The 115343-nt window shown below is 69.8% G+C and carries 104 protein-coding genes and 2 tRNA genes; 40 read left to right on the top strand and 66 right to left on the bottom strand.

The features are described 5' to 3' along the window. Positions 1-303 (top strand): transposase (locus tag G528_RS17010; protein WP_035719564.1); only part of this gene is annotated, 303 nt, incomplete at its 5' end. 7 nt (positions 304-310) lie between these two features. Here the strand turns inward: G528_RS17010 and G528_RS17015 are convergent. From G528_RS17015 to G528_RS0109100, 4 genes are all read right to left on the bottom strand, one after another. After that, entirely contained in the window at positions 311-838 is a 528-nt protein-coding gene (locus G528_RS17015) for a MarR family winged helix-turn-helix transcriptional regulator (RefSeq protein WP_211220621.1), read from the bottom strand. Continuing rightward, positions 831-1232 carry a PPOX class F420-dependent oxidoreductase gene (locus G528_RS0109090; RefSeq protein ID WP_026918695.1) on the bottom strand — a complete coding sequence of 134 codons (402 nt, stop codon included), beginning with the start codon at positions 1230-1232 and terminating at the stop codon, positions 831-833. Before G528_RS0109090 ends, G528_RS17015 begins: the two co-directional genes overlap by 8 nt. Positions 1233-1356: 124 nt before the next feature. Next, complete coding sequence (locus G528_RS0109095; RefSeq protein WP_035719566.1) at positions 1357-1638, bottom strand: hypothetical protein; 282 nt, start codon at positions 1636-1638, stop codon at positions 1357-1359. Between the two features lie 128 nt (positions 1639-1766). After that, positions 1767-1837: transfer RNA gene (locus tag G528_RS0109100), tRNA-Gln, on the bottom strand. Positions 1838-2056: 219 nt separating this feature from the next. Between G528_RS0109100 and glmU the strand changes: the two genes are divergently transcribed. The 3 genes from glmU (at position 2057) to arsC (ending at position 5009) form a co-directional block, all read left to right on the top strand. Continuing rightward, complete coding sequence (gene glmU, locus G528_RS0109105; RefSeq protein ID WP_026918697.1) at positions 2057-3538, top strand: bifunctional UDP-N-acetylglucosamine diphosphorylase/glucosamine-1-phosphate N-acetyltransferase GlmU; 1482 nt, start codon at positions 2057-2059, stop codon at positions 3536-3538. Positions 3539-3589: 51 nt separating this feature from the next. Next, positions 3590-4567: a ribose-phosphate diphosphokinase gene (locus G528_RS0109110; protein WP_026918698.1), complete on the top strand. Its 978-nt coding sequence runs from the start codon at positions 3590-3592 to the stop codon at positions 4565-4567. A gap of 100 nt (positions 4568-4667) precedes the next feature. Then, the gene (gene arsC / locus G528_RS0109115; RefSeq protein WP_026918699.1) at positions 4668-5009 is read left to right on the top strand and encodes an arsenate reductase (glutaredoxin); all 342 of its coding nucleotides are present in this window, start codon (positions 4668-4670) and stop codon (positions 5007-5009) included. Positions 5010-5037: 28 nt separating this feature from the next. Here the strand turns inward: arsC and G528_RS0109120 are convergent, their stop codons facing one another. Next, a complete protein-coding gene (locus G528_RS0109120; protein WP_026918700.1) occupies positions 5038-5496 on the bottom strand; it encodes a limonene-1,2-epoxide hydrolase family protein in 459 nt (152 codons plus the stop codon). Between the two features lie 164 nt (positions 5497-5660). Between G528_RS0109120 and G528_RS0109125 the strand changes: the two genes are divergently transcribed. The 5 genes from G528_RS0109125 (at position 5661) to G528_RS0109145 (ending at position 10954) form a co-directional block, all read left to right on the top strand. Beyond that, positions 5661-6275, top strand: a complete 615-nt coding sequence (locus tag G528_RS0109125) for a 50S ribosomal protein L25/general stress protein Ctc (RefSeq protein WP_026918701.1) — start codon at positions 5661-5663, stop codon at positions 6273-6275. Between the two features lie 19 nt (positions 6276-6294). Further along, on the top strand, positions 6295-6861 hold the full coding sequence (pth, locus tag G528_RS0109130; protein WP_026918702.1) for an aminoacyl-tRNA hydrolase: 567 nt from the start codon (positions 6295-6297) through the stop codon (positions 6859-6861). A gap of 190 nt (positions 6862-7051) precedes the next feature. Beyond that, on the top strand, positions 7052-8413 hold the full coding sequence (locus tag G528_RS0109135; protein ID WP_035719567.1) for a GH1 family beta-glucosidase: 1362 nt from the start codon (positions 7052-7054) through the stop codon (positions 8411-8413). After that, positions 8410-9717, top strand: a complete 1308-nt coding sequence (locus G528_RS17020) for an MFS transporter (protein ID WP_051198590.1) — start codon at positions 8410-8412, stop codon at positions 9715-9717. Before G528_RS0109135 ends, G528_RS17020 begins: the two co-directional genes overlap by 4 nt. Before the next feature lie 157 nt (positions 9718-9874). Then, positions 9875-10954, top strand: a complete 1080-nt coding sequence (locus G528_RS0109145; protein WP_156890410.1) for a beta-ketoacyl-ACP synthase 3 — start codon at positions 9875-9877, stop codon at positions 10952-10954. Between the two features lie 5 nt (positions 10955-10959). Here G528_RS0109145 and G528_RS0109150 read toward each other — a convergent pair whose 3' ends face one another. From G528_RS0109150 to G528_RS18040, 3 genes are read right to left on the bottom strand one after another with little or no spacing between them, the layout of a single operon-like run. Continuing rightward, a complete protein-coding gene (locus G528_RS0109150) occupies positions 10960-11721 on the bottom strand; it encodes an ABC transporter permease (protein WP_026918705.1) in 762 nt (253 codons plus the stop codon). Next, positions 11721-12737, bottom strand: a complete 1017-nt coding sequence (locus G528_RS0109155; RefSeq protein WP_026918706.1) for an ATP-binding cassette domain-containing protein — start codon at positions 12735-12737, stop codon at positions 11721-11723. The genes G528_RS0109150 and G528_RS0109155 overlap by 1 nt, the downstream gene beginning before the upstream one ends. Before the next feature lie 49 nt (positions 12738-12786). Further along, positions 12787-13371, bottom strand: coding sequence for a PadR family transcriptional regulator (locus G528_RS18040; protein ID WP_051198592.1), 585 nt, complete (start codon positions 13369-13371; stop codon positions 12787-12789). Between the two features lie 129 nt (positions 13372-13500). Between G528_RS18040 and G528_RS0109165 the strand changes: the two genes are divergently transcribed. From G528_RS0109165 to G528_RS0109175, 3 genes are all read left to right on the top strand, one after another. Further along, complete coding sequence (locus tag G528_RS0109165) at positions 13501-14520, top strand: beta-ketoacyl-ACP synthase III (protein WP_026918707.1); 1020 nt, start codon at positions 13501-13503, stop codon at positions 14518-14520. A 127-nt stretch (positions 14521-14647) separates the two neighbouring features. Further along, the gene (locus tag G528_RS0109170; protein WP_026918708.1) at positions 14648-16258 is read left to right on the top strand and encodes a peptide chain release factor 3; all 1611 of its coding nucleotides are present in this window, start codon (positions 14648-14650) and stop codon (positions 16256-16258) included. Then, positions 16258-16962: a hypothetical protein gene (locus G528_RS0109175; protein ID WP_051198594.1), complete on the top strand. Its 705-nt coding sequence runs from the start codon at positions 16258-16260 to the stop codon at positions 16960-16962. The genes G528_RS0109170 and G528_RS0109175 overlap by 1 nt, the downstream gene beginning before the upstream one ends. A gap of 25 nt (positions 16963-16987) precedes the next feature. Here G528_RS0109175 and G528_RS0109180 read toward each other — a convergent pair whose 3' ends face one another. The 6 genes from G528_RS0109180 to G528_RS0109205 all read right to left on the bottom strand — a co-directional run bounded on the left by G528_RS0109180 (position 16988) and on the right by G528_RS0109205 (position 23988). Then, the gene (locus G528_RS0109180) at positions 16988-17986 is read right to left on the bottom strand and encodes an enoyl-CoA hydratase/isomerase family protein (RefSeq protein ID WP_026918710.1); all 999 of its coding nucleotides are present in this window, start codon (positions 17984-17986) and stop codon (positions 16988-16990) included. Positions 17987-18047: 61 nt separating this feature from the next. Beyond that, the gene (locus tag G528_RS0109185) at positions 18048-19901 is read right to left on the bottom strand and encodes an ABC-F family ATP-binding cassette domain-containing protein (RefSeq protein ID WP_026918711.1); all 1854 of its coding nucleotides are present in this window, start codon (positions 19899-19901) and stop codon (positions 18048-18050) included. A 110-nt stretch (positions 19902-20011) separates the two neighbouring features. After that, entirely contained in the window at positions 20012-20929 is a 918-nt protein-coding gene (locus G528_RS0109190) for a 4-(cytidine 5'-diphospho)-2-C-methyl-D-erythritol kinase (protein WP_035719568.1), read from the bottom strand. A 47-nt stretch (positions 20930-20976) separates the two neighbouring features. Next, positions 20977-21852: a 16S rRNA (adenine(1518)-N(6)/adenine(1519)-N(6))-dimethyltransferase RsmA gene (gene rsmA, locus G528_RS0109195; protein WP_026918713.1), complete on the bottom strand. Its 876-nt coding sequence runs from the start codon at positions 21850-21852 to the stop codon at positions 20977-20979. A gap of 48 nt (positions 21853-21900) precedes the next feature. Beyond that, entirely contained in the window at positions 21901-23034 is a 1134-nt protein-coding gene (locus G528_RS0109200) for a resuscitation-promoting factor (protein ID WP_026918714.1), read from the bottom strand. A 96-nt stretch (positions 23035-23130) separates the two neighbouring features. Next, a complete protein-coding gene (locus G528_RS0109205) occupies positions 23131-23988 on the bottom strand; it encodes a TatD family hydrolase (RefSeq protein ID WP_026918715.1) in 858 nt (285 codons plus the stop codon). A gap of 232 nt (positions 23989-24220) precedes the next feature. Here G528_RS0109205 and G528_RS17030 point away from each other — a divergent pair, with 232 nt between their 5' ends. From G528_RS17030 to G528_RS0109225, 4 genes are all read left to right on the top strand, one after another. Then, a complete protein-coding gene (locus tag G528_RS17030; protein ID WP_051198596.1) occupies positions 24221-25006 on the top strand; it encodes a beta-phosphoglucomutase family hydrolase in 786 nt (261 codons plus the stop codon). Positions 25007-25077: 71 nt separating this feature from the next. Beyond that, positions 25078-27444: a glycoside hydrolase family 65 protein gene (locus G528_RS0109215; protein ID WP_035719605.1), complete on the top strand. Its 2367-nt coding sequence runs from the start codon at positions 25078-25080 to the stop codon at positions 27442-27444. A gap of 61 nt (positions 27445-27505) precedes the next feature. Beyond that, complete coding sequence (gene metG / locus G528_RS0109220) at positions 27506-29113, top strand: methionine--tRNA ligase (RefSeq protein ID WP_026918717.1); 1608 nt, start codon at positions 27506-27508, stop codon at positions 29111-29113. Further along, positions 29110-30321, top strand: a complete 1212-nt coding sequence (locus G528_RS0109225) for an aminodeoxychorismate synthase component I (RefSeq protein WP_051198598.1) — start codon at positions 29110-29112, stop codon at positions 30319-30321. The genes metG and G528_RS0109225 overlap by 4 nt, the downstream gene beginning before the upstream one ends. Before the next feature lie 55 nt (positions 30322-30376). On the opposite strand, the gene G528_RS17035 is transcribed toward G528_RS0109225, so the two are convergent. Beyond that, positions 30377-31411 (bottom strand): tellurite resistance/C4-dicarboxylate transporter family protein, encoded by a 1035-nt coding sequence (locus G528_RS17035; protein WP_035719570.1) that lies wholly within the window; start codon positions 31409-31411, stop codon positions 30377-30379. Beyond that, a complete protein-coding gene (gene rsmI / locus G528_RS0109235) occupies positions 31408-32271 on the bottom strand; it encodes a 16S rRNA (cytidine(1402)-2'-O)-methyltransferase (RefSeq protein WP_035719572.1) in 864 nt (287 codons plus the stop codon). The genes G528_RS17035 and rsmI overlap by 4 nt, the downstream gene beginning before the upstream one ends. A 56-nt stretch (positions 32272-32327) precedes the next feature. Between rsmI and G528_RS0109240 the strand changes: the two genes are divergently transcribed. After that, complete coding sequence (locus tag G528_RS0109240; protein WP_026918720.1) at positions 32328-33899, top strand: dolichyl-phosphate-mannose--protein mannosyltransferase; 1572 nt, start codon at positions 32328-32330, stop codon at positions 33897-33899. A 24-nt stretch (positions 33900-33923) separates the two neighbouring features. On the opposite strand, the gene G528_RS17040 is transcribed toward G528_RS0109240, so the two are convergent. Further along, positions 33924-35129: an MFS transporter gene (locus tag G528_RS17040; RefSeq protein ID WP_035719573.1), complete on the bottom strand. Its 1206-nt coding sequence runs from the start codon at positions 35127-35129 to the stop codon at positions 33924-33926. Between the two features lie 125 nt (positions 35130-35254). Further along, complete coding sequence (locus G528_RS0109250) at positions 35255-36121, bottom strand: universal stress protein (RefSeq protein WP_026918721.1); 867 nt, start codon at positions 36119-36121, stop codon at positions 35255-35257. Between the two features lie 253 nt (positions 36122-36374). On the opposite strand from G528_RS0109250, the gene G528_RS0109255 reads away from it, so the two are divergent. Next, a complete protein-coding gene (locus tag G528_RS0109255) occupies positions 36375-36674 on the top strand; it encodes a hypothetical protein (RefSeq protein WP_026918722.1) in 300 nt (99 codons plus the stop codon). A 27-nt stretch (positions 36675-36701) separates the two neighbouring features. Here the strand turns inward: G528_RS0109255 and G528_RS0109260 are convergent, their stop codons facing one another. Beyond that, on the bottom strand, positions 36702-38396 hold the full coding sequence (locus G528_RS0109260; protein ID WP_245569733.1) for a cation:proton antiporter: 1695 nt from the start codon (positions 38394-38396) through the stop codon (positions 36702-36704). 175 nt (positions 38397-38571) lie between these two features. On the opposite strand from G528_RS0109260, the gene G528_RS0109265 reads away from it, so the two are divergent. The 8 genes from G528_RS0109265 to G528_RS0109305 all read left to right on the top strand — a co-directional run bounded on the left by G528_RS0109265 (position 38572) and on the right by G528_RS0109305 (position 47351). Then, positions 38572-39582, top strand: a complete 1011-nt coding sequence (locus G528_RS0109265) for an AurF N-oxygenase family protein (protein ID WP_026918724.1) — start codon at positions 38572-38574, stop codon at positions 39580-39582. Positions 39583-39662: 80 nt separating this feature from the next. Then, a complete protein-coding gene (locus G528_RS0109270; RefSeq protein ID WP_026918725.1) occupies positions 39663-41156 on the top strand; it encodes an FAD-dependent oxidoreductase in 1494 nt (497 codons plus the stop codon). Positions 41157-41297: 141 nt separating this feature from the next. After that, complete coding sequence (locus G528_RS0109275) at positions 41298-41579, top strand: hypothetical protein (RefSeq protein ID WP_026918726.1); 282 nt, start codon at positions 41298-41300, stop codon at positions 41577-41579. Continuing rightward, the gene (locus G528_RS17045; RefSeq protein WP_035719574.1) at positions 41576-43183 is read left to right on the top strand and encodes an alpha/beta hydrolase; all 1608 of its coding nucleotides are present in this window, start codon (positions 41576-41578) and stop codon (positions 43181-43183) included. Before G528_RS0109275 ends, G528_RS17045 begins: the two co-directional genes overlap by 4 nt. Positions 43184-43316: 133 nt before the next feature. After that, positions 43317-44837, top strand: coding sequence for an HNH endonuclease signature motif containing protein (locus G528_RS0109285; protein ID WP_051198601.1), 1521 nt, complete (start codon positions 43317-43319; stop codon positions 44835-44837). A gap of 40 nt (positions 44838-44877) precedes the next feature. Continuing rightward, positions 44878-45888, top strand: coding sequence for a GmrSD restriction endonuclease domain-containing protein (locus G528_RS0109290; protein WP_026918728.1), 1011 nt, complete (start codon positions 44878-44880; stop codon positions 45886-45888). A gap of 505 nt (positions 45889-46393) precedes the next feature. Beyond that, a tRNA-Ala gene (locus tag G528_RS0109300) sits at positions 46394-46466 on the top strand. A gap of 108 nt (positions 46467-46574) precedes the next feature. Next, a complete protein-coding gene (locus tag G528_RS0109305) occupies positions 46575-47351 on the top strand; it encodes a hypothetical protein (protein WP_026918729.1) in 777 nt (258 codons plus the stop codon). Positions 47352-47379: 28 nt separating this feature from the next. On the opposite strand, the gene G528_RS18630 is transcribed toward G528_RS0109305, so the two are convergent. The 5 genes from G528_RS18630 to G528_RS0109330 form a co-directional block, all read right to left on the bottom strand. Next, positions 47380-47556, bottom strand: coding sequence for a hypothetical protein (locus G528_RS18630; RefSeq protein WP_169515251.1), 177 nt, complete (start codon positions 47554-47556; stop codon positions 47380-47382). 40 nt (positions 47557-47596) lie between these two features. After that, a complete protein-coding gene (locus G528_RS0109315; protein WP_245569734.1) occupies positions 47597-48928 on the bottom strand; it encodes a gephyrin-like molybdotransferase receptor GlpR in 1332 nt (443 codons plus the stop codon). 122 nt (positions 48929-49050) lie between these two features. Further along, positions 49051-49707: a GNAT family N-acetyltransferase gene (locus tag G528_RS0109320; RefSeq protein ID WP_026918731.1), complete on the bottom strand. Its 657-nt coding sequence runs from the start codon at positions 49705-49707 to the stop codon at positions 49051-49053. A 50-nt stretch (positions 49708-49757) separates the two neighbouring features. Next, positions 49758-51062, bottom strand: a complete 1305-nt coding sequence (glp, locus tag G528_RS0109325) for a molybdotransferase-like divisome protein Glp (protein ID WP_026918732.1) — start codon at positions 51060-51062, stop codon at positions 49758-49760. A gap of 120 nt (positions 51063-51182) precedes the next feature. Then, positions 51183-52157, bottom strand: coding sequence for a UTP--glucose-1-phosphate uridylyltransferase (locus G528_RS0109330; RefSeq protein ID WP_026918733.1), 975 nt, complete (start codon positions 52155-52157; stop codon positions 51183-51185). A gap of 91 nt (positions 52158-52248) precedes the next feature. Here G528_RS0109330 and G528_RS0109335 point away from each other — a divergent pair, with 91 nt between their 5' ends. Beyond that, positions 52249-52857 carry a 5-formyltetrahydrofolate cyclo-ligase gene (locus G528_RS0109335; protein ID WP_026918734.1) on the top strand — a complete coding sequence of 203 codons (609 nt, stop codon included), beginning with the start codon at positions 52249-52251 and terminating at the stop codon, positions 52855-52857. A 6-nt stretch (positions 52858-52863) separates the two neighbouring features. Here the strand turns inward: G528_RS0109335 and G528_RS0109340 are convergent, their stop codons facing one another. Further along, a complete protein-coding gene (locus tag G528_RS0109340) occupies positions 52864-53217 on the bottom strand; it encodes an FmdB family zinc ribbon protein (protein ID WP_026918735.1) in 354 nt (117 codons plus the stop codon). A 110-nt stretch (positions 53218-53327) separates the two neighbouring features. After that, entirely contained in the window at positions 53328-54605 is a 1278-nt protein-coding gene (gene nhaA, locus G528_RS0109345) for a Na+/H+ antiporter NhaA (protein ID WP_084638132.1), read from the bottom strand. 166 nt (positions 54606-54771) lie between these two features. Here nhaA and G528_RS0109350 point away from each other — a divergent pair, with 166 nt between their 5' ends. From G528_RS0109350 to G528_RS0109360, 3 genes are all read left to right on the top strand, one after another. Then, the gene (locus G528_RS0109350) at positions 54772-55443 is read left to right on the top strand and encodes an SAF domain-containing protein (RefSeq protein ID WP_026918737.1); all 672 of its coding nucleotides are present in this window, start codon (positions 54772-54774) and stop codon (positions 55441-55443) included. A 235-nt stretch (positions 55444-55678) separates the two neighbouring features. Next, complete coding sequence (locus G528_RS0109355; RefSeq protein WP_026918738.1) at positions 55679-56551, top strand: large conductance mechanosensitive channel protein MscL; 873 nt, start codon at positions 55679-55681, stop codon at positions 56549-56551. A gap of 129 nt (positions 56552-56680) precedes the next feature. Then, positions 56681-57364 (top strand): biliverdin-producing heme oxygenase, encoded by a 684-nt coding sequence (locus G528_RS0109360; protein WP_026918739.1) that lies wholly within the window; start codon positions 56681-56683, stop codon positions 57362-57364. Positions 57365-57376: 12 nt separating this feature from the next. On the opposite strand, the gene G528_RS17050 is transcribed toward G528_RS0109360, so the two are convergent. From G528_RS17050 to G528_RS0109395, 7 genes are all read right to left on the bottom strand, one after another. Beyond that, a complete protein-coding gene (locus G528_RS17050) occupies positions 57377-57559 on the bottom strand; it encodes a hypothetical protein (RefSeq protein ID WP_035719583.1) in 183 nt (60 codons plus the stop codon). Continuing rightward, positions 57549-58070: a MogA/MoaB family molybdenum cofactor biosynthesis protein gene (locus G528_RS0109370; RefSeq protein WP_026918740.1), complete on the bottom strand. Its 522-nt coding sequence runs from the start codon at positions 58068-58070 to the stop codon at positions 57549-57551. The genes G528_RS17050 and G528_RS0109370 overlap by 11 nt, the downstream gene beginning before the upstream one ends. A gap of 33 nt (positions 58071-58103) precedes the next feature. Then, positions 58104-59657, bottom strand: a complete 1554-nt coding sequence (locus tag G528_RS17055) for a S1C family serine protease (protein WP_084638133.1) — start codon at positions 59655-59657, stop codon at positions 58104-58106. A gap of 96 nt (positions 59658-59753) precedes the next feature. Next, positions 59754-61184 carry a sensor histidine kinase gene (locus G528_RS0109380; RefSeq protein WP_026918741.1) on the bottom strand — a complete coding sequence of 477 codons (1431 nt, stop codon included), beginning with the start codon at positions 61182-61184 and terminating at the stop codon, positions 59754-59756. After that, positions 61184-61867 (bottom strand): response regulator transcription factor, encoded by a 684-nt coding sequence (locus G528_RS0109385; RefSeq protein WP_026918742.1) that lies wholly within the window; start codon positions 61865-61867, stop codon positions 61184-61186. Before G528_RS0109385 ends, G528_RS0109380 begins: the two co-directional genes overlap by 1 nt. 94 nt (positions 61868-61961) lie before the next feature. Beyond that, positions 61962-63557: an FAD-dependent oxidoreductase gene (locus tag G528_RS0109390; protein ID WP_026918743.1), complete on the bottom strand. Its 1596-nt coding sequence runs from the start codon at positions 63555-63557 to the stop codon at positions 61962-61964. A gap of 7 nt (positions 63558-63564) precedes the next feature. Next, complete coding sequence (locus G528_RS0109395; RefSeq protein ID WP_026918744.1) at positions 63565-64518, bottom strand: AurF N-oxygenase family protein; 954 nt, start codon at positions 64516-64518, stop codon at positions 63565-63567. Between the two features lie 187 nt (positions 64519-64705). On the opposite strand from G528_RS0109395, the gene G528_RS0109400 reads away from it, so the two are divergent. Continuing rightward, positions 64706-65476 carry an SDR family oxidoreductase gene (locus G528_RS0109400; RefSeq protein ID WP_026918745.1) on the top strand — a complete coding sequence of 257 codons (771 nt, stop codon included), beginning with the start codon at positions 64706-64708 and terminating at the stop codon, positions 65474-65476. Positions 65477-65554: 78 nt separating this feature from the next. Here the strand turns inward: G528_RS0109400 and G528_RS0109405 are convergent, their stop codons facing one another. The 4 genes from G528_RS0109405 to rpmF all read right to left on the bottom strand — a co-directional run bounded on the left by G528_RS0109405 (position 65555) and on the right by rpmF (position 71341). Further along, a complete protein-coding gene (locus G528_RS0109405) occupies positions 65555-67144 on the bottom strand; it encodes a GMC family oxidoreductase (protein WP_026918746.1) in 1590 nt (529 codons plus the stop codon). Beyond that, positions 67141-68649: an aldehyde dehydrogenase family protein gene (locus G528_RS0109410; RefSeq protein ID WP_026918747.1), complete on the bottom strand. Its 1509-nt coding sequence runs from the start codon at positions 68647-68649 to the stop codon at positions 67141-67143. Before G528_RS0109410 ends, G528_RS0109405 begins: the two co-directional genes overlap by 4 nt. Positions 68650-68695: 46 nt before the next feature. Next, on the bottom strand, positions 68696-70915 hold the full coding sequence (gene betT / locus G528_RS17060; protein WP_084638140.1) for a choline BCCT transporter BetT: 2220 nt from the start codon (positions 70913-70915) through the stop codon (positions 68696-68698). A gap of 252 nt (positions 70916-71167) precedes the next feature. Then, positions 71168-71341 (bottom strand): 50S ribosomal protein L32, encoded by a 174-nt coding sequence (gene rpmF / locus G528_RS0109420; protein ID WP_026918748.1) that lies wholly within the window; start codon positions 71339-71341, stop codon positions 71168-71170. A 192-nt stretch (positions 71342-71533) separates the two neighbouring features. On the opposite strand from rpmF, the gene G528_RS0109425 reads away from it, so the two are divergent. Next, on the top strand, positions 71534-72526 hold the full coding sequence (locus G528_RS0109425) for an AEC family transporter (RefSeq protein WP_026918749.1): 993 nt from the start codon (positions 71534-71536) through the stop codon (positions 72524-72526). A 183-nt stretch (positions 72527-72709) separates the two neighbouring features. Here the strand turns inward: G528_RS0109425 and G528_RS0109430 are convergent, their stop codons facing one another. The 4 genes from G528_RS0109430 to G528_RS0109445 all read right to left on the bottom strand — a co-directional run bounded on the left by G528_RS0109430 (position 72710) and on the right by G528_RS0109445 (position 77836). Beyond that, positions 72710-73354, bottom strand: coding sequence for a DUF1707 SHOCT-like domain-containing protein (locus tag G528_RS0109430; RefSeq protein ID WP_026918750.1), 645 nt, complete (start codon positions 73352-73354; stop codon positions 72710-72712). A gap of 84 nt (positions 73355-73438) precedes the next feature. Further along, on the bottom strand, positions 73439-74383 hold the full coding sequence (locus G528_RS0109435) for an endonuclease/exonuclease/phosphatase family protein (protein WP_051198605.1): 945 nt from the start codon (positions 74381-74383) through the stop codon (positions 73439-73441). Continuing rightward, on the bottom strand, positions 74380-76368 hold the full coding sequence (locus G528_RS0109440) for a vWA domain-containing protein (RefSeq protein WP_026918752.1): 1989 nt from the start codon (positions 76366-76368) through the stop codon (positions 74380-74382). Before G528_RS0109440 ends, G528_RS0109435 begins: the two co-directional genes overlap by 4 nt. 19 nt (positions 76369-76387) lie before the next feature. Further along, entirely contained in the window at positions 76388-77836 is a 1449-nt protein-coding gene (locus G528_RS0109445; RefSeq protein WP_051198607.1) for a sigma 54-interacting transcriptional regulator, read from the bottom strand. Positions 77837-77936: 100 nt separating this feature from the next. On the opposite strand from G528_RS0109445, the gene G528_RS0109450 reads away from it, so the two are divergent. Continuing rightward, a complete protein-coding gene (locus G528_RS0109450; RefSeq protein WP_026918754.1) occupies positions 77937-78530 on the top strand; it encodes a TIGR03086 family metal-binding protein in 594 nt (197 codons plus the stop codon). On the opposite strand, the gene G528_RS0109455 is transcribed toward G528_RS0109450, so the two are convergent. After that, a complete protein-coding gene (locus tag G528_RS0109455) occupies positions 78476-78928 on the bottom strand; it encodes a YchJ family protein (protein WP_051198608.1) in 453 nt (150 codons plus the stop codon). The two genes, G528_RS0109450 and G528_RS0109455, sit on opposite strands and share 55 nt — an antisense overlap. Positions 78929-79039: 111 nt before the next feature. Here G528_RS0109455 and G528_RS0109460 point away from each other — a divergent pair, with 111 nt between their 5' ends. From G528_RS0109460 to G528_RS0109470, 3 genes are read left to right on the top strand one after another with little or no spacing between them, the layout of a single operon-like run. Beyond that, complete coding sequence (locus G528_RS0109460) at positions 79040-79426, top strand: GntR family transcriptional regulator (protein WP_026918756.1); 387 nt, start codon at positions 79040-79042, stop codon at positions 79424-79426. Then, the gene (locus G528_RS0109465; protein WP_026918757.1) at positions 79423-80352 is read left to right on the top strand and encodes an ATP-binding cassette domain-containing protein; all 930 of its coding nucleotides are present in this window, start codon (positions 79423-79425) and stop codon (positions 80350-80352) included. Before G528_RS0109460 ends, G528_RS0109465 begins: the two co-directional genes overlap by 4 nt. Beyond that, a complete protein-coding gene (locus tag G528_RS0109470; protein WP_026918758.1) occupies positions 80349-81050 on the top strand; it encodes a hypothetical protein in 702 nt (233 codons plus the stop codon). Before G528_RS0109465 ends, G528_RS0109470 begins: the two co-directional genes overlap by 4 nt. Before the next feature lie 162 nt (positions 81051-81212). Here the strand turns inward: G528_RS0109470 and G528_RS0109480 are convergent, their stop codons facing one another. The 17 genes from G528_RS0109480 to sucC form a co-directional block, all read right to left on the bottom strand. Beyond that, the gene (locus G528_RS0109480; protein ID WP_026918759.1) at positions 81213-81962 is read right to left on the bottom strand and encodes a sulfite exporter TauE/SafE family protein; all 750 of its coding nucleotides are present in this window, start codon (positions 81960-81962) and stop codon (positions 81213-81215) included. After that, on the bottom strand, positions 81959-83581 hold the full coding sequence (purH, locus tag G528_RS0109485; RefSeq protein ID WP_026918760.1) for a bifunctional phosphoribosylaminoimidazolecarboxamide formyltransferase/IMP cyclohydrolase: 1623 nt from the start codon (positions 83579-83581) through the stop codon (positions 81959-81961). The genes G528_RS0109480 and purH overlap by 4 nt, the downstream gene beginning before the upstream one ends. Continuing rightward, positions 83578-84159, bottom strand: a complete 582-nt coding sequence (gene purN / locus G528_RS0109490) for a phosphoribosylglycinamide formyltransferase (RefSeq protein WP_051198632.1) — start codon at positions 84157-84159, stop codon at positions 83578-83580. Before purN ends, purH begins: the two co-directional genes overlap by 4 nt. A gap of 42 nt (positions 84160-84201) precedes the next feature. After that, positions 84202-85677 carry a cell division protein PerM gene (locus G528_RS17065; RefSeq protein ID WP_051198609.1) on the bottom strand — a complete coding sequence of 492 codons (1476 nt, stop codon included), beginning with the start codon at positions 85675-85677 and terminating at the stop codon, positions 84202-84204. 208 nt (positions 85678-85885) lie between these two features. Next, positions 85886-86833 (bottom strand): DUF5336 domain-containing protein, encoded by a 948-nt coding sequence (locus G528_RS0109500; RefSeq protein ID WP_026918762.1) that lies wholly within the window; start codon positions 86831-86833, stop codon positions 85886-85888. Positions 86834-86960: 127 nt separating this feature from the next. Next, positions 86961-88880 carry an acetoacetate--CoA ligase gene (locus G528_RS0109505; protein WP_051198634.1) on the bottom strand — a complete coding sequence of 640 codons (1920 nt, stop codon included), beginning with the start codon at positions 88878-88880 and terminating at the stop codon, positions 86961-86963. Between the two features lie 50 nt (positions 88881-88930). Continuing rightward, positions 88931-90568 (bottom strand): AMP-binding protein, encoded by a 1638-nt coding sequence (locus tag G528_RS0109510; RefSeq protein ID WP_026918764.1) that lies wholly within the window; start codon positions 90566-90568, stop codon positions 88931-88933. 109 nt (positions 90569-90677) lie between these two features. Continuing rightward, entirely contained in the window at positions 90678-91541 is an 864-nt protein-coding gene (locus tag G528_RS0109515; protein ID WP_026918765.1) for an HpcH/HpaI aldolase/citrate lyase family protein, read from the bottom strand. 2 nt (positions 91542-91543) lie between these two features. Further along, positions 91544-92044, bottom strand: coding sequence for a MaoC family dehydratase (locus G528_RS0109520; protein ID WP_026918766.1), 501 nt, complete (start codon positions 92042-92044; stop codon positions 91544-91546). Further along, positions 92041-93186, bottom strand: coding sequence for an acyl-CoA dehydrogenase family protein (locus G528_RS0109525; protein WP_026918767.1), 1146 nt, complete (start codon positions 93184-93186; stop codon positions 92041-92043). The genes G528_RS0109520 and G528_RS0109525 overlap by 4 nt, the downstream gene beginning before the upstream one ends. Positions 93187-93254: 68 nt before the next feature. Further along, the gene (locus tag G528_RS0109530; RefSeq protein WP_035719586.1) at positions 93255-95336 is read right to left on the bottom strand and encodes an acetyl/propionyl/methylcrotonyl-CoA carboxylase subunit alpha; all 2082 of its coding nucleotides are present in this window, start codon (positions 95334-95336) and stop codon (positions 93255-93257) included. Between the two features lie 13 nt (positions 95337-95349). Next, the gene (locus tag G528_RS0109535; protein ID WP_026918769.1) at positions 95350-96906 is read right to left on the bottom strand and encodes a carboxyl transferase domain-containing protein; all 1557 of its coding nucleotides are present in this window, start codon (positions 96904-96906) and stop codon (positions 95350-95352) included. Between the two features lie 104 nt (positions 96907-97010). Beyond that, complete coding sequence (locus G528_RS0109540; protein ID WP_026918770.1) at positions 97011-97640, bottom strand: TetR/AcrR family transcriptional regulator; 630 nt, start codon at positions 97638-97640, stop codon at positions 97011-97013. A 95-nt stretch (positions 97641-97735) separates the two neighbouring features. Next, a complete protein-coding gene (locus tag G528_RS0109545) occupies positions 97736-99073 on the bottom strand; it encodes a carboxyl transferase domain-containing protein (RefSeq protein WP_026918771.1) in 1338 nt (445 codons plus the stop codon). Positions 99074-99104: 31 nt separating this feature from the next. Continuing rightward, the gene (locus G528_RS17070) at positions 99105-99803 is read right to left on the bottom strand and encodes a DUF5336 domain-containing protein (RefSeq protein ID WP_035719592.1); all 699 of its coding nucleotides are present in this window, start codon (positions 99801-99803) and stop codon (positions 99105-99107) included. Between the two features lie 126 nt (positions 99804-99929). After that, complete coding sequence (gene sucD / locus G528_RS0109555; protein WP_026918772.1) at positions 99930-100832, bottom strand: succinate--CoA ligase subunit alpha; 903 nt, start codon at positions 100830-100832, stop codon at positions 99930-99932. Positions 100833-100847: 15 nt separating this feature from the next. After that, complete coding sequence (gene sucC, locus G528_RS0109560) at positions 100848-102011, bottom strand: ADP-forming succinate--CoA ligase subunit beta (protein WP_026918773.1); 1164 nt, start codon at positions 102009-102011, stop codon at positions 100848-100850. A gap of 312 nt (positions 102012-102323) precedes the next feature. On the opposite strand from sucC, the gene G528_RS17075 reads away from it, so the two are divergent. Then, positions 102324-103076: a M23 family metallopeptidase gene (locus G528_RS17075; protein ID WP_342663115.1), complete on the top strand. Its 753-nt coding sequence runs from the start codon at positions 102324-102326 to the stop codon at positions 103074-103076. A gap of 36 nt (positions 103077-103112) precedes the next feature. On the opposite strand, the gene G528_RS0109570 is transcribed toward G528_RS17075, so the two are convergent. Both G528_RS0109570 and G528_RS0109575 read right to left on the bottom strand, forming a co-directional pair. Continuing rightward, the gene (locus G528_RS0109570) at positions 103113-105626 is read right to left on the bottom strand and encodes a UvrD-helicase domain-containing protein (protein ID WP_026918774.1); all 2514 of its coding nucleotides are present in this window, start codon (positions 105624-105626) and stop codon (positions 103113-103115) included. A 62-nt stretch (positions 105627-105688) separates the two neighbouring features. Next, the gene (locus G528_RS0109575) at positions 105689-107527 is read right to left on the bottom strand and encodes a hypothetical protein (protein WP_026918775.1); all 1839 of its coding nucleotides are present in this window, start codon (positions 107525-107527) and stop codon (positions 105689-105691) included. 17 nt (positions 107528-107544) lie between these two features. Here G528_RS0109575 and G528_RS0109580 point away from each other — a divergent pair, with 17 nt between their 5' ends. Beyond that, a complete protein-coding gene (locus tag G528_RS0109580) occupies positions 107545-107937 on the top strand; it encodes a chorismate mutase (RefSeq protein ID WP_425402224.1) in 393 nt (130 codons plus the stop codon). A 28-nt stretch (positions 107938-107965) separates the two neighbouring features. Here the strand turns inward: G528_RS0109580 and pgi are convergent, their stop codons facing one another. Both pgi and G528_RS0109590 read right to left on the bottom strand, forming a co-directional pair. Beyond that, on the bottom strand, positions 107966-109666 hold the full coding sequence (gene pgi, locus G528_RS0109585; RefSeq protein WP_084638135.1) for a glucose-6-phosphate isomerase: 1701 nt from the start codon (positions 109664-109666) through the stop codon (positions 107966-107968). 69 nt (positions 109667-109735) lie between these two features. After that, the gene (locus G528_RS0109590) at positions 109736-110476 is read right to left on the bottom strand and encodes an SDR family oxidoreductase (RefSeq protein WP_026918778.1); all 741 of its coding nucleotides are present in this window, start codon (positions 110474-110476) and stop codon (positions 109736-109738) included. Between the two features lie 132 nt (positions 110477-110608). Between G528_RS0109590 and G528_RS0109595 the strand changes: the two genes are divergently transcribed. After that, positions 110609-111841: a glycoside hydrolase family 183 protein gene (locus G528_RS0109595; protein ID WP_051198612.1), complete on the top strand. Its 1233-nt coding sequence runs from the start codon at positions 110609-110611 to the stop codon at positions 111839-111841. A 10-nt stretch (positions 111842-111851) separates the two neighbouring features. Here G528_RS0109595 and G528_RS0109600 read toward each other — a convergent pair whose 3' ends face one another. Next, positions 111852-112778: a DNA-formamidopyrimidine glycosylase family protein gene (locus G528_RS0109600; RefSeq protein WP_026918780.1), complete on the bottom strand. Its 927-nt coding sequence runs from the start codon at positions 112776-112778 to the stop codon at positions 111852-111854. Between the two features lie 89 nt (positions 112779-112867). Between G528_RS0109600 and G528_RS0109605 the strand changes: the two genes are divergently transcribed. After that, the gene (locus G528_RS0109605) at positions 112868-113617 is read left to right on the top strand and encodes a 3'(2'),5'-bisphosphate nucleotidase CysQ (protein ID WP_026918781.1); all 750 of its coding nucleotides are present in this window, start codon (positions 112868-112870) and stop codon (positions 113615-113617) included. Between the two features lie 35 nt (positions 113618-113652). Here the strand turns inward: G528_RS0109605 and cobF are convergent, their stop codons facing one another. After that, a complete protein-coding gene (gene cobF / locus G528_RS0109610; RefSeq protein ID WP_035719617.1) occupies positions 113653-114417 on the bottom strand; it encodes a precorrin-6A synthase (deacetylating) in 765 nt (254 codons plus the stop codon). Next, on the bottom strand, positions 114414-115238 hold the full coding sequence (locus G528_RS0109615) for an SDR family oxidoreductase (RefSeq protein WP_026918782.1): 825 nt from the start codon (positions 115236-115238) through the stop codon (positions 114414-114416). Before G528_RS0109615 ends, cobF begins: the two co-directional genes overlap by 4 nt. Positions 115239-115343: the final 105 nt, after the last annotated feature.

Genomic DNA, 115343 nt, shown 5'->3' on the forward strand with positions numbered 1-115343 from the left:
GACGCTGATGTGCTGCTGGAGTTCTACCGTTACCCGGCCGAGCACTGGATTCATCTGCGCACGACCAACCCGATCGAGTCGACCTTCGCCACGGTCCGGTTGCGCACCAAGGTGACCAAGGGCCCCGGCTCACGGGCCGCGGGACTGGCGATGGCCTACAAACTCATCGAAGCCGCACAGACGAAATGGCGGGCCGTCAACGCACCCCACCTCGTCGCTCTCGTCCGGGCCGGCGCTACCTTCAAAAACGGCGAACTCGTCGAACCCGGCACCGTCTCACCCGACCAGCAGGAGGCTGCCTGAAACAACCTCATCCACAGGTCTTGACAATAGCTCTTTCCTCTGCGAGGGCCCGGAGTAGGTTCTCCTCTATTCGATGAAGGACGCCGGCGAATCGCGTTCGGTCGTCGGCGTCGACGTCCACGAGCGTGAGGCGCTCGATCTCTCGCCACACGGCCTCGGTCGGCACCCGCAGGGCCGATCCGTGCGAGGTGGTCGAGATGATGGTCGCGCGGCGGTCGTCCGGACTCGGTTCACGACGGACCAGGCCGGCGGTCTCCAATCGGCGCACGGCGCGGGTGATCGTCGCGGAGTCCGAGTCGAGGGCGTCCACGAGGTCGGCCTGCCGTTGTGGCCCGCGATCCCAGAGCTCGAACATGATGAGCTCCTGCCCCGGATGCAGGTCGACTCGGCGCAGGAGGTGGTGAGCCAGGAGCCTGTGCAGGCGCGCCACCCGCACCATCGCGGCGTTCGTCGCATCCCGGCTAGGATCCTGCGCCCCGTCGACCCGGTCGACAACCTCGTCGCGGTGATCGGCCGGACTCGCCGGATCAGGCACGGGCGTGCACCGTCTTCTTCGGGGTGTAGCTGGGCCCACCCGCCGGAATTCCGCCGTCGATGTTGACGCTCCACGACGTGACCGGCGTGACCTTCATGATGTCCTGACCGCGATGACTCACCAGTTCGGCGGTGCCGTAGACGCGGAGATAGCGCGGTACCCACGGTCGGGTGCTCGCCAGATCATCGATGACCAGGGCCACCTTGTGGTTCCCGCTGCGGATGTTGCGCGCCCGTCGGGTGTTGGTCGGGTCGTATCCGCCGATGTAGAAGTCTCGGCCGTCGAATTGGAAACCGACCGGAACGGCGTCCGGCTGCCCGTCGGCGGACACCGTCGCGACTCGTGCCAGCGGCTGGGTTCGGATGTACTCGATCTCGTCGGCGGTGAAGGCCATGACCTGCTCCCCATTCGGTTGGTGCGCCTCCCGTCGAGGCGCTTACCTGTCCGAACAGGCAACTACGCGGGTTCATTCCCGAACATGGAAGATCGCTGGTCCCGGCCGCAGCCGCGTGGTCCGGTCAGCCGAAGAGGTTGGGCGGCGACGGGCAGTTGACCGGCATCACCGGCGCGGTCGAATGCGGCATCACCACGGCGATCGACGGATAGACCAGGCCATTGGGGCACCGGTACTGACCCATCCCGATACCCGGCATGTCGCCGTAATTCGTGCACGCCGCGCCGCTGCACACGATGTAGGGCATCGCGGCGGCCTCACCGCTGCCGACCGTGGCACCCGCGACGAGCGAGGCACCTCCGGCAATGCCGAGCGCGAGAACAGCCCCCGTCAACCGTTTCTTCATGTCGTCTCCCCCTGGTCGATTCGATGCGACCATAACATGACGCGCGTCACCCGACCCCGTCCCCGTATGCCCCGCCCCCGTATGCCCCGTCCCGTATGTCTCGGTCCGGTATGCCTCGCGGCCGCCTGCTCCGCCACCAGGACTCGAACCTGGAATGCCTGAACCAAAATCAGGAGTGTTGCCATTACACCATGGCGGAATATCGCCTCGCCGATTCTGCCACAGCGTCCCCCGGCGCCGCGGCCCGAGGGAGTCGACAGCGACGCGCGCCTGCCCCGAGGTCGCCGTCCCACGATCGTCGTCCCGAGTACGATGCTCCGGGGCGGCCCGACCGGAGCGCCCCGCCGCCGGCGCCGGGCCCCCGGCACTCCCGGCCTCGACCAATCGCTCACGAGACGCAGAACGCGGAGGCACTTCGATGACCGACCAGCCGTCAGCCCAGCCGACCGAGAGCATCGCAGTCATCGTGCTGGCCGCCGGCGCCGGCACCCGCATGAAGTCGAAGACGCCGAAGATCCTGCACGAGATCGGCGGCCGGACGCTGGTCGGCCACGCCCTGCACGGCGCCGCGCAGCTGGAACCCGACCACCTCGTCGCCGTCGTGAGTCACGAACGCGAACGCGTGAGCGCGGAGATCGACGGCATCGCCGAGCAACTCGGCCGCACCGTGGTGATCGCCGAACAGGATCAACCGCTGGGCACCGGCGATGCGGCGCGCGCCGGCATGACCGGACTCCCCGACGACTTCGACGGCACCGTGATCGTCACGGTTGCCGATGCCCCGCTGCTCGACGGCGAGACGCTGTCCGACCTCGTGGCCGAGCACCTGCGCGCCGAGCCCGGACTCCCGACCGCGGTGACCCTGACCAGCTTCATCGCCGACGACCCGACGGGGTACGGCCGCATCGTGCGGGCCGACGGCCCCGGCTCGGACGTGCTGGCGATCACCGAGCACAAGGATGCGACGGCGGCCGAACTCGCCATCTCCGAGGTGAACGCCGGCATCTACGCGTTCTCCGCCGATCTGCTGCGGACGGGCATCGCGAGCCTGTCGACCGACAACGTCCAGGGCGAGTACTACATCACCGACCTGGTGTCGATCGCCCGGGCGGCCGACCTTCCCGTCCACGCGTTCACGGTCACCGACCCGGCGGTCGTCGCCGGGTGCAACGACCGCGCTCAACTCGCCGAACTGGGCGCCGAACTCAACCGCCGCATCGTCCGCGGCCACCTGCTGGCGGGCGTCACGGTCGTCGACCCCGCCACCACGTGGATCGACGTCGACGTGGAGATCGGTCAGGACGTGCGCATCGAGCCCGGGACGCAGTTGCGCGGCGGAACGCGAATCGCCGACGACGCCGTCGTCGGCCCCGACACGACCCTCACCGGGGTGGTCGTCGGCGAGGGCGCGAGCGTCATCCGCACGCACGGCTCGGACGCGCACATCGGCGCCGGCGCGACCGTCGGTCCGTTCGCCTATCTGCGGCCGGGGACGGTGCTGGGTGCGGACGGCAAGATCGGCACCTTCGTGGAGACCAAGAACGCCCGGATCGGGACCGGGACCAAGGTGCCGCACCTGACGTACGTCGGCGATGCGGAGATCGGCGAGCACACCAACATCGGGGCGTCGAGCGTGTTCGTGAACTACGACGGCGTGGACAAGCACCGGACGGTGATCGGTTCACACTGCCGCACGGGCAGCGACAACATGTTCGTCGCTCCCCTGACAATCGGCGACGGCGCGTACACCGGGGCCGGTACCGTACTTCGAGACGACGTTCCCCCGGGCGCGCTCGCCGTGTCGGCCGGTGCGCAGCGGAACATCGCCGACTGGGTCGTGACGAAGCGTCCCGGGACCCCTGCCGCGGACGCCGCGCGGACCGCACAGCACAATGAGTGAAGATCCGGTGACCCCCGGGCAGCCGACCGTCGAGGAGAGAACGAGCCACCCATGACTTGGACGACCGACAATCGTAAGAATTTGATGCTGTTCGCAGGCCGGGCGCACCCCGAGCTGGCGCAGGCGGTGTCGGACGAGCTGGGCGTTCCCGTCACTCCGCAGACGGCGCGGGATTTCGCCAACGGCGAGATCTTCGTCCGCTTCGAGGAGTCGGTCCGCGGGTCGGACGCCTTCGTCCTGCAGAGCTGCCCGTACCCGATGAACCAGTGGGTCATGGAGACGCTCATCATGATCGACGCGCTCAAGCGCGGGTCGGCCAAGCGCATCACCGCGATCATCCCGTTCTACCCGTACGCGCGGCAGGACAAGAAGCACCGCGGTCGCGAGCCGATCTCGGCCCGCCTCATCGCCGATCTGTTCAAGACCGCCGGCGCCGACCGCATCGTGACGGTCGACCTTCACACCGATCAGATCCAGGGATTCTTCGACGGCCCCGTCGACCACATGCACGCGCAGGGTCAGCTCGCCGAGTACGTGCGGACCAAGTACGGGACCGACAACATCTGCGTGGTCTCGCCCGACGCCGGTCGCGTCAAGGTCGGCGAGAAGTGGGCCGACGCCCTCGACGGTGCGCCGATGGCGTTCGTGCACAAGACCCGCGACCCCGATGTGCCGAACCAGATCAAGTCGAACCGGGTGGTCGGCGAGGTCGCGGGCAAGACCTGCGTGCTCATCGACGACATGATCGACACCGGCGGCACCATCGCGGGCGCCGTGACCGTCCTCAAGGAGGCCGGTGCCGGCGACGTGATCATCGCGACGACGCACGGCGTCTTCTCCGATCCGGCGGCCGAGCGCCTCGCGAGCTGCGGCGCCGAGGAGGTCATCACCACCGACACCCTGCCGATTCCGGAGGAGAAGCGGTTCGACAACCTCACCGTGCTGTCGATCGCGCCGCTGCTGGCTCGGACCATTCAGGAGGTCTTCGAGAACGGTTCGGTCACGAGCCTGTTCAACGGGATCGCATAGGGCTGCGACGGTCCGGGCCTCCGGGCCGGACCGCTGCGGAGAATGTCACACACCGGGCATAGCGTTCCGGTGCGCGTGAGGCTCGACGTACGGTGGACGGGTGGACGCAAAGATCTATCACAATCCCCGATGCTCGACGTCGCGCACCACGCTCGCCGCGATTCGCGACGCCGGGATCGAGCCGACGATCGTCAAGTACCTCGACACCGGATGGGACCGGGAGCAGTTGGCGGCGATGTTCGCCGATGCCGGGCTCACGCCGTCGCAGGCCGTGCGCACCAAGGAGTCGCTCTACAAGGAGTTGAACCTCGCTGCGGCGTCGGACGACGAGATCCTCGACGCGATGGTGGCCCACCCGATCCTGGTGGAGCGCCCGTTCGTCATCACCGACAAGGGCACCCGGCTCGCGCGGCCGGCCTCCGCGGTCGACGAGATCCTCTGACGACCGCGGCAGGCTGCGGTCGCCACCGTCAGTCGACGGATGTGAGCACCGCGGACAGCGGGCGGTGCAGCGGGCGGCGCGCGGCGGGGACGACGATGCCGACGACGCCACGAAGGAATCCTCGCGTACATGCGAGGAAGTCGAAGTAGTCGCGCCACAGCGTGATCCGTCCTTCACGGACCTCGGTGCGGCCGCACACCCAGAACTGCATCCGGAACGGTCCGACGCCGATCTCGTCGATGCGTTCGGTGAGCACGACGCCGTCGTCGTCGGCACTGATCGCCCGGATCTCCAGGTCGAACGAGAGTCGGTCACGCCCGAGGGCGCGCATCACGGCGGCGAAGCGGCGTTTGCCGCGGACCGTCGGCAACCCGACGTTGGTGTAGACGATCTGCTCGTCGACTCTCGACAGGGCGGCCTCGATCCGCTGCTGTGCGAGGTCGACGAAGAAGTCGTGGACGAGAGCGGTCGGTTTCTGGGAGGTCATGCGTCGATGGTATTCTGGTCGACGTTGTCTCGGCGAGGGTGATTCGATCACCGTTATCGGCGCGACCGGCATCGTTCTTCGGGCCTCGGTCCGGGTCGTGGCCGCGTGGGTGCAGACGCTGGGGCGCCACCTGACGACCGTTCACACGACCCGAGGAGAATCTCATGGCCACTGCACCGCAGCTCGCCGTCACCATCCGCGAAGGCCGGGGCAAGGGCGCCGCGCGCCGCGCCCGTGTCGCCGGACAGATCCCCGCCGTTCTCTACGGCCACGGCCAGACCCCCGAGCACCTGTTGCTCCCGAACCGCGAACTGTCCGCGATCCTGCGCAACAACGGCGTGAACGCCGTCGTCGAACTCGACATCGACGGCAAGAAGCAGCTCGCGCTGACCCGCCAGGTGGACGTCCACCCGATCCGCAACTACATCGAGCACGTCGATCTGCTCCTGGTGAAGCGCGGCGAGAAGGTCATCGTCGAGGTGGGCATCCTCGTCGAGGGCACGTCGAAGTCGGGCACCCTGGTCATCCAGGAGGCCAACTACCTGGAGATCGAGGCCGACGCCCTCAACATCCCCGAGAACGTCGTCGTGTCGGTCCAGGACCTCGAGGCCCCGACCAACATCCACGCCGGCGAGGTCGAACTGCCCGCGGGCAGCACCTTGATCACCGACCCGGAGAGCCTCCTGGTCGCCGTCGAGGTTCAGAAGGCCGCGCCGGAGCCCGATGAGGAGGACGGCGAGGCCGAGGCCGCCGAGGGTGAGGCCGCCGAGGAGGAGTGATCCTCGCGGACCTTCGATTGTGAAGCTCATCATCGGGCTGGGTAATCCCGGTCCCGCTTACGAGAAGACCAGGCATAACGTCGGCGCGATGGTCGCCGACGGCCTGGTCTCCTCGTATGGCGAGAAGTTCTCCGTGCACAAGCGCTCCGGCGCTCTCACGGCGACCGTGCGGATCGGCGGCGAGCCGGTCCTGGTCGCCAAGTCGCGGACGTACATGAACGTCACCGGCAGGCAGATCGGCCCGCTGGCGACGTACTACTCCGTCGCCCCCGACGACATGATCGTGCTGCACGACGAGCTCGACATCGACTTCGGCGCAGTCCGGCTCAAGCGCGGCGGCGGCGAAGGCGGCCACAACGGTCTCCGGTCGATCTCCCAGGCGGTCGGGACGCGCGACTATCTGCGGGTGCGGCTCGGCATCGGACGTCCGCCGGGGCGTCAGGATCCCGCGGACTTCGTCCTCAAGCCCTTTCCCGGGGCCGCGCAGGCCGACGTCGACCTCTTGATCGCTGCCGGGGTCGACGCCGCCGAACTCCTGGTGACGCGGGGCCTCGAGTCCGCACAGAACACCGTCCACTCCTGGTAGACGGGGACCTCCGCTCCGTCCCGTCGACGGGCGGCCGGCTGCCGATTCGCGCGATCGGCCGCACGCCGCCGGCTGATCGGCGATGATGACGACGACCACATCTTGATCGTTCGATCAACACGGCCGGATCGACGGGACCTCGTCGACGGCGTGTGATCGACGCCGAGCCGGAGCGAAGGAGCGACGCCCCATGACAGCGGCCGACATCACCCCTCACCCCGTACCGACCCTCCCCCGACCGATCCGCTGGTCGGCGGCCACGGCCGCCTTCCAGATCGAGGGCGCCCGCGCCGAAGGCGGCCGCGGCCGATCGATCTGGGACTCCTGGGTCGACACCCCGGGCAAGGTGCTCGACGGGTCCACGGCCGAACCCGGCCCCGACAGCTACCACCGATGGGCCGAGGACGTGGCGCTCGCCGCCGGGCTCGGCCTCGACCGCTACCGGTTCTCGATCTCGTGGACACGCGTCCAACCCGACGGCTCGGGGCCGGCGAACGCCGCGGGCCTGGACTACTACTCGCGCCTCGTCGACGATCTCCTGGCGGCCGGCGTCACCCCGTTCCCCACGCTGTTCCACTGGGATCTGCCGCTCCCGGTCCACGAACGCGGCGGATGGCTCGACCGCGACACCGCCGCCCGCTTCGCCGACTACACCCGCCTCGTCGCCGACCGACTCGGCGACCGCGTCGCGCACTGGTACACGATCAACGAACCCGCGATGACGACGCTGCAGGGGTACGCCGTCGGCGAGCTGGCGCCCGGCGAACTCCTGCTCTTCGACGCCCTCCCGACCGCCCACCACCAGCTGCTCGCTCACGGCCTGGCCGCAGACGTGCTCCGCGGCGCCGGGGCCCGGGCCGTCGGCGTGGCCAACAACCACACCCACGTGCGACCGCTGCGCGACGACCCCGCCGACCATGCCGCCGTCGCCGCCTACGACCTGCTGCACAACCGGATCTTCGCCGACCCGATCCTCACCGGCGAATACCCCGACCTGACGAGCTACGGCCTGCAGATGCCCGTCCGCGACGGCGACCTCGACCTCATCAGCGCCGCCCGCGACTTCTACGCCGTCAACTTCTACAACCCGACCACCGTGACCGCGCCGAGCGGCGACGACAACCCCATCCCCTTCGACATGGTGCCGACGCCGAACGCGCCCGTCACCGGATTCGGCGACGAGTGGCCCATCGTTCCCGAATCGCTGACCGCGCTCCTGGTCGACTTCACCGAGCGCTACCGGGATCTGCCACCGCTGATCGTCAGCGAGAACGGGGCGTCGTTCCCCGAACCCGACGCACCGAGCGGCCGGATCGACGACGCCGACCGCATCGACTATCTCGACGGCCACATCCGCGCCGTCGGCGAGGCGATCGCCCGCGGCGCGAACGTCGAGGAGTACACGGTGTGGTCCCTGCTCGACAACTTCGAATGGGCCGACGGCTTCACCCAGCGCTTCGGCCTCGTGCACGTCGACTTCGAGACGGCCGCGCGCACCCCGAAGGCGTCGTACGACTGGTACCGCGCCGTGATCGCCGGGAACCGCGCATGACCGGACCCGGGGCCGGAACGACCGGCCGCCGCTGGATGACCCTGTTCACCCTCGCGTGGCTGGTCATCTGGATGGCGCAGCTGACTCCGCTGCAGCTGCTCCTGCCCCTGCAGCTCGACTCCCAGACGTCCGAGGACGGCGACCGGTGGATCCACGGCGTCGTCGTCTCCGGGCTGGTCCTCGGGATCGGCGGCCTCGTCGCGGTGATCGCCGGACCGCTGGCGGGGCACGCGTCCGACCGGACCGACGGCTCCCGGCTCCCCGCCCGGCTCGGCGGCCGACGCCGCGTGTGGGCCCTCGGCGGCTGCTGGGGGACGGCGATCTTCCTGGTCCTCACCGGACTCGCCCACCAGCCGTGGCTGGTCGCGATCTGCTGGATCGGCGTCTCCGTGGGGGTGGCCGTCGCCTCGGCCGCCTTCACCGCGATGATCCCCGATCAGCTCGCGCCCGACCGCCGCGGCACCGCATCGGCGTCGATCGGGTCGTCTCAGGCGCTCGGCATCGTCCTCGGCGTCGGCGTCGTGGTGCTGCTGGGTCTGAGCGTGCTCTCCGGTTATCTGGTGCTCGCGCTGCTCGTCGCGGCGATCGGCACGTGGGCGTCCTTCGGTCTGCCCGACCCGGTCGCGCCCCGCAGCGAACTGGCCGCCCCGGACCGCGAGTCGGGCGCTTCGGCGCCCCGCTGGGCGTCGCTGCGCGACCGCGACTTCTGCTGGATGCTCGGCGGCCGGCTCGTCGGCAACATCGGCAACGCGCTCGGAACGTCGCTGTTCCTGTTCTTCCTGCTGTACGGCCTGCACCAGGACAAGGACGCCGCCGAGGGCAACCTGCTGCTGCTCATCGTCGTCTACACCGTCTTCGTCGTCGGCAGCTCGGTGATCTTCGGGACGGTGTCCGACCGTCGCGGGCACCGCCGCATCCTCACCGTCGTCTCCGCGCTGATCCAGGCGTGTTCGGGCATCGTGATCGTCGTGCACCCGACGTTCGCCGCGACACTCGCGGCCGCCGCCCTCATGGGGATCGGTTACGGCGCGTTCATGACCGTCGGGCTGGCGTTCGCGACCGATCTGCTGCCGCGCGTGGAGGATCACGGTCGCGACCTCGGGATCGTCAACGTGTCGGCGGCCCTCGGCCAGCTGATCGGACCGGTCCTCGGGGCGGGGCTCGTCGCCGCCGTCGGCGGCTTCTGGCTCGTCTTCGCGATGGCCTGCGTCCTGTCGGTCGCCGGCGGCGCGATGACCTTCCTGGCCAGGGACGACACGGGCGGCCGGGCACCGATCGCGGCCACGGTGGACCCGCCGGCATGACGGGTTCGTGCCGCGACACGGCAGCCTGCGCCGCCGGGCGATCCGGTCGGTCGTAGAATCACCATCGAGTATCCGGCACACCCGACTGCCGGAATCGACGACGAGGACGGACATCTTGGCGACTCTGGTTACTCCCTCGGGTCACGCGAACGTGTCGATGCTGGGCATCGGCGCGTACCGGCCCCAGCGACTGATCACCAACGATCAGCTGTGCCGCGTGCTGGACTCCTCCGACGAGTGGATCTTCGAGCGCAGTGGGATCCACAACCGCCGGTGGATCAGCGGCGACGAGACGCTGCGGTCGATGGCGTCCGCCGCGGCCGACCGCGCGGTGACCAACTCGGGGATCGACCGCGACAAGATCGACCTGCTGGTCCTGGCCACCAGCAGCTGGCCCAGCAATGTGCCGCACGGCGCCCCCATCGTCGCGCACGACATCGGGCTCAACGGCATCCCCGCCTTCGACGTCGCCGCCGGGTGCGGCGGCTTCGGTTACGCCCTGGGCGTCGCCGCCGACGCGATCCGCGCGGGCAGCGCGACCTACGCCGTCGTCATCGGTGTCGAGACGATGTCGGTGGGCCTCGATCCCACCGACCGCTCCACCGGATTCATCTTCGGCGACGGCGCCGGTGCCGTCGTGGTGGGCCCCACCGAGACCAACGGGATCTCGCCGGTCGTCTCCGGGTCCGACGGCGAGAACGCCGAGGCGATCAAACAGAACTTCGACACCGTCGAGTACATGGCGCGGTCGGTGGAGTACCAGGACAAGGACTCCTCGACCGACCCGGTCGGCCGGATGGTCATCAGCATGGAGGGCCCGCGGGTCTTCCGGTGGGCCGCGATCACGCTGCCCAAGGCGCTCACCAAGCTGCTCACCGAGTCGGGTGCCGGCCCCGAGGACATCGAGGTCTTCGTCCCGCACCAGGCCAATGCGCGCATCAACGACCTGATGAAGAAGAACCTCGGCCTGCGCGACGACCTGCCGATGGCCAACGACATCGAGAACACCGCGAACACCTCGGCCGCATCCATCCCGCTGGCCATCGAGGAGATGCTCGCGACCGGGAAGGCCGCCGGCGGGCAGCTCGCCCTCGTCCTCGGATTCGGTGCCGGACTGAGCTATGCAGGCATGGTCGCGACCCTGCCGCCGGCCCCGACGATCACCTCGTTCGACGGTCTCGGCGACGGCGCCGATGCCGGCCCGCTGCCGGCGCACCTGGCCGGCATCGTCGACTGACCAGGTCAGGCGTTCTCGCGGCGGAACACCGCGGTGCCCCACCACAGTCCCAGTGCACTCATGATCACCGCGGCGAGCAGCCCCCACGCGACCTGGGAGCCGGCGACGTCGCCGAGGAATGAGCTGCGCGCCGCGTCGACGACGTAGCGGAAGGGCATGAAGTCCGAGATCCGGGTGAGCCACGCCGGCCCAAGGGTCATCGGCAGCAGGATGCCCGAGAGCAGCAGCACCGGCATCATCACCATGTTGAGGACCGGCGCCATCACGTCCTCGCTCTTGGTCGACAGGGCCAGGGCGTTCGACGCGGCCGCGCAGGCGCCGCCGATCAGGAGCGTCACGACGATGCCGACGATCACGCCGATGATCGACCCGCGCATGCCCATCGCGAAACCGAGGCCGACGAGGATCAGCGCCTGAACGAACAACTGGATGAGGTCGCGCAGCAGCCGACCGAACAGGAGCGCCGTCCGGCTCGCCGGAGTCACGCGTTCGGCCTCGATGACCCCCTCCCGCCATTCGCCGATCAGTCCGAAGCCGGCGAACATCGCCCCGAACATGCCCAACTGCACGAGCAGACCGGGGACCAGGAACGTGTAGGCGTTGTCGCCGGCGTTCGGGAACGAGGCGACGATCGGTTTGAGCAGCGGCCCGAACAACACCAGGTAGAGCACCGGCTGCATGATCCCGATCAGCACCCACGCCGGATTCCGCAGGTTCATCCGCAGTTGCCTGCGGAACACGATGTACGACTCGCGCAGGAAGCTCATCATCGGTCGGTCTCCTCGTCGGTCGGGTCGACGGCGGCCTCCGCGTCGCGCAGGCTGCGTCCGGTCAGGGTCAGGAAGACGTCGTCGAGCGTCGGGCGTTTGATCTCGATCTCCTCCAGTGCGTCGCCCTCCTCCAGTGCGTCTCCGCCTGCGGCGAGTTCCCGGAGCAGTCCGGGGATCACCTTGGCCGATCCGCGGACGCGAGCGGTCACCCCGGATCCGTCCGTCTCGATCTCGGTGGCGCCGACGTTCTCGAGGGCCGACGCGGCGCGGGACACCGGCTCGGCCGACGCGAACCCGAGGTGCACCAGATCGCCCGAGACCTGCGATTTGAGGTTCTCCGGGGTGTCGGAGGCGACGATGACACCGTTGTCGATGATCATGATGCGGTCCGAGAGCGCATCGGCCTCGTCCAGATAGTGGGTGGTCAGGAAGACCGTGGCGCCCCGCCTGGTTCGCAGCGCCGCGATGTGCTCCCACAGGTTGGCGCGCGCCTGCGGGTCCAGCCCGGTCGTCGGCTCGTCGAGGAACACCAGCGTGGGGTCGTGGATGAGACCCATCACGATGTCGAGCCGACGGCGCTGCCCGCCGGACATGTTCTTGGGCATCCGATCCCACAGTCCGTCGAGCTGAAGGCTCGTGAACAGTTCCCGGCCGCGCGCCACGGCCGCGCGCCGGCTCATCCCGTACAACTGTCCGTGGTCGGCCACCTCGTCGCCGGCGAGCGCCTGCGAGAACGTCGACCCGGCCTGCGAGACGTACCCGATGCTGCGGCGCACCTGGACCGACTGCGTCGCGACGTCGAATCCGTTGACCGTCGCGGTGCCCGCGGTCGGCCGCAGGAGCGTCGTCAACATGCGGAGCGTGGTCGTCTTACCGGCCCCGTTGGGTCCGAGGAAGCCGACGACCTCGCCCTCCGCCACGTCGAGGTCGACCCCGTCGACCGCACGCACCTCCCGCTGCCGTCTGCCCTTCCCGGTCACGAACGTCGCCGCGAGCCCGCGTGCATGGATCATGCGGATTCCTCCTGCGTTGTGTGGCCCTCACGCACCCCGCGCAAAGTAGTCAAATTTGAGCGTAGGGGTGAGGCGGCCGATCCGCACCCGAGTCGAAGGACAACTCACCCGCGGCGACGTCGGCCAGGACGCCGTCGAGCCACCACAGCTCCAACTCGGCGAACTGCCGCCACAGCTGCAGGCTCCTGACCGAGTGGGCCGGAACACGGTCGTCGGTCCCCGGCGGAAGCATCTCCCCGATCGCCGTGCGCAGTGCCTCCCGCCGATCGGTGAGCGCTGCGACCGAGCGCTGCTCACCGAGCATCGGCAACAGACCGAAGCCGGCCTGAAACTCATGTCGGTCGAAGACGTTCACCGCGGTGACGGCCGCGACGATCCCCGCCTCGAGTTCGTCGCGCCCCGCGGCCGTCAACTCGTAGACCGCGGCCGGCCGCGATCCGTCGTCGACGACGGATCGCGCCAGCAGCCCCTGCTCGGTGAGTCGGCGCAAACCGTGATAGATCGACCCCGGCCGGATGCTCGCCCACTCGTCGACACGCCACGACACGAGTTCACGGCGGATCTGGTAACCGTTCACCGGCTCGAACAGACCCACCGCACCCAGCAGCAACAGCCGTGTGGTGGCGACAGACATACCGGCAACGGTAGCGGCCGGGCGGGCGGGCGCGCCGCCGCGCGGCTACTTCTCGGTAACCCGTGACGCATGAGAACGTCGACAGAGCATGTGCGCCACCGCACACCCGGAGAAGTGGGAGATCAGTTCATGGCCGTACTCGCCGAAGCCGTCGGAACACAGAAGATCGGCATGCTCGGGATCGGTGCTCACCGTCCCGAACGCGTCGTCACCAACGACGAGATCTGCCAGAGCATCGACTCGTCCGACGAATGGATCTACACGCGGACCGGCATCAAGAGTCGCCGCTTCGCGCGGCGCGACGAAACCGTCGTCGAGATGGGCGTCAACGCCGGCCGCAAGGCCATCGCGAATGCACTCCTGTCCGGCTCCGACATCGACGCGGTGATCCTGGCGACCAACACCCACCTGCTGCTCACACCCGCGGGCGCCGTCAAGATCGCCACCGAGCTCGGCGCCAACGGCGTCCCCGCATTCGACGTGACGGTCGGCTGCGCGGGCTTCGGCTACGCGATGGGCCTGGCCGCAGACATGATCCGCGGCGGCAGCGCGAGCAACGTCCTGGTGATCGGCGCCGAACAGCTGTCGGTGACCCTCGACATGACCGACCGCGGCAACTGCTTCATCTTCGGCGACGGCGCCGGAGCCGTGGTGGTGGGCCCGACGCCCGAGCAGGGCCTCGGACCCGTGGTCTGGGGCAGCGACGGCACCCAGTTCAGCGCCATCCGCCAGGACATCGACTGGATCAGTTACATGGACGGCGGCGACATCGAGAACCGCCCATACCTCCGCCTCGAGGGCACCGCCGTCTTCCGGTGGGCCGCCTTCGAGATGGGCAAGGCCGCCCAGCGCGCCCTCGAGGTCGCGAAGATCGACACCTCCGAGGTCGACGTCTTCGTCCCCCACCAGGCCAACTCCCGGATCAACGAACTCCTCGCCCGGAGTCTGGGCTTCGGCGAGTCGACGGTCATCGCGAACGACATCGAGACGACCGGGAACACGTCGGCCGCGTCGATCCCCCTGGCGATGGAGGACCTCCTGTCGACCGGCGCAGCCAAACCCGGCGACACCGCCCTGCTGCTCGGTTACGGCGCCGGCCTCAGCTACGCCGCGCAGGTGGTCACGATGCCGCCCATCCCGTTCGAGTAGGTCGCTGCCGTCGAGATCAGGCGAGCGACGACACCGACCCGCCACGACACGCGCCCTCACCTGGGTCTCGACCTGTCACACCCCTCCGAAATTGCCCGTGACCACCGCAAACCGATAGCGTGAGCGGGTGAGTTCCGAGGCCATCAACCGCGAAGTGAAGCGGCGTCGCACGTTCGCCATCATCTCCCACCCCGACGCGGGCAAGTCGACGATGACCGAGGCCCTCGCGCTGCACGCCCACATGATCAGCGAGGCCGGCGCGGTACACGGCAAGGGCGGCCGCCGCTCGACCGTCTCGGACTGGATGGAGATGGAGAAGGCCCGCGGGATCTCCGTCACCTCCACCGCCCTGCAGTTCAGCTACACGCCCGGCACCGCCGACGACTCCGACGCGCCCTTCGTCATCAACCTCGTCGACACCCCCGGACACTCCGACTTCTCCGAAGACACCTACCGCGTCCTCACCGCAGTCGACGCCGCCGTGATGCTGATCGACGCCGCCAAGGGCCTCGAACCGCAGACGCTCAAACTGTTCCAGGTGTGCCGCCACCGCGGCATCCCGGTCATCACCGTCGTCAACAAATGGGACCGACCGGGTCAGACGCCGCTGGAGTTGATCGACGAGATCAACGAACGCATCGGCCTCATCCCCACCCCCCTGTACGTCCCGGTCGGCATCGCCGGCGACTACCGCGGCCTCCTCGACCGCCGCACCGGTCGGTACATCCACTTCGAACGCACCGCCGGCGGCGCCAAGATCGCCCCCGAGATCCTGATGGACGCCGACGAGGCCGCCCAACGCGAAGGCGATGCGTGGACGGCCGCGCGCGAGGAGAGCGACCTGCTGGCCGAACTCGGTCAGGACCACGATCAGGAGATGTTCCTGGCCGGGCAGACCTCACCGATGATCTTCACCTCGGCGATGCTCAACTTCGGCGTCCGCCAGCTCCTCGACGCACTCGTCGAGTTCGCTCCCCCGCCGCACGGGCGCACGACCGTCGACGGCACCGACCGCGAGGTGACCGACCCGTTCAGCGCCGTCGTCTTCAAGGTGCAGGCCGGTATGGACAGCTCTCACCGCGACCGGCTCGCCTACATGCGGATCGTCTCCGGGGAGTTCGAGCGCGGCATGGTCGTCACGCATGCCCAGACCGGAAAGCCGTTCGCGACGAAGTACGCGCAGGCCGTCTTCGGCCGCGACCGGTCGACGGTCGACAAGGCGTACCCCGGCGACGTGGTCGGGCTCGTCAACGCGATAGCCCTCGCCCCGGGCGACACCCTGTTCATCGACCCGCGAGCCCAGTTCCCGCCGATCGGCTCGTTCGCCCCCGAACACTTCTCGGCGCTCCGCGTCACCACCGCGGACAAGTACAAGCAGTTCCGCAAGGCCGTCGACCAGATGGACGCCGAGGGCGTCGTCCAGGTGCTCCGGAACGATCTGCGGGGCGACGCGTCGCCGGTGATGGCCGCCGTCGGCCCCATGCAGTTCGAGGTCGTCACCGCCCGCATGAAGGCCGAGTTCAACGTCGACACCGTCGTCGAACCCCTCGGGTACGCGATGGCGCGACGAACCGACGAGAGCAGCGCCCCGGAACTCGACCGCCAACGCGGAGTGGAGGTCTTCACCCGCAGCGACGGCGCCATCCTGGCACTGTTCTCCGACAAGTGGCGACTCCAGTACATCGAGCGCGAACACCCCGACCTGCTCCTGGAGCCCCTCGTGGCGGCGGCCGACTGATGCGACCGCCGACGGGTCCGACCGCGACGGCCGCACGTGTGGCCGCCGCGGTGATCGCCGTCGGTGCGGGCGCACTCGCGCTGACCGCGTGCAGCCCGGCCGCCGAGGAGACCGCCGTCTCCGCGCCGCCGACCGCGCCTGCCGGGGAACCCGCGTCCACCGAACGACTCCCCGCAACGGACTGCGAGCAGACGCCGGAGTCCGGCAAGGTCGACACCACCGGGTACGCGCTGCGCTACAGCACCGGCACCATGCGGATCTCGGTGCGGACCAAGGGCGGCTCCGCGACCTGCCTCGGATTCACCAAGACCGGCAGCGCCGACCCCCAGGTCCCGCCCGACACCGTGCTGTTCACATTCCGCGGCTCCCGCGGCGAGGGCGCGCTGCTCGAGTTCCCCAGCGTCAACCTGTCCCGCGGCGTCCTGCCGTGGCCGCGGGGAAAGGTCACCACCCCGCACTCCACGTTCACCTCGACCGTCGGAGTCTCCCACGGCGGCGACTACTTCACGTCGCAGCGGTGCACCGTGCGCCTCGCTCGCGTGACCCCGGCGGGGGCCGCGGGCACCGTCGAATGCCCCGACGCGCTCGCGACGACAGCGAACCCGTTCGACCCGAGCGACGACGTCTCCCACGAGGACCCCGCCGACCGTCCCTCCCCACCGGACTCCGCCTCGCTGCGCGGCGTCTTCGAACTCGCCCGCTGACCGCGGGCCCGGTACGGCGACCGGACTACGGGACGATCGCGGCGACGTCCTCGGGGGCGACGTCCTCGACGGTCGCCGGACAGAACGCCGGACTGCGGTCCTTGTCGACGAGGACGGCCCGGACGCCTTCGGCGAAATCCGGGTGCGCCGTGATGCGGACGGCGGCGGCGAGTTCGCGATCCAGGCACTCGGCGAGCGACGACTCGGCGCCCTCCTCGATCAGCCGCGCCGTCACGCACAGGCTCGTCGGGGAGCCGGTGGTCAGCAGATCGAGCATCTCGTCGGCCCAGTCGTCGCCGACGGCGCCGCGGAGACCGCCGATGATCCCCGCGACGCTCACATCATCGAAGTACTCGGCGATCTTTCGCAGCGGCAGCTCCGTGGTCACCGGGCCCCGGTGATCCTCGAGTGCCTCGCGCAGCGGTGCGCCGTGACGGATCGCCTCGACGACACCGGGGATCGCCGACGACGGCACGAAGTGCGTCGCCAGCCCGATCGCGACCGCGTCCGCGCCGCCGATCCTCGTCCCGGTGAGGGCCAACCACATGCCGATCCCCTGCGGGAGACGCGGCAGAAAATAGGTGGAACCGACGTCGGGGAAGAATCCGATCGCGGTCTCGGGCATCGCGATCAACGCCTTCTCCGAGACGATCCGCACCTCTCCGTGCACGCTGATGCCGAGGCCGCCGCCCATCGCCGCGCCGTCGATCACCGCGACATAGGGCTTCGGGTATTCGGCGATGAGCTGATCGAGTCGGTACTCGCTCTCGAAGTACGCCTCCACCGCGGCCGCGTCACCGTCGAGCACCGACTCGCGGACGGCGCGGATGTCGCCGCCCGCGCAGAACGCGCGATCGCTGCTCGACGTCACCAGCACGGTGTCGATGGCGTCATCGTCGCCCCACCGTTCGAGGACCGCCGTCATCTCGTCGATCATCGACTGGTCGAGAGCGTTCAGGGCACGCGGCCGGTCGAGGACGATCTCGCCGACACCGCCGTGGACTTCGGTGCGCAGGTGGGACACGCCCTGCACTGTACGTGACGCGGCCGGCCGCAGCGGGGGCGTCGGAGGCGGCCCCGACCGATCAACCGTCGAGGAGTTCGGCGGCTTCCATCCACTCGGCCTCCGCGGCCTCCTTCGCCGCGACGACGTCGCGCAGTTCGGCGTCGAGTTCCGCGAGCCGATCGGGGTCGACGGCCGCAGCCACCATCTGCGCGTGCAGGTCCCGTTCGCGCTCGGTGAACTTCTCCACCTGTCGTTCGGCGCGCCCGAGCGCCTTGCGTGCGGCCTGATGTTCGGCGGGGCTCAGACCCGCGCCGCCGGTCGACACGGCCGCCCGGTCCGTGGCGGTGTCGGCGGATGCGTCGGCGCTCCGGCGGCCCCCGCCCGCCCGGTCCGCGGCGCCGCCCGCCGCGGCATCGGACTCCCGGCGTTCCAGGTACTGCTCGATACCGCGCGGCAGGTGGGTGAGTCGGCCGTCGCCGAACAGCGCCCACGTGGAGTCGCAGACGCGTTCGACGAGATAGCGGTCGTGGCTGATCACCACCAACGTCCCCGCCCACGCATCCAGCAAGTCCTCCACCTGCTGCAAGGTGTCGATGTCGAGATCGTTGGTCGGCTCGTCGAGCAACAGCACATTCGGTTCCGCCATGAGCACGCGCGTGAACTGCAGCCGTCGCCGCTCGCCGCCCGACAGGTCGCCGACCGGCGTCCGCTGGCGTGCCGGCGAGAACCCGAGCCGTTCGGCGAGCTGGCTCGCCGAGATCTCCTTGTCGCCGAGCATGATGTGCCCGGCGATCTCCTCGACCGCATCGAGGACGCGCAGCGTCGGGTCGAGGTCGTCGAGCTCCTGGCGCAGCCAGCCGATCGAGACCGTCTTCCCCTCGACACGTCGGCCCGGGGCCACCGGGACCTCGCCGGCCAGCGCCCGCAGCAGCGTCGTCTTCCCCGAGCCGTTCACACCCACCAGCCCGATGCGCTCACCGGGCGCCAGCCGCCACGTCGCCGAGTCGAGCAGGACGCGGCCCTCGACGCCCTCGGACGACGGCGCACGCAGGTGGGCGTCCTCCAGTTCGATGACCACCCGGCCGAGCCGTCGCCGCGCGAACGTGGACAGTTCCACCGTGTCCCGCGGCGGCGGGACGTCGGCGATCAGTTTCTCGGCGGCCTCCACCCGATACCGCGGCTTGGAGGTTCGGGCCGGCGCACCCCGCCGCAGCCACGCCAGTTCCTTGCGTGCCAGATTGCGGCGACGCTCCTCGGCGGCGTCGGCCTGCCGTGCCCGTTCGGCGCGGGCGAACACCCAGTCGTTGTACCCGCCCTCGTATTCGTCGACCCGCCCGGAGTGCACCTCCCACGTGCGGGTCGCCACCGTGTCGAGGAACCACCGGTCGTGCGTCACGACGATGAGCGCGCTGCGTCGGCGCACCAGATGGTCGGCCAGCCAGGCGACCCCCTCGATGTCGAGGTGGTTGGTCGGCTCGTCCAGGATCAGCAGGTCGGAATCGGTGACCAGCGCGGCCGCGAGCGCGGTGCGCCGCCGCTGCCCGCCCGACAGCTCCCCGACCCGGCGGTCGAGGAGATCGTCGACGCCGATGCCGGCGAGGATCCCGCGGATCCGCGCGTCACCGGCCCACTCGTGTTCCGCGAGGTCGCCGAGCACCACCGCCGCGACGGTCGCCGCCGGATCCAGGTCACCGCCCTGGGTGACCGTCGCGACACCGATGCCGCCGACGCGCGAGACGCGTCCCGAGTCGGGTTCGGTGATGCCGGCGACGATCTCGAGCAGCGTCGTCTTGCCGCCGCCGTTGAGGCCCACGACGCCGATCCGCTCACCGGCGTGGACACCGACGCTCACGTCGTCCAGGAGCGCCGTGATGCCGAAGCTCTTGCTGATGCGTTCGGCGTTGATCAGCGAGGTGTTGGTGCGCGAGGTCATCGGATGGTGCGTCTTCCTTCGTGTCGGGTGCGGGGAATGTCGAGTGCGGGACATGTCGAGTGCTGGGCATGTCGCGTACGGGGCGGGCCGGCTCGATCGGGTGGGAGCCGTCAGTCCGGCGGGATGAGTCGCGCACCGGCGACGGGCCCCGACGCCGTCCGCACGGCTTTGGCGACCCCCGACCCGGACAGTTCGGCGGCCACCGTGATCGCGGCCTGCGCGTCGGCGCAGAGGAATGCGCAGGTGGGCCCCGACCCCGAGACCACCCCGGCGAGGGCACCGGCCTCCCGCCCGGCACGCAGCGTGCGCCGCAGCATCGGCTGCAGCGAGAGGGCCGCCGGTTGCAGATCGTTGCGCAGCAGCGGCGCCACCGCGGTGACGTCCCCCGATGCCAACGCGACCATCAGCTCGTCGGGTCGGTCCGTCCCCGCCGACGTCGCCGCATCGTCGCGGGACCGCAGCCGGTCGAGTTCGGCGTACACCGCAGGCGTCGACAGTCCCGTCCGCGCCACGGCCAACACCCAGTGGAACTGCCCGCGCGAGAGGACCGGCAGCAGTCGCTCGCCGCGTCCCGTGCCGAGTGCGACCCCGCCCGCCAGGGAGAACGGGACGTCGGAGCCGAGCGATGCGGCGATCTCGACGAGCTCGGCGCGTTCCACGTCGGCACGCCACAGTCGGGCCGCGGCGACGAGCGCCCCGGCGGCGTCCGCCGATCCGCCCGCCATTCCGCCCGCCACCGGGATCGTCTTGTCGATGATGATCTCGACCCGCGGATCCCCGCCGACGTGCGACGCCAGCTCCACCACCGCGCGCGCGGCGAGGTTGGTGGCGTCGGCGGGCACCTCCCGTCGTCCGTCACCGCGGACGGTCACCGACAGTTCGTCGGCGGCACGCACGGTCACGTCGTCGTACAGCGAGAGGGCGCAGAACAGCGTCGCCAGTTCGTGGTATCCGTCGTCGCGCAGCGGGCCGACACCGAGATGCAGGTTGATCTTGGCGGGCACCCGGGCGGTCGCAGCCCCCATCATGACCCAGCCCCCATCATGACCCAGCCCCCATCACGACCCAGCCCCCATCACCGGTCGTCCTCCCGGACGCGGGCGAGGCGTACGAAGTCGGCGGCGTCGAGGCGTTCACCGCGGATGCCCGGATCGATGTCGGCGGCCCGCAGCAGACGCTCGGCCTCCGCGGCGCTCCCCGCCCACGAGGCGAGGGCCGACCGCATCGTCTTGCGTCGTTGAGCGAACGCCGCGTCGATCGCCGCGAAGGTCGCCGAGCGCAACCACGGGTCGGTTCCGAACGGATCGGTGCGTTCGATGCGCACCAGCCCCGACTCGATGGTCGGCTCGGGCCAGAAGACCCGTCTACCGATCGCTCCCGCGCGGGAGACGTCGCCGTAGAACCGCGCCTTGACGCTCGGCACACCGTAGATGCGGCCGCCGGGCGTCGCCGCCAACCGGTCGGCGACCTCGGCCTGAACCATGACCAGCGCGGTCGCGATGGTCGGGAACTGTGCCATCAGATGCAGCAGGACGGGGACGGCGACGTTGTACGGAAGGTTCGCGACGAGCGCGGACGGCGTCCGCGGCAGGTCGGCCGGCAGCACCGTCATCGCGTCGGCGGTCACCACGTCGAAACGGTCGGCGTGGCCGGGGGCGAACTCGGCGACCGTCTGCGGAAGCCGTCCGGCGAGGACGGGATCGATCTCGACGGCCATGACGCGTCCGGCGTCGGCCAGCAGCGCCAGGGTCAGCGACCCCAGGCCCGGCCCCACTTCGAGGACCGTGTCGTCGGCGCCCACACCCGAGGAGGCCACGATCCGGCGGACCGTGTTGGCGTCGTGGACGAAGTTCTGCCCGAGCGTCTTGGTGGGCCGAACACCGAGTTCGGCGGCCAGGCCGCGGATCTCGGCCGGCCCCAGCAGTCGCGGTGTGTCGGGGGTGGAGGTCACCTATGCATTGTGACTGACGAACGCGGCATCACTGAAAACCGCGGCCGGTCAGCGCAGGCCGAGCCGCGACGAGCACGACGGCCAGGCACCCCAGCCCTGAGCGGCCTGCGTCTTCTTGGCGATCGCGATCTGCTCCTCGCGAGTGGCCAGGTCGGCGCGTGGCGCGTACTCCTGGCCGCCCCAGCGGTCCCAGGTGTTCTGGTCGAACTGCACGCCGCCGTAGAAGCCGTTGCCGGAGTTGATCGCCCAGTTGCCGGTGGCCTCGCATTCGGCGAGACGATCCCACACGCCGAACGGGACGTGCGGAGCACCCGGCTTGGTGCCGATCACGACGGTCGCCGGAGTCGGCTCGGTGACGACGTCCTCGGACAGCTTGTCCTTCTTGGTGACCTTGCCGTTGACCGTGGTCACCGAGTAGGTCACGTTGGCCTTGCCGGGCGTGCCCTTCTTCTTGACGACCTTCCGGCCCTTGATGAGCTTGGGGTCCTTGGTGGTGTTCTCCGGCGGCTTCACGTCCTCCAGGACGGTCTGCTCCTCGGTGCGCACGCGGGTCACCGTGATCGCCATGCGCTCGCTGACCGGCGTGTCGGCCGCGGGCACGACCTTGTCGGTGGGGGCGAGCGGCTCACCCGAGCGGGCCAGGAGGTCGCCGACGGTCTTGGCGGCGATCTTCGGGCTGGTGCGCTTGCCGCCGTCGACGAGGGTGACCTTCTTGGGCAGGGTGACGTCGAGGTCGGCACCCTCCACGGGCAGCGGCCGGTCGAGGGGCGCGGAGACGGCGCTGGTCGACAGCCCGCGCTCGGCGAGGACCTGCTCCACGGTCGACGCGGTGGTCCGAACCACCTCCTGGCGGCCGTCGACGACGAGCTGGATCGACTTCAGGCGGTCGACGCGGATGGTCTGACCGTCGTGCGGTGCGCTCGACAGGGCGACGTTCACCTTGTCGCCGTCGGATGTCGTGACTCCGTTGTCGCGCAGGACGCTGCCCACGGAGAAGGCCATGGTGTCGACGGTGGTCGACTGGCCGTCGACGGCGAGGGTGACCTCCTTGTGCATCACGACACCGGTCGCGCCTCCCGCGGCGACGGCGGCGATCACGCCGCCCAGAGCGAGTCGGGCACGCAGGGACCGCGTGGTGTTGATTCGCGAGAGGAGGGACGGGTCGGTCTTCGGCGCACGCATGGGAGTCAAAGGTCTGGTTTCCTGACGGACGGGGTATAGCGGCCCGCGACTCGGAACGAGAAACGGGATCACGATACGGTAACGAATCAGGACCTGTTACGGCAACGGAAGTCGGTAATGCCTGCGCGCGTTCCCCCCGAGAACCTGAGCCATCTCGTCGTCGGAGACCCCTCGGACCTCCGCGAGGAAGCGCGCCGTGTAGGGCACCGCATACGACTGATTCGGCTGGCCACGGTAGGGATGCGGGGTCAGGAAGGGGGCGTCGGTCTCCACCAGGATCAGCTCGTCGGGCGTCAAGCGAGCCGCGTCACGCAGCTCGTGGGAGTTGGCGAACGTCACAGTCCCCGAGAAGCTCAACACGTACCCGAGGTCGACACATTCGCGGGCGATTGCGGCGTCCCCCGAGAAGCAGTGCATGATCACCGTCTCCGGGGCGCCCTCGGCGGCCAGCACGTCGAGCAGGTCCCGATCGGCCTCCCGATTGTGAATCATGAGCGGCGTTCCGGTCCGCTTCGCCAGATCGATGTGCCAGGCGAAGGCGTCGCGTTGTACGGCCGGGTCGGCGCAGTCGTCCGACCGCGTCGTCCAGTAGTAGTCCAGACCGGTCTCCCCGACCGCGACCACCCGGTCGTCGGCGACCATCGTCTCGATCTCGCTGCGCGTCGCGTCGTCGAGATCGTCGGCGTGGGTCGGATGCAGTCCGACGGCGGCGAACGCCCGCGAGTCCCAGTGCGCGGCCCGCACCGCCCAGCGCGCGTCCTCCATGTCGTCGGCGACGGTGACCACCTGGTCCACACCCACCGCCTCGGCGCGGTCGAGGATCGCGCGGACGTCGTCGGCCGTCCGCCCACCGCACGCCGCGAGGTGCGTGTGGGCGTCGACGAGCCCCGGCAGCGGCTCCGGGGCGGGCGGAGGCGTGCGGCGCTTGCGGCGACGGATCTCCTTGGCGGTCAGTTCCCGCCCCGATTCAGCTGCGTGCGATTCGGGAGCGGCGTTCGATCCGGGAGCGGCGTTCGATCCGGGAGCGGCGTTCGATCCGGGAGCGGCGTTCGATCCGGGAGCGGCGTTCGATTCGGTCACGCCTCCACCCTGCCCGAGACGACCGTGCGCGACGAACCGCCCACCAAACCCCACCGCGCCCCGCACCTGGCCGACATCGCGAGACAAGACGGGTAGCGTCATCACCGTGCTGGGACTGCCTGACGACATCACCGTCGCCCTCTTCGACCTCGACGGCGTTCTGACCGACACCGCATCGGTCCATCGGACGGCCTGGACCGACGCTTTCGACGCCTTCCTCGCCGACCGCGCCGGCGGACCGATCGACGCTCGGACCGACGAACTGCGCCCGTTCACCGAGCAGGACTACCTCGACCACGTCGACGGACGCCCCCGGACCGACGGTGTGCGGTCCTTCCTCGCATCACGGACGATCGACGTCGACGACGCGACGGTCACCCGGATCGCCGACGGAAAGAACGACGCCTTCCTCGCTGCGCTGGAACGCGACGGCGTCCGCGCCTACCCCGGCTCGGTCCGCTACCTGCACGCCGCCCGCGACGCCGGACTGCACATCGCCGTCGTCACCAGCTCCCGCAACGGCGCCCAAGTCCTCGAGGCAGCCGGGCTGACGGAGTTCGTGGAACAGCGCGTCGACGGCAACACCATCGTCGACGAACAGCTCAACGGAAAACCGGCCCCCGACTCCTACCTGCGCGGCGCCGAGCTGATGGGCGTCGCCCCGGCCGCCGCCGCCGTCTTCGAAGACGCGATCTCCGGCGTCCAGGCCGGTCACGCCGGACGATTCGGTCACGTCGTCGGCGTCGACCGCGTCGGGGGAGGCCAGGCCGACTCGATGCGCGACGCCGGTGCCTCTATCGTCGTGACCGACCTCGCCGAACTCCTCCCCGACGCCGGCGGGACCCCTGAGCCGAACGACCATCCCGCGACCGCGAGAAGGACCGCACCGTGATCGAACCGACCACCCTCGAGCTGGCCCACACCACGCACGGTGACACATCGAGCCACACCGACCCCGCGAACGTGCCGCAGCACGGAATCCATCCCGCGGAAGGATTCGACGTCAACCCGTGGCAGCTGCGGTGGCGCGGCCTCGACATCGGCATGATCGGGCGCACCGAGACGCTCTTCGCCCTCTCGAACGGCCACATCGGGTTGCGCGGCAGCTTCGAGGAGGGTGAGCCCGTCGACAAACCGGGCACCTATCTCAGCGGCTTCTACGAGGTCCGCGACCTGCCGTACGCGGAGAGCGGGTACGGCTTCCCCGAGGCCGGGCAGACGGTCGTCAACGTCACCGACTCCAAGATCATCCGTCTGCTCGTCGAGGACGAGCCGATGGACCTCCGGTACGGCCGGACCGTCGAACACGAGCGGATCCTGGACTTCCGGACCGGCACCCTCCGCCGCAGCACCCTGTGGACGTCCCCGACCGGCCGGACCGTGCGCATCCGGTCCGAACGCCTCGTCTCGTTCACCAAACGCACCGTCGCCGCCATCCGCTACGAGGTGGAGCCGATCGGTGAGGACATGAAGCTGGTGCTGCAGTCCGACCTGTTGGCCAACGAGCCCATCGGCGGCATCTCGGCGAAGGACGATCCGCGGATGGCCGCGGAACTCGACCGTCCGCTGAACGCCGAACTCGCCGACTGCGAAGACCTCTCCGCGGTCCTGGTGCACCGGACGCGCAGGTCGGGACTGTCCGTGGCCGCCGGAATGGATCACGAGCTCGAGTTGCCGGCGAACGCCGACACCGCGATCCGCGCCGACGGCGACCTCGCGCGACTCACCGTCGCGGCCACGGTCCCGCAGGGCACCAAGATGGTCCTCACCAAGTACATGGGCTACGGCTGGTCGGCGCGTCGTTCGGCACCCGCGCTGCGCGCACAGGTCGACGCCGCACTCGCCATGGCCAAGGAGACCGGCTGGGAGGCCCTCAAACAGGAGCAGTCCGACTACCTCGACGAGTTCTGGCTCGACGCCGACATCGAACTCGACGGCGACCCCGAACTGCAGCAGGCGGTGCGCTTCTCGCTGTTCCACGTCCTGCAGGCCGGGGCCCGCGGCCAGTCGCGCGCCGTCCCAGCCAAGGGGCTCACCGGGCCCGGCTACGACGGCCACACGTTCTGGGACACCGAGACCTTCGTGCTCCCGATGCTGACGTACACCGTTCCGGCCGCCGCCGGCGAGGAGCTCCGGTGGCGGCACATGACGCTCGACAAGGCGAAGGCGCGGGCCGCCGAACTCGGCCAGGCGGGCGCCATGTTCCCGTGGCGGTCGATCAACGGCGAGGAGTGTTCGGGATACTGGCCGGCGGGCACCGCCGGCGTGCACGTGTCGGCCGACATCGCCAACGCGACGGCACGCTACATCCGCGCCACCGGCGACGAGGCGTTCGAGGTGGAGTGCGGTGTGGAACTGCTGGTGGAGATCGCCCGCTTCTTCTCCGGATTCGGGCACCGCGACTCGAGCGGCCGCTTTCGCATCGACGGCATCACCGGCCCCGACGAGTACACGGCCGTCGTGAACAACAACGTCTTCACCAACCTCGCCGCACAGCAGGCGCTCCGTGACGCCGTCGCCGCCGTGGGCCGCCAACCGCATGCGGCCCGCGAGCTCGGGGTCCTCGACGAGGAGGTCGCGAACTGGGCGTCGGCGGCCGACGACATGACCGTTCCGTACGACGAGGCGCTCGGCGTGCACCAGCAGTCCGAGAGCTTCACGCTCCTGGACCGCTGGGACTTCGAGGGGTCGAAGGGCCGGTACCCGCTGCTGCTGAACTACCCGTACTTCGATCTGTACCGCAAGCAGGTGGTGAAGCAGGCCGACCTGGTCTTCGCGATGTACCTGTTCGGCGATCGGTTCACCCCGGAGCAGAAGCTCGCGAACTTCGACTACTACTACCCGATCACGGTGCGGGACTCGTCGCTGTCGGCGTGCTGCGAGGCGGTCACGGCCGCCGAGGTCGGTTACCTCGACCTGTCGTACGACCTGATGAGCGAGTCGGTGTTCACCGACCTGCACGATCTGCACAACAACGTCTCGTCGGGGCTGCACATCGCCGCGCTGGCCGGCGCCTGGACCGACTGCGTCGCCGGGTTCGGCGGCATGCGCGATTTCGGGGGTCACATCACGTTCGCCCCGCGCCTGCCGAAGCAGTTGAACTACATGTCCTTCCGCATGGTGATCCGCGAGTCCCGGATCGTCGTCGCGATCGACGGCGACACCGCCACCTACCGACTCCTCTCGGGCCCGACGATCGACCTGGCCCACCACGGTGAACGCTTCACCCTGGGCGACGAACCCGTCACGCGCACCATCGCGCCGATCGAGGAGCGCACACCCCCGGCGGCGCCGCCGGGGTGCGAGCCGTACCGTCGATCGACTCGGTGACGCTCCGGTGACGGGCGAGCGCTCGGAGGCTCGCGCGGGCGGCACGTACAATCGACGCATTATGCCGAGCGAGTCTTTTGGCGCGTCGTCGCCCTTCTACATCACCACCGCGATCGCCTACCCGAACGGCGCCCCCCACATCGGCCACGCCTACGAGTTCATCTCCGCGGACGTCCTCGCGCGGTTCAAGGCTCTCGACGGCTTCGACGTGCGCTTCCAGTCGGGCACCGACGAACACGGTCAGAAGATGCAGCAGACCGCCGAGAAGCTCGGGGTCACCACCGCCGTCCTGGCCAAGACCAACTCCGACCGCTTCGAGGCGCTGCACCGCACGCTCGGGACGGATCTGACGCGGTTCATCCGGACGACGGACGACGACCACCATCGCGCATCGGAGGCCATCTGGAAGCGGATGGAGGCGGCGGGCGACATCTATCTGGACTCCTATGCGGGCTGGTACGACGTCCGCGATGAGGCGTTCTTCGCCGAGGACGAGACGAGTGTCGACGAGGACGGCAATCGGGTCGCCACCGAGAACGGCCACGTGCTGACGTGGACGGAGGAGCAGACGTACTTCTTCCGCCTGTCGGCCTACCAGGACCGGCTGCTGGCCCTGTACGACGAGCACCCGGAGTTCATCGGCCCGGACACCCGTCGCAACGAGGTCCGCAGCTTCGTCGCCGGCGGACTCAACGATCTGTCGATCTCGCGGACCACGTTCGACTGGGGTGTCAAGGTTCCGGGCGCCCCCGATCACGTCATGTACGTGTGGGTCGACGCGTTGACCAACTATCTGACCGGTGTCGGATTCCCCGACGACGAGACGACGACCGCCCGCTACTGGCCAGCCGACCTGCACATCATCGGTAAGGACATCGTCCGCTTCCACTGCGTGTACTGGCCCGCGTTCCTGATGAGCGCGGGCATCGAGGTGCCCGCGCGCGTCTTCGCCCACGGCTTCCTGTTCAACCGGGGACAGAAGATGAGCAAGTCCGTCGGCAATGTCGTCGACCCGGACGAGCTCGTGGACGCCTACGGTCTCGACACCGTCCGCTACTTTTTCCTCCGCGAGGTCTCCTACGGGCAGGACGGCTCGTACTCGGCGGAGGCGATCGTCTCGCGGAACAACGCCGACCTCGCCAACGAGTACGGCAACCTGGCGCAGCGGACGTTGAGCATGATCGGCAAGTACTTCGATTCGCAGGTGCCGGAGCCGGGTGAGTTCACGGCCGACGATCAGGCGTTGCTCGACGCCGCCGACGGACTGTTGGCGACGGTGCGCGAGCACTTCGACGTCCAGGCGATCCACCTGGGCATCGAGGCCATGTGGTCGGTGCTGGCGGCGGCGAACCGTTACATCTCGGCGCAGGAGCCGTGGAAGCTCGCGAAGACCGACCGGGAGCGCACCGGCACCGTGCTGTACGTGTGCGCCGAGGTGGTTCGGATCGTCACGCTGCTGGTGCAGCCGGTGATGCCGCGGTCGACCGCGGCGCTGCTCGACGTTCTCGCGGTCGACGCCGATCCGGCCGCCCGACAGTTCACGGCCGTCACCGACCGCCTGGTCCCCGGCACCGTGCTGCCGAAACCGACGCCGGTGTTCCCGCGTCAGGAAGTCGCACAGGCCCCGGCAGAGCAGACCACGACCGAAGGGGCTCCCGCGAATCGATGAGCGCGGTCGGCGTCGGGATCCCCGGCCTCGGGGCCGTGTCGGCGCTCGGCGCCGTCGTCGCCCTCGACGTCGCCGCCCGGCGTCGGGGGGTGCCCGGACCCGCCGCGGTCATCGGCGACTGGGCCGACGCCGATGCGGTGATCGCGCCGACGATCCGCATCGACTCCGGGGTGGGTCCGCCGGATCGTCCCGACCGCTACTGGTTCGGCGCCCTCTCGTTCCCGGTGCGGCCGTCCGAGGCGTCGCTCCCCGAGGTGGTCGGCGGGTTCACCGACGACGTCCTGATCCTGCGCGACGGCCGGTGGCGATGGCGGAGCCTGTCGGGCGCGCCGCTGCCCGACTGGATCGCCGACGCGCTCCGCTCCCCGGTCGACGGCGCCCCGGTCGACGGCGCCCCGGCCGCCTGGCGCGCCCGGTGGACGGCCCCCGACCGGTCGGCGCACCGGACCGCCGTGGACCGGTGCCTGGCGTCCATCGGGCGCGGTGAGGTGTATCAGGCGTGCGTGTGCACGGCGTTCACCGGCCGCCTCACCGGTCGTCCGCTCGACCTGTTCGTCGACATCGCCGCGGCGACCGTGCCCGCCAAGGCGGCGTGGCTGTCGGGCTCGTGGGGGGCGATCGCCAGCCTGAGCCCGGAGACGTTCCTGACCCGCCGCGGCGCGCACGTCTCGTCGTCGCCGATCAAGGGCACCGTGCCGGCCGACGCCGATCCGACCGCGCTCACGGCCTCGGCCAAGGACGTCGCCGAGAACGTGATGATCGTCGACCTCGTCCGCAACGACCTCGGGCGCGTGGCGCAGACCGGGACCGTCACGGTGCCCGACCTGCTCACGGTCGTCGGCGCCCCCGGAGTGTGGCATCTGGTCTCGACGGTCGCGGGGCGGCTGCGCGACGACGTCGGAAACCATGCGTTGCTCGACGCCGCGTTCCCTCCGGCGTCGGTGACCGGGACGCCGAAGATCCGGGCCGCCGAGCTGCTCGCCGAATGGGAGGACGACCCGCGCGGCGTCTACTGCGGTGCCGTCGGCCTCGCCGGTCCGGGCGGGCTGCTCGACCTCAACGTGGCGATCCGCACGGTGTCCGCGACCCCCGACGGTCGGCTGGTCCTCGGGGTGGGCGGCGGGATCACCGCCGATTCGCGGCCGGACGCCGAATGGCAGGAGTGCCTCGACAAGGCGGCGTCGATCGTGGGCTTCGAGCGGCCCTGATCACCGCTCCCCGAGCGTCGGGGCGCTCGAGTCCCACCGTCAGTCCGCTCGGGCGTCAGGCCGCTCGGGCATCGCGGCGCCGCACCCATCCGTGCGTCAGCCACGCCGCCGTCGTCAGCGACCACGCGATGAGCGCCAACCAGATCTCGATGCGGGCGATCTGCTCCAGCAGCGGCAGATCGTTGACCTTGCCGAGCTGCATGCTCCCCACCCCGTACATGCCCAGCGGGAAGACGATCGCCCACAGCGACAGCTCATAGCGGAACGGGACGCGGTGGTGCACGTGCCGCCAGTAGCCGGCGAACACCAGGGGCGGCACCAGCCAGGTACCGAACGCCCAGAAGAACACCGAGACCGCCTCCACGGTCGACCCGACCACCCGCAGAAGGTTCGCATCGACCATCGCGGCGATGCTCGCACCCGCGACCACCGTGATCGCCGTGGCCCCCATCGCCACCCAGTAGGCGCCGTTGAGGTCGGCCGGCGTCACCCGGTGGATGACGAGACGGGTGGCCACGAGCAGGGCGACGGCCATGTACAGGAACACGCCGACGGCCCAGCAGAACACCGCGAGCAGCGCCAACGCATCGCTGCCCGTCAGCACCCGCGCCTGGACCTGCGCGGCGAGAACGGCCACGGACTGCGTCGCGACGACCCACAGGAACCAGGTGCCGTCGACGCGGGCGAGGACCGGCTCCCCCGAGCGCGCCGTGAACGCGCGGAGCGGCAGTGCATATGCCGAGACCACCCAGCTTCCGGCCGTGACCGCCAGGAGCACGACCGCCGCGGCGATGTGGCCGTCGAGGATCACACGCGCGCCGATGACCCCGGTCGCCGCCACGAACGTGAACATCCCGAAGACCTTCCGCGCGACCCGCATGTCGGCCGCGACCGCATCGGGATACAGCACCGCCCGCACCGGTTGGGCCACCACCAGCACCCCGTACAGGCCCACCGACAGCCACAGCAGGCCGACCGACAGGGCGTGCCAGCGGTGCAGGCTCGCGGCGATCGACACGATGCCCGTCGCCATCACAGACGAGAACGAGCCGGGATCGAGCGCCCGCAGCGTCCGTCCGACGGCGTTCACGACGCGCCTCCGCGCAGCGCCAACACCGCCTGGTAGACGTCGCGGCGGGAGAACGGGGTGCCGACCGTCGCCTGTGCACACGCGTCCTTGAGGCGGGCGCCGGCGTCCGCGAGCTCCTGCGCCCGGGCCGCGACACGGTCGATGTCGATCGTCTCGTCGACGGCCGCCGCACCGGCCACGACCACGGTGATCTCGCCCCGCACCCCGTCGGCCGCCCACCGGGCGAGATCCTCGAGCCGGCCGCGACGGACCTCCTCGTAGGTCTTCGTGAGCTCACGGCACACCGCCGCCCGCCGGTCGGGCCCGAGAACGGTGACCGCGTCGGCGAGCGTCTGCGCGAGACGATGCGGCGATTCGAAGAACACGACGGTCCGCTGCTGTGTCCGCAGCTCGGCCAGCCAGTCCTGGCGGGCACCGGGTTTACGGGGTGCGAAACCGTCGAAGCAGAAACGCTCGGACGGCATCGCCGAGACGGCCAGCGCCGCGGTCACCGCCGACGGCCCGGGCAGGCAGGTGACCGGCAGTCCGGCTTCGGCGCACGCCGCGACCACGCGGAAACCTGGGTCGCTGACCGACGGCATGCCCGCGTCGGTGACCAGCAGGACGTCGGCGCCCCCGGCCACGGCGTCCACCAGCCCCGGGGTCCGCGCCGCCTCCACCTGGTCGTAGTAGCTCACGAGCCGGCCGGTGATCTCGACGTCGAGCGACGCCGCCAGCGCCCGGGTACGACGGGTGTCCTCGGCGGCCACCACGTCGGCGGTGGCCAGCGCCTCGCGGAGCCTTCTCGACGCATCGTCGGGACGGCCCATCGGCGTCCCGGCGAGGATCAGTCGGCCGGTGGCTGCGTCGCTACTGGTCACGGACTCAGCCTAACGGTTGAGCCACTCCGCTCCCCCGGACCGCTACCATCGCACAGGTGACCCATGCCGCCATCGATCGCGCGACCGTCGCGGACCGCGCGCTCACCGAGGACCTCGGGACGGCACCCGGTCCGTCTGTTCCCGACCCGGTGTTCGGTGCCGCCGACCGGTTGCGCGGCACCGTCGTCGGCGCGGTCCTGACCATCGTCGCGGTCATCACCCGATTCTGGGGGCTGACCAGCCCCACCGACAACGGGACGCCCGTCTTCGACGAGAAGCACTACGTTCCGCAGGCATGGCAGGTGCTGACCGGCGGCGAACTCCTCGAGGACAATCCCGCCTACGGCCTCGTCGTGCATCCCCCGGTCGGCAAATGGATGCTCGCCCTCGGCGAGTGGATGTTCGGATACGGCCCGATGGGCTGGCGTTTCATGTCGGCCGTGTGCGGGGTCGTCATCGTTCTCGCGGTGTACCTCGTCGTCCGACGGATGAGCCGATCGACACTCGTCGGTGCGATCGCCGGCGTCTTCGCCCTCTGCGACGGCGTGCTGTTCGTGCAGTCGCGGATGGGGATGCTCGACATCTTCCAGGCCGTGTTCGCCGTCCTGGCGTTCACGGCGCTGATCGCCGATCGCGACCAGATGCGCGCCCGCATGCACCGCGTGTGGGAGCAGGGCCGGATCGGCGACTCGCCGTTCGGCCCCCGGCTCGGCTTCCGCTGGTATCGCTTCGCGGCCGGCGTGATGCTCGGGCTCGCCTGCGGCGTCAAGTGGTCCGGTGCGTATTTCGTCGTCTTCTTCACCCTCCTGTCGATCGGCTTCGACATCGCGAACCGTCGCGCCTATCACGTGCGACGACCGTGGGTCGGAGTGCTGCGGCGCGACCTCGTCCCGTCGGGCTTCTCCCTGGCGGTGATGCCCTTCGTCATGTACGTGGCGTCGTTCGCGCCGTGGTTCGCTTCCGAGACGTCCGTCTACCGGTACTCGGTCGGCGAAGCGGTCGGCACCGGCGGCCCCTTCTCGTGGGTGCCGTCGGCGATCCGATCGTTCTGGTATTACGAGTCCGGGATCCTCGAGTTCCACGCGGGTCTCACCAACGCCGCCGGCAACCACCACCCGTGGGAGTCGAAGCCGTGGGCGTGGCCGATGAGCCTGCGCCCGATGCTGTACGCGATCGACTACGGTCCCGACCAGTGCGGGGGCTCGGACTGCGTCCGCGCGCAGATGCTGATCGGCACGCCCGCACTGTGGTGGCTCGCCCTCCCGATGGTGGTGTGGGGCCTGTGGCGGCTCGTGTCGCGGCGCGACTGGCGGTGGGCCGCCGTCCTGGTGGCGTACGCGGCGGGCATCGTCCCGTGGTTCGCCGAGATCGACCGCCAGATGTACTTCTTCTACGCGACCGCGATCGCACCGTTCCTCGTCATGGGTCTGGCGTTGGCGTGCGGGGACATCCTGCGGGCCGCACCGCGCGGTGCCTCGTCCGAGCGACGGGTGCTGGCCGTCCTCATCGTGTCGATCTACGTGGCGGTGGTGATCGCCAACATGATCTGGCTGTGGCCGATTCTCACCGGGGAGCCGATCACGAACACCGAGTGGGGTCGACAGATCTGGTTGCCCAGCTGGTCGTGACGCCGCTGGTCGTGACGCTGCGGGTCAGCGCGGTGCGACGAGCGGTGACGGCGCCTTCGCCGTGTCGGCCGCCCGCGTCCAGGTGAGCAGGGCGAGCACCAGGACCGCGGCCGTCATCACGAAGGCGGGGCCGAAACCCCAGCGGTCGGCGATGAGTCCGGTGACGAGCGGTCCGCTCACCGCCCCCAGATCGGACGCCATCCCGTAGGCGGCGAGCGCCGAACCGCCGCGTTGCCGACCGGCGAGCAGGTCGCCCAGCGCCGCCTGGTGAGTCGGTGCGAAGAGCCCCGACCCGAGTCCCGCGACGGCCGTCAGGATCAGGGCCGTCCAGATGTCCGGCGAGTAGCCGAGCGCCAGGGTGCCGACGGCCGCGACCACCAGTCCCGGGATGACCACCGGTTTGCGCCCGAACCGGTCCGAGAGCCGTCCGGACACCAGGATCGCCACCACGTTGCCCGCGGCGTAGCAGGCCAGGATGATCCCGGCCCACGTGCCCGAATACCGGAGTCCCTCCTGAACGAACAGCGGGACCAGGGCCACGCGGACACCCATCGACGCCCAACCCTGCGCGAAGTTCGACGTGAGGACCGCGCGGTACTCGGCCGTGCGCAACGACTCCACGAAGCCGGGCGCCGACAACAGGCCCGCACCGTTGTCGCCGCCCGTCTCCGCCTCCGGCGGAGGCGGCATGTACGCGGCCACGACGCCGGCGGCGATCAGCAGCGCGACCGCGTACACCGCGAACGGCGGCCGCAGACCGAACCACTCCACGAGGGCCGCACCGATGAGCGGGCCGGTGAGGTTGCCGACGAGGAAGCCCGCCGAGAAGTACCCCGACGCGCGACCGCGCACCTCCTGCGGCGACAGTCGGATGAGCAGCGCCATCGCCGACACCGAGAACATCGTCGAACCGATGCCGCCGAGCGCCCGGAACACCAACAGCTGCCAATAGCTCTGGGCGAATGCGCACGCCAGCGTGCTGAGCGCCACGATCAGCAGGCCCGTCAGGTAGATCCGACGCTCCCCGAGACGGGTCACCAGGCGTCCGGTGGTGGGCGCGAAGAGCAGCCGCATGAGAGCGAACGCCGACACCACCAGCGACGCCGCCGTGATCGACACCCCGAAGGTCGTGGCGAAGATCGGCAGTGCGGGCGCCACCAGCCCGTAACCGAGCGCGATGACGACGTTCGCGATCAGCAGGATCCACAATCCGCGGGGCAGGTGCTTCACAGGACTTCCAGTCTCGTCGTTCTCGAGCGGTCGGGGCGGGCGATCGGGGCGGGCGATCGGGCGCGGACCGCACACGCGACGGAGCCGAGCACCCCTGGGCACTCGGCTCCGTCGGTCGGGTGGTGTCAGCGACGCGCGATCATCACCGGAACGCGCGCGTGGTGCAGGACCTTCTGGCTGCGCGACCCGAGCAGCAGGCCGGTGAAGCCGCCGCGACCGCGGCTGCCCATCACGATCATGGATGCGGAGTCGCCCGACGCCTCGAGGATCGCCTTCGCCGGCTCCTCGGGCACCACGACGCGTTCCACCTGCACGTCGGGGTAGTCCTCGCTGTAGCCGGCCATCCGTTCGGCGACGGCCTCGACGGCCTGCTGCGACATCTCGTCGATCTCCTTGGCGTCCAGCCCGAATCCGTGGAGCGCGTCGGCGTCCAGCGGCGTCCACGTGTGGACGGCCACCAGCTTCTTCTTCCGCAGGTCGGCCTGCCGGAAGGCCTCGGCGACGGCCGGGTCGCTGACCTTCGAGTCGTCGACCCCGACGACCACCGGGCCGTCACCGCCGAGCGCACCGCCGGGAACGATCACGACCCGCCCCTTCGAATGCGCGGCGACGCTGGTGCTCACCGACCCGAGGAACAGGCCCTTGACACTGCTGAGTCCCCGGGTGCCGAGCACGGTGATCTCGGCGTTCTCCCCGAGCTCGAGCAGGACGCGCGCCGCATCGCCTTCGACGATCGATCCGCTCAAGGTGAGCCCGGGAGCCTCCTCGCGCGCCACTTCGGCCGCCGACTGGACGAAACCGGTGGCCTCGCTGCGGATGGCGTCGATGACGTCCTGCGGAATCACGAGACCGGGTGCGTAGTCGCTCGTCGTGGAACTGTAGGCCGCGACGATCTTGAGATCGGCATCCTCCGCGGCGGCGGCCGCCGCCGCCCAGCGGACCGCGTTCGTCGACTCGGGCGATCCGTCCACACCGACCAGAATCAAGCTCATATGCGACAGCTCTCCTTCACACCGGCCCGGAGCCTGCTTTTCAAGCCTCCGTCGTGAGCCTCATTCCTCATTGTTCACCATCACCGCAGACGCCGCACAGGTAAAAACCCGACCTGCGTGTCGATCGGCACGCGGAGCACAGCCTCTCGGCCGGGCGAACCGTACACTGGGAGGTGAGGCGCGCACGTGGACGCGCCCGCGCCCGTCGGCCATCGTCTCCCCGGCGTCGCCGACCCGTTCCGGAGGATGATCGATGAAGACCACCACCTCGCCTCGCGAGATCCGGGAAGCGGTGACCCACGTGGCCGTCACGATCGGTCTGGGCGTGGTGTTGGCGGTGGCGTCGGCGTTCGCGCAGGACGCCACCCGGACCTTCCTCATCATCGCGTCGATGACGATGCTGGTGCTCGGTACCGTCGCCGCCGTCGTGCGGACCTATCGGAACTGGCGGGCCGGCGGTCGCTGGCAGATCTGGCAGGGCGCCTGCTGGTTCCTGCTCGCACTGTCGCTGGTGTGGTTCACCGACGCCGTCCCCCTCGTCATCTCGGACTGACACGGCACCGAATCGGGCCTGCGCCCGTCAGTGAGGCCCCTGGGCGTCCAGGCTGATCTCCTCGGCGTCCAGCCTGCGCAGGGCCGCGGACAGCGCCTCCGAACTGTAGGCCCCGCGGTCGCGCAACTCGATGAGTTCGGACCGCTGCCGATGGATGATCGTGCGCCGCACCCGCCGCAGCTCGATCGCACCGGCCAACCGGCGGTCGAACGCATCGTCATCACCCAGTTCGGCCTCGTCGGCGGCCTCCATCTCGCGGATCTGCGCGACCCGTCGTGCGAGACCCGTGCCCGGACCGCACACTTCGGGGTCGTCGAGGACGCGGCTGCGGATCACCGTCAGCTCGCGGTGCAGCCGACGGCGTTCGGCGGCGGCGTCGGCGCGCTGGTCGGGCAGCCGCAGCCAGGTGATGACGGCACCGAGCGTTCCGCCCTGGATCAGCAGGGATCCCGCCGCGACGGTGAAGGCCACCAGGATCAGCAGCGACCGGTACGACGTGTCGGCGGGCAGCGTCTGCGCCGCCGCGAGGGTCACCACACCGCGCATCCCGGCCCACACGACCACCAGCCCTTCGCGGGACCCCATCGACTCGGTTCGGTAGTACTCGATGTCGGCCAGACCCCGGTCGATCCATCGCTGCACCCGGCGGGTCCTGCGGTCGTCGCCGTCGGGGAGCCGGTCGGCCATCTCGGCGAGGACGGGCTCCCGTGCGATCATCTTGCGCGCCCGTCTGTTGACCGCTCCCACCAGCGACATGACGAAGGCCAACCGGATCACCAGCAGCAGGGCCAGGGCGACGGCCGCCGGCCACACCGCGTGGATCACCGACTCGTGGCTCACGTGGACGTCGGTGACCAGCGCTTTGAGCTCGAGGCCCATGAGCAGGAACACCCCGCCCTCCAGCAGGAGCTCCACCATGTGCCAGTTCTGCTGGTCGGACTGCCGGTGTTCGGGCGTCAGCTGCCGGACGGCCCCTCGACCCGACACGAGCCCGGCGGCGACCGCGGCGACCAGCCCCGAGGCACCCATCGCCTCGGTCGGCAGATAGGCGATGTACGGGACGGTGAAGGCGATCGCCGTCGACACCGACGGATTCGACACGCGGGCGCGCAGTCGCAGCAGGATCCAGCCGATCGCCGCGCCGACGACGACGGCGGCGAGGATCGCCCAGACGAACGAGACGGCGACGCCGAGGAACGAGATGCTCGACGCCATCGCCGCGACCGCGGCCCGCAGAACCACCAGGGCGCTGGCGTCGTTGAACAGACTCTCCCCGCTGAGCACGGTGACCAGCCTGTTGGGCGCGCCGACACGGCGCACGGTGGCCGTCGCGACCGCATCGGTGGGACTGAGGATGGCGCCCAGGGCGACGCCGGTCGCATAGTCGACGGCCGGGAGGATCCACATGAAGAAGAGCCCCATCAACAACGCACTGATCACCACCAGTGCGATCGACAGGCCGCTGATCGCCTGAAAGTCGCGTTTGAAGTCCATCGCGGGCAGCGCCACCGCCCCGGCGTAGAGCAGCGGCGGCAGCACGCCGATGAGAATCACCTCGGGGTTCACGGTGATGTCGGGGACCCCGGGCAGATAGCTGACGCCGACACCGGCCAGGACGAGCAGCAGCGGCGCGGCGAGCCGTACCCGCGGCGCGAGGAGGTTCGCGCCGGCGACGGCCAGCACGCATAGAACGACGACACCCACGATCTCCACGTCGAACATTCTCCACGCTCGGTTCGCCGGGCGCCGGTCGTCGTGTGATGACGGTCACCGCCGATATGCCCACGCAGATTGTGCCATCGAGCGTTGACAAGATTCACCTGCGGTGCGACGCTGATAGCAACAGGTTCTCGATCGACGGTCCCCCACAACCGTCGGCGACAGTCAGGAGAAGGCGATGACTTCCACCCAGCCCCGGCCCACCACCTACACCCCGCCCGCCAAACAGGAGGAGCAGGTCGACTACTCGCAGGTCCTCGAGGACCTGTCGTCGGCGTCGGTGCGTCGCAACTTCGACCCCTACATCGACATCCAGTGGGACGCCCCCGAGATGGAGATCACCGAGAACGATCCGCGCTGGATCCTCGACTACGAGGTCGACCCCATCGGACGTCACCCCTGGTACCAGAGCCTCCCCCGCGAGAAGCAGATCAAGATCGGCATGTGGCGTCAGGCCAACGTCGCCAAGGTCGGCCTCCAGTTCGAGTCCATCCTCATCCGCGGCCTCATGCAGTACAGCTTCAAACTGCCCAACGGCGACAAGGCCTTCCGGTACACCACCCACGAGGCCAAGGAGGAGTGCAACCACACCCTCATGTTCCAGGAGATGGTGAACCGGATCGGCATGAAGACCCCCGGCGCCAAGATCGGCTACCGCGTCATCTCGCCGCTCGTCCCGCTGGCCGCGACCACCCTCCCGACGGTCTTCTTCTTCGGCGTCCTCGGCGGCGAAGAGCCCATCGACCACATCCAGAAGGACTTCCTGCGCACCGGCGCCGACCTGCATCCGACGATGTCGGCGGTCATGGAACTGCACGTCGCCGAAGAGGCGCGACACATCTCGTTCGCCCACAACCACCTGCGCGAGACCGTCCCCGCCAAGGGCCCGCTGCAGCGTTTCGCCCTCTCGATCGCGATGCCGATCGTCATGCGCGTGCTCTGCGGCGCCATCGTCGTCCCGCCGCGCGACTTCGAGAAGGAGTTCGACGTCCCCAAGAGCGTCATGAAGGACATCTTCTGGCGCTCGGACGAGTCGAAGAAGTTCCTGCGCAACGTCTTCGGCGACGTCCGGATGCTCGCCGAGCAGTGCGGCCTGATGAACCCGGTCTCGCGTCGCGTGTGGCGCGCACTCGGCATCGACGGCCGCTCCTCGCGGTACCGCAGCGAGCCGCTGTACACCGCGAGCTGACAGCTCCCCCTCCCCCTGCTCGCAGACTCACCCGCGGACAGCTCGACCCCGCGGGTGAGTCCCTATTCTGAGAAGGCCCCGTGCCCCACGTCATCACCCAGGCATGCTGCGGCGACGCCTCCTGCGTCTACGCGTGCCCCGTGAACTGCATCCACCCGACGCCCGAGGAACCCGACTTCGGCACCGCCGAGATGCTCTACATCGACCCGCAGACCTGCGTCGACTGCGGCGCGTGCGTCAGCGCATGCCCCGTCGGAGCGATCGTTCCCGGGCACCGTCTCACCGCGGACGCCGCCCGGTTCGCCGAGGTGAACGCCGACCACTACCCGGACGCGGCCCCCGGCGATGCACGGTTCCCGGTCAATGCGAACTGGCGACTGCCGATGGCCCCGATCGACAAGCCGACCGCGCTCACCGGCGCCGCACCCGACGAGGTGCGGGTGGCGATCGTCGGATCGGGGCCGTCGGCGATGTACGCGGCCGACGAACTCCTCCGACACGACGAGGTGCGGGTCACCGTCTACGAGCGCTTGTCGGCGCCGTTCGGCCTGGCACGCTTCGGCGTCGCCCCCGATCACGAGTCGACACGGAGCGTCTCCGAACTCTTCGACGAGATCGCACGCCACCCGAACATCGAGATCCGGCTCAACGTCGAGATCGGCACCGACATCACGCTCGACGAGCTCCGCGCCACCCACCACGCCGTCCTGTGGGCCGGCGGCGCACCGACCGACCGTCCCCTGCAGATCCCGGGCGTCGACCTCCCCGGCGTCCAGAGCGCGACGTCGGTGGTCGGCTGGTACAACGGGCACCCCGACTTCCTCCGCGCCACACCCGACCTCGACACCGACCGCGCCGTGGTGATCGGCAACGGCAACGTGGCCCTCGACGTCGCCCGGATCTTCACCTCCGAGCCCGATCGACTGGCGTCCACCAGCATCGACCGCACGGCCTTGACCGCACTGCGGTCGTCGCGGCTCCGCGAGGTCGTCGTCGTCGCACGCCGCGGACCCGAACACGCCGCGTTCACCATGCCCGAGCTCATCGGGCTGGCCGACAGCCACCGTCGCGTCTGGGTCGATCCGGCCGAGTTGGCGGGCGTCGACCCCGCCGACCACGACGATCCGACCGTGTCGGCGAAGCTCGAGCTGCTCCACGAGATCGCGGCCCGCCCCAAACCCGCCGAACCCTTCATCCGGCTCTCGTTCGGTCATACGCCGGTCGCCGTCGTCGGCGATGAGCGGGCGACCGGCGTCGAGTTCGTGCGCACCGGCACCGACGAGACGGTCGTGCTGGACGCCGGACTGGTGCTCACCGCGATCGGGTACCGAGGCAAGCCGGTGCCCGGCCTGCCGTTCGACGACCAGCACGGAACCGTACGGAACGACGCCGGCCGCGTCGTGGCCGACGACGGCCCGGTCCCGGGCCTGTTCGTGACGGGTTGGATCAAACGCGGCCCCACCGGTTTCATCGGCACCAACAAGACCGACTCCGGCGAGACCGTGGCCAACCTCCTCGCCGACGCGGAGGCGGGCGCCCTGCCGAAGCCCGACGGACGGGCGGTCGGCGTCTAACCGTCCCCCGAACACCGAACGGCTCCACCTGTGGACAACGGGTGGAGCCGTTCGTCGTCCGCGCGCGTCTAACTGAATAGCGGGTCGCCGACCCGCCGCCGGCACCCACGGTGCGGGCACGCGGTTACGTGCGGGGGCGTCATGGAGTTCGGAATCGATCCCGACCAGGTCACCCAGATCGCCGCCGCCTGGCGACGGTCGGGCGACGAGATGAGGGCCCTGAGATTCGGGAGGGATGCGGAGCCCGCGGGGTCTGCGGCGGTCGCCGAGCTGGCGCATTGCCGGGCCGCGGCCCGCAGGGGTGCCACCGGCCAGGGCGACGAGGTGCGGGCACTCGCTGCCGCCCTCGACTCGTTCACCGCCACCACCGTCGAGTCGGACCGCGCCGCCGGCGCGGCCATCGCCGCCACGCCGTCGTCATGACCCGCATCTCGGAGGTGCTCGGCTGGCCGCTGGACGAGTTGGCGGCCGCTGCGGCGGCCTTCGATCTCGACGCGGAGGTCGTCGTCCGCTCCGCGGACACGTTGACGCGGTCGTTGACCAGCGCCCCCGACTGGCACGGCACCACGCGCGACGCCGCCGGGCGCCGGGCGCGCGCTGAGGCCGCCGGCATGGCGCGAATGGAACTGGCGTTGCGCGGGATCGCACTACGCACCAGGGTGGGACACGGGGTCCTGGTATCGATCCGCGACCGGTTGCGCGACAGGATCGCACGTGCCGAGGCCGAAGGCTTCGCGGTCGCCGACAACGGCGCGGTCGCGCATCCGCATCCGTCTCGGCGGGAGGACTCGGACTTCCTCACCGAACGGATCCGGGAGCTGCTGTCCAGCGCCCGAGCCGCCGACCGGAGTCTTCGCGACCAGTTGGCCGAGGCCACGTCGCTGCTGACGGGTTCGGGCGACCACATCCCGTCGCCGACGGGCGTCGTCACCTCTCCGGCCGCCGCCGCGAAGGCGATGCTCTCCCTGCCCCCCGAGGCGACCGCCGCCTATTGGGAGAGTCTCACCGCGGCGCAGCGCGCGCGGTTGACCGAGGTCGCCCCGGGTGTGATCGGGAACCTCGACGGGGTCCCGTTCGGCGACCGCGACCGCGCCAACCGGGTGTCCATCGCGCGGAGGATCGGCGTTGAGAAACGTGAACCGGGCGGCGGCGACCCCGCCGTCGTCACCCGACTCCGCGAGCTGCTCGACCCGGTCACCGACGACGAGGGACGCACGGTGCCGCGGCGGATCGTGACGTTTCACGCCGACGACGGGCGGTACGTCGAGATGATCGGTGAACTGACCCCCACGGCCACCGGCGCCGCCGTGATGGTGCCGGGGACGGGAACGAGCCTGGCCAACGCCGACGCCTCTCGGCGTCGTGCCCTCGGCCTGGCGCAGAGCAGCGGTGCGCCGGTCTTCGTCTTCGTCGACGGTGAGCTGCCGCCCGACCTCCCGGCGGCGGCCGATGCCGACTACGCCGAGCGCATGGCCCCGCGTCTGGTGACGTTCATGGCTTCGCTCGATCGGGAACTCGATCACTCGGCCGTCGACCTGAAGACCACGGTGATCGGTCACTCGTACGGCGGATCGGTGGTCGGCACGGCCGAGCAGCTCGGCATGGGGGCCGATCGGGTGGTCTATGCGTCGTCGGCGGGCACCGGGGTGCTCGACGGTCCGTGGCGGAACCCGAATCCCGAGGTCTCCCGGTACTCCCTGACACCGCCCGGCGATCCGATTCACTATGTGCAGCAGTTCGCGGGAGTCGTCCACGGCGGCGACCCCGACGTGGCGCCCGGAGTCACTCGTCTGGACACCGGGTACTACGACGGCCCCGATCACCGGCTCGTCGCGGGCCGCTCGGCGCATTCGGACTATCTCGACGATCCCCGGTCGGGTGCGATGCGAAATATCGCCGCGGTCGTCGCCGGCCGACCGACGACCCGCTACGTCGACCGCGGCCCGGACATCGATACCGACAGCGACGCGCCCTATCTGCTGTCGCAACTCCGCGACAAGGTGCTCGATCTGGTCCCGTTCCCCTGACGACGCCGCGAATCGGCGTCGGACATGTCACCGAGACCGCGGGGACGTCGTTTTGTCGGAGGCTCTTGTTAGTGTCGTGTCACAGCTTCAATAGCGGCGATGAGCTGCAGGAACACGCTAGGGGGTGAGGGTCATGACGACGATCATCGCTGAGCCGGCCTCACCCGGCCTGGATGCCCTGCTCCCCGATGATCCGGTCGCCCTGGCCGCCGTCGCGAATGCAGTCGCGGTGAAGCTGGCCGCACTACCGCTGGCCGCCTCCACCGAGGGCGAGCTACTGGCGGCGGCAGAGTCGTTGGAGCAGGCGCGGCGCCGGTTCGACGCCGCCGATGCGGCCGTCCTGGTGGAGATCTCCGACCGGGGTGCCTACCGCACAGCCGGCTACCTGTCCCTGCACGCATATCTGTCCGGTGGTCTGCGGGTCGGAGACGGCGCCGCCCGCCGACGCCGGGTCGCCGCCGCGGCCATCGGACGATTCACCAACATGCAAGGTCAAACCCTCGAACCGCGGTGCCCGGCCACCGCCGACGCAGTCGCCGACGGGCAGATCGGGGTCGATCACGTCCTGGAGATCGACGCCGTCCTGACCCGCATCCCCGCCGCCGTCACCACCGACGTCCGCGAGGGTGCCGAAGCCCAACTCGCGGCCGTCGCCCGCACCCTGACCCCCGCCGGCGTCCGCACCGCCGGCATCCGCCTGCTGGCACATTTGGATCCTGATGGGCAGCTCACCGACGACCGCGACCGCCGCCGCCTGCGCGGTCTGGCGTTGATGCCCCAAGACCGACAGTTGATGAGCACACTCCGCACCCGGCTCACCCCAGGGTTGCGGGCCGAGCTCGAGGTCATGCTGCAGTCCTGGGCGGCCCCGGGCATGAACAATCCCGATGACCCCGCCTCCCCGACCGGGGCGATGGAGTCGGCCGACCCGGCCGTGGTGGCTGCGGCGGCCGAACGAGATGACCGCACCCCGATGCAACGCAACCACGACGCCCTGCACGCCCTCCTGATCCTCGCCCGCCAACAATCCAACACCCCGACGTCGGCGTCCGGGTCGGGGTCGTTGCGTTCCGAACTCGTCGTCACCATCACCGACGCGGAACTGGCCGCCCACGCCGGCATCGCGTTGACCGCCACCGGGACCCGAGTACCGATCAGCGAACTGGTCCGGCTGGCCGCCGACGCGACCCCACACCTGGCGGTGTTCGCCCACACCACCGGCGAACCCCTGTACCTCGGACGCGGGCGCCGCCTGGCCTCCCGCGCCCAACGGTTGATGCTCTTCGCGCGCGACCGCGGCTGCACCGCCCCCGGCTGCGCAGCCCCCTTCGCCCGCACCGAGGCCCATCATTTTCCGGACTGGCAGGACGGCGGACCCACCGACATCGACCACCTCGGGGCGGCCTGCGGCAGCCACAACCGCACCGTCGGCACCGCACCCGGCCAATGGGAAACCCGCATCGCGGCCACCGGACCCCACACCGGACGCGTCCACTGGCGACCGGTCACACCAACCACCACACCACCAACCACACCAACAGACACCAGCGGGCCCCATCGGTGGCAGCTCAACACCATCCACCACGCCGAACTCCTCCCGACCACAGACCCCGACCCACCACCAGAACCACCAGCACCACCAGAACCGGACTGACACCACCCTCGATGTCAGAGGCGCCCGGCATCATGGGGCCATGCTCCAGTCCCCTCCCCCTCCTGGTTCTCGCGCGCGTGCGTTCCGTCACGGCAGCGTGGTCGCGACGCTCGCCGGTCTGCTCCTGACGGCATGCGCTCTTCCCGCTGCCCCTGTCGACGACGCGTCGTCGACCGCCCCCGTGGTCGACGGTGACATCGCGTGGTCGCCGTCAGAGACACCGGAGTCGAGCGTTGTCGCCGCCGGTCCGACAGGACGGCCTGGCACCGAGTCGGCCTCCGCTCTGCGTGTTCTGGACTCTCTGCCGGTGAAGGGCAGGGCCCCGAAGACCGGGTATGACCGTGCACTGTTCGGGCAGGCGTGGTCCGACGACGTCTCGGTGGAGGGAGGTCACAACGGGTGCGATACGCGCAACGACATCTTGCAGCGGGACCTCACCGAACTCGTGTTCAAGCCGCGCACGCGCGACTGCGTCGTCTTACGCGGCACGCTCGATGATGCGTACACCGGGACTCGGATCGACTTCGTTCGCGGTGCCACCACCTCATCGGCGGTGCAGATCGACCACGTCGTCGCGCTCTCGGATGCGTGGCAGAAGGGCGCGCAGCAGCTCTCCACGGAGGAACGCACCGACTTCGCGAATGATCCGCGAAACCTGCAGGCCGTCGACGGACCCGCCAACCAACGCAAGGGCGACGGGGACGCCGCTACGTGGCTGCCGCCGAATCGGCGATATCGGTGCACGTACGTCGCCCGCCAGATCGAGGTGAAGGCGTCGTACCGCCTATGGGTGACGAAGGCGGAGAAGGCCGCGATGCAGCGGGTTCTGGGATCCTGCGATGGAGGGCCGACGATCGCCACCTCGTCGCAGTCGGCGCGCCCGCCCGCGACGACCACTCCGACACGGGTTCCGCTGGTCCCACCACCGGCCGATGCTTACTACCGTAACTGCGCGGCCGCCCGAGCCGCGGGCGCTGCACCCCTGCACCGTGGCGATCCCGGATACCGGAGCGCACTCGACCGCGACGGTGACGGCGTCGCGTGCGAATGACCGTCCCTCCAAAAAGTCTCAACTACACCTTCAGATCGAGGAAGGTGACCCTAAGTTAACCGGAGGTAAGGTTAGGTTAACTTCGGGAGAATCGGGCCCGCAGAATACTTTTCACCTTTCACCACACTCATCATCAATGCAGGTCACTGCTGCCACCACACGAGACACCGGTGCCACAAGTACAGCCTGAATCGCGACAGTGTCGAGGATCACGCCTCCTCCGAGCGAGCCCGCCGATCGAATGTGTAACGATTTCGGGGCATCGCCCGATGCGGTCCACTTCGAACGAAAGGCGAACACATGTTCCCCGCTCTGACTCAGTTCTTCAACGACCTCACCATCTTCGGCGGCGACATGCTGCACGTCGCCATCACCTTCGGCTTCGGCAAGTAGTAGCGACCTCCGACGCCGGCACGCACGACCCCACTGGGCGTTTGCGTGCCGGCGTCGTCGTCCTGTTAAACTGATTCGCGGTCGTCCCCACAGGAGACTGTCGAGACACCACGGGGCTATGGCGCAGTTGGTAGCGCGACTCGTTCGCATCGAGTAGGTCGGGAGTTCGATTCTCCCTAGCTCCACGGAAAGAGGCCAGGTGCGACGATGTGTTCGAGCACCTGGCCTTCTTCTCTTCGCCGTCCGGCCGAATCACACGCTGACCTGCCGCTCGCGGACGGTACGGTGACATCATGACGCTCAGCGACGCCCAGGCGGTTCAGATCCTCGACCGCACGGTGGCCGCCGTCGATCCGATGATCGACGTGCTCGCCACCGCCGATCCGCTCAACCTGAAACCCCGCACATTCGCGGCCACCGGACCCGGCAGCTGCCTCGACAGGACGGCCGACGCGGCCTCGCAGGTCCTCGACGTCCTCGACTGGCCGGGAACGGCCGGCTGGGACGAACTGGCCATGAAGGACCGCGCGGACTGGTGGGTGTCGCGCATCGGAACCGTCACGACGAGCGGGGCGGCCTTCCCCGGCGTCTTCGGCGCCTGGACGAAGAAACTTCCGGTCGGCGATTACCTGGCCTTTGCGAATCAGGCACTGGTCCTGCGGGCGGTCGCCCGCGAATACGGCCTCATCTCGCGGGATGCGGGAATCGCGATGCTCGGCGCCATCCTCTTCGACCGCGACCTGCGGGAGACGACGGCCGCGTCGGTCGCCGTCGACAGCCCCCTTCCGTCCGACCCGGACACTCGCCGCCGCAGCTTCATCGGGCGTCTGTGGACCATCGGGCGCGACCTGCACGACCTGTCGAACTCCATCGGCCATCGTCCCGGCCCGCCCCGCCTTCTGAGCGCCATGACATGGCTGCCCCTGGTGGGCGGTCCGGCGACCTATTTCGGCGAATACCTGGCCCTGCGCCGCGCCGCGCGCGCATGCCGCAAATGGATCGTCGCCCACCCCGAGTGGATCGTCCCGTCAGCCGCGCCGTACCTCGAGGAGAGTCCGCACCGCAGCTGACCTGCCCGCGGTACCGGCGGCGACGACGTCAGTCGTCCTCATCGTCCTCGTCGGCCGCAGCATTGCGCGCCGCAGCGATATCGAGAGCCCGACGAGCAGTCGCCTCATCGGGGTACGGCCCCATGCGGTTGAAGACGTCGCCGACCTTGCCGCGAGTCACCTCGCCGGTGGCGATGTTGTAGTACCACTCGTTGTCGTCGCTCATGGCACCACTCTATGCGGCGATCCCCCGCAGCCGGGGGCCGTCACACGGCGGCGCGACGGTAGTCGCGGTACTCGTCGTCGAAACCGTCGTCCACGCGGTCGGCGTAGTACGCGAAATCGTAGGTGTCGAGATGGTCGAAGGCCGGGTCCCCGTCGTCGATCTCGAGAACGACGGCGCCGCCGGGACGCCGCAGTCGCTGCGGCGGATCGACATACGTCTGTTCGGCACGCCGCCGTTCGAGCCGCTCGTCCTCCTCCTGCTGGCGACGCCGCCGCGCCACCCGCTGAGCGTGACGGAACTGCTCCTCCCGCACCGTGCGACGCAGGAAGGTCAGGTACGCGGCGAATGCCGCGACCATCACGACGGCCGCAACGATGCCCCACGGCTGCACGAAGAACGCACTGACGATCGCGGCGAGCGTCGCGATCGTGAACCCGGCGACGACGCGGCGACGCTCCCGATAACGGATCTGCTCGCGTTCCGCGCCCCGCTCCGGACCGTAGCCGCCGCGACCGCGCCGCTCGCGCGGCGTCGGGACGAACGACGGCTCCGACTCGACTTCATCGACCTCGTCGAACCCGGTGTCCTCGTCAAACTCGGTGTCCTCGTACTCCGCGTCCTCGTAGTCGGCGTCCTCGTCCAGATCGCCATCGGCCTCGTCGTACTCGGCGTCGAAGTCGGCGTCATCGGCGACGGCATCGGCCAGCGGTGCCTCGGCGGCGTGGGCCGCCTGCGCCTCGTCGAGGTCGACGACATGCTCGGGCACCACATCGAGCTGATCCGTCACTTCGACGGCCGACTCCAGATAGGGCGCCTTTCGCACCGTGGGCGCGTCATCGTCGCCTGCCGCTTCGATGCTGTCGTCCTCAACACCGTCTTCGTCCTCAACGCCGCCGTCGTCCTCAACGCTGCCGTCGTCCACCGCCTCGTCGTCGGTCATGTCGAGTTCCCCATCCGCGAGTTCCCCGTCCGCGAGATCCCCATCCGCGAGATCCCCATCCGCGAGATCCCCGTCGAGCAGCTCCCCGTCGAGGACGTCGTCCCACTCGTTCACACCGTCGGCGTCCTCCACACCGTCGGCGTCGCGATCGGACTCCCGTTCGCGTTCCTTGAGCGAGACGGCGGCCTGCGCACGACGCTTCGCGGCCTGCGCCTGTTCCCCGGCCTTCTCGGCCGCCCGACGCGCCGCGCGGGTACGGGTCTGTGTCCGCGCCGTCGCGGTGCGCGAGGAGCCGCCCCGGTGCACGAGGCGGGTGTTCGTCACGGCCTCCGTGCGTCGCCGGGCCTGCGGGCGGCCACGCAGCACCATCGGCACCAGCACGAACAACCAGACTGCGATCAGGGCCACCCACAACACCGAACTCGACAGCACGGCAGCTCCTTTCGGGTCGAGCGACAATCGTCCACCACACAGCGTAGGAACCAGACACCCGCACCCGGCTCAGGCGCGCCGTGCGGCGACCAGATTCGTCGCTGCGGCCACAACCGTGGCAGTCAGGGGGCGAACGCGCGCCCCGCGCGGATGAGCGTGTCGACGGCGCTGCCGGTGATCTCCTCGGCGGTGACGGCGTACAGGTAGTGGTCGCGCCATCGTGCGTTCACGTCCATGTAGCGCTTGAGCAGGCCCTCCTGCCGGAAGCCGAGTTTGGTCAACACCGCCTGCGAGGCCACGTTGTCGGGCTGCACGGTGGCATCGAGTCGGTGCAGCCCCACCTCGCCGAAGCAGTGGTCGACACCGAGAGCGACGGCCGCCGACGCCACCCCGCCGCCCGCGATGTCGGCGTCCACCCAGTATCCGATCCACGCGCTGCGCACCGCACCGAACTGCACGTTCCCGACTGTCAGCTGCCCTGCGTACCGACCGTCGACCTCGATCACGAAGGGCAGCACACCGCCCCGTTTCGCCTCCGCCTTCAGCATCGAGAACAGCGGCCCCCACGACGACGGCTGATGACGCGACTCCCAGGATCCCTGCCCGGTCGGCTCCCAGGGCATCAACGAGTTCTGGTTCTTGATCCGCAGCCGACTCCACTCGCCGGCGTCACGCATCTTGACGGGCCGAACAGTGACCACACCGGCGGCGACGCGTACGGGTCCCAGCGTCGCGGGCCACCCCGAGCGACGCGGCGAATCGACCAACCACCTCAGCACAGGGGAGATTCTATGCACCGCGGCCGCCGTCGGAGGCGTCGCCCGACGGGTCAGCCCCGCGCGGCGAGGAACATCACCTCGACGGAATCGCCCGTCCTGAGCTCCTCGACGTCCTCGTCGACCATGATGAGGCAGTTCGCGTCGGCGAGTTCGGCCAGCAGATGCGAGGTTCCGCTCTCGGACTCCCCGATCACCTGGACGAGATACTCACCGGACCGCTCGTCGCGCATCAGCTGACCGCGAAGGAACCCGCGGCGCCCCTCCACCGAGAGGATCGGACCGATCGTCCGCGCCGTGACGGTCCGCCGCATCGGCTGTCGTTTGCCGAGCGCGATCCGGATCAGCGGACGCACCATCACCTCGAACGTCACCAGTGCGCTGACCGGGTTCGCGGGGATCACGAAGGTCGGGATCTCGTCCTTGCCGAGCAGCCCGAACCCCTGAACGGATCCCGGGTGCATGGCGATCCGGCCGATGTCGAGGTCCCCCAGATCGGCGAGGGCCTCGGCGAGCTGCCGTGACGACGCGCCGCCGATCGACCCGCAGATCACGACGATCTCCGAGCGGATCAGCTGGGCCTCCACCGCCTCGCGCAGGCGCGCCGGATCCCGCTCGGCGATGCCGACCCGGTGCACGTCGGCACCGGCGTCCCGCGCCGCCGCCGCGAGCGCATAGCTGTTGATGTCGTACACCTGTCCCGCACCGGGCGAGCGGTCGATGTCGACGAGTTCGTTGCCGACCGCGATCACCGACACCCGCGGACGCGGATGCACCAGGACCCGCGACCGTCCGACGGCCGCGAGCAGTCCGACCTGGGCGGGACCGATGATGACGCCCTGCCGCACGGCGACGTCGCCGGGACGGACGTCGTCGCCCGTCGCGCGCACGTACTCGCCGCTGTCGACCGCGTGGCCGATCATCACCCGATCCTCGCCGCCGTCCGTCCAGCGCACCGGGACCACGGCGTCGGCGAGGGTCGGCATCGGGGCACCGGTCTCGACGCGGACCGCCTGCCCGGGCTGCAGCCGCGTCGGGGTCCGCGATCCCGCGGCCACCTCGCCGACGACGGGCAGGGTCACGACCAGTCGGTCGGACTCGTCGAGCCGCTCCACGTCGGCGTCACCCGAACCGATCGTCGCCAGATCCTCGGGAGCCTCCTGCCCGGCGGCGGCCACGTCGACGGCGCGGACCGCGTACCCGTCGATCGCGGCCTGGTCGAACGCCGGAAGCGGATCGGTCGTCACGACCTCCTCCGCGCAGAGCAGACCCTGCGCCTCGGAGATCGCCACCTGCACCGGCCGGGGAGCGACCACCGATGCCGTCACGAGACTCAGGTGGTCTTCGACCGAGCGCATAGTTCTCCTTCGGTTTCCGGATCTGACGCGACGTCGGGAGGTCATCGCGCGACAAGGGACCAACCCGAGGCTAACGTCACCGCGCGGCCCACCGGTGCAGGCGCGCGGGTCGGCGACGGTTCAGTCGGAGCGGCCGAGCCGCGCGGTGAGCCAGCGCCGCAGTTCGGGACCGTAATCATCGCGGTCGAGCGCGAAGTCGACGGCCGCCTTGAGGTAGCCGCCCGGATTACCCAGGTCGTGCCGGGTGCCCTCGTGGATCACGACGTGGACGGGCTCGCCCCACTCGATGAGCAGTGCGATCGCGTCGGTGATCTGCAGTTCGCCGCCCGCACCCGGGGTGATCTCGCGCAGCGCGTCGAAGACCCGTCGGTCGAGGATGTAGCGCCCGGCGGCCGCGAGGTTCGACGGCGCGTCGGCGGCGGCGGGCTTCTCCACCATGCCGCGCACCCGCTTCACCGACCGATCGCCATCGACGTCTCCGACGTCTCCGACACCTCCGACATCTCCGATACCTTCGACGTCCTCGACGTCGAAGACCCCGTAGGCGCTGATCTCGTCGCCCGGGACCTCGATTGCGCACAGCACGCTGCCGCCGTAGCGGGCACGTGCGGCGGCCATCCGGCCGAGCGTCCCGCCGGGGAGCACGAGGTCGTCGGGCAGCAGCACGGCGACGGCGTCCTCATCGTCGCTCAACTCACCTTCGACGCAGCCGATGGCGTGACCGAGTCCGAGCGGCTCGTCCTGCACCACCGACGCGACCTCGAGGAGCGACGGGGCGTTGCGGACCTTGGCGAGCATCGCCTCCTTCCCGCGTACGGCCAGCGTGTTCTCCAGGACGAGGTCTTCGACGAAGTGGGCGACCACGCCGTCTTTACCCGGCGACGTCACGATCAGGAGGCGCTCGGCACCCGCCGACTTCGCCTCCTCGGCCACCAGCTCGATCCCCGGGGTGTCGACGACGGGGAGCAGTTCTTTCGGCACGGTCTTGGTGGCCGGCAGAAAGCGGGTCCCGAGACCTGCTGCGGGCACCACAGCGGTGTGCGGGATCCGCGGAGCCGTATCGGCGGGGGCGGCCTGGCGTGTGGTGTCTGACATGGCGAACACCTTAGTTGCCGCCTCTGGCAGGATCGGAGTCGAGTCGCCGCTGCGACCCCGAAGCGGCCGGGCCCCTCCCGGAAGGGCGGACATGACCGACGAGAAGAATCTCCTGCGACGCCGGATGCTCGACGCGCGCGCGACGGCGTCGCCGTTCGTGCTGGCCCAGTGCAATGCGGATCTGGCGCAGTGGATGTACCACCTGCCGGTGGAGCTCGAATCGGGTGACATCGTCGCCGCGTACGTCGCCACGCGCGCGGAGCCGGGCGGGACGGCGATGCTCGACGCCCTCACTGATCAAGGCCTGCGGGTCGTCCTCCCGATCGTCCCGGAGGGCTCGCCGACCCGTCTGCAGTGGGGCGAATACCACGGCGAGATGTCATTGGAGCGGGGACGCTGGGGGCTGTTGGAGCCGCGCGGACATCGACTCGACCCCGACACCCTGCATGCGGCGAAGGCGATCCTGGTGCCTGCGGTGGCCGCGGACCGGGCCGGCGGCCGCCTCGGTCGCGGTGCGGGCTACTACGACCGCACCCTGGCCGCACTCCGCGGTGCGAACCCTGCCCCGGAGAACCCCGTCCCGGTGATGGCCGTGGTCCACGATGACGAACTCGTCGACGATCCCGTCCCCCGCGAGGCCACCGACGTTCCGGTCGACTGGGTGCTCACCCCCGCGAACGGTTTCGTCCGGGTCGGATGAGGGGTGTCAGGCCGTCGCGGCGGCCGCCGACGTCGGCTTTCCCGACGAGGAGCTTCCCGATGAGGACGACCCCGATGAGGACGACCCGGATGAGGACGATCCGGACGAGGACTCGCCCGAGGAGGACGATCCGCCCGACGACTCGCCCGACGACTCGGACGACGCCGCGACCGAGCCGCCGCCGGACCGCGAGTCCGTGCGGTAGAAACCGCTGCCCTTGAAGACGATTCCGACCGAGTTGAACAGCTTGCGAAGCCGTCCCCCGCACTCCGGGCACTCGGTCAGCGAGTCGTCCGTGAACGCCTGCTGAATGTCGAACTTGTTGTCGCACTGGGTGCAGGCGTAGCTGTACATGGGCACGGGTCAAAACCTCCGAAGCTGTGGAACTCTGCCCCCAGTGTAACCCCGTTTGGCACTCGCCGATTCCGAGTGCCAACCCCGCGGATCGGGGCCGGTGATCGAGGTCGGCGTCACGACCCGAGGTCGACGGGAGTACCCGCCCAGTGACGCTTGCGGCGAGCGTCGACGCGGAGCATCACGGCGCCGAGGATCGCGGCCGCGAGCGAGCCCAGGAGGATGCCGACCTTGGCCGCCGGCTCGTGATCGGACGGAATGCCCGAGACGTGCGAGAACGACAGTTCGGCGATGAGCAGCGCGACGGTGAAGCCGATGCCGGTGAGGAAGCACACCGGGATCAGATCGCGAAGCGCGATCCCGTCGCCGAGGCGCAGCGGCGTCAACCGGGTGACCAGGAAGGTCGTCGTCATCACGCCGATCACCTTGCCGATCACCAGGCCGAGGAACACACCGACGCTCACCGGCTGGACGATGTGGCCGACGCCCACCACGGTGACGCCCGCCGACGCGAATGCGAACAGCGGCAGCGCGACCGCCGCCGACAGCGGGGCGATCGCCTCGCCGAGGCGTTCGGTGCGGGTCTCGGTCTCACCGTGCGCGAGCAGCGCGGGCACCGTGAAACCGAGGAGCACGCCGGCCACCGTGGAGTGCACACCGGACGCGTGGACGAAGCCCCACGCCACCAGGGCCAACGGGATCAGCAGCCACCAGGGCCTGCCCCGCAGGCGGACGACGACGCCGAACGCGACGATGGCCGCCAGGCCCGCCGCCAGCATCACGAAGTCGATGGTCTCGGTGTACACCGTCGCGATGACGATGATGCCCAGCAGGTCGTCGACGACGGCCAGGGTCATGAGGAACACCCGCAGTGCGGACGGCAGACCGCGGCCGAAGACCGCGAACACCGCGAGGGCGAAGGCGATGTCGGTGGCGGTGGGCGTGGCCCAGCCGCGGAGCGCATCGGGGTCGGGGCCGGCGACCACGGCGACGTAGATCAGCGCCGGAACCACCATGCCGCCGACCGCGGCCGCGATGGGGACGCCCGCCTGCTTCGGGTTCCGGAGGCTGCCGGCGACGAACTCGTGCTTCAGTTCCAGTCCGACGACGAAGAAGAAGATCGCCAGCAGTCCGTCTGCGGCCCACTGCGCGATGCTCAGGTGCAGGTCGAGTGATTCCGGGCCGATCTGGTAGTCGAGGAACGAGTGGTAGGAGTCGCGCCACGGCGAGTTCGCGAAACCGAACCCCAGGAGTGCCGCCACCAACAGGAGCACGCCGCCCTGCACATCGCCGGTCACCCAGTTGCGCAGTCGGGTCGCCAACGACGGGTCCGACGGTGCGGGAGCAGGAGAAGATGCGGGAGCAGGAGAATCCGGTGACAGGTCATCGCTCATGCTCACATCCTCGCAGACCGGTTCTCCTCACAAGGCCCTCATCCTTCCCGTCCGGCGCTGCCGCCACGAGCCCGGGATTGTGGAAATCGGGCCCTGCACAGCGGATCGGTCCACACCGGGCCGGTTCACGCGGCCATCACGGTCGCGAACGCCGACACTGGCCGACATGAACCCGCCGACCAGTCGGACCACACACCTGTCGCCCACGCCACTGGGGCGGGCGCGCACCCTCCTGTCGGGCGGCGGGTGGCGGTCGCTCCGGGTCCGCCGGAGCGTCGCCGTCCTCCTCGTCCTCGGGGCGGCCCTGCTCGTCGTGGTCGATCAACGTCGGCCCGACGCTCCGGCGCTCGTGGTGGCGGCCGTCGATCTCCGCCCCGGCGAGTACGTCACCGACGCGGATGTGGCGACCGCGCCGATCCCGACCGAGGCGGCTCCCGACGGGGCGCTCGTCGACACGACTGCGGCGATCGGCCGTCGCGTCACCGGTCCGATCCGTCGCGGCGAGGTGCTCACCGATCAGCGGCTCCTCACCTCACGGCTGCCGGCGGCGCTCACCGGGAATCGTTCGGCGCGGCTCGTCCCCGTGCGCCCCGCGGACGAATCGGTCGCGAGTCTGGTCCGACAGGGCGATCTGGTGGACGTTCTCGATGCCGACGCACGGGTGCTGGCGCGGGATGCGGTGGTCGCCGCGGCACCGCAGACCGGCGGCGACTCCTCGACGGCGGGCGGGCGGGGGCTCGGCGGCAGTCCGCCAATCCTGTTGGCGGTCGACGGCGACGCCGCCCGCCGGGTGGCCGCGACCGGGCTCGGCACGCCCCTCGCGCTGATCCTCCACTGATGCGGGCCCGAGTTCCCGCACGATCTCGACTGCGGCGGCGGCTCGACGTCGACGATGCACCGCACCGCGGTGAGGACGATGCACCGCACCGCGGTGAGGACGATGCACCGCACCGCGGGTGAGTGTGTGGCCGACATTCCCCATCGGAAATGCGCGAGCCTTATGCGCACACGCCACTCGGGAGTGGTTTAAACTCACGAATTGTCATAGACAACACCGAATCAGAGGGGAACCCGTGCTCAAGGGCTTTAAAGACTTCCTGATGCGGGGCAATGTCGTCGAGTTGGCCACCGCCGTCATCATCGGCGCGGCGTTCACCGGCATCGTCACGGCATTCACGGAAAAAATCATCAATCCACTCATCGCGACAATTCCCAGCGGGGATTGTGCACCGCCGCCGAGTTCCACCGCAGATGCAGGTCAGGCGGGTACGGATGCGGCCGCAACGGCCGCGAGCGGACCCCAGGTCTGTGGATTCGGATATCAAATCCTCGACGATAAGTCCGGCACCTACATGGACTTCGGATTCGTCATCTCGGCGATCATCAACTTCGTCATCGTCGCCGCCGTCGTGTACTTCCTGATCGTGGTTCCGTACAACAAGCTGAGCCAGCTCCGGAAGCTCGAAGAGACCGAAGAAGAAGACGAGTCGGCCGAACAGGTCGCACTGCTCACGCAGATCCGCGACGCGCTCGACCCGGGCGCCAAGCAGCGTCAGGCCGCAGAGGCTCGGGCCGCAGAGGTTCGGGCTGCAGAGGCTCGCGCTGCAGAGGCCGCGGCCGCAGGACCCCGCACCGCCACCCCGGCGCCCGCCGCTCCCGAGCAGCCGGGCGGTTACAGCGACCGCACGCAGACCATGCAGGTCCCGCCCCAGCAGCAGGCGCCCCAGCAGCAGCCGTCTCCCCAGCAGGCACCTCCCCAGCAGGCGCCCCAGCAGCCGGGCTTCACGCCGCCGGCCGGTCCGCCCAGCGGCGGGTTCCCGACGCCCAACCCGGCGCCGGGCGAGTACCCGCCACCGGGCAACCTGCCGCCCGGCCAGTACGCACCCGGCCAGTACCCGCCCCCTCCGGGGTCCGGTCAGGGCGAACCGCCCCGGCATTCGCGCTGACCCGCCACTGCGTCACCCGGTGCGCCCCCGTCGTTCGGCGGGGGCGCACTCGTGTCTCCCGCACATTCCGTTAGGCTCTCCTTAACGGTCCCGCGTGAGATCCAACCGGGGCAGCACGAAAGGAGCCTCATGACGGTCGCCACCCCGGACGTCACCCCCGACGCCACCACCCGACTCTCCACCGAGATGAAGCAGGGATCCCTCGTCGAACACGAGCAGGCCGAGAACTCGCAGTTCATGGCCGAACTGCTCGACGGTCGGATCAACGAGGCCGGGTACATCGACTATCTCCAGCGCCTCCGCATCGTGTACGAGGCGCTCGAGCGCACCTCTCGCGCACTGTCGACCGACCCGGTGATGGGTCGCATCGACGATCCCGCTCTCGACCGTCTCGCCGCGATCGACGCCGACCTCGCGGTCTGGCTCGACGGCGCCGCACCGCAGCCGGTGCACTCCCCCGCCGCGACGGCTTACGCCGCGCGCATCGAGGACTCCGCTTCGTGGGGCGGCCGCGTCCTCGCGCATCACTACACCCGCTACCTCGGCGACCTGTCGGGCGGCCTGGCGATCGGCCGCATCCTCGACCGCACGTTCGGTCTCGACGGTGCGGGACTGTCGTTCTACAGCTTCACCGCACTCGATGTCGCGACGAAGCCGTACAAGGACGCCTACCGGCGCACGCTCGACGAGATCGGTCACGAGCTCGACGCCGCCGACCGTTCGCGGATCGTCGACGAGGTGAAGGTCGCCTTCCGCCTCAACCACGAGCTGTTCGCCGAACTCGGCGCCGACATCGAGTCGTACCGGCGCTGACGCCCGGGATCGCTAACCCCCGTGATGCGGGGGACGGTTCTCGTCGTACCAGGCGCGACCCCGACCGGACGACCGCCGTTCCGACGGGTCCTCGATCACCTCGGGCAGATCGTCGCCGAAGACGGCGTCGAGCCGTCGGCGGCGACGCCACCGCTCCTCGGGGATCCCGGATTCAGAACGCGCCTCAGAACTCACTGATCGCCGCGATCACGTGGTGGGCAAGCGGGATCACGGTCGCCATCCCGTCCCTGACCGCGGCGCGGGAGTCGGCGAGGTTGACCACGACGGTCTGACCGGAGATGCCGGCCAACCCGCGGGAGAGTCCGGCGTCGGTGGCGCCGGCGGCGAGGCCCGAACTGCGCACGGCCTCCTCGATTCCGTGCAGCCGGCGGTCGATCAGCGACTCGGCCGCCTCCGGCGTCACGTCGCGGGGCCCGACGCCGACGCCGCCGACCGAGACCACCAGGTCGACGCCGCCGATCACGGCGGTGTTGATCGCATTGCGGATCTCCACCTCGTCGGCCGACACGGTGGTGGTCGCGTCGACGTGGAACTCGGCCTCCTCGAGCAGTTCCACCACCAACGCACCGAGACGGTCGGCGGCGTCGCCGCCGTCGGCCTGATCGTCGACCACCACGACGAGCGAACGCGGGGTGGCGATCCCGCGCACGACGGCTTCGGCTTCGGCTTCAGCGGCGTCAATCATGTTCGGACCCTTCCTCATTCGAGAGTGCTCTGGTCAGCTGGTTCCCAGCTTCACATCCGCAGTGCGGTTTCCCTGCCCGCCGACGCTGTAGGTGATCTTCACGTTATCCCCTGGAGCGTACGAACGGATAGCGGCGACGAGCGCATTGGCCGATCCGATCGGCCGGTCGTCGACCTTGGTGATGATGGCGTCCTTGGGGATGCCCGCTTGTTCGGCCGCGCCGCCGCGGACCACGCCGACCACCTGCGCGCCGGCACGTTCCGCATCCGAGCTGGGAAGGACGTTGACGCCGAGGCTGGCCTGCTGCACCTTCTCCCCCTGACGCAGCCGTTCGGCGATGCGCATGGCCTGATCCACCGGGATCGCGAAGCCGAGGCCGATGCTGCCTGCGCGTTCCGAGTCGCCGCCGACGGTCGCGATCGCGGAGTTGATCCCGATCAACGCGCCGTTGGCGTTGATGAGGGCGCCGCCGGAGTTGCCCGGGTTGATGGCGGCATCGGTCTGGATGGCGTCCATCACGGTCTCGAGTCGGCCGTCCTCACCGGCGGTCGACACGGGACGGTTGAGTGCACTGATGATGCCGGTGGTCACGGTGCCCTCGAGGCCGAGGGGCGAGCCGATCGCGATGACCTCCTGGCCGACCTTCAGATTGCCCGACTTGCCGATGGTGATCGGCGAGAGACCGTTCCGGTCCGCCTTGATCACGGCGATGTCGGAGGCCGGGTCGGCGCCGAGCATCTTGGCCCGTGCCCGGCTGCCGTCGCTGAAGCTGACGAGGATGTCGTTCGGCGCGGCGCTGCCCCCACCGGTGATCACGTGATTGTTGGTCAGGATCACGCCGTCGGAGCTGAGGATCACACCCGACCCCGTGCTCACCGACCGGCCGACCTGCGCCGAGATCGCGACGACGGACGGGAGGACTCGCTGGGCGACGTCCTGCACCGATCCCGGTTTGGAGTCGGGCTGCTCGGTCTGGGTGGGTCCGGTCGCGACGGTGCTCTGCGACGATTCGACGGAGGATGAGTTGCGGGCGGCGATCACTCCGCCGGCGGCACCGGCGCCGCCGGCGATGACGGCCACCGCGAGGGCGCCGATGACGAGCTTCTTGCCCGGCCCGCCGGAGGACGGCCCGCCCGAGCCCGGGGCCGGGTGGGCGGGAGGCGGACCGCCGGGGCCGGGAGCCCCGATCGGGTACTGGCCGGTCGGGATCTGGCCCGTCGGAAACTGGCCCGTCGGGTACTGGCCGGTCGGGTGCTGGCCGGTCGGGTACTGGCCCGGCTGCTGCTGTCCGGCGGCCGCAAAGCGGCCGGTCCAGCCCGGTCCGGCACCATACTGGGGATTCCCGTACTGAGTCGGCCCGTACTGAGTCGCCCCGTACTGAGTCGACCCGTAGTGGGGATTCCCGTAGTGCTGCTGGTCTCGCTGCTGTTGATCGCGCTGCTGCGACTCGGCGGCGCCGGCGCCGAACGACCCCGCATCGCGCTCACCCTGCGTCTCACGGTCGGACGGGACGGCGTGCTGCGACGTCTGCGCGTCGGTCGGCGTCCATTCCTCGTGAGGATTCTCGGGCTGGTCTCCGTTCGTCATGGATTTCAGCGTATTGCACTTTTCTGTGAGGTGTTTCAACGGTCGTTGCCAACATGGTCCGGGTTTCCTGTCAGGTCCCTGTACGTGCGGCCGACGTCAGCGACGGACCACCACGGGATCGGGCTCGGTGTGATGCCCGAGTCCGGGAAGCCGCATCACGATGAGCGCACCGCCCTCCTCGGACACCCCCGCCGACACCGACCCGCCGAGCCGGGTCACGACCTGCCGGACGATCGCCAGCCCGAGCCCCGACCCGGGCATCGACCGCGTCGAATCGGCCCGGTAGAACCGCTCGAAGACCATCTCGCGGTCCTCCGGCGCGATCCCGGGCCCGGCGTCGGCGACCCGCAGCTCGGCCGTCGCCGGCCCCACCTGCTCCAGCGTGACCCGGACCGAACGCCCCGGCGGGCTCCACTTGGCGGCGTTGTCGAGCACGTTGAGGACCGCGCGGGAGAGCCCGTGCTCCTCACCGAACACGAACCAGTCGGTGTCGGTGGCGACATCGAAGTCGATGTCGGCGCGCCTGCGGCGGACACGCTCGAGCGCGCCGTCGATCACGTCGACCACCGACACCTCCCGATGCACGGCCTCCAGCGCGTCATCGCGCGCCAGGTCGACCAGATCACCGACCAGCGTCGAGAGCTCCTCGATCTGGGCCATCACATCCGACCGCAACTCCACCATGTCGGCGGCCGGGACCTCCGGCGCACCCGGCTCGCTCATCGCGATGAGCAGCTCGAGGTTGGTGCGCAACGAGGTCAGCGGTGTCTTCAACTCGTGGCCGGCGTCGGCCACGAGGCGCGCCTGCTGGTCACGCGACTCCGCGAGCGCCCGCAGCATCGTGTTGAAGCTCTCGGTGAGGCGGGCCAGCTCGTCCTTGCCCGTCACCGGAATCGGCCGCAGATCCTGCGTCCGCGCGACCCGCTCGGCGGCCGCGGTCAACCTGGTCACCGGACGCAGACCGGTCCGGGCCACCGCGGTCCCGGCGAGCGCCGCGAACACCACGCCGACACCGCCCGCGATGAACAGCACCGAGGCGAGCCGCGCCAGCACCGCGTCCGTCCGGTCGAGCGGCTGCGCGAGGATCAGGGTGCTGCCGTCCTGCTGCTTGCGCGCCAGCACGCGCCGATTGCCCTCGGTCCGCAGGTTCTGATGGATCCGCCCGTCGTGTGCCGGCGCCTCCATGATCGCCATCTCCTCATCGCCGAGGGTCGGCAGATCGCCGACGACGATGACGTGACCGTCCGCCTCGATGAGGGCCACCGAGACCGACGTGGAGAACACGGTGCCGATGAGCGCCGTCTTGCGGTCCTCGTCCTGGCTGAGCCGCCCCGCGTTCGACAACGCGGTGAGCCCGTCGGCGCGCGCGGTGAGCTGGGCGTCGACGTCGTTGTACATCGACCGGGAGACGACGAAGTACGCGGCACCCGCCATCAGCGACGCCGACAGCAGGACCACCGCGGCCGCCAGCAGGCCGACACGGTTGCGCAGTGAGACCGATCGAGTGATGCGGAGGGGACCCCGCACTACGCCGTGCTCTCACGCAGCACGTATCCCACGCCGCGCACGGTGTGGATGAGCCGCGACTCGCCGTCGGCCTCCGTCTTGCGACGCAGGTAGCCGATGTAGACCTCGAGAGCGTTGCCCGATGTCGGGAAGTCGTATCCCCACACCTCCTCGAGGATGCGGCTGCGGGTCAACACGCGCTTCGGGTTGCTCATCAGCATCTCCAGCAGCGCGAACTCCGTGCGGGTCAGGCTGATCTGCCGCTCGCCGCGAGTGACGTCCCGCGTGACGGGGTCGAGGGTCAGATCGGCGAACGAGACCGCCTCGGACTCGTCCTCCTCCCGCGTGGTGCGCCGCAGCAGCGATCGCAGTCGAGCGAGCAGTTCCTCCAGCGCGAAGGGCTTGGGCAGGTAGTCGTCGGCGCCCGCGTCCAGTCCGCTCACCCGCTCGGACACCGAATCGCGAGCCGTCAACACCAGGATCGGCAGGTCGTCGCCCGCCGACCGCAGGCGACGGCAGACCTCCAGACCGTCCAGGCGCGGCATCATCACGTCCAGGACCATCAGATCCGGACGCTCCGCGATCACCTTCTCCAGAGCTTCGAGGCCGTCTCCGGCCGTCTCGACGGTGTACCCGTTGAACGTCAGCGAACGCCGCAGTGACTCGCGGACGGCACGGTCGTCGTCGACCACAAGGATGCGCATGCCTACCAGTTTTATCCCCACAACTGAGATTCGACTGAGCAAACGCCGATTCCGACTCCGCCGGCCGGTCGCCGGCGGTCAGCGGCGCCGGCGGTCAGCGGCGCCGACGCCCGGCCGCCGACAGCATGTCGCCGACTTCGGTGAACTTGACCCGTGGTCGCCCCTGCTCGGCGCCGCGCTCCCGCTCCCGCCGGTCGATGGCCGCGATCCCCCGGTAACCGACCGCCTTGCGCTGGCGGCGGTCCAGGAGCTCACCGAAGGCCTCCGGTTCGGCGGTCGCGCGCGGCAACCCCTGTGCGGCGTCCGCGATGAACGATTCGACCGTCGCGACGGCGTGGAGCTTGTTGGCGCCGATGCCGCCGGTGGAGCCGCGGGCCGCCCACCCGAGCACGTACGCGCCGGGGATCACCGCGCCGTCGGCGTCGGTGAGTCGACCCTCGTCCGTGGTCGGGAAGTGCCCGGCCGCGTCGTCGAACGGCAGACCGCCGATCGGCGACGAGCGGTATCCGATCGATCGGATCAGCAGATCCGTGGAGATCGGGTGACGGTTCTCGCCGGTCGTCACCGTCACCGTGTCGAGGAGACCGTCGGGTGAGGCCGACGCCTCCTGCGGCGAGGTGTGGAACAGGAAGACGATGCGCCTGCGGTCCGGCGACGCCGGCCGGTCGAGCCCCCACTGCGACGGATCGGCCGCCGGATCGTCGTGCACCACGACGTCGACGCCGTCGAGGACCGACAGCGCCCGGTACTCGGCGCCGGTGTAGGCCGCCGAGTCCTGTCCGCGACGGCCGAGGACGACCACCTCGTGGATGTTCTGTCGGTGCAGCAGGTCGAGCGCGCGGTCGGCGATGTCCGTGGTCGCGAGCAGTTCGGGCGGCGAGACGAGGATCCGCGCCACGTCGAGCGCCACGTTGCCCGTCCCGACCACCACGGCCCGGCCGGAGCCGTCGGTCGGGATCTGCGGCCCCTGCGCTCCGGGCACGGCGTTGTACCAGGCCACCAGGTCGGTCGCCGACATCGATCCGGGCAGGTCCTCGCCCGGGATGCCGAGACTGCGGGCCTGCGAGGCGCCGACCGCATAGAAGACGGCGTCGAAGTGCTCCGACAGCTCCGCCGGGGTGATCTGACCGCGTGCCGGGTCGGGACCGATCTCGACGTTCGTCGCCATCGTGACCCGCGGGTCGCGATACAGCAGGTCGAACGACTTCATGACGTCCTTGGTGCTCGGATGGTCGGGGGCGACGCCCGCACGCACCAGACCCCCGGGCGTCGGGAGCTTGTCGAACACCGTCACCCGCGCGTCGGTGCGCCCCAGGACCGTCCGCAGCGCGTAGCCGCCCGACGGTCCCGTGCCGACGATCGCGACGCGCAGATCGCGGGGCAGCCGCGGGATCTCCGGATAGACGACGTCGGTCCATCCCGACGAGATGTCCGGGTTGTCCCGGTAGTAGTTCGCGTTGATCTCGATGAAGATCTTGTCCCGGTCGCTCAATCGGTCGGCGGGATAGATCGCGTTCACCGGGCACGCGTCGGCGCAGGCACCGCAGTCGATGCACGCTTCGGGGTCGATGTGCAGGATGTCGGACGTCCCGAAACCACGTTCCTCGGGTGTCGGGTGGATGCAGTTCACCGGACACACCGAGACGCACGCGGCGTCACTGCAGCATGACTGGGTGATGACGAACGCCACGGGACTCCTAGATCATGTGCGCCCGGCGGTAGTACCGCAGAGCGGGCTTGGTCAGGAGCCCGACCTCGTCGAGGAACTCCATCAGGTGGGTGCAGCTGCTCCGGATCATCGCCTGGAAGTGGCTGTTGGTCCGGCGTTCGGCCATGGCACGGTGCACGTCGAGGCCGGCGTCGGCGTAGGCCTGCGGTTGGACCAGGCTCGTGACGATCATGTACGCGCCCGCGGCCACCGCGAGGGCACTGAACTGGCGGCGGGCCCAGCCGATCCCCTTGACCGCATCGCGGACCTCTTCGCGCGCATACTTCATGTGGCGCGACTCCTCGAGGACGTGGATCTCGTTGACGGTGCGGATGAACGGCAGCACCCGGTCGTCCCGCATGCATCCGCGCTGGAAGACGTCGAGGATCTCCTCGGCGACGAGGATCCCCGCGTACGCGACCTCGTTCTTCGCGGTCACCTTGAAGATCTTGCCGAGTCGGGCGACGGTCGGGTGGGGCCGGTACGAGGTGCCGACCATCTTCTCGGACGCCTTGGCGAACATCAGCGAGTGTCGGCACTCGTCGGCGACCTCCACCAGGGCGAACTGGTATTCGGCGGAGTGATAGTCGCCGACGTAGTGGTCGCGCAGCACCATCTCCTGGAGGATCATCTCGAACCAGATGCCGATGTTCATGATCGAGGCGAACTCGTGACGGGTGAGGCTCACCCGCTGCTCCTCGGTCATCTCGTTCCAGTAGTCGGTGCCGTACAGGGTCGACCACTCGGGGCTGCAGCCGTGCTTGTCCGGCTCCATCGGCTGCGACCAGTCGATCTCGGTCATCGCATTGCGGGAGAGTCGAGCGGCCGACTTCAGGAGGCGTTCGGACACCTGCTCGGACCCCTCGTCGCGCATGCTGACCACCGTGCGGTCCGCGGGCTCGTCCCCGTCGAGAACCGAGGGGCTGTTCATCGCTGCAGTCATCGTCGACCTCCGTGATGCGTGGTGCTGCGTGGCGGTGACGCATTGTTGCCATCACCCTTTGTTACAACATCTATTGTCACGGTATCAGCCCCTTGCGGGGCAGTAAACCGTCTGCAAGGCTTACTACTCAGTAACATCCGTGTTCGGCCTGTCGATGCAGGTCGGCGTAGACGAGTCGGGAGTCGACATGCCATCGATCTTCATCACCGGCGGTGCCGCGGGCATCGGATTGGCCACCGCCGAACACTTCGCCGCCCGCGGCTGGACGGTCGGCGTCTACGACGTCAGCGAGGACGCCCTCGCCGCCGTCTCCGCGGCCCACCCCGACATCGTCACCGGCGTCCTCGACGTCCGCGACCCCGAACAGTGGGACAAGGCCCTGGCCGAGTTCACCGCCCGCACCGGCGGCACCCTCGACGTCCTCGACAACAACGCGGGCATCCTCGTCGCCGGCGACCTCACCGACATCTCGACCGACGCGATCAAGGCGCAGATCGAGATCGACGCGCTCGGCGTCACCTACGGCGCCCGGGCCGCCCACCCCTACCTCAAGGCGACCCCCGGATCCCACCTGGTGAACATCGCCTCGGCCTCGGCGATCTACGGGCAGCCCGGCATCGCCACCTACAGCGCGTCCAAGTTCTACGTCGCCGGTCTCACCGAGGCGCTCGAACTCGAATGGGAGGGCGACGACATCCGCGTCGTCAGCATCTGGCCGCTGTGGGCCAAGACCGCGCTGGCCGACACCGACGCCAAGTCGACCCAGACCCTCGGCATCCGCATCACTCCCGAGCAGGTCGCCGAGAAGGTCTGGGATTCGGTGCACCCGACCGCGTCCGATCGCCTGCTGCGCCGCACCAGCTACTCGGTGGGCCTGCAGACCACGGTCCTGGGCAACGCCGCCAAGTTCATCCCGAACGTGCTCAACCGGACGGTCAACAAGTTCCTGTCCGTGTGACGCACCCGCGAACACGACTTCGGCGATCTTCCGGCTCCACAGAACCGGAAGATCGCCGAAGTTCTTCTCAGCCCCGAATCAGCGGCCCCGAATCAGGTCGGCGCAGCGTTCGCCGACCATCATCACCGTGATGTTGGGATTCACCGACGTGTGCTCGGGGAAGATCGAGGCGTCGGCGACTCGAAGCCCCTCGACACCCTTCACCCGCAGCTCGGCGTCCACCGGCGCGTCATCCGACGCGCCCATCGCCACCGACCCCACCGGGTGATAGACGGTGTTGTGGGTCCGCTCGATGTACGCCTGCAGGTCGGCGTCACTGTCCGCATCCGGCCCCGGGAACAGTTCGCGCCCCGTCCAGCCGGCCATCGCCGGCTGCCGGGCGATCTCGCGGGCACGCCGGATGCCCTCGGTCATGATCCGCAGGTCGTAGCCCTCCGGGTCCGAGAAGTACCGCGGATCCACCAGCGGTTTGTCGCGGAAGTCCCGCGACCGCAGCCGCACCGTCCCCCGCGACCGCGCATGCGTCACGTTCGGCGTGAGGCAGAAGACGTTCTCCGCCGTCGGGTACCCTTGACGCAGCGTGTGCATGTCGAACGGCACGCTGCCGTAGTGCATCATCAGGTCCGGGCGATCCAGCCCCGAGTCCACGGTGTCGAAGATGCCGATCTCCCACCACTGCGTCGACGTCTCGACCATCGGCGCGAGCGCCTCCCACGAGACCACCCCCTCGGGGTGATCCTGCAGGTTCGATCCCACGCCGGGCGAATCCATGAGCACGTCGACACCCAGACCCGCGAGGTGCTCGGCGGGCCCGATGCCCGAGAGCATCAGCAGCTTGGGACTGTCGATCGCGCCGGCCGACAGGACCAGCTCCCGTGCGCTGCGGATCACCTGAGTCCTGCCGAACTGGTTGTCGACGACCTCCACGCCGACGCACCGCAGTCCGTCGAACAGGAGCCGCTTGGCCCGCAGACCCGTCAGCAGGGTGAAGTTCTCGCGATCGACGATCGGATGGATGTACGACACCGACGACGACGACCGGACCCCGTCCGGGCGACTGTTGATCTGGAAGAAGTTCGCACCCCGGGTGACCGTCGTCCCGGCGTTGAACGTGACGGTCGGGATCCCGTACTGACCGGCCGCCTCGAGCAGCGCGACACCGCACGGATCGACCGGCGGGATGTTCATCAAGTTCACCGGGCCGCTGTCACCGTGGTGCGGCGCATCGGGGCCGGCGTCCTCGTTGGTCTCCATCCGCTTCAGGACCGGCCAGAGCGCCTCCGCGTTCCATCCGGTCGCCCCGAAACGGCTCTCCCACTCGTCGAGGTCCTCGGCGGGCGGCCAGAACGCGATGCACGAGTTGTGCGACGAGCAGCCGCCGAGCACCTTGGCCCGCGAATGCCGCATGAACGAGTTGCCGTGATCCTGCGGCTCGATCGGATAATCCCAGTCGTATCCCGATTCGAGCAGTTCCATCCACCGGTTGAGCTGCAACACCTCGTCGACCCCGCGGTCGTCGGGTCCGGCCTCGATCAGCGCGACCGAGACCGAGGGGTCCTCCGACAGCCTCGCCGCCACGGCACAGCCACCGGATCCACCTCCGACGACCACGTAGTCGAACTCCCTGACGCCTGCCGCACTCGCGGCCGCCTGCGACTCGGTACTCATCTGCGCTCCTCCTCCCGGCGGTCGGCGAACCATCCGGTCACCGCCGGTGCGATGTTCTGATACACGTGCTTGGCCTCGCGGTACTCGTCGAGACCCGTCGGACCAAGTTCCCGTCCGACTCCGGACTGCCCGAAACCACCCCACTCCGCCTGCGGGAGGTACGGGTGGAAGTCGTTGATCCAGACGGTGCCGTGACGGAGACGGTTCGCGATCCGCTGGGCGCGCCCCGCGTCCTGCGTCCACACCGCTCCGGCGAGACCGTAATCGGTGTCGTTCGCGATCCGCACCGCATCGTCCTCGTCGGTGAACGTCTCGACGGTGACCACGGGCCCGAAGGCCTCGTCGCGCACCACCGACATCCCCGCGCGGACGCCGTCGATCACGGTCGGCAGGTAGTAGTACCCGGCGTCGAGATCGGTCTGGCCCGACCGCCCGGTCGCGAACGCCCCGCCGCAGCGGACCCGCGCCCCCTCGGCGACACCCGCCTGAACGTAGGCGTGCACCTTGTCGCGGTGGTCCGCCGAGATCAGCGGCCCGGTCTCCGCCGCATCGTCGAACGGTCCGCCCAACACGATGTGCCCGGCGCGGTCGACGAGCGCGTCGACGAACCGCTCGGCGATCGAGTCCTGCACCACGAGACGGGCGCCCGCCGAGCAGACCTGCCCGGAGTGGACGAACGCGGCGTTGAGCGCATTGTCGAGGGCCGCTTCGAAGTCGGCGTCGGCGAACACCACGTTCGGGTTCTTGCCGCCGAGTTCCAGGGCGACCTTCTTGACGGTCGCCGCGGCCGACGCGGCGACCACGCGGCCGGTCACCAGGCCGCCGGTGAACGACACCAGGTCGACGTCCGGATGCGACGACAGCGGGGCGCCCGCCGTCGCGCCGGCACCGGTCACCAGATTCGCCACGCCCGCCGGTAGACCGAGATCGGCGAGCAGCCGCATCGTGAGGATCGCGGTGTGCGGCGTCAGCTCGGCCGGTTTGAGGACGAACGAGCAGCCCGCCGCGAGGGCCGGGGCGATCTTCCACGCGGCCTGCAGCAGCGGATAGTTCCAGGGGGTGATGAGCCCGCAGACGCCGACCGGCTCGTACTGGATCCGGCTGACGACCGCCTCCGATCCGGCGTCGACCACGCGGCCGCCGTCGTGCGCGCCGATGTCCGCGAAGTAGTCGAAGCAGGCGGCGATGTCATCCATGTCGAGTCGCGCCTCGACGATCCGCTTGCCGGTGTCGAGCGCCTCGGCCCGCGCGAACTCCTCGCGCCGATCGCGGATGCCGGCCGCCGTGCGCCGCAGCAGATCGCACCGCTGGGCGGCGGGCACCGAAGCCCAGCGTCGGTCGTCGAACGCCGCGCGCGCCGCCGCGATCGCGCGGAGCGTGTCCTGCTCGCCGGCCTCACTGACGGTCGCGACCAGCGAGCCGTCCGCGGGGCAGTGGATGTCGCGGGTGGCCCCGTCGGTGGCGGGGACCCACTCCCCGTCGATGAACAGCGTTGCTGGATTCACACTCTCTCCCTCAGTCGTCTCGATCGGATCAGTCGTCTCGATCGGATCATCGCGTCTCGCCCTCACTCGCTGCCGCACCGGTCGCCTCGCCACCGGCCCCGTCGACACCGCCACCGGCCCCGTCGACGCCGCCACCGGCCCCGTCGACACCGGCACCGGCCTCCTCGAAATCGGCGTGATCGTCTTCGAAGTCGGCCGACCAGTCGAGCGTCGCCTCCCCCATCACGGTCGACGACTCGCCCTCCCCCACCGAGTGCAGGTACGCGAGGTGCCGCTCGTAATGGTCGAGCACGTTGGAGCTGATCTGCTCTTTGGTGAACCCGTAGACGTCGAAGCCCTCACTGCCCTGCGCGGTGAAGACCTCGAGCCGGAAGAAACTGTCGGACGGTTCCGGGTTCCGTCCGAACACCGGCGTCGGATGACGCGTGGGATACACCTGGTAGTGGAACGGCCGCATCCCGTTGAAGTCGACGTCGAGGTGGTGGCACTCCACGTCGTAGGCGTCCACGTGGGAGGTCCCGACACGGGCGTCCATCCCCGAACGGACCAGTTCGTCGGCCACCTCGCGCAACGCGGGGGCCACCGTCTTCGTCGAGAACTTCCGGATGTCGGCGACGTCCGGGTAGTGGACGGCGCGCGCCACGCGCTGGCGCCAGTTGAGCGCCGTACCGCCCGACGACCGGTGCGAGAGCGCCTGCGTCATCGCCGTCCGCCGCGACTCCACCCAGTCGCCCTCGACCGCGAACGCACGGAACAGGCCGAGCATGATGAGCAGCACGACCACCGCGAACGGCAGCCCCATAATCACCGTCGCCTGCTGCAGCGTGTCGATGCCGCCGATCATCAGCATGGACATCGTCAACAGTCCGGTCGCCGCCGCCCAGAAGATCCGCACCCACTTCGGCCCGTCGGACTCGTTGTCGGAGATGCGCGACGAGAAGTGCGACATCACCAGCGACCCGGAGTCCGCGCTCGTGATGTAGAACAGCAGCCCGGTGAACGTCGCGATCACCACGAGCGCGGGCGCCCCCGGATACTCGTGCAGCAGTGAGTAGAAGGCGCGTTCGGGATGGTCGATCGCAGTCTCCTCGAACGCGCCGTCGCCGCCCCGGACGACGGCCAACGCACTGTTCCCGAAGATCGAGATCCACACCAGGATGAACAGGAACGGGACGATCAACGTACCGCTGACGAACTGTCGGATGGTGCGGCCGCGGGAGATCCGCGCCAGGAACAACCCCACGAAGGGCGCCCACGCGATCCACCACGCCCAGAAGAACAGGGTCCAGTCGCTCATCCACTGTTCGGGATGGTCGTAGGCCATCGTGTCCAGCGTCATGCTCGGGAACTTGCTGATGAAGTCGCCGACGTTCTGGACGAGCGCGTTCATGATGAAGGTCGTCGACCCGGCGACGAGCACGAACAGCATGAGACCGATCGCGATGATCACGTTGATCTCGGAGAGCCGCTTGACGCCCTTGTCGACACCCGACACCGCCGACAGGGTCGCCACGGCCACCGCGACCACGACGAGCGCGGCCTGCGCCCAATGGCTCTCCGGGATGCCGAAGAGATCGTCGAGACCGACGTTGAGCTGGGCGACGCCGATACCGAGGCTGGTCGCCAGACCGAAGATCGCGCCGATCAGCGCAGCGATGTCGACCATGTCGCCGAGCACGCCCTCGACCCGGTCGCCGAAGATCGGCCGCAACGCCGACCTCAAACTGAGCGGCATGTTGTAGCGGTATGCGAAGTAGGCCAGAGCCATCCCGATCAGCGCGTACAGGCCCCAGCCGATGATCCCGTAGTGAAACAGCGTCCACACGACGGCCTGCTGCGTCGATTCGAGGGTGTGGCCGTCGCCGACCGGCGGGTGGGCCCGCTGGAACACGGGTTCGGACACCGAGAAGAACATGAGATCGATGCCGATGCCCGCCGCGAACAGCATGGCCGTCCACGAGAAGACGTTGTACGTCGGTTTGGAGTGGTCGGGTCCCAGCTTCACCTTGCCGACCCGGGACAACGCCACCCAGACCACGAATGCCAGCACACCGGAGGCGAGGAGGATGTAGAACCAGCCGAGTTCGCGCGACACCCAGGTGACCGCGGTGCCGATGACGTGGTCGGCGTTCTCCCGGCTGACGAACGCCCACACGATGATGCCGACGACGGCCGCACTGGCACCGAGGAACACCCTCGTGTTGACCCGTACGACGGGTGCCGACTTCCCTTCCCTGCGTCCCCCGGTTCGATTGTCTACGGTCACGATCACATCCGATACGAAGTGCGTCGCCGATGCCGGAAACGCGCGAGTAACGACAGCGTCAACCTACTGCGGATCCGCCGCGGACCGAAATTGGACACCCGTTCGAGATCACACCGTGACTGGGTCCTACCGTCACACTGCGGCCGGGACCCACCGTCACACTGCGGCCGTCGCCGTCCTGGCCGCGGATGCGAAAACGACTGTGGCCGATGATCTCTCATCGGCCACAGTCGTTGGTGTCAGCGATCCGCGTCAGCGGCGGTCGAGGTCGACCAAGCCCATCTTCGCGGCCTTGACGAGGCGACGCGGGATGCGCTGCGACACGCCGTTGATCTTCTCCTCCTGCAGTGCGACGTTGTCCGCCTTCCACTGCGAACGACGGCTGCGGGTATTGGCCCGCGACATCCGGCGCTTGGGTACTGCCATGGTTCCAGCCCTTCTCTTACCTGATGCGGGTGGGTTCGGGGTGTCGTCCCGACCTGCCAGACCCGCTGATCGCCTTGCAGACCACGGCAAGGCACCGCGGCACACAACCAGACCAGACTAGCCGCCGGAACCAGTCGAACGCAAAACCGCCCGATGCGCGCGGACGCCGGCCGCGCAGGCATAATGCCTCGCGTGTCTGGCGTCGTCTCGGGGTTCACCGTCATCTTCCTGATCGTGGCGCTCGGCTACATCCTGGGACGCACGGGGAGCCTCGGTCCGCACGCCGACGCGGTGCTCTCGCGGCTCGTGTTCTTCGTGTGCACGCCGGCCCTGCTGATCCACTCCCTCGCGACGAGCGACCTGTCGGTGGTCTTCTCGCCGACGCTCGCCGTCGCCGCGGCGTCGGCGGCGACCGTCGGGGTCGCCTACGGGCTCGTCGCGCGGTTGTGGTTTCGGCGCGCGATCCCGGAGGTCGTGATCGGCGCGTTGTCGTCGTCGTACGTCAACAGCGTGAACCTGGGTCTGCCGATCGCGATCTTCGTCCTCGACGACGCCTCGTTCATCGCACCGCTGCTGCTGTTCCAGATCGTCTTCTACTCGCCGATCGCGTTGGCAGCGCTCGACATCACGGCCCTTTCCACTACAGCGCGGCCCTCGACAGCACAGCCCTCGACGACGCAGCCCCCGACGACGCGGCCCGGCGAGCGTCGGACCTCGACGCTCGCCACGGCGCTGGTGCCGCTGCGCAATCCGATCCTTCTCGGCGGGGTGGTGGGGCTGGTGATCTCGTTGGCCGGGTGGACGCCGCCGCAGGCGATCATGGAACCGCTGGACATGCTGGGCCAGGCGTCGGTGCCGTTGGCGCTGCTCGCCTTCGGCCTCACCCTCACCGGCGTCGCCGTCTTCGCCAAGGGGTCCGGACCGCGCCGCGACATCGCGTTGGCCTCGGTGATGAAGATGGCCGCGATGCCGGCCGTCGCCTACGCGATCGCCCGGTGGGGTTTCGGGATGAGCGGCCACCAGCTTTTCGCACAGGTCGTGATCGCGGCCCTGCCGACCGCGCAGAACGTCCTGGTGTACGCGACGCGCTATCGTCGCGGTGAGGTGATCGCCCGCGACAGTGCACTCATCACGACGGTGCTCTCGATCCCGGCGATCGCGATCGCCGCCGCCACCCTCGCCTGACCGTCCCGCGTCACCCGACCCTCCCGCGTCACCCAGCGCTCCCGCGTCACTCGCGCGCACCCGCGCACGGTTGGACGGCCGCGGATGCGCGCCACTGACGCGGGAGCGTCACCGGGTGCCTGACGCGGGAGCGTCACCGGGTGCCTGACGCGGGAGCGTCACCGGGTGCCTGACGCGGGAGCGTCACCGGGCGCGGCGTGGCCCGAGGTGCGCCGACCGATCGCGGCGTGTCACGTCGACCCCGCCCATCAGCGAGAAGCCGCGGACGACGACGCGCGGCGCACCATCGGCCCCCGGCCCCGCGGCACCGCCGTCGAAACCACCCATCACGCCGGTCCCGTGGACCTCCACCGTCACGTCCGACGGCACGGTGATGCGGATGCCGCCCATCACGGCGCGGCAGGTGATGGTCAGGACCGGGGCGGTGTACTCCACCCGTCGCAGATCGAGCTCCACCCCGCCGAAGATCGCCACCGCCAGCAACGAATCGCCCATCACCGCTCCGCCGCCCACCTCGCGGCCCCCGAAGATCGCGACCGCCGAGGTGACCGGGGAGGCGCCCGACGTGCTCACCCGCGTCTCGTCGGGAAGCGCTGCCGCACACAGCTGGTCGAGCGGAAGATCGGCGGTGAGTGCGTCCAGCTCGTCGCGCGTCCGGGCGACGGCGGCCCGCTCGGCCCGCTCGCCGTACTCCTCGGGAGTCAGGACGCCGTGGCTCATGGCGGCCGAGAGGAACGAATGCGTCCGCTCACGATCGGCGGTGCTCACGCGGATCGCCGGGCGGTCGCCGCCGGACGAGTCGGCCGGTGCGGGGTCGAAGTCACTCACCCTCTCGAGGGTACCGCCGACGGGTCGCCTGCACCCGGCGACCGCATTAACGGGAACCGACTGCACTAGCGGGAACCGACTGCACTAGCGGGAACCGACTGCGACGAGCAGGCTGCGGTGATCGCTGCCGGACAGATCGTGCGCGGTGACCGACGACGCCGACAGCCCTCGGATCAGAACGTGATCGATGCCGACGAGCGGTGGGAACCAGGCGTCGGTGGGATACGTCGGCACCCACCCCGCGCCCACGACTTCGCCCGCGTCCCGGTAGCCGCCGGTCAGCAGCCGACGGAAGTGTGCGTTGTCGCCGGTGGCGTTGAAGTCACCGAGGGCTATCACCGGCACCCCGCCCGGGACCGCCTGCAGAGCGGTGCCGACCGTCGACAGCTCATCGGCCCACCGATCCGGAAACAGCGGCGGCACCGGATGCACCGTGAAGAGCCGGACGTCGCCGTATCCCGGTATCCGAGCCGTCGCGGCCAGCGAAGCCAAGGTGAACCCGCCGAGTTCGACGGGATCGACGAGCGGGTACCGGCTGTAGAGGGCCGAACCGCCCGCCGCCGGTCCCGTGCGGACGAGCGAGTACGGCAGATCACCGACGATCGTCGACCTCGCCACGCGATCGGCCGCGGCCGGCGTGATCTCCTGAACGGCGAGCACGTCGACGGCGGACTCCCCGACCAGGGCGGCCAGCTCGTCGACGTCGCCGCGACCCAACTCGATGTTCGCCGACATCACGGTGATCGTCTCGCCCGTCGGCGGATCGTCGCCGACGAATGCCGGCAACTGGATGCCGACGCCCACCGCCAGCATCACCGCCGCGGCGACCATGCCCGGACGACTGCGGGCGACGGCGAACGCGACCGCCGCGAGGACGACGGCCGCACCCAGCACGAGCGGCGAGACCGACGCCGCGGCGGCCGTGACCCGCGACGCCCCCGGCCAGTACCGGACGGCGACCGCCAGGCATCCGGCGACGAGGGCGACGGCTCCGGCGCCGACGACCACGCGTCGCAGGAGCCCGGTCACCGGGCCCGACGGGATCGCAGATAGTCCCCGACCACGGCGGCGCCGAGCCCGTCGGCCTCCGGAGCCACGACGCGGCCGCCGATGCGCCGCGCGATGCGGTCGATGAAGCGCGCCAGCCCCGGGTCGTCGCCGAGACGGAAGAACGTCACCTGGGTGCCCATCCGCGACAGGTGGTCGAGTTCGGCCACCGTGAGGCCGATCGTCCGCGGGTGCGGCGGGTAGTAGAAGAACTCCTCCCCGTTCGGCTCCAGGTGAGCCGTCGGTTCGCCGTCGGTGACGATGAGGACCACCGGCTGCGCATTCGGGAACCGACGCAGGTGCCGTTGGGCCAGGAGAAGTCCGTGGTGCAGATTGGTGCCCTGTTCCATCCGCGGGTCGAGCGCGGTCAGCTGGTCGACGGTCGTGTCGCGGGCGATCCGGCCGAATTCGATGAGGTGCAGTTCGTCGGATCGGAAGCGGGTGGCGATGAGCTGGTTGAGCGCGAGCGCCGTCCGTTTCATCGGCGTCCACCGCCCCTCCATCACCATCGAGAACGAGGTGTCCACCAGGAGGACGACGGCCGCCTGGGTGCGGGCCTCGGTCTCGACGACCTCGATGTCGCCGACATCGATCCGGACACCGCCACCGGCCGCCAGGTCGGCGCCCGCCGACGGATCCTCGGCCACCGTCCGCAGTACGGCGTTGGTGACGGTGCGGGTGACGTTCCACGGCTGGGTGTCGCCGAACTGCCATTCGCGGCTGGCGCCGGTGGGTTCACCGAGCCGACCGGCGAGGTCGGTCTGCCGGTCGCCGCCGCGCGCGGAGAGCTGTGCGGCGATGTCGCGCAGGATCGCCTGCCCGAGCCGCCGCATCGCCTTGGGGCTCAGTCGCAGTCGACCGTCGGGGGTCCGGTCGAAGAACCCCTGCTCGCGCATGGCGCGATCGAGTTCGGCCAGCGTCCGCGCGTCGGCCGCCGCCTCGTCGCCGAGTTGCCGAGCCAGGGCGTCGAGGTCGATGTCCTCCATCTGGGCCCCCGCGTAGCCCTGCGAGAGCTGCTCGGCCAACTGTTCGAGCTCCCCGATGTCGTGCAGGGCCGCCGCGCCCTCCCCGAGGCCCATCGGTCGGTCGCCGGAGAACTGCTCGCCGCCGTCCCAGTCGAGGTCGGGGCGGGCCGCCCGCAGCGCATCGTCCATCTGCGAGAGCTGCGACATCAGCTGCGGCGACCCGAACGCCTGCGCCGAGAGCTCGGCGAGTTCGGCCTGCTGTTCGGGGCTCAGGGAGTTGACGAACTGCTGCGCCGCCGCCGACCGCCGGGCCAGGGCGTCGACGAGTTCCTCGGTGGTCTCCGGGTTCTCCGGAAAGTATTCGCCGTGCTCGTCCATGAACTCGCGGAACTGTTCGGTCGTGTCCTCCCCGCGGTTGTGGGCGGCGAGCAGGTCGTTGAGGTCGTCGAGCATCGCCGAGATGCGTCGACGATCCTCGTCGGTCGCTCCCTGCAGCGCCTCCTTCATTCCGGCGAACCGCTGGTCGAGGACTTCGCGGCCGAGGAGTTCGGAGATCTTCTGATAGTCCTGCCGCGCCTCGTCGCTGCGCCACCGATAGTCCTGCAGTTCGCGGACGGCCTGTCCCGTCGACGCCGACAGGTTCTCGATCTGCATCTCGGCGAATCGCGCGTCGTCGTCGAGGTCACGCGCCAACTGCTTGCGTTCGGCGAGGACCGCGGAGTCGAGCAGTTCGCGGATCTCGTCGAAGGTGCCGTCCAGGTTCCGGTCGCGCAACAGTTCTCGGCGACGCCGGTTGGCGGCCTCGGCGAGCCGGTCCAGGCCGCGCATGCCCTGGCCGCCGCGGCGGAGGAACTCCCGCAACGCGCGGTCGGGCGACGCCCCGTTCATCACGTCGTCGCCGATGGCCTCCAACGCTTCGCGCAGGTCGACCGGCGGGGTCAGCGGGTCGGGCCCGCCGGTGTAGCGCCGGTACGCCGTGCGGTGCGCGCGCCGCCTGCTCATCGCCTGCCCGCCATCGCCGTCACACCGCTTCTTCGTCGTCCTGGCCGACGAGGTACGCGGTCCGGCCGTACTCGTCGGCGTCCTTGTCGATGCGACGTGCCAGGTACAGGCCTTCGAGGGCCAGTTCGGCGACGCCGGCGCGTTCGGCGGGGTCGGTCGCTCCGAGGCGTTGGGCGATCTCGTCGATCACCGCGGTCACGTCGTCGGCCTCGCCGAGGGCGGTGAGGACCTCGGCGGCGGGGACGCGGTCGCCGGTGAGGACCTGCTCCCCGGATTCGAGGGTCGTCACCAGGGGTCGCATGTCGACGCCGCCGAGGCGGGCGCGCACCGTGTCGGCCACCGACTTCCGCAGCAGGTAGTCGAGGATCTCGAGTTCCCGGCCCTCCTCGCCGGACTCGAACTCGACCTTGCCGCGGAGCACTTCGATCACGGCCTGGAGGTCGATGGGGCGGGCGACGGGGAACTGTTCGCCGGCGACGGCGCTGCGGTGCAGTGCGGCGGCGGCGACCGTCTCGGCGCCCGCGATGGAGAAGCGCGCCGACACCCCCGACCGCTGGTCGATCGACGGGTGCTCACGGGCGTATCGGGTGAAGCGGGCGAGGATCTCGACGAGGTAGGACGGCACGGAGGCCACCATGTCGGCCTCCTGCTCGATGACGTCGGTCTCATCGTCGAGGTCGAGCGGGTAGTGGGTGCGCACCTCGGCGCCGAACCGGTCCTTGAGCGGTGTGATGATGCGACCGCGGTTGGTGTAGTCCTCCGGGTTCGCGCTGGCCGTGACCAGCACGTCGAGCGGCAGCCGCAGGCTGTATCCGCGCACCTGGATGTCGCGCTCCTCCATCACGTTGAGCATGGCGACCTGGATGCGTTCGGAGAGGTCGGGAAGCTCGTTGATCGCGATGATTCCGCGGTGCGACCGCGGGATGAGACCGAAGGCGATGGTCTCGGGGTCGCCGAGGCTGCGCCCTTGCGCGACCTTCATCGGGTCGACGTCGCCGACGAGGTCGGCCACCGAGGTGTCGGGGGTCGCGAGCTTCTCCCGGTAGCGTTCGCTGCGGTGGCGCCAGGACACCGGCAGGTCGTCGCCGAGTTCGGCGGCCCGCCGGATCGAGGCGGGCAGGATCGGCGTGTAGGGGTGTTCGTCGAGTTCGGAGCCGTCGATCACGGGCGTCCACTCGTCGAGCAGCCCGGCGAGGGTGCGCAGGAGCCGGGTCTTGCCCTGTCCGCGCTCGCCGAGCATCACCACGTCGTGCCCGGCGATCAGTGCCCGCTCGACCTGTGGGATCACGGTGTCGTCGAAGCCGACGATGCCGGCCCACGGGTCGTCGCCTGCCCGCAGTGCGGTCAGCAGATTGTTGCGGATCTCGTCCCGGACGCCGCGTTCCACGTGTCCCGAGGCGCGCAGGTCGCCGAGGGTCGTCGGGTCGGGGCGGGGGGTGTCGAAGTCGGTCTCAGCCACGGCTTCCACGCTACCTGGTGGCGACGCCGCCGGGGCGGGGGCGAAACGGCGCGCGCTGTCGTATCCGAGCGCTACTGTCGGTGCACCCGCAGACAACGGAACGGACATCATGAGCTGGAACGCACTGGAGACCTACGACCGCGGAATCGACTTCTTCACGGAGGTCGTCCACGGCATCCCGGACGGCCGGTGGCGTTCGTCGTCGCCCTGTGCCGGGTGGACGGCGCTCGACGTCCTCGGGCACGTCGGCGAGGCCACCGCGATGGGGTCGCGGATCCTGCGGGGCGGCGAGTTGGAGTTCGAGCCGCATCATCCGCCGTCGGCGGCGCTCGACGGTCCGCCCCGTGACTGGTGGGACGCGGTGGCGGCCGATGCGCGTGACGCCCTCACCGACGTCGGCGACCTGGATCGGGTCGTCGACTCGCCGATGGGTCCGCGCACGGTGCGCGACGGACTGTCGTTTCCGGCCGTCGACCTGTTCCTCCACGGATGGGACCTGGGTGCCGCGGCCGGGCGGGCCGTCCGGTTCCCGGAGCCTGCGATCGAGTTCATCCGGGCGCTGTTCGCGTCGATTCCGGACGAGGTGACCCGTCGGCCGAGTGTCTTCGGTGCGGCCGTCGACGCACCCGCCGACGCCGACGCGACCGATCAGGTGATCGCGTTCTCGGGCCGCGATCCGCGGTGGACGTCGCCGTCGACGTAGAACCACGCACCGCTCTCGCGCACGAATCTGCTGCGTTCGCGGAGGGTCCCGCGTCCGTCGGCGTCGCGGTACACGGCGGTGAACTCCACGACGCCCGCGGTGTGGAAGGGGCTGCCGTCGACGACGTCGTCGACGGCGAGGTGGAGCCACCTCGTGTCGGGGTCGGTCGGGCATGACTCCGGGCGCGTGTCGGCGTGCCAGGTGGCGAGCAGGTGCGTCTCGTCACCCACGGCGAAGGCGGTGAATCTGCTGCGCATCAGCGCTTCGGCGGTGGGTGCGGGGCGGCCTGCGCCCGCACCGACGAGGTAGCGGCCGCAGCATGCCGCGATGGTCTCGCCGGTCCCGCAGGGGCATCGGAGAGCCTGCACGGTCTCGGCCTTCACGGTCTCGGCCGGCATTCGTCGATCGGTCACGGATCGTGAGGGTACCGTCGCGCCCCTTGACATCCGACCCCGTCTAGTTACATGGTTAGTTAGTCGACTAATTAACCAACCAACAAGGATGTGACGATGATCGAGGACGGGAGGGCGATCTTCCAGCAGGTCGCCGACCACATCGCCGATTCGATCATCGACGGGAGCCTCGCCGAGGAGACACGGGCCCCGTCCACCAACGAACTCGCGGCCTTCTACCGGATCAACCCGGCCACGGCCGCCAAGGGCATCAATCTCCTCGTCGACGAGGAGATCCTCTACAAGAGGCGGGGAGTCGGCATGTTCGTCGCGACGGGAGCTCGGGCGGCGCTGCGGCGCCGTCGGCAGGAATCCTTCGCCGACCGCTACCTCACCCCGCTGTTGGCCGAGGCCCGCCGCCTCGGCCTCACCCCCGACGACGTCATCACCCTGATCAGCGCGCGGGCCACCACCCCGCTCGACCACCAAGGAGACCGGCCATGACGACCACCACCGTTGCGGCCCGCACCGCACTGAGCGCGCGCGGGCTCACCAAGCGGTACGGCACCGAACTCGCCCTCGACGAGGTGACCTTCGACATCCCCGAGCACGCCATCTGCGGACTCTTCGGACGCAACGGCGCAGGCAAGACCACGCTGATGTCGATCCTCACCGCCCAGAACTTCGCGACCTCGGGACACGGCTTCACGTATGGGGAGAGCGCCTACGAGAATCCCCGCGTCCTGTCCCGGATGTGCTTCGTCCGCGAGGGGCAGACGTACCCGGAGGACTCCGTCCCCGCACACGCCTTTCAGATGGCCCGACTGTTCTTCCCCCGCTGGGATCAGGATCTGGCCGACGAGCTCGTCGACGAGTTCCGGCTCCCGGTGGGCACACGCATCAAGAAGCTCTCGCGGGGTCAGCTGTCCGCCGTCGGCGTCATCATCGGCCTCGCGTCCCGTGCCGAGATCACCTTCTTCGACGAACCGTATCTGGGCCTGGACGCCGTGGCGCGGCAGAGCTTCTACGACCGACTCATCGAGGACTACACCGCGCATCCGCGGACCATCCTGCTCTCGAGTCACCTCATCGACGAGGTCTCCGATCTGATCGAACGGGTCCTCGTCCTCGATGCCGGCCGCCTGGTCCTCGACGCGACGGCCGACGATCTGCGCGGCACCGCGTTCACGGTCGTCGGTCCCGAGAGCCGCGTCGACGCCGTCATCGGCGACCGCGAGGAACTCCACCGCGAGCGGCTGGGCTCGGTCGCCTCGGCCACCGTGCTCGGAACGCTGTCCGACGCCGACCAGGCCGCCCTCACCGCGGCCGGCCTCTCCACGGCGCCCGTCGCACTGCAGGAACTGATCGTCCGCCTCACCCGACGCGCCGCCGACCGACCGGCGGGCACCCCGAAGGGAGCCCAACGATGAACCGCACACTCAACGTGGCCCGGATGCAGTTGATCAACCGCAAGACCTTCATCTGGCTGCCCCTGATCATCTTCGCCGCGGCCTTCGCGATCTCACTGGTCATCTACATCGCGATCGACGTCTCCGTGGACGACCTCACCGAACCGATGTACGGCGGCGGCGCCCAGGCGCCCCTGTGGTATTTCGCGGTGGTCGGGGTGCAGGCGTTGTCGATGACGTTCCCGTTCTCCCAGGCAATGAGCGTCACCCGCCGCGAGTTCTACCTCGGGACCACCCTCACGGCGGTGGGCGCGGCCGCCCTGCTGGCGGTGGTGTATCTGATCGGCGGTCTCATCGAGAAGGCCACCGACGGCTGGGGGATCGACGGCTACTTCTTCGCCGTCCCCTGGGTCTGGGGCGGCGGAGCGGTCGGCGCGACGGTGCTGTACTTCATGGCTCCGCTGCTGACGTTCACCGTCGGGTTCCTGGCGGCGACCGTCTACAAGCGTTTCGGGATGCTGTGGCTGGTCGTGATCGCAGTCGGCTTCGCGGTGGCGGCGGCTCTCGCCGTCCTCGGCATCAGCCTGGCCGACGGGTGGACGTCGGTGGGCTCGTGGCTGGCCGGGATGACACCGGTCGGGGTCGGCGTCACGGGGCTCGTCGTGGTCGCCGCCCTCTCGGGGCTGGCGTACCTGACGTTGCGCCGCGCGATCCCCTGACCCGGCGTCGGACGGGGTGCTCGACGCCCCTCACTCGGGGCCCGGCACTTCGACGCGCAATCGCGCACCGCCGGCCGGCGCGTCGTCGACCCGCACGGTGCCGCCGTGCGCGCGCACGATCTCGGCGACGATCGCCAATCATCGGCGGGGATCATCCGGGCGTCACCCGGAGACGCCGAGCCACACCGCCAGTCCCAGACCGCAGACGCCGATGGCGATCCGCAGCGGTTCGGCGGGGAGTCGGGCGACGATCGGTGGTCCCGTCCATCCGCCGAGGAAGCACCCGATGCCCATCGCCGCGGCCGCGGCCGGGTCGACGGGCCCGAAGATCAGGAAGGCGACGGCGGCGACGGCGTTCGCCACCCCGAGCAAAGCCGACTTCAGGAGCACCGAATGCCACAGCGGCAGGCTGGTGAGCAGCATCGCGAGCGCCAGGAAGATGACGCCGGCCCCGGCGCCGAAGTAGCCGCCGTAGATGGAGACGACGAAGACCGCGACGATCCACCAGCGCGGGCTGTCACCCCCGCGGTCCAGCAGGCGTCGCAGGTACGGCTGGACCAGCAGCGCGATCGCGGCGAGCGCGACCAGGTACGGCACGATCGCGCTGAACGTGTCGTCGGGCGCGGTGAGCAGCAGTGCCGCTCCGACGGCGCCACCGGCCAGCGCCACCAGCGATGACGTCGCCAACGACCGGCCGCCGTCGCCCGCGGTGAGGTCGCGGCCCGACTTCGCGAAGCTGCCGACGCCGCTGGCGACCAACGCGACGGTGTTGGTGACGTTGGCGGACAGCGGGCTCAGCCCGAAGGCGAGCAGCGCCGGATAGCTGACGATGGACGCCAGCCCGGTCACATACCCGACCACGCCGGCGGTGAAACCGGCGGCGACGAGGCCGAGCAGCGCGAGGGCGGTCAGTGCGCGAAGTGGCGGGCGCCGGTGAGGTACATCGTGACGCCCGCGGCCTTCGCCGCGTCGATGACCTCGTTGTCACGGACCGAGCCGCCCGGTTGGACGACGGCCCGGACGCCGGCGTCGATCAGGACCTGCAGACCGTCGGGGAACGGGAAGAAGGCGTCGGAGGCACCGACCGATCCGGCGGCGCGGTCGCCGGCGCGCTGCACCGCCAGGTGTGCGGAGTCCACGCGGTTGACCTGCCCCATTCCGACTCCCACGGACGCGCCGTCCGCTGCGAGGAGAATCGCGTTCGACTTCACCGCGCGGCAGGCACGCCACGCGAAGACGAGGTCGCGCAGGGTGTCGGCGTCGGCGGCGTCGCCTGTCGCCAGAGTCCAGTTCGTCGGGTCGTCGCCGTCGGCGTCGATCACGTCGCGCTCCTGCACCAGCAGCCCACCGGACACCGGGCGCATCTCCAACCCGGCGTCGCCCGGCGCCTGCGCGATGAGGATGCGGATGTTCTTCTTGCGTGTCAGGACGTCGACGGCGCCGTCGGCGTAGCCCGGAGCGATGATGACCTCGGTGAAGATCTCGGCGACCTGTTCGGCCATCTCCACCGACACCTCGCGGTTGGTGGCGATGACTCCGCCGTAGGCGCTGACCGGGTCGCAGGCGTGCGCCCGTCGGTGCGCTTCGGCGATGTCGGCGCCGACGGCGATGCCGCACGGGTTGGCGTGTTTGATGATCGCGACCGCGGGTTCGGCGTGGTCGTATGCAGCACGCCAGGCGGCGTCGCCGTCGGTGTAGTTGTTGAACGACATCTCCTTGCCGTGCAACTGCTGGGCTTCGGCGAGTCCCGGCGCGCCGTCGGTGTCGACGTACAGCGCGGCTCGCTGGTGGGGGTTCTCGCCGTAGCGCAGCGTGGCCGACCGCCTCCAGGTGGCTCCGGTCCACACCGGGAACGAGTCCGGTGTGGTGTCGCCGCCCGCATCACGGTCGCCGGCGTCCGGGTCACCGGGTTCGTCGGGGGCGACGACGGTGCTCATCCACGAGGCGACGGCGACATCGTAGTCGGCGGTGTGGCGGAAAGCCTTGGCGGCGAGTTGCTTGCGCTGGGCGAGGGTGAAGCCGTCGCCGGCCACGGCCGCGGTGACCAGCGCGTAGTCGGCGGGGTCGACGACGACGCCGACCGACGGGTGGTTCTTGGCGGCGGCGCGAACCATCGACGGGCCGCCGATGTCGATCTGCTCGACGCACTCGTCGGGGCCGGCGCCCGATGCGACGGTCTGCGCGAACGGGTACAGGTTCACGATCACCAGCTCGAAGGGCGCCACCCCGAGCTCGTCGAGCTGGCTGAGGTGATCGTCTTTGCGGGTGTCGGCGAGGATGCCCGCGTGCACGCGCGGATGCAGCGTCTTGACGCGCCCCTCGAGGCATTCGGGGAAGCCGGTGAGCTCGCTGACCTCGACGACGGGTACGCCGGCGTCGGCGATGGTCTTGGCGGTGGAGCCGGTGGAGACGATCTCCACGCCTGCGGCGTGCAGCGCGGTCGCGAGTTCCGCCAGACCGCTCTTGTCGTACACGCTGACCAGGGCGCGCGTGACGGCGCGTGCTCCGGAGGCTGCTGCGGGTGCATTCACTTGATGTGTGCCTTTCGTCCGTCTGTGACTACGCCACGGGTGACGATCGCATGCAGCACGTCCGGCAGCAGCACGCGTTCGACTTCTTTGATGCGTTCGTGAAGGGTGTCGTCGGTGTCCTCGGGCAGCACCTCCACGGTGCGCTGCGCGAGGATCGGTCCGGTGTCGACGCCCGCGTCCACCAGGTGGACCGTGGTGCCGGTGACTTTGACGCCGTACGCGAGGGCGTCGGTCACCCCGTGTGCTCCGGCGAACGCGGGGAGCAACGCGGGGTGGGAGTTGACGATTCGGCCGCCGAAACGGTCGAGGAATCGGGGCCCGAGGATCTTCATGAATCCGGCGGTCACCACCCACTGCGGGTCCAGTTCGGCGACGGCGGCGGCGAGGGCCTCGTCCCAGGCCGCCCGGTCCGGATAGTCGCCGGGTTCGCAGAGCACCGCGGGGAGGCCTGCGTCGAGCGCGCGTTCGGCGGCGCCGCACTCTCGGTCGACGACGACGCCGACGACGCGGAACGACGCGCCGGTCGTGACCGATGCGTCGAGAACGGCGGCCATCAGCGATCCGGCGCCGGACGCCATGACCACCACGGGTACGCGTTCGTCCGGGGCTGATGTCACGGACTACAGCTTAGTTCCCCGGTCCGCCGCGGTTCCGGGTGGGCCGGAGGGGTCCAGCTCCTCGCCGCTGTCGTCCTCGGTGCCGGTGCCGGTGTCGGTGTCGTCGGGATCGGCGTCGGAGGTCGTCGCGGCGCCATCGACGTCCACCGACTCCCCCTCGACATCGGCATCGGCATCGGCGCCGGTATCGGTATCGGTATCGGTATAGGTATAGGCATCGTCATCGAGATCGGCGTCCCCGTCGAGCAGTCCGTCGAGATCGAAGTCGTCGTCGCCGCGGTCGGCTCCGCGACGTTCGCGCAGCGATCCGAACAGCCACCCGGCCCCCACGTACACCAGTGCGGTGACCCCGAGGGAGGCCACCACGAACACGCCGGACAGCGGGGCGTTGACACCCGCGTGCCCGAGTTCTCCGACCTGGCCGCCGGCGACCCCCGTTGCGACGACGACCAGTCCTGACACGACCGCGACCGCGACCGCCACGGCACGCAGGTGCGCGAGGACGTCGGCGCTGCGGGTGACGCGGCCGATCAGGACGCCCGCGGTCACCGGGACGATGAACAGCAGCGCTCCCGCCGCCCCCATGTCGTCCTGCGGCACGAGGGCGGCGATCGGCAGCGGCGGCATCGCGCCCGCATGTGTGCTGAAGGCGTCGACGAGTGTGCCGCCGAGCGAGGCGCTCGCACCGCACGCGACGGCGGCCGCCCCGATGACGACGTTCGGCAGGTACAGGATCGACAGCACCGTGAGCCCGAGGTAGCCGTCGAATCCGTGTCCGAGGTCGGTCAGCTCGCCGACGCGCCGGAAGTGGATGACGAACGACGCGAGGACGGCCAGCGCCCCGCCGCCGAGGAGGACGAAGAAGGCGGCGGTCCCGGCGCGCGTCCCGACCCGGTCGGTCGGTGAGATCGCGAACTCCTCGAAGAACGGTTCCGCGATGCGCGGGATCACGCCGATGACGGCGGCGACGCCGTGGACCACCAGTGTCGTGACGAACGCCCCGAGCGGGTTCGGGTTGCCGACCGGGCCCGACGCCGTCCCCTCGGCGATCACGGCGAGTCCCAGCGCTGTCGCCACGAGGGGGCCCGCTACCGCGATGCCGCCGATTCGCAGCAGTTCGCCGGTCGTGGCCGCCGTGGCCGTCGCCCGCCGCACCACGCGCAGCGTGCCCAGCGCGACGAGGAGGGTCGGGACCAGCGGCAGCACGCTGATCGTGACACCACCGAGGTTGAGCGCCGTCTGGTTGGCGGCCAGCCAGCCCGCGGCGGTGGCCGACCCCAGTCCCGTCAGGCCGGCGCCCGCGGACAGCTGCACGACCGCGATGGCGACGGCGATGATCAGCCACGCGACGGTGGGGACGGTGACGCCGACGCGGACGACGTCCCAGGTGGCCTGGACGCGGGGTTCGGCATCGGCGCGACGTGCGACGCGGACCCGCCGGAGGCGGGTCGCGAGCGAGTCACTGGTCGGCGCGGGCATCACCTACGAGGGTGGCATGTCGTCACCGGCGCCGACATCGCGACGCGCCGCACGCGGCGGCGATTGCGGGGGAACCCACAGCTTTCACCCCGCACACGAGTTCAGCACAGACGACCTCCAGCGCACCGAAGACCTCCGGCCCGGCACGGATCAGGCCCGGCCCCCGCGTCGGGGACCGGGCCTGATCGGGGTCACACCCTCATCGGGGTCACTGCTGATCGGCGTTGCCGCTCTCGGGCTTGGGGAACGCGGTCGTCGCGCCCTCGGCGGCGTCGGCCGTCGAGTCGGTGGAGACGATCTCGGTCTGCCCGTACGACGGTGCCGGCGTCTGCTGCTGGCCGTACTGCGTGGCCTGGTACGACCCGGCCTGGTACGTGCCCGCCTGGTACGTGCCCGGCTGATACGTTCCGGCGCCCGACTGCGCCTGGTCCTGCTGGCCGTAGGAACCGTAGCCGTATGCCGCGGCATCGGTCGACGGCGCTGCCGCGGCGGCAGCGGGCGTTCCGGCTGCGGGCGGGGCCACGGTGAGCTGGCCGCCCTCCACCAGGAGCCACACGATCGCCGCGATGAGGGCGAGGATCGTGAACACGAGCAACAGGATCGCGCCGACCCCGTTGTCCATGCCGTCGAGGGTCGCGAACTGGAAGATCGTGACGAACGTGGCGACCGCGGTGAGCGAGAACACGATGCTCGCCACCCACTTGGCGCTGCCGAGGAGCAGCGAGGTGAGGGCCACGAAACCGGCGGCCGCGAACACGATGTACGGCGCCGAGTAGGCGGTCTCGAAGAGCTTGACCGAATCCGAGGACCCCCGGAACGACATCTTGTATCCGGCGAGGAAGCCGAGGAACAGCATCAGGACGCCGAGGCCGCCGACCACGCCGGCGAGGATGGTGCTGATGTTGGCCGGCAGTCCCTGACTGGGCGCCTTGGGCTGCTGGTAGCCGTACTGCGCCTGCGCGGCGTACTGCTGCCCGTACGGGTCCTGGGCCTGCTGGCCGTACTGGGCCTGGGCCTGCTGACCGTACTGGGCCTGCTGGTCGTACTGGCCCTGCTGGCCGTACTGGGCCTGCTGACCGTAGGCGCTCGGCGGCTGGTAGCCCGCCTGCTGACCGTACTGCTGGCCGTAGCCCGAACCCGACTGCGGGTAAGTCATAGATCACTCCTCATGAGGCAACGGCCACCCGATGGGATGACCGACGAACGCCGTCCACGCTAATACACCCGACCGGTCGCGTGCAGAACCGCGGGGTCCCGCCGCACACGGCCGTCCGGCGTCCGGATCACCAGCGGTGATCGCGGCCCCGCTGGGCGTACCACTCGATCAGCGAGTAGTCGTCGACCGACTTGGGGTCGATGCTGACCTCGCTGCGGCCCGCGAGAATCGCCGTGACCGGCACCTCGAGCTTCTTGCCCGTCCGCGTGTGCGGAATGCCGGGGGCCACGATCACCTCGTCGGGCACGTGGCGGGGCGAGAGCCGCGTCTTGATGTCGCCGGCCACCCGCGCGATCAGGTCGTCGGTGAGGTCGGCGCCGGGAACCAGGGTGACGAACAGCGGCATCCAGTACGCACCGCGCGGGCCGTCGACCCCGAGGACGAAGGCCTCCGCGATCTCCGGGATGCCCTCGACGACCTCGTAGATGTCGGCCGATCCCATGCGGATCCCGTGCCGGTTCAACGTCGCATCGCTGCGTCCGTGGATCACCAGGGACCCGCGTCGGGTGACGGTCACCCAGTCCCCGTGCCGCCACACCGGCGTCCGGTCGGCGGCGTCGCGCCCCTCCCACTCGTGCGCGAAGTACGCGTTCCGGTACCGCTCGCCGTCGGGGTCGTTCCAGAACATGACGGGCATCGACGGCATCGGTGCGGTGATCACCATCTCGCCGACCTCGTCGACGAGCGGCTGCCCCGCAGGCGACCAGCTCTCCAGGCTCACGCCCAGGTAGCGGGCCGACAGTTCCCCGGCGACCACCGGCACCCCGCTGGTGCCGCCGGCGAACGCCGTCACGACGTCGGTGCCGCCGCTGATCGACGACACCGGAAGACCGCGGCGGACGTTCTCGTCGATCCAGTCGAACAGGTCCGCGGCCAGCGTCGATCCGGTGCTGCCGATCGCCGCCAGCGCCGACAGGTCGTGGTCGGCCCCCGGGTGCAGGCCGGCCTTGCGGGACGCCTGGAGCTGCCCGGGGCTCGTACCGAAGTAGGTGACGCGTTCGCGCTCCACGATCCCCCACAGGCGGTCGGCGTCCGGGTGCAACGGCGAACCGCTGTAACAGACGATCCGCGCCCCGACCAGCAGTCCGGCGATCTGGTAGTTCCACATCATCCAGCTCAGCGCCGTCTGCCAGAAGAACACGGACTCCGCGCCGAGATCCGACTGGAGCGCCGTGGCCTTGAGGTGTTCGAGGACCACTCCCCCGTGGCCGTGCACGATCCCCTTCGGTCGGCCCGTGGTTCCGGAGGAGAACAGCACCCACAGCGGGTGGTCGAAGGGCACCGCCACCGACGTCGGAGCCTCGGAGCCCGGGGCCGCCTCTGCGTCGATCACGTCGGACCACCGCACCGCCGACTCGGCGTCCACCGCCGGCTCCCCCACGACGATGTGCGTCACGGGGCGACCCGACTCGGCGGCCAGGAGTTCGGCGAGCTCCGCCGATTCGGCACGGCGGTCGATGTCCTTGCCGTTGTAGCGGTACCCGGACGCCGAGAACAGCACGCGCGGCGACAGCTGGGCGAGGCGACCGGCGGCTCCCTCCGGCGCGTAGTCCTGACCGCAGCCCGACCAGATGGCGCCGAGCGATGCGGTCGCCAGGAAGGCGATCACGGCCTCGGGGATGTCCGGCAGGTACGCGGCCACCACGTCGCCCGGTTCGACGCCGGCGTCCCGCAGCGCGCGGGCGACGGCCCCGACGCGCGCCGGGAGTTCGGCCCACGTGACGGCGGTCCGGACCCCGTCCTCGTCGAGACCGACGATGGCCTCACCGGGGAGGCCCGCATTGCGCAGGACCACGTCGGTGTAGTTGAGGCGGGTGTCCGGGAACCAGACGGCACCGGGCATCGAGGCGTCGGCCAGGACCGCCTCGGCGTCGGCGCGCAGCGGTTCGGCGGCCACCTCGTCGAGGTCGAAGTGATCCCAGACCGCCCGCCAGAAGCCCGGCAGGTCGGTGACCGAATACGTCCAGACGTCGTCGTACGACGACATCGGTCGACCGGTGCGGTCGGCGAGTCGGGCGGCGAAGGCGTCGAAGATCGTCACCCGTCCAACCCCAGGAACTCGATGGACTTCTCGCGCATCTCCACCTTGCGGACCTTTCCGGTGACGGTCATCGGGAACTCGTCGACCACGTGGACGTACTTCGGGATCTTGTGGCGCGAGATGTGTCCGGCGGCGAATTCGCGCACCGTGTCGGCGTCGAGGGTGTCTGCACCGTCCCGAAGCCGGATCCACGCCATCAACTCCTCACCGTACTTCTCATCGGGCACCCCGATCACCTGGGCGTCGACGATGTCCGGGTGCGTGTAGAGGAACTCCTCGATCTCGCGGGGGTAGATGTTCTCGCCGCCGCGGATCACCATGTCCTTGATGCGGCCGGTGATCCGCACGTATCCGTCGTCGGCCATCACGCCCAGATCGCCGGTCCGCATCCACCCGTCGGGGTCGATGGCGTCGGCGGTCTTCTCCGGGTCGTTCCAGTAGCCCCTCATCACCGAGTACCCGCGGGTCCGGAACTCACCGGTCTCCCCGCGCGGCAGGATCTCGCCGGTCATCGGATCGGCGATCGCGATCTCCAGGTGCGGTCCGACCCGTCCGACGGTGGCGACCCGCAGGTCGAGGGCGTCGTCCATCCGGGTCTGTGTCGACACCGGGCTGGTCTCGGTCATTCCGTAGCAGATCGACACCTGCGACATGTTCATGTCGTCGATGACGCGACGCATCACCTGTTCGGGGCAGGGCGAACCCGCCATGATCCCGGTTCGCAGGGTCGACAGGTCGAACGACTCCCCGGAGTCGAGCAGCGCCAGTTCGGCGATGAACATCGTCGGGACGCCGTACAGGCTGGTGCACCGGTACTTCTCGACGGCGCTCAGCGCGGCCCGAGGGTCGAACGCCGGCCCGGGGATCACCATCGCACAGCCGAACGCGATGGCCGCGAGGTTGCCCATCACCATCCCGAAGCAGTGGTAGAAGGGCACCGGCAGACAGATGCGGTCGGCCTCGGTGTATTCCAGCAGCGACCCGACCATGTATCCGTTGTTGCCGATGTTGACATGCGTCAGCGTGACGCCCTTCGGGGATCCGGTGGTGCCGGAGGTGTACTGGATGTTGATCGGATCGTCCGCGCGCAGACCGGCCGCGATCTCGGCGATCTGCGCGAGCTCGTCGTCGGACGGCGCGGCCAGCATGTCCGCGAAGGTGTCCGACTCGAAGAGGATCACCTCGCGCAGGTCGTCGGCCTGATCGCGGACGTCGGCGAGCATCTGCGCGTAGTCGGAGTCCCGAAAGCTCTCGGCCGCCAAGACCAGCGACGTCCCCGACTGTTTGAGCGCGTACAGGAGTTCGTGACGCCGATAGGAGGGGTTGAGGACCACCAGGATCGCCCCGATCTCGGCCGCGGCGAACTGGGTGAGCACCCATTCGAATCGGTTCGGCGACCACAGGCTCACCCGGTCGCCGGTCTGCACGCCGTGCCGCCGCAGACCGGCGGCCAGGGCGAGCACGTCGCGGCGGAACTCCGCGTACGTCCACGATCGGTCGACCGCGGCGTCGATGAGCGCGTCGGAGTCGGGGTGCGCGGCCGCGGTCGCGGCGAGCGTGGTCCCGATGGTGTGCGTCAACAGCGGCGGTTCGGACTCGCCCGATGCGTACGAGAGGGGATCGCTGCCGGTCATGGTGTGCCTCCGTGGATCTCGGGGTGTGGGGGTCGGGGGTGGGAGTCGGGGGTGGGAGTCGGGGGTGGGAGTCGGGGGTGGGAGTCGGGGTGGAGCTTCCGAGTGATCGTCAGGAGCCGGCGACGGCCCTGGTCAGTATCGCGCGGGCCTGCGCGATCACCGGGCCGTCGATCATCTGACCGTCGAGGGCGAAGACGCCGCCGTCGTGGGCCTCGGCGCCCTCGACCACCCGGTGCGCCCACGCCACGCGGTCGGCGGACGGGGCGTAGCCGGCGCGGATGTGCTCCACCTGGCTCGGGTGGATGCAGGCCGTGGCGGTGTAGCCCTGTGCGACGGCGTCGCGGACCTCGGCGACCAGCCCGTCGACGTCGGCGATGTCGATGTGGACGGCGTCGATCGCCGCCGTGCCGAATGCCGCCGCCGCGAGCCGCACTCGCGCTCGCACGTGCCGCGCCACGTCACGGTAGCGACCGGGGTGCGCCTCGTCGTCGCCGAAGCGGCTCGACGTGCCGCCCATCCCCGCCGCGAGGTCCTCGGCGCCCCACATCAGTCCGACGCAGTTGGGGGCGGCCGCGATCTCCTCGACGCGGACGGCGCCCAGGGGTGTCTCGATGAGCGCGATCGTCGGGATCCCGTGTCCGGTGATCTCGTCGGCGCTCTGGACCTTGGCCTGCATGACGGTCCGGTACCCGGTGTGCGCGACGGCCTCGAGGTCGAGGGGATGCTCGGGCGAATCGGCGGGGTTGATCCGCACGATCACCCGGTCGGCGTCCACCGGTGTGGCGATCAGCGAATCGCGCGCCGCCGCCTTGTCGGCCGGTGCCACCGCGTCCTCCAGGTCGAGGATCACCACATCCGCGCGGTCGAGGGCTTTGCCGTAGCGTTCGGGCCGGTCGGCGGGGCAGAACAGCAGTGCCGGACCGGCCGGAGTCCATCCGGGTTGCGGATCGGTGGGGGTCGTCTCGCCGGTCATCGTCACTCGTCTCCCTCCGGGCGCACACGGACGAGGGTGGATCGCGACGCCCGCGCGACGATCACACCGTTCTGGTTGCGGCCGATGTGGGTGAGGTCGATGATCCCCTCGCCGGGACGCGACTTCGAGAGCCGCGCGCCCGTGCACTCGGTCTCGCCGTACAGGGTGTCACCGGCGAACATCGGTGCGGGGAAGGCGATCTCGTGGAATCCGAGGTTGGCCACCAGCGTCCCCTGGGTCAGCTGGGCCACCGACAGGCCGACGATCGTCGAGAGGGTGAGCATGGAGTTCACCAGGCGCTGTCCGTCGAATCCCGGTTGGGTCGCCGACCACGCGGCATCCAGGTGGAGCGCCTGGGTGTTCATCGTCAGTGTCGTGAACAGGACGTTGTCGGCCTCGGTGATGGTGCGGCCCGGCCGATGCTCGTAGACGGCGCCGATCTCGAACTCCTCGAACCAGAGTCCCCGCTGGGTGATCCGCTTCGCGGCGGTGTCCGCGCTCATGCCGGCAGTCCCAGCGCGCGGGCGATCAGCATGAGCTGTACCTCGGTGGTGCCCTCGCCGATCTCGAGGATCTTCGAGTCACGGTAGTGGCGCGAGACGAGATACTCGTTCATGAAGCCGTAACCGCCGTGGATCTGCGTGCCCATCCGGGCGTTGTCCATCGCAGCCTCCGACGACACCATCTTGGCGATGGACGCCTCCTTCTTGAAGGGTTTGCCCGCCAGCATCTTGGCGGCGGCGTCGTAGTACGCCATCCGCGCCACGTGGGCCCGCGCCTCCATCCGTGCGATCGCGAACGACACCGACTGGTATTCGGCGATCGGCTTGCCGAACGACTTGCGTTCGCGGGCGTACTGCACGCACGCGTCGACGCACCCCTGTGCGACGCCCGTGGCCAGTCCGGCGATCGCGATGCGGCCCTCGTCGAGGATCGACAGGAAGTTGGCGTATCCGCGGCCTCGTTCGCCGAGGAGGTTCTCCCGGGGCACGCGGGCGTCGGAGAAGCTCAGCGGGTGGGTGTCCGAGGCGTGCCAGCCGACCTTGTCGTAGGCGGGTTCGGCGACGAACCCCGGGGTGTCGGACGGGACGATGATCGTCGAGATCTCCTTGCGGTCGCCCGCCGCGCCGGTGACGGCGGTGACGGTGACCAGCGATGTGATGTCGGTTCCCGAGTTGGTGATGAACTGCTTGGCGCCGTTGAGGACCCAGCTGTCACCGTCTTCGCGCGCGGTGGTCGCGGTCGCACCGGCGTCCGACCCCGCTCCGGGTTCGGTGAGACCGAACCCGGCGAGCGCCCGGCCCGCGAGGAGGTCGGGAAGCCAACGCTGTTTCTGCTCGTCGGTGCCGAACCGGTAGATGGGCATGGCGCCGAGCCCCACGCCGGCTTCGAGGGTGATCGCCACGGACTGGTCGACCTTGCCGAGTTCCTCCAACGCCAGCGCGAGCGCGAAGTAGTCACCGCCCATACCGCCGTACTCTTCCGGGAACGGCAGCCCGAACAGTCCCATCTGCCCCATCTGGGCGACGACCTCGTACGGGAAGGTCTTCTCCCGATCGTGCTGCGCCGAGACGGGGGCCACCACCTGCTGGGCGAAGTCGCGGACGCTGTCGACCAGGTCGGTGTATTCCTGCGTCAATTCCATGAGAGTGAGAGTTCCTTCGTCGAGTTCGTGCGTGTGTGTGCGGGCCCGGCGGCGTGCGGGCCCGGCTCCTACTGATCTGGGCCGGTCGGATCTGGGTCGGTCGGATCTGGCGCGACGACTTGCGCGAGGACCTGCTGCGCGTCGACCTTGTCGCCGACTCGGACCTTCACGGTCGCCGTGCCGTCGATCGGCGCGCGGAGAGTGTGCTCCATCTTCATCGCCTCCACCACGACCAATGCGTCGGACGCCGTCACGGCGGCGCCGTCGGTTCCGGGCACCGCGACGACGGTCCCCGGCATGGGGCTGACGACGTCGCCCACCGCGTCCCCCTCATCGTGCTGTGTCAGCGCTCGCGCCGTGTGCAGAATCCACGTTCCCGGATCGCCGGCCACCCAGCGTCGGCCGTCGTCGTCGGCCCGGACGGCCCACCGCCGCCGCCGACCCTCGACCATCAGGTCGAAGACGCCCGCATCGGGGGTCGGGCGCAGGACGACGCTCGACGTCCACGGGGTGTTCCCGCCGTCCTCGGCGGCCGGGGCGTTTCCCCCGTCCTCGGTGCGCACCGTCACGTCGGCCGCGAGCCGGGCGGTGTCGGCGGCGGTGATCTGCGCCGACACGGTGTAGCGATGCCCGGCAGACACCAGTCGGGTGACGACCGGGGACGGGGCGCCGATCCGGAACCCCAGTGCCGACGACCACAGGTCGTCGGGGTCGCCGAGTCGCAGTCCGCCGAGCGCACCCGCGACGAGGGCCTCGGGTCCCGGCGGCGGCGCGCTGTAGTCCACGGCGATCCGGTCGAGCAGCTCGGTGTCGAGGTCCGCCGTCCGCACGGACTGCTGGGCGATCACATACCGGCAGAAGTCGATGTTGGTCACGACGCCGAGCAGACGCGTACCCGACAGCGCCTCCTCCAGTCGGTCGAGAGCCTCGTCGCGGTCGGTGCCGTAGGTGATGACCTTCGCCAGCATCGGGTCGTAGTCGCTGCCGATCACCGACCCCTCGGCGATGCCGCTGTCGATGCGGACGCCCGTGCCGGTCCGCGGCCACGAGAGCCGCTCCACGGTGCCGCCGGTCGGGAGGAAGCCCTGCCCCGGGTCCTCCGCGTACACGCGGGCCTCGAAGGCGTGACCGGTGAGGACGATGTCGTCCTGGGTGAGCGACAGCGGCTCGCCGCGGGCGATGCGCACCTGCTGCTCCACCAGGTCGACGCCCGTCACCAGTTCGGTGACCGGATGCTCCACCTGCAGCCGCGTGTTCATCTCCATGAAGAAGAACTCATCGGGACGCACCGCCGAGACGATGAACTCGACGGTGCCCGCGCCCGTGTAACCGACGCTGCGCGCGGCATCGCACGCCGCCTCGCCGATGCGGGCCCGGGTGGCCTCGTCGAGCAGTGCCGACGGCGCCTCCTCGATGACCTTCTGGTGTCTGCGCTGCAGTGAGCATTCGCGTTCGCCGAGGTGGATGACGTTTCCGTGCTGGTCGGCGAGGATCTGCACCTCGATGTGGCGCGGAGTGAGGACGAAGTGCTCGATGAACAGGGTGTCGTCGCCGAACGCCGACGACGCCTCGCGGCGGGCCGTCACCAGGGCTTCGGCCAGGTCGGACGGGTCGTCGACGCGGTGCATGCCCTTACCGCCGCCGCCCGCGCTGGGCTTGATGAGCACGGGGAAGCCGACCCCCTGCGCGCCGTCGACGAGCTCTGCGTCGCTCAGCCCCGGTCGCGAGATGCCCGGCACCACCGGAACGTCCCGCCGGGTGACGGCCTCGCGCGCGGTGATCTTGTCGCCCATCGTGGCGATGGCCTCGGCGGGCGGCCCGATGAAGACGATGCCCGCCTCGGCGAGGGCCGCGGCGAACTGCTGGTTCTCCGAGAGGAAGCCGTACCCGGGGTGGACGGCGTCGGCGCCGGTGATCCGTGCGGCCTCCACCACGGCGTCGATTCTCAGGTAGCTCTCGGTGGCCGCCGCCGGGCCGATCCGGACCGCTTCGTCGGCCATGAGGACGTGCGGGGCGTCCGCGTCGGCGTCGGAGTACACGGCGACGGATTTGATGCCCATCGTGTGGAGCGTGCTCATCACCCGGCAGGCGATCTCGCCGCGGTTGGCGACGAGGACTTTCCGCAGGGTGGTCGTCTCGATCTGATTCATCTGTGTTCGCCTCTCACATCCGGAAGACGCCGTAGCCGGGATCGGCGAGCGGTGCGTACCGGCAGGACTCCAATGCCAGGCCGAGCACCGTGCGGGTGTCGGCGGGGTCGATGATGCCGTCGTCCCACAGCCGGGCCGTGGAGTAGTAGGCGTCGGACTGCTCCTCGAACTGCTCGCGGATCGGCTCCTTGAACGCCTCCTCGTCGGCTTCCGACCAGGTGTCGCCCGACCTCTCGACGCCGCGCCGCCGGACGGTGGCGAGGGTGTCTGCGGCCTGCGGCCCGCCCATCACCGAGATGCGGGCGTTGGGCCACATCCACAGGAAGCGCGGGGAGTAGGCGCGGCCACACATCGAGTAGTTGCCGGCACCGAACGAGCCGCCGATCATCACCGTGAGCTTGGGGACGCGGGCACAGGCGACGGCGTTGACCATCTTGGCACCGTTCTTGGCGATGCCGCCCTCCTCGTACTGCCGACCGACCATGAAGCCGGTGATGTTCTGCAGGAAGATCAGCGGGATGCGGCGCTGGTCGCAGAGTTCGATGAAGTGGGCGCCCTTGAGCGCCGACTCGCTGAACAGGACCCCGTTGTTGGCGATGAAGCCGACGGGGTGCCCGTGGAGCGTCGCGAACGCGGTCACCAGCGACGTCCCGTATCCGGCCTTGAACTCGGTGAACCGGCCGCCGTCGGACAGGATCTCGATGACCTCGCGCACGTCGTACGGGATCCGCGGGTCGGTGGGGACGACGTCGTACAGGTCGCTCTGGTCGCGGGTCGGCGCCACGGTGGGGGTGGTCTCCCACTGCGCGGGTTCGCGCGGCCCGAGGGTGGCGATGATCTCCCGCACCTTGGCCAGGGCCTGCTCGTCGTTGTCGACCAGGTGGTCGGTCACGCCGGAGACGGTGGAGTGCATGGTCCCGCCCCCGAGGTCTTCGGCGGTCACGTCCTCCCCGGTGGCGGCCTTCACCAGCGGCGGCCCCGCCAGGAAGATCGTTCCCTGGTTCCGGACGATGACGTTCTCGTCGCTCATCGCGGGGACGTATGCGCCGCCGGCGGTCGAGGATCCCAGCACCGCCGAGATCTGCGGGATGCCCGCGGCGCTCATCGTGGCCTGGTTGTAGAAGATCCGGCCGAAGTGCTCGCGATCGGGGAAGACCTCGTCCTGGTTGAGGAGCATGGCGCCGCCGGAGTCGACCAGGTAGATGCACGGGAGCCGGTTCTGTCCGGCGATCTCCTGGGCGCGCAGATGCTTCTTGACGGTCATCGGATAGTAGGTGCCGCCGGAGACGGTGGCGTCGTTGGCGACGATCATGCATTCGCGTCCGTGGATGCGACCGATGCCGGCGACCACACCCGCGCTGGGCGCCTTGTCGTCGTACATGCCGTGTGCGGCCAGCGGCGCCACCTCCAGGAACGGCGATCCCGGGTCGATCAGCGCGTCGATCCGCTCCCGCGGGAGCAGCTTGCCCCGTTCGGCGTGACGCGCTCTGGCCTTCTCGCCGCCGCCGACGGCGGCGACGCGAAGGCGTTCGCGAAGCTCTGCGACATTCGTCCGGTGCTGTGAACTCACCCCGGCCCCTTCAGTTAAGGAACATTAACTGAAATTGAGTGTAGGTGAGGACCCTCACATCGTCCAGCGTTCTGTCGAAACAACTCGGCGCCCGAGCACGGCCGTCAGCAGTCCAATGCAGCGAAAGCCATCCGCGGCAACAGATCCCGCAATCGATCGGGCGGAAAATCGGGAAGCCGCGGCGACGAGTTGAGCAAGCCGAACATCGCGTGCACCCGCACCCTGGCCTCCAGCGCCTCGAGCTCGACCCCCCGCTCCCGCGCATGGTCGAGCAGCACCCCCACCCAGGACTCCACGTATCGGCGCTGCAGCGAACGGACCCGGTGCCGCGCCTGCGGCGACAGCGACCACAGGTCCCGATCCTGCACGCTGATCAGATCGGGTTTCGTCACGAGCTCGTCGATGTGGAAGTCGATGAGGCGACGCAGCACCTCGGTGGGATCACCGCCGGCATCGACGGCCGCGCGCCCGCCGTCGTGCAACCGCTCGGACACCTCCAGCAGGATCTCGTCGATGAGATCGGACTTCGAGGCGAAGTGCCGATACATCGCCGGACCGCTGATACCCACCTCGGCGCCGATGTCCTCCAACCGCACGCCGCTGTAGCCGCGCTGCGCGATCTGTCGGGCGGCCGCGGCCAGGATCTCGGCGCGGCGCGCGGCCTTCGCCTGCTCGCGCCGCGTGACCGGCCGAGGGTGCGTCGTCGGTCGGTTCCTATCGTCAGGTGGGTTCATGTCCTCGGGTGGGTCATGTCGTCGGGTGGGTCATGTCGTCGGGTGGATCATGTAACCGTGGACTCTACCGCCGACCCGCCCACCGTCCGCCGAGGTCAGACGCGGACTCGACGGGCGAACGCGGGCTCCGGGTCGGCGGCGGCCCACCGCTGCAGCGCACCGAGCACGTCGGCCAGCGTCGTCGCCACCTCGTCGATGATGCCGAGAGCCGCCAGATCGCGGACCCAGATGCTCTGGTCGGCCGCCATCTGCCCCGCGGCATCGGTGTCGCCGTGCATGATGACGCTCGCCCCCTCCGGCGGCAGCGGCGACAACCACGCATCCGCCGCGCCCACGGTGTGATCGGCGGGGAACAGCGCCAGCGCCGCTCCCCCGGTTCCCTGGCCGAGCAGGATCGACAGCGTCGGCACGCCGACGGCGAGAAGCTCGGCCGTGCACAGTGCGATCTGTCGCGCCAGACCGCGTTCCTCGGCGTCCACCGAGAGTTCTCCCCCGTCGGTGTCGATCACCGTCACCAGGGGCAGTCGCAGCCGTCGCGCCAGCGCGATGCCCCGACGGGCGATGCGCAGCTCGCCGACGGACACGGTCCGCCCGAGCGCCTGCTGGTGGCGGTCCTGCCCCACCACGACCATCGGCCGCCCCGCCGCCCGGCCGAACGCCACCTGGACCGCGCCGTCGCCGATCAGCCGCACCGCGTCGAGGTGCCGACCGAGTTCGGCCAGACCGGGACGCCCCGAACGGCGCGTCGACTCCACGGCCTCCCACGCGGTGTGGACCTGCGCCGCCAACTCTCCGGCCGGCATCCGGCGCGCGGCCCCGGCGTCCGGGTCGACGGCCTCGAGCACGCGCGCCACCCGGCGCCCGAGGCCCGACGGGTCGATCAGATCGTCGACGACACCGAGACGATGCAGATTCTCGGAGGTCTGCACGCCCTCGGGAAAACGTTCGCCGTGAATCCCCTCGTACACCTTGGGGCCGAGGAAGCCGACGAGCGCATCGGGTTGCGCCCACGTCACGTCGCCCAGCGATCCCCACGACGCGAACACCCCACCGGTGGTGGGGTGCCGCAGATACACCAGGTAGAGGAGCCCCGCCTCGCGATGCGCCTCGACGGCCGCGGTGATCGCGGCCATCTGCAGGAAGGCCGGGGTGCCCTCCTGCATCCGGGTACCGCCCGAGGCCGGCATCGCCAACAGCGGCATCTCCCGCGTGGTCGCCCGCCGCACGGCCGAAACGATTCGGCGGCCGGCGACCGCCCCGATGGATCCGCCGGCCACGCCGAACTCACTGACCACCAGGGCGATCCGCCGACCGCCGACACTCGCCGCTCCGGTCCGCACCGACTCGTCGTCGGCCGACCACGGCTCCCAACTGCCTTCATCGATCACCGCGTCGAGCATCGCGCGGGCATCGAGTCGCTCCACACCGGTCATGCCCCGATCATGCCTGATCGGGGCGAGCGCGCTACCGCCCCTGCTGCGGGCCGTCCGCGCCACGCAGACCCGTGAGCACGGTGGCCGCACCGAGCAGCGCCATCTGGGCGAAACCGAGGATCAGGGCGACGTACGCACCGGCGCCGAGGCTGATGAAGGACGGCAGGCCGACGGCACACACGAACAGGCCGAGCCACCCGACCACCGAGAGGAACGCCAACAGCGGGAGGTACTTGCGCCACGCCGGAACGATCAGGGCGCCACTCGCGACGGCGACCACACCGAGCAGCAGGAAGAACCATCCGGGGCTGAGCACCAGCGACGGGGTCAGGTACGCGGGGATGTCGATGCTGTCACCGAGGTCGTTCACCCACGACTCGGCCTTGTCCTCGATCGTCTCGGAGATGGTGATCCATCCGACGAATCCCATGAAGAAGGTGATGATGCCGGCGATAGCCGACGCGAGCGTCAGCAGGACCGGCAGCGGCGTGCGCGAGAACCACGACGGCTGAGCGGGCTGCATCGGAGCGAATCCCTGCGGGTATCCCGGCGGCGGGCCGTACCCCTGCCCGGGAGCGACCTGGCCCGGGCCGACCTGCCCGGGGACACCGCCGGTCCAGGGCTGCGATGCGGGGTCGGGGTACTGCTGACCCGAGACCTGGGTCTCCTGATGGGGCATGCCCTGAGCAGGCTGATCGCCGGGCTGTCCCGGGTACTGAGGATTCGTCATGTCGGTATTTAACCATTCGCCGGTGACAGGAACACGGCACGGGACCGAATTTCTCCCCTGTTGGAATGACACGGACCCCGGACGGATACGAGATCCGTCCGGGGTCCGGGTGGAGGTTCGCCCGCTCTAGAGCGCGTCGAACAGCTCGCGAGCCAATTCGGCCGTCTCACTCGGCGTCTTGCCGACCTTGACGCCCGCCGCCTCGAGGGCCTCCTTCTTGGCCTGGGCCGTTCCGGAGCTGCCCGAGACGATGGCGCCGGCGTGGCCCATCGTCTTGCCCTCCGGAGCGGTGAAGCCGGCCACGTAGCCCACGACGGGCTTGGTGACGTTGGCCTTGATGTACTCGGCGGCCCGCTCCTCGGCGTCGCCGCCGATCTCGCCGATCATCACGATCAGCTTGGTCTCCGGGTCCTTCTCGAACGCTTCGATGGCGTCGATGTGCGTGGTCCCGATGACCGGGTCGCCGCCGATGCCGATGGCGCTCGAGAAACCGAGGTCGCGGAGCTCGTACATCATCTGGTAGGTCAGGGTTCCCGACTTCGACACGAGGCCGATCGGACCCTTGCCGGTGATGTTGTTCGGGGTGATGCCGACGAGTGCCTCGCCCGGCGTGATGATGCCGGGGCAGTTCGGCCCGATGATGCGGGTCTTGGCACCCTTCTCGACGTTGTACGCCCAGGCGTACGCCGAGTCCTGCACCGGAATGCCCTCGGTGATGACCACGAGCAGCGGGATCTCCGCGTCGATGGCCTCGATGATGGCGTCCTTCGAGAAGGCCGGCGGCACGAACGCGATCGACGTGTCGGCGCCGGTGGACTCCATCGCCTCGGCGACGGTCCCGAAGACCGGCAGCTCGACGGTGTTTCCGTCGGCGTCGACGTGGCTGACCGTGGTGCCGGCCTTGCGGGCGTTGACGCCGCCGACGACATCGGTGCCGGCCTTGAGCATCAACGCGGTGTGCTTGGTGCCCTCGCCGCCGGTGATGCCCTGGACGATGACCTTGTTGTTCTTGTTCAGGTAGATCGACATGAGTCTTCGGGTCTCCTACTTGTTCGCCAGCTCAGCGGCCTTGTCGGCACCCGAGTCCATGGTGTCCGCCAGAGTCACCAGCGAGTGGTTGGCCTCGGCAAGGATCTTGCGACCCTCCTCGACCTTGTTGCCGTCGAGACGCACCACCAGCGGCTTGCTCGCGGTGTCGCCCAGCTTGCCGAGCGCGCCGATGATGCCGTTGGCGACGGCGTCGCAGGCCGTGATTCCGCCGAAGACGTTCACGAAGACGCTCTTGACCTGCTCGTCACCCAGGATGACGTCGAGGCCGGCCGCCATGACGTCGGCCGACGCGCCGCCGCCGATGTCGAGGAAGTTGGCGGGCTTCACGCCGCCGTGCTTCTCACCGGCGTAGGCGACGACGTCGAGCGTCGACATGACCAGACCGGCACCGTTGCCGATGACGCCGACCTGACCGTCGAGCTTGACGTAGTTGAGGTCGTTCTCCTGAGCCTTCAGCTCCAGGGGGTCGGTGGCGTCCTTGTCCTGGAAGTCGGCGTGACCGGGCTGACGGAAGTCCGCGTTGCCGTCGAGCGTGACCTTGCCGTCGAGTGCCAGGATCTGATCGTCCGGCGTGCGGACGAGCGGGTTGACCTCGACGAGGAGTGCGTCCTCGGCGACGAAGGTCTCCCAGAGCTTCTGGATCGTCACGGCCGCGGCGTCGAGGACCTCGGCCGGGAGGTGTCCCTTCTCGGCGATCTCGCGGGCGAACGCGAGGTCGACGCCCTTGACCGCGTCGACCGAGACCTTGGCGAGGCGGTCGGGCTTCGTCGCGGCGACCTCCTCGATCTCCATGCCGCCCTCCACCGAGCACATGGCCAGGTAGTTGCGGTTCGCGCGGTCGAGCAGGAAGGAGATGTAGTACTCCTCGGCGATGTCGCTCGCCTCGGCCACGAGCAGCCGCTTGACGATGTGGCCCTTGATATCGAGCCCGAGGATGTTGTCGGCGTGCGTCTGTGCGTCATCGGGGGTCGCGGCGTATTTGACGCCTCCCGCCTTGCCACGGCCGCCGACCTTGACCTGCGCCTTGATCATCACGGGCTTGCCGATTTCCTCGGCGATCGCCCGCGCATCGGCGGCAGTATCGGTCACCCGACCGGGTGTGGTGGGTACCCCATGCTTGGCGAACAGTTCCTTCGCCTGGTATTCGAAGAGATCCATTCAGCTCACCATCTGAAGTAATTGTCGTTGGTCCGCCATCGGTGTAACGCGGGCCATAGGCGACTGTAGTAGCCCGTCTCGGTCTCGATCGCACATGCCCCCAACCTTGTGCGGCAGATCACCCCCTACTGGCCGGTAACCCCGCAGCCACCGCGATTACCCCGCCTGAACTGTGAGTATCCACCGTGATGTGGACCGGCCGGTGGACTTCCCGTGCGCGCGTGAGCTACCGTCATTGAGGTTGGTAACAACTAGGTCACGACACGCGGAGCATCGGAGGATGCTTCGAGAACTACTTCCGAGGTGAACCACTTGGCAGCGAAGCACCGCCTCCGTGCTCCGTCATCGGCGCTCAAGGCACGCACCGCGCTGTTCGCCATCGCCGCCGGCGCCACCACCATCGCCGTGACCGGCTCCGCCTCCGAGACCACGACGTCGCCCATCACCGCCGCCCCCTCCGAGCCCACCGACGGCACCTCGACCGACGGCACCACCGTCTCGCTGGCGGCCTCCGGCTCCGACAGCGACACCGGTCCGGGGGTGGTCGCATCCTCCACCGAAGCCGACTTCGACGGCTTCACCGGACAGCTCGCCGAGGGCAAACGCCTGGCCAAGGCCAAGGCCGCACGCGAAGCCGCCGCACGGCGTCCCCTGGTCGCCAGCCCGATCAACTTCGGCGTCTACAACCTGACGTCCGCCTTCGCCCCGCGCTGGGGCGCCTTTCACGGCGGCATCGACCTCGCCGCCCCGCTGGGGACCCCGATCCACGCCGCGACCGACGGAGTCGTCAAGGAGGCCGGGCCGGCCGCCGGATTCGGCAACTGGATTCAGATCCAGGCCGACGACGGCACCATCACCGTGTACGGCCACATGGCCTCCTCCGGCGTCCTGGTCCACAAGGGCCAGAAGGTGACCGCGGGCGACACCATCGGACTCGTCGGCTCGGAGGGCTTCTCGACCGGTCCGCACTGCCACTTCGAGGTGTGGAAAGACGGGAAGAAGAAGATCGACCCGGCGCCCTGGCTCGCCAAGCGCGGCGTCCGCCTCTCCGGCCTCACCGGCTGACTCGCTCCGGCCTACCGGCTGACTCACGGCCTCCGCTCAGAGCTTCTCGCCCGGCAGCCCGCCCGCCGTCATCAGCGTCACGCGTCCGACGTTGCCGCCGAAGTCGAAGGTGATGCGTTCGGTGACACCCGTCCCCTCCTTCGCCACGGCCTTCCCGAGCCCGTACTGCGGGTGGTTGATGCGATCGCCGATCGCATAGTCCACCTTCGTGTTGCGGCTGCGCGCCGCCGACCCGAAGCCGAAGGCCCCCGACCGTGCCCCGACAGCGGGCGATCCGACAGCATGCGACCCGACAGCGGGCGATCCGAAGCCGCGCGAGGACCGCTGCGGCTCGGTCCGTCGCCAGTCGAGGAGATGTTGCGGGATCTCCTGCAGGAACCGCGATTCGGGATTCGAGACCGGCTGCCCCCACGATGCGCGCGACAGTGCGCGGGTGAGGTACAGCTTCTGCCGGGCCCGAGTGATCCCCACGTAGGCCAGGCGTCGCTCCTCGCTGAGTTCGGCGGGGTCGCCGAGGGCGCGCATGTGCGGGAACTGCCCGTCCTCCCAACCGGTCACGAAGACCACCGGGAACTCCAGCCCCTTCGCCGTGTGCAGGGTCATCATCGTCACGACGCCCTCCCCCTCGTCGGGGATCTGGTCGGCGTCGGCCACCAGGGCGACCCGCTCCAGGAAGGCCGCGAGCGACCCGGGTTCGGGTTCGCCGTCGGTGTCCCCGCCGTCCCCGCCGTCCCCATCGTCCCCGCCGTCCCCGTCGGCGTCCTCCGCGGAGCGTTGGGCGGCGTCGAGGCTGAACTCGCGGGCCACCGCGATCAACTCGTTGAGGTTGTCCATGCGGGCCGCGTCCTGCGGATCGTTGGACGCCTCGAGCTCACCGCGGTATCCGCTGCGCTCCACGATGCCGTCCACGAGGTCACCGATGTCGGCGCCCTCGGCGGTCGCGTCGGCCACGGCGGTGTCCGCGGACTCGCCGCCGATGGAATCGAAACCGAGCAGGAAGTCGGTACGCAGGCCCTCGATCAGCTCGACGAACGCGGTGATCTGCTTGACCGCCCGGGTGTTCAGCAGCGGGACGCGGTTCTCCGTGGCGGCCACCAGCGCCTCGTAGAAGCTGATGCCCAGGTTCTCGGCGTGGACGGCCACGCACGCCTCCGCGCGATCACCGATCCCGCGGCGCGGCGTGTTGAGGATCCGCCGCAGGCTCACCGAGTCGTCCGGGTTCGCGACCACCCGCAGGTACGCGACGATGTCGCGCACCTCCTTGCGTTCGTAGAACTTCGTCCCGCCGACGACCTTGTACGGGATGCCGTGTCGGACGAAGACCTCCTCGAGCGACCTCGAGGAGGTGTTGGTCCGGTAGAAGACCGCCACGTCGCCGTAGGTGTGCGACGCCGATCCGCCGATCGAATAGTCGACGAGCTCCTCGATCTCCTTGGCGATGAACGCCGCCTCGTCGCGATCGGAGTCGGCGACGTAGCCGACGATGGGCGCGCCGTCACCGGAGTCGGTCCACAGCTTCTTCTCGCGGCGGTTCTCGTTCCGCGCGATCACCGCGTTGGCCGCCGACAGGATCGTCTGGGTGGACCGGTAGTTCTGTTCCAGCAGGATGGTCTCGGCGTTCGGGTAATCGCGCTCGAACTCCTCGATGTTGCGGATCGTCGCGCCGCGGAACGCATAGATCGACTGGTCGGCGTCGCCGACGACGCACAGTTCCGACGGCGGCACGCCCCCGGCGCCGCGGTCGGTGCCGCCCTCCTCACCGACGAGCTCGCGGACCAGCACGTACTGCGCGTGGTTGGTGTCCTGGTACTCGTCGATCAGCACATGCCGGAAGCGGCGCCGGTAGTACTCGGCGATGTCCGGGTGCCGCTGCAGCAGCGACACGGTCTCGCCGATCAGGTCGTCGAAGTCGAACGCGTTGGCCGCCGCGAGCCGCCGCTGGTATTCGGCGAAGATCCGGGCGACGATCCCCGCCGAGAGCTCGGCCTGCCCCTGCGCGTGCGCCTCGGCGGCGGCATCCTCGGGGGTCGTCAACTCGTTCTTGAAGTTGGAGATGAGCGTGCCGACTCCGCGGGGTGAGAACTTCTTGGCGTCCAGATCGAAGTCGCGGACGATCATGCCCAGCAGCCGGCGGGAGTCGTCGGCGTCGTAGATGGAGAAGTTCGAGTTCCGGTCGCCCAGCAACGCCGACTGCGCCCGCAGTATCCGCACGCACGTGGAGTGGAACGTGGAGACCCACATGTAGGCGGCGCGCGGTCCCACGAGGTCGATGACCCGCTCGCGCATCTCCGCGGCCGCCTTGTTGGTGAACGTGATCGCCAGGATCTGCCCGGGTGTGATCCCGCGTTCGGCGAGCAGGAAGGCGATGCGGCGCGTCAGCACCGCCGTCTTCCCCGATCCCGCACCCGCGACGATGAGCAGCGGCGATCCCTCGTGCAGCACCGCCTCACGCTGCCGAGTGTTGAGACCGTCGAGGAGCTCACGCCCACGGTCGGTGAGCCGACCGGCGGGATGGACAGCGGTGGCGGGCGCAGTGCGTGCAGTGTTCATGGCCCGTCCAGGCTACCGCCGCCCGGTGACATCCCCGGCCGGCCGCCGGCACCCCGCAGCGTTCAGGGCGGGTCTTGGACGGCGGTGATCATCCCCACCCGACCGGAGCCCACGTGCAGACGCAGGCCCGGCGTCACCGGACGCACATGGAGCGCGGCACCGTGTCCGTCGGCCTGGAAGTACACCGGGTGCAGGCCCGACCGGACGCGGACCCGGACCGGGTCGCCGCCGTCCAGGCGCACCTCGATCTCGCCGTCCCGGTCGGCGCAGTAGCTGACCGCGAACGTCCACTTCCACCCGATCAGCGGCCCGCTGAGCGGGACCTCCGTCGGCCCGTCGACGTCCGGGCGCGCGCACGTCCCCCGCGTGCCGTCGAACGTCCGGGCCTCGGTGACGGCGCCGGGCGCCAGGCGCCCCTCGTCGTCGAGGATCACCAGCTGGTCGGTGGACCCGGTGAACTCGGGCCGCTGGCGAAGCCTGCCGAACACGTGGCTGATCTGGTTGTTCGGGTAGGCGACCGGGAGGAGGACCTCGAGCGGCAGTTGCTGGTCGAACATCACCTTGCCGTCCATCTCGGCCATCGACTCCTTCGCATTCGCCAGGTAGTCGGGGGTCGGCCCGTCTCGCCACGACGCCGAGAACGCCATGGTGCTGATCATGGCGGACACGCCGAGCAGCACGCCGCTGAGCGACAGTGCGACGGCCGATCGGCGTGCGGCGACCGCGTCGCCGTCGGGCACGACGGCATGCGCGCCGACGTTCCGCGGCGCCGCGGCGATGAGGGCGAACGCGATGGTCAGCACCAGCGCCGTGTCGGGCAGATAGCGCATGGTCTGGGCGAGTTCGAGCGCCGTGTTGTCGCCGGACCGGTTCCACATCACCGGCACCTGCGCGCCCACCGCGTACAGCAGCGCGCACACCCATATCCCGATGACACCCCGTTTGAGCACACAGGTCATGCCGATCAGGGCCGCCAGGACGATCCAGCCGGCGACGATCATCCACGCCTCGGGCAGCCCCGTCGGCGGCGACGGGTCCCATCGTTCCCAGTACCACGGCGCCCCGGCCAGCGCCGGGACGATGGCTTCGTTGATGCTGCGCCACACCAGCTTCGCCGTCTGCGACACCGAATGCGTGCCCGCGGTGGGCGAGCCGACGACGAGGTACAGCGCCGTCCACGCCACGAAGACGCCGCCGAGTCCCAGCCACAGTGATCGGGCTCGGGTGACGGCGAGCGTCAATGCCGAGTTCCGGTAGTCGAGGACCTCACCCCAGCGGGGCCGCCGCTCGAGCCGGACGGCGAGGACGGCGGCGACCATCGCGACCGGGACGATGAACAGTGACTTCTCGAAGAACGCGAGCGCGACGACGAACGCCGCGATCGACGCGACCGTCAATCCCAGGGAGCGCCTCCGGTCGGTGGAGTCTCGGGTCAACAGCACGGCGTTGCCGACGACGAACGCCATCGCGGCCTGCATCGGGAGGGTGTTGATCCCGGCCGCCCACCACGCGAACGAACTCACCGTCATGGGGACGAACAGGTAGAAGGCGAGGGCGGCGAGGGCCTGTCCGCGGGCCCGCGGCGCGATGATGCGGATCATGCGCCACACCGCGAGCGATGCCACGGCCTGCATCACCACCAGCGTCGCGGCCGGCAGCCACCACTGCACGGGCGCGATCAGGGTCGACACACCGACCAGCAGGTACGCGGCGGGCATGAAGTGCCCGTCGTGATCGTGGCCGAGGAAGTCCCAGCTGAGGATCGGCTGGGAGGACGCCTGCCCGATCAGGATGAGGTCGTCCCAGTAGAAGTCGCCGGTGGCCACCAGGACCCCGCGAACCACGAGTTGCGCTGCGATCAGAGCCAGAGCGATCGGTCCGATGCCCTTGAGTGCCGTCATTCCTGCATTCTCGCACCATGCACCGCCGACCTCGCGAACCCGGCGTGGCAAAATCGACTGGTGTGAGTGACCAGGAGAATCCGCAGTCCGGGAGCGGCGCCGACGCGCCGTCATCGCATCCGCTCGACGTCGAGCGTCTCGATCTGGGTTCCGATGTCGCCGACCTCCCCGACGACATCGACGAACTCCGGCTCGAGATCGACCGGATGGACGCGATCATCCTGGCCGCCGTGCAGCGGCGCAGCGCCGTCTCGAAGAAGATCGGTGCGCATCGGATGGCCAGCGGCGGCCCCCGCCTGGTGCACAGCCGCGAGGTCAAGGTGCTCGACCGGTTCTCGGCCCTGGGCTCCGAGGGGCACACGCTGGCGATGCTGCTGCTGCGTCTCGGCCGCGGACCCCTCGGCCGGTGACGAGCCCGGCTGGTGCAGGCCCCGGCCGTTAGACCCGTCGGCCGCGGGCCTCGCGGTACCAGCGCACCAGTTCGTCGGTCGACGAGTCGTCCTGCTCGCCGGGCGCCTCGGGGTCGCTGATCACCCCGACCAGGTCGCCCGCCTGCTTCTTGCCGAGTTCCACACCCCACTGGTCGAACGGGTTGATACCCCACACCATGGCTTTGACGAAGGTCTCGTGTTCGTAGATCGCGATGAGCTGGCCGAGGGTCGACGGCGTGAGTCGCGGCGCGAGAATCGACGTCGACGGCCGGTTGCCGGGCATCACCTTGTGCGGAATCAGCCGGGGAGCCACACCTTCGGCCGCGATGTCGTCGGCCGTCTTGCCGAACGCCAGCACCTGGGTCTGGGCGAAGAAGTTCGCCATCAACGTGTCGTGCATCGAGTGCCCGTCATCGGTCGGGAGGTCGTCGGTGGGCTCGGCGAAGCCGATGAAGTCCGCCGGGATGAGCCAGGTGCCCTGGTGCAGGAGCTGATAGAAGGCGTGTTGACCGTTGGTCCCCGGCTCGCCCCAGTAGATCGACCCCGTCGGGGTCGTCACCAGGTGGCCGGTCGCCGTCACCGACTTGCCGTTCGACTCCATCGTCAGCTGCTGCAGGTAGGCCGGGAATCGTGCCAGGTCGTTGGAGTACGGCATCACCGCTTGGGACTGGGCGTCCCAGAAGTTCGAGTACCAGAGGCCGATGAGCCCCATCAGCATCGGCACGTTCTCCTCCAGGGGGGCCGTCCGGAAGTGCTCGTCGATCGCGTGGAATCCGGCGAGGAACTCGCCGAAGCGGTCCCTGCCGATCGCGATCATGAGCGACAGTCCGATCGCCGAGTCGATCGAGTATCGACCGCCGACCCAGTTCCAGAAGCCGAACATGTTGTCGGTGTCGATGCCGAAGGCCTCGACCTCCTCGGTGTTGGTGCTCACCGCCACGAAGTGTCTGGTCACCGCGTCCTGCGCGGCGTCTCCGGTGACGCCGAGTTCGCCGAGCAGCCACTTCTTCGCGGCGGTCGCGTTGGTGATGGTCTCCAGGGTGGTGAAGGTCTTCGACGCGACGATGAACAGCGTGGTCTCGGGGTCCAGGAGGCCGAGCACCGAGACCAGGTCGGCGGGGTCGGAGTTCGCGACGAAGTGCTCGGTGATCTCCGGGTGCCGATAGTGCCGCATCGCGTGGTAGGCCATCTCCGGACCGAGATCGCTGCCGCCGATGCCGATGTTCACGACGTCGGTGATCCGCTTGCCGGTGTGGCCCGTCCACGCGCCGTCGCGCACCCGGTCGGAGAAGTCGCCCATCGCGTCGAGGACGCGGTGGACGTCGGGAACCACGTCGTGACCGTCCACCGTCAGCGACGCGTCGCGCGGCAGTCGCAGTGCGGTGTGGAGGGCGGCGCGGTCCTCCGAGACGTTGAGGTGTCCGCCGGCGAACATCTCGTCGCGTTTGTCCTCGACGCCGGCCTCGCGGGCGAGTGCCGCGAGCAGTTCGACGGTCTCGCGGGTGATCAGGTTCTTCGAGAAGTCGACGTGCAGGTCGGCGGCGTCGATCGCCAGCTCGCGTCCCCGGTCGGGTTCCATGACGAACAGTTCGCGCAGGTGCAGGGAGTAGACGTGCTGCTGGTGAGCGGCGAGCGCATGCCAGGAGACGGTCGACGTGATGTCGAATTCATCGCCCCCGTCGATCCGTCCGCGCAGATTCGTCATCATTGCGCCAACACTATTCGCTCGGCCGCCGTCCGCGCCACGGTGTTCGCCGCGCGCATAGGCGAATTCGGCTCAGATCATCCGCGCGGTGACGGCGTCGGGAAGGTGTGCCAGCGCCCACGAGATCGGGCGCCACGGCCATCCCGGGACCGGGGCGCGCCTCTTCTCGGCCTCGATGGCCGCCACCATCGCGCGGACGCCCGATTCGGTGTCGGTCATCATGGACGTGCGGACGCCGCGGTTGATGTCGGTCTCGATGTACCCGGGGAGCAGCACGGTCACGGCGATGGGGCTCCCCGCCAGTTCGGCCTGCAGTCCCTGGCCGAGCGCGGACAGGCCGGCCTTGGAGGCGGAGTAGGCGGCCTGGGCCTTCGGCATGCCGCGGATCGCGCTCATCGAGCTGACGAGGACGAGGTGTCCGTGGTTCTGTGCCCGGAAGATCGCCATCGCGGCCTCGATCTGCGCGAGGGCGCCGACGAGGTTGGTCTGCACGGTCTCGAGGTTGGCGTCGGCGCGGCCGGTGCCGATGGGCGCGCCCTTGCCGAGGCCGGCGTTGACGATGATCCGATCCACGCCGCCGAGGTCGGCTGCCAGCGCGCCGATGGCCTCGGGTACCGCGTCGACGTCGGTGACGTCGAGCATCTGCACGGCCACCGCGGCGGCCTGCGGCCGCAGTTCGTCGGCGAGTTGGTCGAGGCGGTCTCGGCGTCGGGCGGCCAGGCCGAGGCTGCGTCCGCGGGCCGCGAACTCGCGCGCCATTCCCTCGCCGAGTCCGGAGCTCGCACCGGTGATGATGATCTTCTCTCGCACCATGGCACTCGAATCTACTGTGCCGCCTGCATCCCCGGCGACGGGATCGCATCCGGTCGATCCCTATACGGGGTCAAGAATATTTGTTACCAATAGAAAGATTCCTAATCGCAGCTGTCTCAGGCCGAGGTCACCATGCACCGTCACACCTCCCGTCGCCCGCACGGACGGGCCCGCACTCTGGTCACCGCGGCCGTCGCCGCCCTGGCCGCCGTCCCCCTCGCGGCCGTCACGGTCACCGCGGCGGGCGGCGGTGTCGCCGATGCGCGCGCCTGCAGCACGAGCGGGACCGGCAGCGTCGGCACCACGCTGCCCTTCATCGGCTCGATCCTGCCGCGCGGCGGCGACCCGCGCGGCCCCCAGGGGCCGCTCCCCGGTTTCGACAACGGGACCACCCGGACCGTCGCCTGGGTCACCGGCCCCAAGAGCCCCAACCGGACGTTCGGACGGTTCGGCATCTCCGGCACCGACGTCGGCGTCGCCTGGGACAACGGCCGCGGGCAGACGCTCCTCGCCTTCGGCGACACCTTCGGCAACTGTCTGCACCCCAACCGCCAGTGGCGCCACAACGCCCTGCTGCGCAGCACCGATCCGAATCTGGCCGACGGACTCCGGCTCAGCGGTCGCGGTTTCGCCGGTGAGATGTTCGGCGCCGTCGGATTCCAGGGTGTCGAGATGACGACCATCCCCACCGCCGGGATCTCCGTCGACGGCACGCAGTACGTCAACTACATGTCGGTCCGCGCGTGGGGCGCCCCGAGCCGATGGGACACGAACTACTCGGCGACCGCGGTCTCCCGCGACAACGGCCGCACCTGGTTCACCCCGCAGCGCACCATCCGGGTGAACGTCCCGGCGACCGCCGAGCTGCCGGCCGGCTGGCCGTCGGTCCAGGCCGGCAACGAGAAGTTCCAGCAGGCCGCCTATGTGCGCGGCCGCGACGGGTACGTCTACCAGTACGGCACCCCCAACGGACGCTTCGGCGCGGCGTATCTCGCCCGCTTCCGGCCGGGCGACATCACGAACCTCGAGGGCTACCGGTACTGGACCGGCCGGTCGTGGGCGAGCAGCCCGGCCGCTGCGCGTCCCGTGGTCCGCGGCCCGGTCACCGAACTGTCGGTGGCGTGGAGTCCGCGGTTGAACAAGTACGTGATGCTCGACAGTCCGCGCGGCGTCCTGCTCCGGACGGCCGACCGGCCGCAGGGGCCGTGGAGCCGCGCCCGCCGGATCACGCCGCCGCGCCTGGAGCTGTACGCCCCGATGATGCTGCCGTCGTCGCCGGCGCTGCGCGGCACCGGTCCGGAGCTGTACTTCAACGCGAGCCGCTGGGACGACTACAACGTGCTGCTGGTGCGGACCCGGATCTGACGCCCCATCGTCAACGCAGCAGGCGTGACATCCGTCGATCGGCCAACACCCGGCCGTCGGTCTGGCACGTCGGGCAGTACTGGAACGACCGGTCGCTGAACGACACCTCGCGGACCGTGTCGCCGCACACCGGGCACGGGAGGCCGGTGCGGCCGTGTACGCGCAGGCCGGTGCGCTTCTCGGACTTCAGCCGCGCGACCTCGCTCCCATCGAGACGGTCGGTCGCCTCGCGCAGCACCGTCCGCATCGCCTCGTACAGGTCGTCGACGCGGCCGGGCGGGAGGGTGGCGCCGGTCGCGAACGGGGAGCAGCGCGCGGTGTGCAGGATCTCGTCGGAGTACGCGTTGCCGATGCCCGCCAGCGACCGCTGATCGATCAACAGGTTCTTCACCCGAGCGGTGCTCGCCGCGACGATCTCACCGAAGTCGTCTCGCGAGACGGCGAGCGCGTCGGGACCGAGAGCCGCGATGCGCGCCACCTCGTCGGTGTGGCGAACCACCCACGCCGCCAGTCGTTTCCGCGTCCCGGCCTCGGTGACGTCGAATCCCTCGTCCGGCAGTCCGCAGTGCACGCGCACGGCGACGGCACCGCCCGGTCGCGGCGGGGTCGGCGGCAGTGTGTCGCGCCATCGGACCCAGCCCGCACGTGACAGATGGATCACCAGGTCGATCTCCCCTGCCGTGTCGTCGGCAGCCGTGTCGTCTGCTGCCGCGCCGTCCGGGGCTCCGCCGGCGGCGCGGTCGACGACCGTGCGGACGACGAGGTATTTGCCGATGCGGTCGACGCCGGTGACCGTCCGGCCGACGAGCGCCGTGTACGGCGGGTCCGCGGTCTTGAGCACGGCGAGGGACGCGACGTCGACCCGCCGGATCGGGAGGCCGGCGACGCGTGAGTCGAGGTGGTGGGCGATGGCCGCGACCTCGGGAAGCTCCGGCATGCCTCCCAGTCTGCGCCATCGCGTCCGCCTGCTCCACTGTTCGCTATGGTCGGGGACCGTGCGGGAGTGTCGTGTGATCTAGTGATGGAATGCGCCCCAGGTCCACCGAGTCGTCCGACGCCGACCTCGCCGCGACCATCGCCGCGGGCGCCGGCGACATCCTCCTGGGCGTCCGGCACGGCGGCCTGCTGCGGGGCAGGCATCTCGGTGACGTGGGCGACGCGATGGCCCAGGCGTGGATCTCGACGGTCCTGCGTGCGCACCGCCGCCGCGATGCGGTCCTCTCCGAGGAGGCCGCCGATGTCGGGGACCGGTCGTCCGCGGAGCGCGTGTGGATCATCGACCCGCTCGACGGGACGTCGGAGTTCGCGATGGGCACCGACGACTGGGCTGTGCACGTCGCCCTCACCGTCGACGGTGTGCCGGAGGTGGCCGCGGTGTCGTTGCCGGCGCGCGGTGAGGTCTTCCGCAGCGACGAGGTCGCCGTCGTCGACGGGCCGCTCACCGGCCGCATGGCCGTGTCCCGGTTCGGGCATTCGTATCATTCGGCGGCCGTCGCCGCCCGCCTCGACTTGGCCGAGGTGCGCATCGGGTCGGCGGGGGCCAAGGCGATGGCGGTGGTCCGGGGCGACGTCGACGCCTACGTGCATTCGGGCGGCCAGTTCGAGTGGGACAACTGTGCGCCGGTGGGCGTCGCGCTGGCGGCGGGCCTGCATTGCAGCCGTCTCGACGGCCGGCCGATCGTCTACAACAATCCGAAGCCGTACCTGCCCGACTTCATCATCTGTCGCACGGAGATCGCCGACGCCGTCCTCGACGCCGTCGCGAGCCCCTGGTGAGCGAGTGCGGAACGTGATCGACTCCCCGGCCGGGGTCAGCGGGCCCGCTGCAACAGGTAGATGTCCATCACCCAGCCGTGGCGCTCGCGTGCCGCGGCGCGGCTGGCGACGATCTCGTCGGTCACGTCGGCGACGCGACCGCTGACGAGGATCTGGTGGTCGGTGCCCACGTAGGCGCCCCAGTGGACGATATCGTCGGGCGCCGCGGTCTCCCGGAACGCGAGGTGGGAGTCGAGCATGACGATCTGGTTGAGGTCTGCACCGTCGGGTGTCTGCGCGAGCCGCCGTCCGGTGGTGGTGAGCACGGGCTCACCGATGCCGTGGGCGACGATGCCGTGCGCTGCGGTGAGCGCCGATGCGCTCGTCACGCCGGGGACCACCTCGATCGTCACGCCGCCGTCGGCGTCGTCTGCGAGCTGCGCGAGGATGCGCAGCGTGGAGTCGTAGAGCGCCGGGTCGCCCCACACCAGGAAGCCACCGGTCTCGCCGGGCGCGAGGTTCGCGGTGATCGCCGTGTGCAGGGCGTCGACGCGGGCGCGGTGCCAGCGTCGCACCTCGGCTTCGTAGTCGTCCGGGTCGCGGTCGCGCGGCGGGTCGGGGACGGCCACCACCCGGTGTTCCGCGGGCGCGTGCGCGGTGAGCATCTCTTCGCGCACGGCGGTGAGCTCCCCCGTGCGCCCGCCCTTGTCGAGGAGGAAGAACACGTCGGTCGCGCCGATGGCGTCGACGGCTTCGAGGGTGATCTGCCGCGGTCCGCCGGGTCCGATGCCGATGACGCGCAGCGTGACGGCGGCGGTCAGGGCCGCACCCGTCGCAGACCGTGGATCCGCGCGGTCAGATCCAAGACGACCTGGCGCGGGACGAGTCGCGCCAGGGCGAACACCACCGGGGCGCGGTTGCCGCGGGCGTAGAAGGGCTTCGGGTGCACCGTCAACGCGGCGTCGACGATGGTCTCGGCCATCTCGGCGGCCGAGATGCCCTTCTCTTCGTTGCGACGCGTGGCGGCGGCGACCTTCGCGTACTCGTCGCGATACACCGAGTCGTCGCCGATGTGGATGGTCCGGCGGTCGCCGATGCCCGTGGCGATGGTGCCGGGTTCCACCATGACCACCGAGATGCCGTACGGCGCCACCTCCCGGCGCAGTGCCATCGCATAGCCCTTGAGTGCCGATTTGGTGGCGGCGTAGTTGGTGCGGAAGGCGACCGGGAAGCTCGAGAGCATGGAACCGACCATCACCACGGTGCCGCTGCCGCGTGCCCGCATCCGCGGCAGCACCGCCTTGGTGAGCGCGACGGGACCGAACACGTTGATCGCGAACAGTCGCTCGACGGCGTCCATCGGCGTGTCCTCGAAGGCGCCCGCCGCGCTCTCGCCCGCATTGTTGATGAGCACGTCGATGTCGCCGATCGCGTCGACGCACGCCTGCGCCGACGCATAGTCGGCGTTGTCGAGGCGCACGTACGTGACACCGGGGATCGGGTTGCTCACCGTGTCGGGGTTGCGGCTGGTGCCGTACACCTTGTGGCCCGCAGCCACCAGATTCCTCGCGACCGCCGCACCGATGCCGCTGCTCGCGCCGGTGACCAGCACCGTCCGCTGACCCGTGATCGTCTTCGCCATGACCACTACGGTAGCCGCCGGCCTCGCGGACGCGAGTCGCCGAGCCCCGCCCGACCCCCTCGCGTAGACTCTTTCCGTCGGCGACTGCGTCCCCATCGAGCCGCC

It is taken from the genome of Gordonia shandongensis DSM 45094, from assembly GCF_000423025.1.
GTDB lineage: Bacteria > Actinomycetota > Actinomycetes > Mycobacteriales > Mycobacteriaceae > Gordonia > Gordonia shandongensis.

Coding starts and splice junctions, on each gene's coding strand:
- G528_RS0109545 (WP_026918771.1), bottom strand. CDS start 99,073: ATGACCGGTGTGGAGCGACTCGATGCCCGCGCGATGCTCGACGCGGTG.
- G528_RS0109185 (WP_026918711.1), bottom strand. CDS start 19,901: ATGACCTCGCGCACCAACACCTCGCTGATCAACGCCGAACGCATCAGC.
- G528_RS0109095 (WP_035719566.1), bottom strand. CDS start 1,638: ATGAAGAAACGGTTGACGGGGGCTGTTCTCGCGCTCGGCATTGCCGGA.
- G528_RS17020 (WP_051198590.1), top strand. CDS start 8,410: ATGACCGGACCCGGGGCCGGAACGACCGGCCGCCGCTGGATGACCCTG.
- G528_RS0109570 (WP_026918774.1), bottom strand. CDS start 105,626: ATGAACACTGCACGCACTGCGCCCGCCACCGCTGTCCATCCCGCCGGT.
- G528_RS0109470 (WP_026918758.1), top strand. CDS start 80,349: ATGAACCGCACACTCAACGTGGCCCGGATGCAGTTGATCAACCGCAAG.
- G528_RS0109580 (WP_425402224.1), top strand. CDS start 107,545: ATGCACCGCCGACCTCGCGAACCCGGCGTGGCAAAATCGACTGGTGTG.
- G528_RS0109225 (WP_051198598.1), top strand. CDS start 29,110: ATGAGCGCGGTCGGCGTCGGGATCCCCGGCCTCGGGGCCGTGTCGGCG.
- G528_RS0109135 (WP_035719567.1), top strand. CDS start 7,052: ATGACAGCGGCCGACATCACCCCTCACCCCGTACCGACCCTCCCCCGA.
- G528_RS0109575 (WP_026918775.1), bottom strand. CDS start 107,527: ATGACGGCACTCAAGGGCATCGGACCGATCGCTCTGGCTCTGATCGCA.
- G528_RS0109395 (WP_026918744.1), bottom strand. CDS start 64,518: ATGACTGCAGCGATGAACAGCCCCTCGGTTCTCGACGGGGACGAGCCC.
- G528_RS17065 (WP_051198609.1), bottom strand. CDS start 85,677: ATGCCCGCGCCGACCAGTGACTCGCTCGCGACCCGCCTCCGGCGGGTC.
- G528_RS0109515 (WP_026918765.1), bottom strand. CDS start 91,541: ATGACCGGCGAGACGACCCCCACCGATCCGCAACCCGGATGGACTCCG.
- G528_RS0109465 (WP_026918757.1), top strand. CDS start 79,423: ATGACGACCACCACCGTTGCGGCCCGCACCGCACTGAGCGCGCGCGGG.
- glp (WP_026918732.1), bottom strand. CDS start 51,062: ATGCGCTCGGTCGAAGACCACCTGAGTCTCGTGACGGCATCGGTGGTC.
- G528_RS0109275 (WP_026918726.1), top strand. CDS start 41,298: ATGGAGTTCGGAATCGATCCCGACCAGGTCACCCAGATCGCCGCCGCC.
- G528_RS0109440 (WP_026918752.1), bottom strand. CDS start 76,368: ATGAGCAGGCGGCGCGCGCACCGCACGGCGTACCGGCGCTACACCGGC.
- pgi (WP_084638135.1), bottom strand. CDS start 109,666: ATGATGACGAATCTGCGCGGACGGATCGACGGGGGCGATGAATTCGAC.
- G528_RS0109405 (WP_026918746.1), bottom strand. CDS start 67,144: ATGAGTACCGAGTCGCAGGCGGCCGCGAGTGCGGCAGGCGTCAGGGAG.
- glmU (WP_026918697.1), top strand. CDS start 2,057: ATGACCGACCAGCCGTCAGCCCAGCCGACCGAGAGCATCGCAGTCATC.
- G528_RS0109455 (WP_051198608.1), bottom strand. CDS start 78,928: ATGCCGGCCGAGACCGTGAAGGCCGAGACCGTGCAGGCTCTCCGATGC.
- G528_RS0109615 (WP_026918782.1), bottom strand. CDS start 115,238: ATGGCGAAGACGATCACGGGTCAGCGGACGGTGCTGGTCACCGGCGCG.
- G528_RS0109190 (WP_035719568.1), bottom strand. CDS start 20,929: ATGATGGGGGCTGCGACCGCCCGGGTGCCCGCCAAGATCAACCTGCAT.
- G528_RS0109520 (WP_026918766.1), bottom strand. CDS start 92,044: ATGAGCGCGGACACCGCCGCGAAGCGGATCACCCAGCGGGGACTCTGG.
- G528_RS0109525 (WP_026918767.1), bottom strand. CDS start 93,186: ATGGAATTGACGCAGGAATACACCGACCTGGTCGACAGCGTCCGCGAC.
- sucC (WP_026918773.1), bottom strand. CDS start 102,011: ATGGATCTCTTCGAATACCAGGCGAAGGAACTGTTCGCCAAGCATGGG.
- G528_RS0109260 (WP_245569733.1), bottom strand. CDS start 38,396: ATGTTCGACGTGGAGATCGTGGGTGTCGTCGTTCTATGCGTGCTGGCC.
- G528_RS0109155 (WP_026918706.1), bottom strand. CDS start 12,737: ATGATCCATGCACGCGGGCTCGCGGCGACGTTCGTGACCGGGAAGGGC.
- G528_RS0109090 (WP_026918695.1), bottom strand. CDS start 1,232: ATGGCCTTCACCGCCGACGAGATCGAGTACATCCGAACCCAGCCGCTG.
- G528_RS0109600 (WP_026918780.1), bottom strand. CDS start 112,778: ATGCCGGAGCTTCCCGAGGTCGCGGCCATCGCCCACCACCTCGACTCA.
- G528_RS18630 (WP_169515251.1), bottom strand. CDS start 47,556: ATGAGCGACGACAACGAGTGGTACTACAACATCGCCACCGGCGAGGTG.
- G528_RS0109200 (WP_026918714.1), bottom strand. CDS start 23,034: ATGCGTGCGCCGAAGACCGACCCGTCCCTCCTCTCGCGAATCAACACC.
- G528_RS0109150 (WP_026918705.1), bottom strand. CDS start 11,721: ATGAGCTTCCTGCGCGAGTCGTACATCGTGTTCCGCAGGCAACTGCGG.
- G528_RS0109120 (WP_026918700.1), bottom strand. CDS start 5,496: ATGACCTCCCAGAAACCGACCGCTCTCGTCCACGACTTCTTCGTCGAC.
- G528_RS0109285 (WP_051198601.1), top strand. CDS start 43,317: ATGACGACGATCATCGCTGAGCCGGCCTCACCCGGCCTGGATGCCCTG.
- G528_RS0109165 (WP_026918707.1), top strand. CDS start 13,501: ATGGCCGTACTCGCCGAAGCCGTCGGAACACAGAAGATCGGCATGCTC.
- G528_RS0109605 (WP_026918781.1), top strand. CDS start 112,868: ATGCGCCCCAGGTCCACCGAGTCGTCCGACGCCGACCTCGCCGCGACC.
- G528_RS0109530 (WP_035719586.1), bottom strand. CDS start 95,336: ATGAATCAGATCGAGACGACCACCCTGCGGAAAGTCCTCGTCGCCAAC.
- G528_RS0109500 (WP_026918762.1), bottom strand. CDS start 86,833: ATGACTTACCCGCAGTCGGGTTCGGGCTACGGCCAGCAGTACGGTCAG.
- G528_RS0109450 (WP_026918754.1), top strand. CDS start 77,937: ATGAGCTGGAACGCACTGGAGACCTACGACCGCGGAATCGACTTCTTC.
- purN (WP_051198632.1), bottom strand. CDS start 84,159: ATGGCGTCCGGCGCCGGATCGCTGATGGCCGCCGTTCTCGACGCATCG.
- G528_RS0109400 (WP_026918745.1), top strand. CDS start 64,706: ATGCCATCGATCTTCATCACCGGCGGTGCCGCGGGCATCGGATTGGCC.
- sucD (WP_026918772.1), bottom strand. CDS start 100,832: ATGTCGATCTACCTGAACAAGAACAACAAGGTCATCGTCCAGGGCATC.
- G528_RS0109250 (WP_026918721.1), bottom strand. CDS start 36,121: ATGAGCTTGATTCTGGTCGGTGTGGACGGATCGCCCGAGTCGACGAAC.
- G528_RS0109290 (WP_026918728.1), top strand. CDS start 44,878: ATGCTCCAGTCCCCTCCCCCTCCTGGTTCTCGCGCGCGTGCGTTCCGT.
- G528_RS0109335 (WP_026918734.1), top strand. CDS start 52,249: ATGACCGACGAGAAGAATCTCCTGCGACGCCGGATGCTCGACGCGCGC.
- G528_RS17045 (WP_035719574.1), top strand. CDS start 41,576: ATGACCCGCATCTCGGAGGTGCTCGGCTGGCCGCTGGACGAGTTGGCG.
- metG (WP_026918717.1), top strand. CDS start 27,506: ATGCCGAGCGAGTCTTTTGGCGCGTCGTCGCCCTTCTACATCACCACC.
- G528_RS0109385 (WP_026918742.1), bottom strand. CDS start 61,867: ATGCGCATCCTTGTGGTCGACGACGACCGTGCCGTCCGCGAGTCACTG.
- G528_RS0109110 (WP_026918698.1), top strand. CDS start 3,590: ATGACTTGGACGACCGACAATCGTAAGAATTTGATGCTGTTCGCAGGC.
- rpmF (WP_026918748.1), bottom strand. CDS start 71,341: ATGGCAGTACCCAAGCGCCGGATGTCGCGGGCCAATACCCGCAGCCGT.
- G528_RS0109350 (WP_026918737.1), top strand. CDS start 54,772: ATGAACCCGCCGACCAGTCGGACCACACACCTGTCGCCCACGCCACTG.
- G528_RS18040 (WP_051198592.1), bottom strand. CDS start 13,371: ATGTCTGTCGCCACCACACGGCTGTTGCTGCTGGGTGCGGTGGGTCTG.
- G528_RS0109145 (WP_156890410.1), top strand. CDS start 9,875: ATGCTGGGCATCGGCGCGTACCGGCCCCAGCGACTGATCACCAACGAT.
- G528_RS17055 (WP_084638133.1), bottom strand. CDS start 59,657: ATGACGAACGGAGACCAGCCCGAGAATCCTCACGAGGAATGGACGCCG.
- G528_RS0109265 (WP_026918724.1), top strand. CDS start 38,572: ATGACTTCCACCCAGCCCCGGCCCACCACCTACACCCCGCCCGCCAAA.
- G528_RS0109510 (WP_026918764.1), bottom strand. CDS start 90,568: ATGACCGGCAGCGATCCCCTCTCGTACGCATCGGGCGAGTCCGAACCG.
- G528_RS0109305 (WP_026918729.1), top strand. CDS start 46,575: ATGACGCTCAGCGACGCCCAGGCGGTTCAGATCCTCGACCGCACGGTG.
- G528_RS0109505 (WP_051198634.1), bottom strand. CDS start 88,880: ATGTCGTCGTACGACGACGTCTGGACGTATTCGGTCACCGACCTGCCG.
- G528_RS0109370 (WP_026918740.1), bottom strand. CDS start 58,070: ATGATTGACGCCGCTGAAGCCGAAGCCGAAGCCGTCGTGCGCGGGATC.
- G528_RS0109330 (WP_026918733.1), bottom strand. CDS start 52,157: ATGTCAGACACCACACGCCAGGCCGCCCCCGCCGATACGGCTCCGCGG.
- G528_RS0109540 (WP_026918770.1), bottom strand. CDS start 97,640: ATGAACCCACCTGACGATAGGAACCGACCGACGACGCACCCTCGGCCG.
- G528_RS0109125 (WP_026918701.1), top strand. CDS start 5,661: ATGGCCACTGCACCGCAGCTCGCCGTCACCATCCGCGAAGGCCGGGGC.
- G528_RS17070 (WP_035719592.1), bottom strand. CDS start 99,803: ATGACGAATCCTCAGTACCCGGGACAGCCCGGCGATCAGCCTGCTCAG.
- G528_RS0109255 (WP_026918722.1), top strand. CDS start 36,375: ATGAAGACCACCACCTCGCCTCGCGAGATCCGGGAAGCGGTGACCCAC.
- G528_RS0109595 (WP_051198612.1), top strand. CDS start 110,609: ATGCACCGTCACACCTCCCGTCGCCCGCACGGACGGGCCCGCACTCTG.
- G528_RS0109590 (WP_026918778.1), bottom strand. CDS start 110,476: ATGGTGCGAGAGAAGATCATCATCACCGGTGCGAGCTCCGGACTCGGC.
- G528_RS0109175 (WP_051198594.1), top strand. CDS start 16,258: ATGCGACCGCCGACGGGTCCGACCGCGACGGCCGCACGTGTGGCCGCC.
- nhaA (WP_084638132.1), bottom strand. CDS start 54,605: ATGAGCGATGACCTGTCACCGGATTCTCCTGCTCCCGCATCTTCTCCT.
- G528_RS0109360 (WP_026918739.1), top strand. CDS start 56,681: ATGACGGTCGCCACCCCGGACGTCACCCCCGACGCCACCACCCGACTC.
- G528_RS0109460 (WP_026918756.1), top strand. CDS start 79,040: ATGATCGAGGACGGGAGGGCGATCTTCCAGCAGGTCGCCGACCACATC.